Annotated in this window: 103 protein-coding genes, 2 tRNA genes and 1 pseudogene (2 of these 106 only partly in view); 61 read left to right on the top strand and 45 right to left on the bottom strand. The window is 63.2% G+C overall.

The features are described from left to right. Together CS1GBM3_RS09160 and CS1GBM3_RS09155 are read left to right on the top strand one after the other, a co-directional pair. Window positions 1-238: the final stretch of a TonB-dependent receptor plug domain-containing protein gene (locus CS1GBM3_RS09160; RefSeq protein WP_244534605.1), read on the top strand. It extends 1,694 nt beyond the left edge of the window; 238 of the gene's 1,932 nt are visible here — the last part of the coding sequence; the start codon falls outside the window, past its left edge; the stop codon is at window positions 236-238. 150 nt (window positions 239-388) lie between these two features. After that, window positions 389-1,282, top strand: coding sequence for an energy transducer TonB family protein (locus tag CS1GBM3_RS09155; protein ID WP_072394779.1), 894 nt, complete (start codon window positions 389-391; stop codon window positions 1,280-1,282). A gap of 21 nt (window positions 1,283-1,303) precedes the next feature. On the opposite strand, the gene CS1GBM3_RS09150 is transcribed toward CS1GBM3_RS09155, so the two are convergent. The 3 genes from CS1GBM3_RS09150 to wecB all read right to left on the bottom strand — a co-directional run bounded on the left by CS1GBM3_RS09150 (window position 1,304) and on the right by wecB (window position 6,304). Beyond that, window positions 1,304-3,049 carry a hypothetical protein gene (locus tag CS1GBM3_RS09150; protein WP_072394776.1) on the bottom strand — a complete coding sequence of 582 codons (1,746 nt, stop codon included), beginning with the start codon at window positions 3,047-3,049 and terminating at the stop codon, window positions 1,304-1,306. Window positions 3,050-3,344: 295 nt separating this feature from the next. After that, window positions 3,345-5,078, bottom strand: a complete 1,734-nt coding sequence (locus tag CS1GBM3_RS09145) for a hypothetical protein (RefSeq protein ID WP_072394774.1) — start codon at window positions 5,076-5,078, stop codon at window positions 3,345-3,347. 38 nt (window positions 5,079-5,116) lie between these two features. Continuing rightward, window positions 5,117-6,304: a non-hydrolyzing UDP-N-acetylglucosamine 2-epimerase gene (gene wecB, locus CS1GBM3_RS09140; RefSeq protein WP_072394772.1), complete on the bottom strand. Its 1,188-nt coding sequence runs from the start codon at window positions 6,302-6,304 to the stop codon at window positions 5,117-5,119. Between the two features lie 621 nt (window positions 6,305-6,925). Between wecB and CS1GBM3_RS09135 the strand changes: the two genes are divergently transcribed. From CS1GBM3_RS09135 to CS1GBM3_RS09115, 5 genes are all read left to right on the top strand, one after another. Beyond that, window positions 6,926-8,494 (top strand): DUF3473 domain-containing protein, encoded by a 1,569-nt coding sequence (locus CS1GBM3_RS09135; RefSeq protein WP_072394770.1) that lies wholly within the window; start codon window positions 6,926-6,928, stop codon window positions 8,492-8,494. Then, on the top strand, window positions 8,491-9,915 hold the full coding sequence (locus CS1GBM3_RS09130; RefSeq protein WP_083567374.1) for an NAD(P)/FAD-dependent oxidoreductase: 1,425 nt from the start codon (window positions 8,491-8,493) through the stop codon (window positions 9,913-9,915). Before CS1GBM3_RS09135 ends, CS1GBM3_RS09130 begins: the two co-directional genes overlap by 4 nt. Before the next feature lie 12 nt (window positions 9,916-9,927). Beyond that, on the top strand, window positions 9,928-10,347 hold the full coding sequence (locus CS1GBM3_RS09125) for a DMT family transporter (RefSeq protein ID WP_072394766.1): 420 nt from the start codon (window positions 9,928-9,930) through the stop codon (window positions 10,345-10,347). Between the two features lie 40 nt (window positions 10,348-10,387). After that, complete coding sequence (locus tag CS1GBM3_RS09120) at window positions 10,388-11,386, top strand: polysaccharide deacetylase family protein (RefSeq protein ID WP_072394765.1); 999 nt, start codon at window positions 10,388-10,390, stop codon at window positions 11,384-11,386. A 104-nt stretch (window positions 11,387-11,490) separates the two neighbouring features. Next, on the top strand, window positions 11,491-11,763 hold the full coding sequence (locus CS1GBM3_RS09115; RefSeq protein ID WP_072394762.1) for a PepSY domain-containing protein: 273 nt from the start codon (window positions 11,491-11,493) through the stop codon (window positions 11,761-11,763). Between the two features lie 67 nt (window positions 11,764-11,830). Here the strand turns inward: CS1GBM3_RS09115 and CS1GBM3_RS20255 are convergent, their stop codons facing one another. Then, window positions 11,831-12,202, bottom strand: a complete 372-nt coding sequence (locus CS1GBM3_RS20255; protein WP_083567808.1) for an NUDIX domain-containing protein — start codon at window positions 12,200-12,202, stop codon at window positions 11,831-11,833. Window positions 12,203-12,593: 391 nt separating this feature from the next. Between CS1GBM3_RS20255 and rnk the strand changes: the two genes are divergently transcribed. From rnk to CS1GBM3_RS09095, 3 genes are all read left to right on the top strand, one after another. Continuing rightward, window positions 12,594-13,013, top strand: a complete 420-nt coding sequence (gene rnk / locus CS1GBM3_RS09105; protein WP_072394761.1) for a nucleoside diphosphate kinase regulator — start codon at window positions 12,594-12,596, stop codon at window positions 13,011-13,013. A 134-nt stretch (window positions 13,014-13,147) separates the two neighbouring features. Continuing rightward, window positions 13,148-14,311 carry an FIST N-terminal domain-containing protein gene (locus tag CS1GBM3_RS09100; protein ID WP_072397368.1) on the top strand — a complete coding sequence of 388 codons (1,164 nt, stop codon included), beginning with the start codon at window positions 13,148-13,150 and terminating at the stop codon, window positions 14,309-14,311. Then, complete coding sequence (locus CS1GBM3_RS09095) at window positions 14,311-15,669, top strand: ATP-binding response regulator (RefSeq protein WP_072394760.1); 1,359 nt, start codon at window positions 14,311-14,313, stop codon at window positions 15,667-15,669. Before CS1GBM3_RS09100 ends, CS1GBM3_RS09095 begins: the two co-directional genes overlap by 1 nt. Window positions 15,670-15,676: 7 nt before the next feature. On the opposite strand, the gene CS1GBM3_RS09090 is transcribed toward CS1GBM3_RS09095, so the two are convergent. Continuing rightward, window positions 15,677-16,357 (bottom strand): response regulator, encoded by a 681-nt coding sequence (locus CS1GBM3_RS09090; RefSeq protein WP_072394758.1) that lies wholly within the window; start codon window positions 16,355-16,357, stop codon window positions 15,677-15,679. A 402-nt stretch (window positions 16,358-16,759) separates the two neighbouring features. Here CS1GBM3_RS09090 and CS1GBM3_RS09085 point away from each other — a divergent pair, with 402 nt between their 5' ends. Together CS1GBM3_RS09085 and CS1GBM3_RS19945 are read left to right on the top strand one after the other, a co-directional pair. Beyond that, the gene (locus tag CS1GBM3_RS09085; protein ID WP_139247865.1) at window positions 16,760-18,190 is read left to right on the top strand and encodes an OmpA family protein; all 1,431 of its coding nucleotides are present in this window, start codon (window positions 16,760-16,762) and stop codon (window positions 18,188-18,190) included. Window positions 18,191-18,406: 216 nt separating this feature from the next. Further along, window positions 18,407-20,296, top strand: coding sequence for a hypothetical protein (locus CS1GBM3_RS19945; protein ID WP_072394754.1), 1,890 nt, complete (start codon window positions 18,407-18,409; stop codon window positions 20,294-20,296). A 23-nt stretch (window positions 20,297-20,319) separates the two neighbouring features. Here CS1GBM3_RS19945 and ubiE read toward each other — a convergent pair whose 3' ends face one another. The 3 genes from ubiE to ggt are packed head-to-tail and all read right to left on the bottom strand — an operon-like array spanning window position 20,320 to window position 23,976. Continuing rightward, window positions 20,320-21,099 (bottom strand): bifunctional demethylmenaquinone methyltransferase/2-methoxy-6-polyprenyl-1,4-benzoquinol methylase UbiE, encoded by a 780-nt coding sequence (ubiE, locus tag CS1GBM3_RS09075; RefSeq protein WP_072394752.1) that lies wholly within the window; start codon window positions 21,097-21,099, stop codon window positions 20,320-20,322. 38 nt (window positions 21,100-21,137) lie between these two features. Continuing rightward, the gene (locus tag CS1GBM3_RS09070; RefSeq protein WP_072394750.1) at window positions 21,138-22,193 is read right to left on the bottom strand and encodes an FAD-dependent oxidoreductase; all 1,056 of its coding nucleotides are present in this window, start codon (window positions 22,191-22,193) and stop codon (window positions 21,138-21,140) included. Then, entirely contained in the window at window positions 22,183-23,976 is a 1,794-nt protein-coding gene (ggt, locus tag CS1GBM3_RS09065) for a gamma-glutamyltransferase (RefSeq protein WP_072394748.1), read from the bottom strand. Before ggt ends, CS1GBM3_RS09070 begins: the two co-directional genes overlap by 11 nt. Window positions 23,977-24,682: 706 nt before the next feature. On the opposite strand from ggt, the gene CS1GBM3_RS09060 reads away from it, so the two are divergent. After that, a complete protein-coding gene (locus tag CS1GBM3_RS09060; protein WP_072394746.1) occupies window positions 24,683-25,579 on the top strand; it encodes a L,D-transpeptidase in 897 nt (298 codons plus the stop codon). Window positions 25,580-25,719: 140 nt separating this feature from the next. Here the strand turns inward: CS1GBM3_RS09060 and CS1GBM3_RS09055 are convergent, their stop codons facing one another. Beyond that, window positions 25,720-26,772 (bottom strand): zinc ABC transporter substrate-binding protein, encoded by a 1,053-nt coding sequence (locus CS1GBM3_RS09055; protein ID WP_210186209.1) that lies wholly within the window; start codon window positions 26,770-26,772, stop codon window positions 25,720-25,722. A 234-nt stretch (window positions 26,773-27,006) separates the two neighbouring features. Here CS1GBM3_RS09055 and CS1GBM3_RS09050 point away from each other — a divergent pair, with 234 nt between their 5' ends. The 29 genes from CS1GBM3_RS09050 (at window position 27,007) to CS1GBM3_RS08910 (ending at window position 56,872) form a co-directional block, all read left to right on the top strand. Continuing rightward, window positions 27,007-27,678 carry a DUF1007 family protein gene (locus tag CS1GBM3_RS09050; RefSeq protein WP_244534604.1) on the top strand — a complete coding sequence of 224 codons (672 nt, stop codon included), beginning with the start codon at window positions 27,007-27,009 and terminating at the stop codon, window positions 27,676-27,678. Then, complete coding sequence (locus CS1GBM3_RS09045; RefSeq protein WP_072394744.1) at window positions 27,675-28,805, top strand: nickel/cobalt transporter; 1,131 nt, start codon at window positions 27,675-27,677, stop codon at window positions 28,803-28,805. The genes CS1GBM3_RS09050 and CS1GBM3_RS09045 overlap by 4 nt, the downstream gene beginning before the upstream one ends. A gap of 81 nt (window positions 28,806-28,886) precedes the next feature. Then, window positions 28,887-30,467 (top strand): murein biosynthesis integral membrane protein MurJ, encoded by a 1,581-nt coding sequence (gene murJ, locus CS1GBM3_RS09040; protein ID WP_072394741.1) that lies wholly within the window; start codon window positions 28,887-28,889, stop codon window positions 30,465-30,467. A 72-nt stretch (window positions 30,468-30,539) separates the two neighbouring features. Then, a complete protein-coding gene (gene trpS / locus CS1GBM3_RS09035) occupies window positions 30,540-31,577 on the top strand; it encodes a tryptophan--tRNA ligase (RefSeq protein ID WP_072394739.1) in 1,038 nt (345 codons plus the stop codon). A 60-nt stretch (window positions 31,578-31,637) separates the two neighbouring features. Then, window positions 31,638-32,150, top strand: coding sequence for a universal stress protein (locus CS1GBM3_RS09030; protein ID WP_072394737.1), 513 nt, complete (start codon window positions 31,638-31,640; stop codon window positions 32,148-32,150). A gap of 141 nt (window positions 32,151-32,291) precedes the next feature. Further along, window positions 32,292-32,846 (top strand): NifU family protein, encoded by a 555-nt coding sequence (locus tag CS1GBM3_RS09025; protein ID WP_072394735.1) that lies wholly within the window; start codon window positions 32,292-32,294, stop codon window positions 32,844-32,846. Between the two features lie 122 nt (window positions 32,847-32,968). Then, entirely contained in the window at window positions 32,969-33,559 is a 591-nt protein-coding gene (locus tag CS1GBM3_RS09020) for a malonic semialdehyde reductase (protein ID WP_072394733.1), read from the top strand. Next, window positions 33,543-34,292, top strand: coding sequence for a tRNA (adenosine(37)-N6)-threonylcarbamoyltransferase complex dimerization subunit type 1 TsaB (gene tsaB, locus CS1GBM3_RS09015; protein WP_244534603.1), 750 nt, complete (start codon window positions 33,543-33,545; stop codon window positions 34,290-34,292). Before CS1GBM3_RS09020 ends, tsaB begins: the two co-directional genes overlap by 17 nt. Continuing rightward, window positions 34,289-34,774 (top strand): ribosomal protein S18-alanine N-acetyltransferase, encoded by a 486-nt coding sequence (gene rimI / locus CS1GBM3_RS09010; RefSeq protein ID WP_072394731.1) that lies wholly within the window; start codon window positions 34,289-34,291, stop codon window positions 34,772-34,774. Before tsaB ends, rimI begins: the two co-directional genes overlap by 4 nt. A 111-nt stretch (window positions 34,775-34,885) precedes the next feature. Next, window positions 34,886-35,338, top strand: a complete 453-nt coding sequence (locus CS1GBM3_RS09005) for a Fur family transcriptional regulator (RefSeq protein ID WP_072397356.1) — start codon at window positions 34,886-34,888, stop codon at window positions 35,336-35,338. A gap of 32 nt (window positions 35,339-35,370) precedes the next feature. Next, entirely contained in the window at window positions 35,371-36,255 is an 885-nt protein-coding gene (locus CS1GBM3_RS09000; RefSeq protein WP_072394729.1) for a lyso-ornithine lipid O-acyltransferase, read from the top strand. Window positions 36,256-36,635: 380 nt separating this feature from the next. Then, a complete protein-coding gene (miaB, locus tag CS1GBM3_RS08995) occupies window positions 36,636-37,958 on the top strand; it encodes a tRNA (N6-isopentenyl adenosine(37)-C2)-methylthiotransferase MiaB (protein WP_280173509.1) in 1,323 nt (440 codons plus the stop codon). 189 nt (window positions 37,959-38,147) lie between these two features. Further along, window positions 38,148-39,149, top strand: coding sequence for a PhoH family protein (locus CS1GBM3_RS08990; RefSeq protein ID WP_083567366.1), 1,002 nt, complete (start codon window positions 38,148-38,150; stop codon window positions 39,147-39,149). Between the two features lies 1 nt (window position 39,150). Continuing rightward, window positions 39,151-39,702: an rRNA maturation RNase YbeY gene (gene ybeY, locus CS1GBM3_RS08985; protein WP_072394723.1), complete on the top strand. Its 552-nt coding sequence runs from the start codon at window positions 39,151-39,153 to the stop codon at window positions 39,700-39,702. Next, entirely contained in the window at window positions 39,699-40,760 is a 1,062-nt protein-coding gene (locus CS1GBM3_RS08980) for a hemolysin family protein (protein WP_072394722.1), read from the top strand. Before ybeY ends, CS1GBM3_RS08980 begins: the two co-directional genes overlap by 4 nt. Window positions 40,761-40,766: 6 nt before the next feature. Continuing rightward, complete coding sequence (gene lnt / locus CS1GBM3_RS08975; RefSeq protein WP_072394720.1) at window positions 40,767-42,413, top strand: apolipoprotein N-acyltransferase; 1,647 nt, start codon at window positions 40,767-40,769, stop codon at window positions 42,411-42,413. Between the two features lie 184 nt (window positions 42,414-42,597). After that, entirely contained in the window at window positions 42,598-43,059 is a 462-nt protein-coding gene (locus CS1GBM3_RS08970) for a helix-turn-helix domain-containing protein (protein WP_072394718.1), read from the top strand. Between the two features lie 254 nt (window positions 43,060-43,313). Further along, window positions 43,314-44,516 (top strand): methionine adenosyltransferase, encoded by a 1,203-nt coding sequence (metK, locus tag CS1GBM3_RS08965; protein ID WP_072394715.1) that lies wholly within the window; start codon window positions 43,314-43,316, stop codon window positions 44,514-44,516. A gap of 72 nt (window positions 44,517-44,588) precedes the next feature. Continuing rightward, the gene (locus CS1GBM3_RS08960; RefSeq protein ID WP_072394713.1) at window positions 44,589-45,302 is read left to right on the top strand and encodes a tRNA (guanine(46)-N(7))-methyltransferase TrmB; all 714 of its coding nucleotides are present in this window, start codon (window positions 44,589-44,591) and stop codon (window positions 45,300-45,302) included. A 184-nt stretch (window positions 45,303-45,486) separates the two neighbouring features. Beyond that, window positions 45,487-46,110 (top strand): ribosome maturation factor RimP, encoded by a 624-nt coding sequence (gene rimP / locus CS1GBM3_RS08955; RefSeq protein WP_244534602.1) that lies wholly within the window; start codon window positions 45,487-45,489, stop codon window positions 46,108-46,110. Window positions 46,111-46,112: 2 nt separating this feature from the next. Beyond that, on the top strand, window positions 46,113-47,765 hold the full coding sequence (nusA, locus tag CS1GBM3_RS08950; protein ID WP_072394707.1) for a transcription termination factor NusA: 1,653 nt from the start codon (window positions 46,113-46,115) through the stop codon (window positions 47,763-47,765). A gap of 42 nt (window positions 47,766-47,807) precedes the next feature. Next, a complete protein-coding gene (locus CS1GBM3_RS08945; RefSeq protein ID WP_072394704.1) occupies window positions 47,808-48,488 on the top strand; it encodes an RNA-binding protein in 681 nt (226 codons plus the stop codon). A 10-nt stretch (window positions 48,489-48,498) separates the two neighbouring features. After that, window positions 48,499-51,213, top strand: coding sequence for a translation initiation factor IF-2 (gene infB / locus CS1GBM3_RS08940; RefSeq protein WP_072394701.1), 2,715 nt, complete (start codon window positions 48,499-48,501; stop codon window positions 51,211-51,213). Between the two features lie 191 nt (window positions 51,214-51,404). Continuing rightward, window positions 51,405-51,803 carry a 30S ribosome-binding factor RbfA gene (rbfA, locus tag CS1GBM3_RS08935; RefSeq protein ID WP_072394698.1) on the top strand — a complete coding sequence of 133 codons (399 nt, stop codon included), beginning with the start codon at window positions 51,405-51,407 and terminating at the stop codon, window positions 51,801-51,803. Window positions 51,804-51,805: 2 nt separating this feature from the next. Beyond that, a complete protein-coding gene (locus CS1GBM3_RS08930) occupies window positions 51,806-52,384 on the top strand; it encodes a hypothetical protein (RefSeq protein ID WP_072394695.1) in 579 nt (192 codons plus the stop codon). A 9-nt stretch (window positions 52,385-52,393) separates the two neighbouring features. Next, on the top strand, window positions 52,394-53,311 hold the full coding sequence (truB, locus tag CS1GBM3_RS08925; RefSeq protein ID WP_072394692.1) for a tRNA pseudouridine(55) synthase TruB: 918 nt from the start codon (window positions 52,394-52,396) through the stop codon (window positions 53,309-53,311). 288 nt (window positions 53,312-53,599) lie between these two features. After that, complete coding sequence (gene rpsO, locus CS1GBM3_RS08920; protein ID WP_072394689.1) at window positions 53,600-53,869, top strand: 30S ribosomal protein S15; 270 nt, start codon at window positions 53,600-53,602, stop codon at window positions 53,867-53,869. 222 nt (window positions 53,870-54,091) lie between these two features. After that, a complete protein-coding gene (gene pnp, locus CS1GBM3_RS08915) occupies window positions 54,092-56,284 on the top strand; it encodes a polyribonucleotide nucleotidyltransferase (protein WP_072394686.1) in 2,193 nt (730 codons plus the stop codon). Window positions 56,285-56,353: 69 nt separating this feature from the next. Further along, entirely contained in the window at window positions 56,354-56,872 is a 519-nt protein-coding gene (locus CS1GBM3_RS08910) for a GrpB family protein (protein WP_072394683.1), read from the top strand. Here the strand turns inward: CS1GBM3_RS08910 and CS1GBM3_RS08905 are convergent. Genes CS1GBM3_RS08905 through CS1GBM3_RS08895 form a run of 3 tightly spaced genes read right to left on the bottom strand, consistent with a single transcriptional unit; the run spans window position 56,838 to window position 58,560 of the window. Next, window positions 56,838-57,590, bottom strand: a complete 753-nt coding sequence (locus CS1GBM3_RS08905) for a sirohydrochlorin chelatase (protein ID WP_072394680.1) — start codon at window positions 57,588-57,590, stop codon at window positions 56,838-56,840. The genes CS1GBM3_RS08910 and CS1GBM3_RS08905 overlap by 35 nt on opposite strands. Beyond that, window positions 57,587-58,192 carry a DUF4202 domain-containing protein gene (locus CS1GBM3_RS08900; RefSeq protein WP_072394677.1) on the bottom strand — a complete coding sequence of 202 codons (606 nt, stop codon included), beginning with the start codon at window positions 58,190-58,192 and terminating at the stop codon, window positions 57,587-57,589. Before CS1GBM3_RS08900 ends, CS1GBM3_RS08905 begins: the two co-directional genes overlap by 4 nt. Window positions 58,193-58,200: 8 nt before the next feature. Beyond that, on the bottom strand, window positions 58,201-58,560 hold the full coding sequence (locus tag CS1GBM3_RS08895; RefSeq protein ID WP_072394673.1) for a DMT family protein: 360 nt from the start codon (window positions 58,558-58,560) through the stop codon (window positions 58,201-58,203). A 14-nt stretch (window positions 58,561-58,574) separates the two neighbouring features. On the opposite strand from CS1GBM3_RS08895, the gene CS1GBM3_RS20100 reads away from it, so the two are divergent. After that, the gene (locus CS1GBM3_RS20100; RefSeq protein ID WP_244534601.1) at window positions 58,575-58,727 is read left to right on the top strand and encodes a hypothetical protein; all 153 of its coding nucleotides are present in this window, start codon (window positions 58,575-58,577) and stop codon (window positions 58,725-58,727) included. A gap of 51 nt (window positions 58,728-58,778) precedes the next feature. Here the strand turns inward: CS1GBM3_RS20100 and CS1GBM3_RS08890 are convergent, their stop codons facing one another. Further along, entirely contained in the window at window positions 58,779-59,522 is a 744-nt protein-coding gene (locus CS1GBM3_RS08890; protein WP_072394670.1) for a superoxide dismutase, read from the bottom strand. A gap of 118 nt (window positions 59,523-59,640) precedes the next feature. On the opposite strand from CS1GBM3_RS08890, the gene CS1GBM3_RS08885 reads away from it, so the two are divergent. After that, a complete protein-coding gene (locus CS1GBM3_RS08885; RefSeq protein WP_072394667.1) occupies window positions 59,641-60,375 on the top strand; it encodes a TlyA family RNA methyltransferase in 735 nt (244 codons plus the stop codon). Beyond that, the gene (locus CS1GBM3_RS08880; protein ID WP_072394664.1) at window positions 60,368-61,591 is read left to right on the top strand and encodes a class I SAM-dependent RNA methyltransferase; all 1,224 of its coding nucleotides are present in this window, start codon (window positions 60,368-60,370) and stop codon (window positions 61,589-61,591) included. The genes CS1GBM3_RS08885 and CS1GBM3_RS08880 overlap by 8 nt, the downstream gene beginning before the upstream one ends. 65 nt (window positions 61,592-61,656) lie before the next feature. Here the strand turns inward: CS1GBM3_RS08880 and CS1GBM3_RS19785 are convergent, their stop codons facing one another. Beyond that, on the bottom strand, window positions 61,657-61,827 hold the full coding sequence (locus CS1GBM3_RS19785; RefSeq protein WP_171946468.1) for a hypothetical protein: 171 nt from the start codon (window positions 61,825-61,827) through the stop codon (window positions 61,657-61,659). A gap of 232 nt (window positions 61,828-62,059) precedes the next feature. Here CS1GBM3_RS19785 and CS1GBM3_RS08875 point away from each other — a divergent pair, with 232 nt between their 5' ends. Continuing rightward, window positions 62,060-63,313 carry a BtaA family protein gene (locus tag CS1GBM3_RS08875; RefSeq protein ID WP_072394661.1) on the top strand — a complete coding sequence of 418 codons (1,254 nt, stop codon included), beginning with the start codon at window positions 62,060-62,062 and terminating at the stop codon, window positions 63,311-63,313. Between the two features lie 4 nt (window positions 63,314-63,317). Then, complete coding sequence (locus CS1GBM3_RS08870) at window positions 63,318-63,965, top strand: class I SAM-dependent methyltransferase (RefSeq protein WP_072394658.1); 648 nt, start codon at window positions 63,318-63,320, stop codon at window positions 63,963-63,965. A gap of 10 nt (window positions 63,966-63,975) precedes the next feature. Here the strand turns inward: CS1GBM3_RS08870 and CS1GBM3_RS08865 are convergent, their stop codons facing one another. Together CS1GBM3_RS08865 and CS1GBM3_RS08860 are read right to left on the bottom strand one after the other, a co-directional pair. Next, window positions 63,976-64,995, bottom strand: coding sequence for a DedA family protein (locus CS1GBM3_RS08865; RefSeq protein WP_072394655.1), 1,020 nt, complete (start codon window positions 64,993-64,995; stop codon window positions 63,976-63,978). A 97-nt stretch (window positions 64,996-65,092) separates the two neighbouring features. Next, entirely contained in the window at window positions 65,093-65,551 is a 459-nt protein-coding gene (locus tag CS1GBM3_RS08860; protein ID WP_072394652.1) for a hypothetical protein, read from the bottom strand. A gap of 147 nt (window positions 65,552-65,698) precedes the next feature. Here CS1GBM3_RS08860 and CS1GBM3_RS08855 point away from each other — a divergent pair, with 147 nt between their 5' ends. From CS1GBM3_RS08855 to CS1GBM3_RS08845, 3 genes are all read left to right on the top strand, one after another. Beyond that, complete coding sequence (locus tag CS1GBM3_RS08855; protein ID WP_072397353.1) at window positions 65,699-66,667, top strand: quinone oxidoreductase family protein; 969 nt, start codon at window positions 65,699-65,701, stop codon at window positions 66,665-66,667. Between the two features lie 26 nt (window positions 66,668-66,693). After that, window positions 66,694-67,326 carry a glutathione S-transferase N-terminal domain-containing protein gene (locus tag CS1GBM3_RS08850; protein ID WP_072394649.1) on the top strand — a complete coding sequence of 211 codons (633 nt, stop codon included), beginning with the start codon at window positions 66,694-66,696 and terminating at the stop codon, window positions 67,324-67,326. A gap of 273 nt (window positions 67,327-67,599) precedes the next feature. Beyond that, window positions 67,600-67,869: an SEL1-like repeat protein gene (locus CS1GBM3_RS08845; RefSeq protein WP_072394646.1), complete on the top strand. Its 270-nt coding sequence runs from the start codon at window positions 67,600-67,602 to the stop codon at window positions 67,867-67,869. Between the two features lie 14 nt (window positions 67,870-67,883). Here CS1GBM3_RS08845 and rpoH read toward each other — a convergent pair whose 3' ends face one another. Then, window positions 67,884-68,777, bottom strand: coding sequence for an RNA polymerase sigma factor RpoH (gene rpoH, locus CS1GBM3_RS08840; RefSeq protein ID WP_072394643.1), 894 nt, complete (start codon window positions 68,775-68,777; stop codon window positions 67,884-67,886). 272 nt (window positions 68,778-69,049) lie between these two features. Continuing rightward, entirely contained in the window at window positions 69,050-70,159 is a 1,110-nt protein-coding gene (locus CS1GBM3_RS08835) for an RluA family pseudouridine synthase (protein ID WP_072394640.1), read from the bottom strand. 141 nt (window positions 70,160-70,300) lie between these two features. Here CS1GBM3_RS08835 and CS1GBM3_RS08830 point away from each other — a divergent pair, with 141 nt between their 5' ends. Together CS1GBM3_RS08830 and CS1GBM3_RS08825 are read left to right on the top strand one after the other, a co-directional pair. Next, complete coding sequence (locus tag CS1GBM3_RS08830) at window positions 70,301-70,684, top strand: hypothetical protein (protein ID WP_072394637.1); 384 nt, start codon at window positions 70,301-70,303, stop codon at window positions 70,682-70,684. 96 nt (window positions 70,685-70,780) lie between these two features. Continuing rightward, window positions 70,781-70,856, top strand: a tRNA-Glu gene (locus tag CS1GBM3_RS08825). A 405-nt stretch (window positions 70,857-71,261) separates the two neighbouring features. On the opposite strand, the gene CS1GBM3_RS08815 is transcribed toward CS1GBM3_RS08825, so the two are convergent. The 8 genes from CS1GBM3_RS08815 to CS1GBM3_RS08780 form a co-directional block, all read right to left on the bottom strand. After that, window positions 71,262-71,723: a DoxX family protein gene (locus CS1GBM3_RS08815; RefSeq protein ID WP_072394631.1), complete on the bottom strand. Its 462-nt coding sequence runs from the start codon at window positions 71,721-71,723 to the stop codon at window positions 71,262-71,264. Beyond that, on the bottom strand, window positions 71,720-72,574 hold the full coding sequence (locus CS1GBM3_RS08810; RefSeq protein WP_072394627.1) for an HvfC/BufC N-terminal domain-containing protein: 855 nt from the start codon (window positions 72,572-72,574) through the stop codon (window positions 71,720-71,722). The genes CS1GBM3_RS08815 and CS1GBM3_RS08810 overlap by 4 nt, the downstream gene beginning before the upstream one ends. Further along, window positions 72,558-73,442 (bottom strand): MNIO family bufferin maturase, encoded by an 885-nt coding sequence (locus tag CS1GBM3_RS08805; RefSeq protein WP_072394624.1) that lies wholly within the window; start codon window positions 73,440-73,442, stop codon window positions 72,558-72,560. The genes CS1GBM3_RS08810 and CS1GBM3_RS08805 overlap by 17 nt, the downstream gene beginning before the upstream one ends. A 19-nt stretch (window positions 73,443-73,461) precedes the next feature. Continuing rightward, complete coding sequence (locus tag CS1GBM3_RS08800) at window positions 73,462-73,755, bottom strand: BufA1 family periplasmic bufferin-type metallophore (RefSeq protein WP_072394621.1); 294 nt, start codon at window positions 73,753-73,755, stop codon at window positions 73,462-73,464. A 477-nt stretch (window positions 73,756-74,232) separates the two neighbouring features. Beyond that, complete coding sequence (locus CS1GBM3_RS08795; protein WP_072394618.1) at window positions 74,233-77,385, bottom strand: efflux RND transporter permease subunit; 3,153 nt, start codon at window positions 77,383-77,385, stop codon at window positions 74,233-74,235. Then, the gene (locus CS1GBM3_RS08790) at window positions 77,382-78,797 is read right to left on the bottom strand and encodes an efflux RND transporter periplasmic adaptor subunit (RefSeq protein WP_072394615.1); all 1,416 of its coding nucleotides are present in this window, start codon (window positions 78,795-78,797) and stop codon (window positions 77,382-77,384) included. Before CS1GBM3_RS08790 ends, CS1GBM3_RS08795 begins: the two co-directional genes overlap by 4 nt. A 4-nt stretch (window positions 78,798-78,801) precedes the next feature. Beyond that, window positions 78,802-79,197, bottom strand: a complete 396-nt coding sequence (locus tag CS1GBM3_RS08785) for a FixH family protein (protein ID WP_072397351.1) — start codon at window positions 79,195-79,197, stop codon at window positions 78,802-78,804. Window positions 79,198-79,295: 98 nt separating this feature from the next. Beyond that, the gene (locus CS1GBM3_RS08780; protein WP_072394612.1) at window positions 79,296-79,715 is read right to left on the bottom strand and encodes a hypothetical protein; all 420 of its coding nucleotides are present in this window, start codon (window positions 79,713-79,715) and stop codon (window positions 79,296-79,298) included. A 354-nt stretch (window positions 79,716-80,069) separates the two neighbouring features. Here CS1GBM3_RS08780 and CS1GBM3_RS08775 point away from each other — a divergent pair, with 354 nt between their 5' ends. The 3 genes from CS1GBM3_RS08775 to CS1GBM3_RS08765 all read left to right on the top strand — a co-directional run bounded on the left by CS1GBM3_RS08775 (window position 80,070) and on the right by CS1GBM3_RS08765 (window position 85,605). Beyond that, entirely contained in the window at window positions 80,070-80,327 is a 258-nt protein-coding gene (locus CS1GBM3_RS08775; RefSeq protein ID WP_072394609.1) for a hypothetical protein, read from the top strand. Window positions 80,328-80,472: 145 nt separating this feature from the next. Further along, a complete protein-coding gene (locus CS1GBM3_RS08770; RefSeq protein ID WP_072394606.1) occupies window positions 80,473-80,811 on the top strand; it encodes a hypothetical protein in 339 nt (112 codons plus the stop codon). A 579-nt stretch (window positions 80,812-81,390) separates the two neighbouring features. Then, a complete protein-coding gene (locus CS1GBM3_RS08765) occupies window positions 81,391-85,605 on the top strand; it encodes a DUF11 domain-containing protein (protein ID WP_072394603.1) in 4,215 nt (1,404 codons plus the stop codon). Between the two features lie 96 nt (window positions 85,606-85,701). Here the strand turns inward: CS1GBM3_RS08765 and CS1GBM3_RS08760 are convergent, their stop codons facing one another. The 11 genes and pseudogenes from CS1GBM3_RS08760 to CS1GBM3_RS19515 form a co-directional block, all read right to left on the bottom strand. Continuing rightward, the gene (locus CS1GBM3_RS08760; protein WP_072394601.1) at window positions 85,702-86,235 is read right to left on the bottom strand and encodes a Crp/Fnr family transcriptional regulator; all 534 of its coding nucleotides are present in this window, start codon (window positions 86,233-86,235) and stop codon (window positions 85,702-85,704) included. A 337-nt stretch (window positions 86,236-86,572) separates the two neighbouring features. Then, complete coding sequence (locus tag CS1GBM3_RS08755; RefSeq protein WP_072394598.1) at window positions 86,573-87,034, bottom strand: hypothetical protein; 462 nt, start codon at window positions 87,032-87,034, stop codon at window positions 86,573-86,575. 20 nt (window positions 87,035-87,054) lie between these two features. After that, a tRNA-Sec gene (locus tag CS1GBM3_RS08750) sits at window positions 87,055-87,150 on the bottom strand. Window positions 87,151-87,216: 66 nt separating this feature from the next. After that, window positions 87,217-89,091: pseudogene (selB, locus tag CS1GBM3_RS08745) on the bottom strand (selenocysteine-specific translation elongation factor); the annotation flags it as partial. Next, window positions 89,088-89,888, bottom strand: coding sequence for a tetratricopeptide repeat protein (locus tag CS1GBM3_RS08740; RefSeq protein ID WP_072394596.1), 801 nt, complete (start codon window positions 89,886-89,888; stop codon window positions 89,088-89,090). The pseudogene selB and the gene CS1GBM3_RS08740, both read right to left, overlap by 4 nt. Further along, complete coding sequence (gene selA / locus CS1GBM3_RS08735; RefSeq protein WP_072394593.1) at window positions 89,875-91,317, bottom strand: L-seryl-tRNA(Sec) selenium transferase; 1,443 nt, start codon at window positions 91,315-91,317, stop codon at window positions 89,875-89,877. Before selA ends, CS1GBM3_RS08740 begins: the two co-directional genes overlap by 14 nt. A 16-nt stretch (window positions 91,318-91,333) precedes the next feature. After that, entirely contained in the window at window positions 91,334-92,251 is a 918-nt protein-coding gene (gene fdhE, locus CS1GBM3_RS08730; RefSeq protein ID WP_072394590.1) for a formate dehydrogenase accessory protein FdhE, read from the bottom strand. Window positions 92,252-92,405: 154 nt separating this feature from the next. After that, on the bottom strand, window positions 92,406-93,095 hold the full coding sequence (locus CS1GBM3_RS08725; protein WP_244534600.1) for a formate dehydrogenase subunit gamma: 690 nt from the start codon (window positions 93,093-93,095) through the stop codon (window positions 92,406-92,408). Continuing rightward, window positions 93,092-93,994, bottom strand: a complete 903-nt coding sequence (fdxH, locus tag CS1GBM3_RS08720) for a formate dehydrogenase subunit beta (protein WP_072394588.1) — start codon at window positions 93,992-93,994, stop codon at window positions 93,092-93,094. The genes CS1GBM3_RS08725 and fdxH overlap by 4 nt, the downstream gene beginning before the upstream one ends. Before the next feature lie 12 nt (window positions 93,995-94,006). Continuing rightward, on the bottom strand, window positions 94,007-97,087 hold the full coding sequence (gene fdnG / locus CS1GBM3_RS08715) for a formate dehydrogenase-N subunit alpha (RefSeq protein ID WP_139247861.1): 3,081 nt from the start codon (window positions 97,085-97,087) through the stop codon (window positions 94,007-94,009). 75 nt (window positions 97,088-97,162) lie between these two features. Next, the gene (locus CS1GBM3_RS19515) at window positions 97,163-97,624 is read right to left on the bottom strand and encodes a hypothetical protein (protein WP_139247860.1); all 462 of its coding nucleotides are present in this window, start codon (window positions 97,622-97,624) and stop codon (window positions 97,163-97,165) included. A 225-nt stretch (window positions 97,625-97,849) separates the two neighbouring features. On the opposite strand from CS1GBM3_RS19515, the gene CS1GBM3_RS08700 reads away from it, so the two are divergent. Both CS1GBM3_RS08700 and selD read left to right on the top strand, forming a co-directional pair. Further along, window positions 97,850-98,944 carry a transglutaminase-like domain-containing protein gene (locus tag CS1GBM3_RS08700; protein ID WP_139247979.1) on the top strand — a complete coding sequence of 365 codons (1,095 nt, stop codon included), beginning with the start codon at window positions 97,850-97,852 and terminating at the stop codon, window positions 98,942-98,944. A 74-nt stretch (window positions 98,945-99,018) separates the two neighbouring features. Further along, entirely contained in the window at window positions 99,019-100,062 is a 1,044-nt protein-coding gene (gene selD, locus CS1GBM3_RS08695; protein WP_072394574.1) for a selenide, water dikinase SelD, read from the top strand. Between the two features lie 78 nt (window positions 100,063-100,140). On the opposite strand, the gene CS1GBM3_RS08690 is transcribed toward selD, so the two are convergent. Beyond that, entirely contained in the window at window positions 100,141-100,635 is a 495-nt protein-coding gene (locus tag CS1GBM3_RS08690; RefSeq protein ID WP_072394571.1) for a hypothetical protein, read from the bottom strand. Between the two features lie 432 nt (window positions 100,636-101,067). After that, complete coding sequence (locus tag CS1GBM3_RS08685) at window positions 101,068-101,457, bottom strand: bactofilin family protein (RefSeq protein ID WP_072397348.1); 390 nt, start codon at window positions 101,455-101,457, stop codon at window positions 101,068-101,070. 129 nt (window positions 101,458-101,586) lie between these two features. Between CS1GBM3_RS08685 and CS1GBM3_RS19510 the strand changes: the two genes are divergently transcribed. Continuing rightward, entirely contained in the window at window positions 101,587-101,892 is a 306-nt protein-coding gene (locus CS1GBM3_RS19510) for a hypothetical protein (RefSeq protein WP_139247859.1), read from the top strand. A 50-nt stretch (window positions 101,893-101,942) separates the two neighbouring features. Here CS1GBM3_RS19510 and CS1GBM3_RS08680 read toward each other — a convergent pair whose 3' ends face one another. Both CS1GBM3_RS08680 and CS1GBM3_RS08675 read right to left on the bottom strand, forming a co-directional pair. Next, entirely contained in the window at window positions 101,943-103,394 is a 1,452-nt protein-coding gene (locus tag CS1GBM3_RS08680; protein ID WP_072397346.1) for a mannose-1-phosphate guanylyltransferase/mannose-6-phosphate isomerase, read from the bottom strand. 50 nt (window positions 103,395-103,444) lie between these two features. Beyond that, entirely contained in the window at window positions 103,445-103,795 is a 351-nt protein-coding gene (locus tag CS1GBM3_RS08675) for a hypothetical protein (protein WP_072394569.1), read from the bottom strand. 356 nt (window positions 103,796-104,151) lie between these two features. Between CS1GBM3_RS08675 and CS1GBM3_RS08670 the strand changes: the two genes are divergently transcribed. Both CS1GBM3_RS08670 and CS1GBM3_RS08665 read left to right on the top strand, forming a co-directional pair. Next, window positions 104,152-105,120 carry a quinoprotein relay system zinc metallohydrolase 2 gene (locus CS1GBM3_RS08670; RefSeq protein ID WP_072397344.1) on the top strand — a complete coding sequence of 323 codons (969 nt, stop codon included), beginning with the start codon at window positions 104,152-104,154 and terminating at the stop codon, window positions 105,118-105,120. A 25-nt stretch (window positions 105,121-105,145) separates the two neighbouring features. After that, window positions 105,146-105,985: a quinoprotein dehydrogenase-associated SoxYZ-like carrier gene (locus CS1GBM3_RS08665; protein ID WP_072394567.1), complete on the top strand. Its 840-nt coding sequence runs from the start codon at window positions 105,146-105,148 to the stop codon at window positions 105,983-105,985. Between the two features lie 123 nt (window positions 105,986-106,108). Here the strand turns inward: CS1GBM3_RS08665 and CS1GBM3_RS08660 are convergent, their stop codons facing one another. The 4 genes from CS1GBM3_RS08660 to CS1GBM3_RS08645 all read right to left on the bottom strand — a co-directional run bounded on the left by CS1GBM3_RS08660 (window position 106,109) and on the right by CS1GBM3_RS08645 (window position 109,820). Further along, a complete protein-coding gene (locus CS1GBM3_RS08660) occupies window positions 106,109-106,576 on the bottom strand; it encodes a Tll0287-like domain-containing protein (protein ID WP_083567362.1) in 468 nt (155 codons plus the stop codon). A gap of 142 nt (window positions 106,577-106,718) precedes the next feature. Beyond that, window positions 106,719-108,140, bottom strand: coding sequence for a cellulose biosynthesis protein BcsS (gene bcsS / locus CS1GBM3_RS08655; protein WP_072394564.1), 1,422 nt, complete (start codon window positions 108,138-108,140; stop codon window positions 106,719-106,721). Window positions 108,141-108,423: 283 nt separating this feature from the next. Then, the gene (locus CS1GBM3_RS08650; RefSeq protein ID WP_072394561.1) at window positions 108,424-108,960 is read right to left on the bottom strand and encodes a VOC family protein; all 537 of its coding nucleotides are present in this window, start codon (window positions 108,958-108,960) and stop codon (window positions 108,424-108,426) included. A gap of 110 nt (window positions 108,961-109,070) precedes the next feature. After that, on the bottom strand, window positions 109,071-109,820 hold the full coding sequence (locus CS1GBM3_RS08645; protein ID WP_072394558.1) for a M23 family metallopeptidase: 750 nt from the start codon (window positions 109,818-109,820) through the stop codon (window positions 109,071-109,073). A gap of 576 nt (window positions 109,821-110,396) precedes the next feature. On the opposite strand from CS1GBM3_RS08645, the gene CS1GBM3_RS08640 reads away from it, so the two are divergent. Continuing rightward, window positions 110,397-113,317: the 5' portion of a Pls/PosA family non-ribosomal peptide synthetase gene (locus CS1GBM3_RS08640; protein ID WP_072394556.1), read on the top strand. It continues 1,126 nt past the right edge of the window; the window shows 2,921 of its 4,047 coding nt (coding positions 1-2,921); the start codon lies at window positions 110,397-110,399; its stop codon lies beyond the right edge, outside the window.

Here is a 113,317-nt window from a genome sequence, read left to right as displayed (position 1 = left end):
CAAGGTCGAGCTGAACGTCACCGTGAAGTATGTGGCGGACACGCTTCAGAGCGCTAGCGTGGAGCTTGACGACTACGTACTCGTCGGCGCCAAGGCGGCCTATGAGTTCACGCCGGGCTGGAAAGCCTATGTGCGTGGCGAGAACCTGCTCGACGAGGAGTATCAGACAGTTCTCGGCTATGGCACGGCGGGCCTTTCCGTTTACGGCGGCTTGACGATGGCATTGCCCAACGATTGATGGAAACAGGCAAGGAGGCTCAGGCTGAGGTCCATGCTGCATCATGAGCCCGCGCTTGGGCTTCCTTGCTTTTCGTGACGTCATGGAGAGACGGACATTCAAACTGCCGACGGCGCGGTAACGCCTCAAGCAAGTCCGGACTATTTCGCGATGGTCGATGCGGCGCCTGGCCGTCGCGGGTTGCCGCGTGCGTTCGCCATGCTCGCGAGCACGGCCTTTTCGCTTCTGATCCATGGCGCCGTTTTGGCGGCCGTCGTGACCTGGATTGAGGCCGATCCCGGTGCGGTAGCACCTAAGACGGACGCCGTCAGCGTCGAGTTGATTCAGACCGAGGTGCTGGAAGCCGTCGCGGCTGCGCCCTCTGTCGAAGCAGAAACGGCGCCCGAGTCCGTTCAATCCGATCCGGGCGAGTCCGTCGACAGCGCCTCCGCCAGCGTTTCGCCGACGGAGCAGTTGAAGCCTGTCGATCCGGCAGAGAATGTCGTGGCTCAGGAAGTGGCTGCCCGCTCCGAAGCGTCTTCGCCCGCGGGGTTAGAGGTTCTGCAAGGCATGCTAGCGAGCGAGGATGCCGTAGGGTCGCAGGTGCCCGCCGAGCGCCCCGCCGCGAAATCCGTTGAAGTGACGCGAAAAGCCAAGCAGCGTGAGAAACCGGTCAAGACGGCCAAGCTCCCCGATCCGGCTGAGAAGCGTGATACGGAAAGCCCGTCACGAAAGAAAGGCAGCGCGAGTTCGCGGGCTGCGAAGGGCTCTGCTGCGTCGGCGGCTCGGGTTTCGGCGAGCAAAGGCTCGGCGGTCAATTACGCCGCAATCGTGCGGGCGCGCGTCGCGGCGCGTAAGCCTGCGGGAGGCGGGATGCGCGGTACGGTCTTCGTCGCATTCGGCGTCTCGCGCTCGGGCTCCGTGAGCTATGTCCGTGTCGCGCGCTCGTCGGGGAACCCCGGCCTCGATGGCAAGGTCGTTGCCGCCGTTCGCGGCGCGGGGCCATTTCCTATGCCTCCGCCGGGCGCGAATCTGCGCTTCGCGATGCCATTCAGTTTTCGCTGATGATCGCGACAGGATGCGATGTCAGGGCTTCGGCAAGGTGTCGGGCAGTCGAGCCTTGTCGATCTCGTACGTCTTGCCGAGTGGGCCGTCGTCGACGACCTTGGCGTAGCCCTTCAAGAAGGCGCCGAATGCGACAAGTCTGGCATAGACTTCGTCGCGATCCGCGCGCGGCGGCAACGGCTTCGGATCGATCACAGCTTCCGGCGCGAAGACCCGATTGCCAGTGGTCTTCAACAGGCGAAGCATTTCGTCCGGCGAGATAAGCTCGTCCGGACTGTAACCCCATTTCTCTCGGTTCGCGCGGTCGCCGCCGAAGAACATGAAATTGAAGAACTGATCGCTGATGTCCGGCTCTGGCTTGTGGGCGATCGGGTAGCGCAGGATTTTCATCTTGTTCCAGCGGTCGCCGGGGAAGCCCGTTCTGATCAACCAATCTCCTCGTTCGCCGTGCTCGCGGATCCAGCTCGTGCGGCTCGCGTAGAGATCGCCATCCGGGTTGCGGTAGATGGCTATGCCGCCAATGAGATTGTGAGAGAGCACCAAAGCGACCATCACGGCCAACGCTCGCGGTCTCGTCTTCAGTGGCTCATAGATGAAGACAGCGACGAGAATTGCAATGGCCGGGAGGCTTGTGATCCAGACTTCTCGCTCGGCTGGATTGAGCTTGATGTTCGCCGCCACGACGATTGCAAACCAAAGGAAAACGAACGCGACCTTGATATCGAGCGGCCGACGTTCTTTTGCAAAGATCGCTCTCACGACGAGATATGCGAACCAGACCAGCGCAGCGACAAACGTAGCGACTGCAATCCAGATGGCTCCGTAGTTGCGAGTGGCGAAGAAGAAGTCCTCGGCGAAATAGTGGTGCTGCGGAACCAGCCTTTTGATCAACTCCTCCGCGCCCGGCAGGGCATAGAACGGCATGAGAGAGAGAAAATCGTGAAGGATGGCCAGGCCGGCCTTTGCAAAGGACAAGACGCCAATTTCTGGCGGGAAGAACTCGTCACTACGCGCGACTAGGAGGCCCGAAAGCTCGGTCATTTCGGGAAAGCGGCCGAGTTCCCCCCAGAGCGCCAGGACGACACTCAGAAGATAGACGCCAACTCCCGTTGCACCGTAAGCCAGAAATTGAAGAAAATAGCGCTTGTGCAGGAACAACAGGGTGGCGGCGAAGAAGAGCGGAAAGGCCGTCGGCTGGTAATAGGTGACAGCGACACCGGACGCGGCCCCCAGGAGGATTGCCTGCGAAACGCGCAGCGGCGGGCGATCGAGGTAATGAAAAAGGAGGTTGAGGCACAGAAGCGTGAGAAACGTGGCGCCGATATAGACTTCGACCTCGGTTGCGTAGCGCAGAAAGCCGTACGAGAAGGCGAGCGTCAACGCGCCGAAGACACTTGTCGGTCCCGATAGGTCCAACTCCGTTCGCAGCAGTCTGTATAGGAGAAGAACCGAACCTGCGGCGAAGATGGCCCCGAGGGCGCCAAGCACGATGTAGACATCGAGTTGCAGGCCCAGACTCTCCGCCGCTTGCACGGCTGCGCGATTGATCCGGTAGAAGAGGAGCATCCGCGAATCCGGATTGCTCCAGAACGAGGCAACCTCGGCATCTGCGGAGAAGGTGAGCGTGTCTACGGCTTCGACCCTATTCGACACCTTGGTCATCAGAAAGAAAAGGACGAGCAGCGAAAATGCCGTGAAGGCTGTCCGGGAAACGACGCGTAGATCAGAGGCCTCTTGATCGAATGTGGCGACGCGCGCGGCTGTCATATCATCAGTCAATGGATCTGGTCGCCCGTGAGCATCGTTTCCAGGCCGTGGTTAGATAAAAACGCGCTTATACGCAGTCGGAAAAAGCGCTCATGGTTTCCGTGCCGCTAAGGATGTGCCTGCAAGGATCCCGGCGATCTGTTCGCTCGCCCTGCTGTGGCTCGGGCGCGTTGTATGTGCTGGCGGATGCGTTTGAATCGTTCGGCCGAGATGGCCAGATATCTGTCGCTCTGCAGGGGGACCGGGCGAGCCTTCGGACGGCGCGCTGTTGGGGGAACCCGGACATCGGACGTCGTTAGAGCTTCGGCAAGGTGTCGGGCAGTCGAGCCTTGTCGATCTCGTACGTCTTGCCGAGCGGGCCGTCGTCCACGACCTTGGCGTAGCCTTTTAAGAACGCACCAAATGCGGCAAGCCGTTTGTGAATGCCGCTATTATCAATGCGGGCCGGCATCGGCCGGGGTTCCAGCACGGCATCAAGGATGAATAGCCGGTTGCCTGTCGTCTTCAAAGTTTTCAGCATTTCGTCTGGTGTAAGCCTGACGTACGGGTTTGCTCCCCAGCTCTGTACCGTGGCCGTCTCGCCGTCGAAGTACATGAAGTTGAAGAATTGGTCGGCGATGCCAGGATGAGGCTTGTTGGCGATTGGGTAGCGCTGGATACGCATGCGATTGAACCAATCGCTTGGCTCTCCTGTGGTGAGTAGCCAGTCGCCGCGTTCGCCATGCTCCCGGACCCAACTTGTGCGGCCCGCAAAGAGGTCTCCCGCTTCGGAACGATAGATGGCGATGCCGATCAGGTTGTGACACAGCAGAAGAACAACCATCAAGGTGAGTTGCCAAGCGCGGGCTCTTAATGGCTCGTAGACGGTTACGGCGAGCAGGATGGCGATGGCCGGAAATGTTACGATCCAGACTTCTGTTTCGCCCGGATTGAGCAGGAGGTTCGCCGTGCCGGCGAATGCGAGCCAGGTGACCACGAAAACGGTCTTCACGTCTAAAGGATCGCGCCGTGTTGCGCGGATCGACGTAATGATCAGATAGAAGAGCCAGGCCCAGACGGCGACGAACGTAACCGCCGCGATCCAGGCGAACGGGTTCTGACGCGCGGCAAAGAAAATCTCCTCGGCGTAATAGTGGTGGTACGGTAGGAAGCGCCGGATGATGTCCTCCGTGCCCGGCATGCCGTGAAGCCACGTCAACGATGTGAAATCGTGCAGGATAGCTAGCGCTGCTTTGGCGAAGGAGAGAATGCCGAATTGAGGTGGATGGAACTCTTCGCTGCGCGCGAGAAGGAAGCTTGTCAGCTCGCGGAGGCCCGGTATGTGACCAAGCTCGGTCCATAGGGCGAGAATGGCAATGAGAGCGTAGGTGGCGACCCCGGCCGCGCCATAGGCCACATACAGGATGATAAAGCGACGGTGCAGGAAAAGCACGGCAGCCGCGAAGAAGAGCGGGAATGCTGTCGGTTGGTAGTAGCTGACCGCGAGGCCGCTTATGGTGCCAACGCCAATGGCGTCGCGGATCGTGAACGGGCTCCTGTCCAGGCGGGATAACAGTATGTTGAGGCAGAGTAGGATCAGGAACGCGCCGCCTGCGTAAACCTCGATCTCGCTCGCGTAGCGCAAAAACCCGTATGAAAAGGCGAGCGTCAATGCGCCTGCTATGCTTGCCGGCGCTGAGAGACCGAATGCTCCCGAGAGCAGCCGATACAGAAGGAGGACGGCGCCCGCCGCGAACGAGGCGCTCAAGAACCCGATGACGGTGTAGACGCTGAGGTTCAGGCCGAGCCCGTCGACGGCTCGGAACGCAAGCCGGTTGAGGCGGTAGAACAGGATCATCCTGGAATCGGGATTGCTCCAGAACGGCGCCACCTCGGCGTTGGCCGAGAAGCTCAGAGTGTCCACCGCCTCGACGCGATTATCGGCGCTCGAGGCGAAAAAGAAGATCACGAGCAAGCAGAATGCGGCTGCCGCATGCACCCGATTGGGCTGCCGGCCTGAGAGTGTTCCGTCAAGTTTTTCCGTCGTCATGTTTCCGCGGTTAAGCGACTTGAGCCGATCGGGAGATGCTATGTTTCCTCGTGAACGGGCGCAGACACCGGGGCGCGGTCGTGTCCGACAGGCCCGAGCCATTCGTCAACGCTGCGTCCGGCAATGATGCCGGCGATGCGCTCGCTTGCCTTGCCGTCGCCGTAAGGGTTGTGGACGCGGGACATCTCGAGATAGCACGCTCTGTCGCGAAGCACGTCAGACACGCTGTCGAAGATGCGCTTGCGGTCCGTTCCAACGAGGCGGACCGTTCCTGCCGCAACGGCCTCTGGCCTTTCGGTGACATTGCGCATCACGAAAACGGGCTTGCCGAGGGACGGCGCTTCCTCCTGGATGCCGCCGCTGTCGGTAAGGATCACGTAGGATCGGCGCATCAGATACACGAACGGCAGGTAATCCAGCGGCTCGATCAGATGCACATGCTCAACGCCGCTCAGGATGTCTCGCACCGGTTTCTGGACGTTGGGGTTGAGGTGAACCGGGTAGACCACCTGCAAGTCGTGCGCTCGCGCGAGGTCGGCGATGGCCTCGCAGAGATGGCGGAACGGCTCGCCGAAATTCTCTCGGCGGTGCCCTGTTACCAGCAGCAGCGGGCGATCGGCGTCGAGGAACGCGAACTGGTTCCGCAATGAGGCTTCGAGGCCGGGACGCTCATCGATGATGCGCACCGTTTCGAACAAAGCATCGATGACGGTGTTTCCCGTAACGTGAACGGTGGTGGGGTTCGCGTTCTCGGCCAGAAGATTGGCGCGTGCGCTCGTGGTCGGCGCAAAGAAAAGGTTGGCGATGGCGTCGGTGACGCGGCGGTTGATCTCTTCCGGCCAGGGCTGCAGTGGATTGCCGGAGCGCAGGCCGGCTTCGACGTGTGCTACGGGAATTTTCTGGTAGTAGCAGGCGAGAGTCGTCGCCAACGTGGTCGTGGTGTCGCCGTGCACGAGCACGAGATCAGGCATCGCCTTGACGAGAACAGGCTCGATCTTCTGAAGGATCGCGCAGGTTATGTCGGTCAACCCCTGCGCAGCCGTCATGATGTCGAGGTCGTAGGCCGGCTCGATCTGGAATAACGCGAGGACCTGGTCGAGCATCTGCCGATGTTGCGCTGTGACGCAAACCTCGACGTCGACGCTGGGCTCCCGCTGTAAAGCCATGACGACGGGCGCCATCTTGATGGCTTCCGGGCGCGTGCCAAAGACAACAAGGGTTTTCATAATCCGACCTAACGGCAAGTTCAGTAAATCGAGCGCGAAGTCATACGGAGGCCTGCTCCCGCTTTTTCCGGTGCATTGAGGGGCGAGATAGTTGAGAAATCGGTATTCCGCATAACGGGCTTTCGCCGCCCAGGCTGATCGGGGCCTCCGGCCTTAATGACGTTTTCCGAACCTTCTGGATCAACAGTCCACGAACCTGCACTCTCCGCTTGCCATTGCCAAGGTGCGCGAATGACGGTGCCTAGGGGGAATACTTAGGGTATCTAGGGATGTCGCGGCAATCGGCTGACGGCTGACGGCTCTTGGTGCAAGTGATATATCATTTGAGGAAGTTGCTTCCGTGCCTTTTGGGCGGGCCGTGAGATCATTTCCTATAATGATGTTTGCATAATGTGCCATTAACCTTGGCTGCCTTCGCCAACAGCAGAGCGGCGTTTTAGATAGTAGTATGCATGAGTTGAGTTTATCTGGTGTAGAATGGCATATACGCCAAAATCTGCGAGTAATGTTCGGAATATTCTTTCCGTAAACCTGGAAGACTACTTCCAGGTTGCCGCCATGCGGCAGGTTATTCCGCAGCGTTATTGGTCCCGATTTGCATTGCGCGTTGAAAAATCGACGTTGGCTACCCTCGATCTGCTTGATCGCACTGACCAGAAAGCCACTTTCTTTGTACTCGGTTGGATTGCCGAGCGTTGCCCGGATCTTATCGCCGAGGTGGCGCGTCGCGGTCATGACGTGGCCAGTAAGGGCTATCTTCATCGGAACTACACGCAGCTCTCTCCCGAGGATTTCCGCGTCGATTTCCAGCGCTCCCGCAACGCCATCGAGGCGGCGACGGGGCAGAGGGTCCTCGGCTACCGCATTGCGTCCGGCACGCTTCCGACAGACGATCTCACGCCGTATGAGATCCTGGCAAAAGAAGGCGTGAAGTATGACTCCAGTGTTCGCCCGTTCGGCTTTGCGTTCGCCGGTCGGCCGGAGTGGCGCAAGATTCGCGAGATCAAGGGCCAGGACTGGTCTCTGACTGAAGTTCCGCTGTCCTCCGACAGCATCCTCGGCGTACCGGTGCCGATCACGGGCGGCAACTATCTGCGGCAGGCGCCGCGCGCCCTCTACGAGTGGCGCCTCGCCAGCTATCTGCAGAACAGCACGGAGCCCTGGCATCTCTATTTCCATACCTGGGAGTTCGATCCCGACCAACCGCGGGTGTCGGCGGCAAAGCGGCTGAGCCAGATCCGTCACTACCGCAATCTCGAAAAGATGAAGGAGCGCGTCGAGGCGTTCCTGACCACGCATCGCTTCCAGAGCATTGCGGATTATCTCGGGCTTGCCCCGGAAACGGCCGCTGCGCCCCAACCCGTGGACGCTGCGGGGGCGGCCGTCGCGCGTGCAACGGGCGGAACGAAGGCCACGATTGTGGTGCCTTGCTACAATGAGGAGGAGACGCTTCCGTATCTCGCAGGCAACCTCGCCTCGTTCGCGAAGGAGACAGCGGGACGCTTCGATTTCTCCTATATCTTCGTCGACGACGGTAGTGCCGACGGCACCTGGGCCAAGCTGCAAGAGCTGTTCGGCAATCGCGCCGATTGCCAGCTCATTCAGCATCCCGAGAACCGCGGCATTGCGGCGGCGACGATGACCGGCATCCGCGCGGCGCGAGACGAGATCGTCTGTGGCATCGATTGCGATTGCAGCTTCGATCCGCACGAACTCGCAAAGATGATCCCGCTTCTTACACCGGACGTCGATCTGGTGCAGGCCTCGCCCTACCATCCCAAGGGCGGCGTCATGAACGTTCCGGGCTGGCGGCTCGCGCTCTCGCGCAACCTGTCGCGGATCTATAATCGCATTCTCAATCATCGTTTTGCGAGCTACACGGCGTGCTTCCGTGTCTATCGCCGCTCGAAGATCGCGCCGCTGCAGCCCTCCAACGGCGGGTTCATGGGCATCATGGAGATGTTCATTCTCTTGGATCAGAGCGGCTCCAAGATCGTCGAGTACCCGACTGTGCTCGAGACGCGCCTGCTCGGCGTTTCGAAGATGAAGACGCTTTCCGTGATCAGGCAGCATCTCGGCCTGATCCGCGAGCTCTTGTTCTCGCGTGCTGATGTTCTGAGGAGGGCCGGCGTGGGCGACCAACACAGGTCATCCGACAGGACGCGCCGTGTCACGCACGAGGTCCTATGACGGCGACCCTGCGCAGTATTGAACCCGGCCGCTCTTTCGCAGGCGAGGCTGAGCCTTCGCCCGCGTCATCGGGAAAGCAACGGTGGTGCATCGTCGGCGGAGGCATGCTCGGCCTTGCGCTCGCCCACAAACTCGCAGGACCTAGCCGCGAGATCACGGTGCTCGAAGCTTCGGATCGTTTCGGTGGTCTTGCCGACGCGTGGAAGCTCGGGCCTATCACCTGGGATAGGCATTATCACGTGGCGCTGCTCTCGGATCGGAACCTCGGCGCGCTGCTCGCCGATATCGGTCTCGATGGGCAGATGAACTGGACCACGACCAAGACTGATTTCTATACCGGCGGCACGTTCTATCCGTTGAACGACGCAATCGATTACTTGCGCTTCAAGCCGCTCAATCTGATCGAGAAGTCGCGGCTAGCGTTCACCATTCTCTATGCGTCGCGCATCCGGAATGGCGTGCGGCTCGAAAGCATCCCCGTCGATACGTGGCTCAAGCGGCTTTCCGGGCGTGGCGCCTACGAGCAGGTTTGGCGGCCGCTGCTCCGCGCCAAGCTTGGCTCCAACCACAATGTCGTGTCGGCCTCCTTCATTTGGTCCGTGATCAACCGCTTTTACGGAGCGCGCCGGAGCGGGCTCAAGAAGGAGATGTTCGGAACCGTCACGGGCGGCTACGCAACCATTATCGAAGCTCTGATGCAGAACCTCACGAGCCGCGGCGTCGTCTCGCGTACCGATAGTCCCGTCCGTTCGATCCGCCGCGTCGCCGACGGCGTAGAGGTGAGCGCGAAGGACTGGGAGGGAACGTTCGATCATGTGGTCGTCACCGCGGCTGGCCCGCTCGCGGCTCGCATGTGTCCGGACCTCAACGAGCCGGAGCGGGAGCGTCTCGCCAGCGCGCGCTACCAGGGTGTCGTGTGCTCGTCGTTGCTGTTGAAGAAGCCGTTGCGTGGCCGCTACCTGACCTACATCGCTGACGAGACCATTCCCTTCACGGGCGTCATCGAGATGACCGCGGTTGTCGATCCGCGGGAGTTCGGTGGACGCTCTCTTGTATATCTGCCGACGTACGTGCCTTCGGGCGATCCGTTGTTCGAAGTGCCGGATGAGGAGATCCGCCGGCGGTGCGTGGCGGCGCTGAGCCAGATGTACGACACGTTTTCCGAGGACGACATTCTGGCGTTTCGGGTCTCGCGGGCGCGCAACGTGATGGCGATCCAGTCGCTCAATTACTCGCAAAAAGTGCCGCCGATGGAGACAAGCATTCCGGGTCTCTATATCGTGAACTCCTCGCAGATCATCAATGGTAATCTCAACGTCGACGAGACGATCGGGCTTGCTCAGAAGGCGCTTGGCAGTCTCTTGGAGTTCGAGGCCAGGACGCCGTTGCACGGCGTTGCGCAGAGCCGCAGGACGGCTTGATCAGAGGACACAATGTTGGGTTGGTTTTTGTTGCTGCTGGCGGTGGTCGCGAACATCGCCTCGAATTTCCTGTTCAAGTCGGCCATGGCGGCTTTTCCGAGCGAGATCTCGCTCTGGTCGCTCGTGCGCTTCGCGTTCAACCCCTATCTGTTGCTGGCGATCACGTGCTGCGTGGTGCTGCTTGGCAGCTATCTCCTGGCGCTGCGACAGATTGAGCTCACGGTCTCTTATTCGTTCGTGATCTCGCTTTCGTTGGTCGGCATCTCGCTTCTGTCGCCCTTCATTCTGCACGAAGAGCTTCGACTGCAGACGCTGGCCGGTGCAGCGTTGGTGATCTGTGGTATTTTGCTGATCACGTCCGCAAGTAAAGAGGCGCCGAAGCTTACCGATAGCGTGCCGCACGTCGAGCGCTCTCCCAACGCAGAGACCTAAGGTCGTCTCGCGTTCCGGATAACTGACAAGGACTGCCGTTGTGGCTGCCGCTGGTAACAAACCCAAGGCGAACCTTTCGCTCGATCTCGACAACCAGTGGGCCTACATGAAGACCCACGGCGACGAGGGGTGGCAGTCGTTTCCGTCGTATTTCGACATGGTCGTGCCGCGCATTCTCGAGCTGCTGGAGCGGCACAACCTCACGATCACCTTCTTTATCGTCGGGCAGGATGCGGCGCTCGAGAAGAACCATGCCGCGCTGCGCTCGATCGCGGCGGCGGGGCACGAAATCGCCAACCACTCCTTCCATCACGAGCCGTGGTTGCATCTCTATACGGCGGAGGACGTAAACACCGAGATCGCGAACGCCGAGGACGCGATCGCTGCAGCGACGGGTGTTCGGCCGACGGGATTCCGTGGGCCGGGATTCTCGATCTCGGAAACCGTGCTGGAGACGCTCAGGGCGCGTGGCTACGCCTACGATGCCTCGACATTCCCAACGTTCCTTGGACCGGTGGCGCGCGCCTACTATTTCTTCAACTCGAGCTTCTCCAAGGAGGAGCGCGACAAGCGTCGGTCGCTTTACGGCACGGTGTCGGATGGCTTGCGCTCGTTGAAACCTTATGAATGGCAACTCGCGAACGGCGCTACCCTCATGGAGTTGCCCGTTACGACGATGCCGGTGGCGCGTGTGCCGTTCCACCTCAGCTACATCATGTATCTTGCCGGGTATTCGCCGGCCGTGGCGCGCACGTACTTCAAGACCGCGCTCAGGCTTTGTCGGCTGCGCGGCATTGAGCCGTCGCTTCTACTGCACCCGCTCGATTTCCTCGGCGGAGACGATGTTCCGGTGCTCAGCTATTTCCCGGGGATGAAGCTCTCCGGTGTCGACAAGGTGGCTCTCGCCGACACCTTGCTGGCCGAGTACGCTGCGAGCTTTGAGGTGCTGCCGATGGGCGCGCATGCGCGCGCCGTCAACGAGCGCGGTGCGTTGCCGCGACGGGCGGCCGATTTCCGGCACGCGGTTGCCGCAGCCTGATGGCTCCTTTGGCGGCCGGCGTGGGCGGATGAACCAATCCGCAGGGCGGCGCATTCCAAGTCCACTCCCTCAAGACGGAGTGGACGCAGGAAAGGAACCGCCCCATGACGCTGAAGTTCGCTTTGACCGGCCTGTTGATCGCACTCGGCTCCAGCGTGGCGCTGGCCGATGCCGACTGTCCCGCTGCGCCGAAGGACGCGTGGCTCTCCGAAGCCGATATGAAGCAGAAGATCGCTGACCTCGGCTACACACACGACGTCTTCAAGGTCTCGGGCAACTGCTATGAGATCTACGGCAAGAACAAGGACGGCAAGGACGTCGAGGTCTACTTCAATCCGGTCGACGGCTCGATCGTCAAGGAAGAGGTCGAGGACTGATCGCGCGATGTCGTGCGGCGAGGGCCGGTTTGTAAGTCTGCCGGTGGTCGCTACTTTGCGGCCGGGATCATCCGCTTGCGCCGTAAGAGGCGGTAGGCGTCGCGCACGATCGTATCGTGGTCGAACGCGAGGCGATGATCGCGCCAGTTTGCGATCCATGCCGCTGCCGCGGCGTCGTCGCCCGCCCGTGGCCGCGCGGATCGCGCTCAGGATCGGAATAGACGCCGACCAGCGTGAGGGCGCGGGCCTTGATGCCCGTTTCCTCGGCGAGTTCGCGCCGGCAAGCTTCCTCCACTGTCTCGCCGACGTCGACGAAGCCGCCCGGAAGTGCGAGGTGTCCGGAAAAGGGCGCGTTGTTGCGCCGGATCAGCAAGACGCGCCCGCGGCTGTCGAAGGCCACGCAATCGACTGTAAGCAACGGTGTCTCGGGCTTGGGCATCGGCGTGATTTTGCCTTCGATTTCCAAATGGTGTGGGCCGCCGGAGTCAGCATTCCGGAGATGCCGTGACGCGGCAAGGCATGGCTTGTCGCTTGGTGAAAGCGTCCCGGCATAGTTCCAGCGGACATTGCGCGGCCATTGACAGCGTGACGGCTCATGCCCATTCTTTAGGCATGATCAGTGTAGCGGCCCTCCATCTCAAGCTTCCGCGAGAGGAAGCAGACACCGCGGGCGTTTAGTCTCGGCCGGGTTTTGCTTGGTCCCAGGCCGGGGTCCGCCTCTTTCTCTCTTCTGATCGCCGGTTCCCTCGTCTGGAGCCTTCCCCCTTCAATACCCGCTACTTGCGCCCGTTCGCTTGCCGCTTCGCACGCCTGCACCCACGAGGTTCGTCATGGCCTTTCATCCGCCCACCAGTGCGCTTCCTGACATCGTTGTCGGCGAGCACGAGGAAAATCAACTTACCGCGCTTGCAACCGCCGCCATGCTGAATGGGCGGTCGGAGCATGTCGCGCGCATTCTGCTGGCGGAGATGGAGCGCGCGGTCTTGGTGCCCGACGCCGAGGTGCCACGTACGGTCGTTCGGATGAACTCGCGCGTTCGGTTCGAGCTCGACGGAGGAACGCCGCGCGAGGCAGAGCTGGTATTTCCGGGCGAAGCCAACATCGAGGAAGGCAAGATCTCGGTGCTGACGCCGGTCGGTGCCGCGCTGATCGGGCTGTCGCCCGGGCAGGGAATGAAGGTCAGCGGCGTGGACGGGCGTTCGCATACGCTGACCGTTCTCAAGGTCATGCCGCCCCGCGCCCGGACCTGATGCGGCTGGCAGGCCGTTTACCACGACAGCAATTGCCGCTCCGCCGAAGCTGTGGCAGCTTGCCGTCAACGTTCGATAAACGGTCGCTTCCCCGCGCGTTTGGCGCGTAAGCGGAGCGGCAGGGGAGGTTGCGCGTGGCACGCGTTATTACCTCCGCAGGCTCGTGTGGAATCAGTGTGGCAAGCACGCGGGCTTCTGCGGTCCATGACGCAGTCGGGGAGCTGAGAGCTGCTCTTACGGGTGATTTCCAGCATATCGTCGCGTTCTTCTCGGTCGATTACGACGCGGGCGCGCTTGCGGCCGGGCTGAAGCAGGCGTTTCCGGGCGTCACGATCAGCGGGTGCTCGACGGCCGGTGGGATCGCGCCGAGCGGGCTTCTGGAAACCGGCATTCTGCTGATTGCCTTTCCCAAGAAGGGATTCCGAATCCACACGGGGATTATTGAAGACGTCGATGCAGTCGGTGTGGAGCGTGTTGGCGAGGTTGTGCGGGATCTCAAGACGCGCCTCGGTGCCCACGACTTCGAGAAGCTTGCCGAGCGTGTATTCGGCGTGCTCCTAGTCGATGGCCTCTCGAATGCGGAGGAGCCCCTGGTTGCCGCCGTGCATTGGGCCTGCGGCGACATGCAACTCATCGGTGGCTCGGCGGGTGATGGTCTCGCGTTCCGGCAAACGTCTCTGATCCACGACGGGCGGGTGCTGACGCGAGGTGCGATCTTGACGATGGTCGAGAGCGATTACCCATTCCGCATCTTCAAAACCTCGAACTTCGAGCCGACACCGATCAAGCTCGTCGTTACAGCAGCCGACGTCGAATGCCGCACCGTGCATGAGCTCAACGCGGAGCCGGCGGCGCGGGAATACGCATCAGCAATCGGCCTCATGCCGGACGAGATCGGGCCGTTCAGCTTTGCGTCCTATCCGCTCGTGGTGAAGGTGGGCGGCGATTACTATTGCCGCTCGATCCGCAACATGAACCCTGACGGCAGCTTGTCCTTCTTCTGTGCGATCGACGAGGGGTTGGTGCTGACAGTTGCGCGCCCAAAAGACATGCTGAGCGCAACCGAGCGGACGCTTGAGCAGATCGACGACGCGCTCGGCGGTATTGATCTCGTGCTTGGATTCGACTGTGTGCTTCGGCGGCTCGACGCCGAGAACCGGCAGGTTCGCCGCCAGATGGAAGACCTCTATCGATCATACGGTGTCGTGGGCTTCCACACCTACGGCGAGCAGCTTAACTCCATGCATCTCAATCAGACCCTGACCGGCGTCGCCTTCGGATCGCGGCGAGGGGCCTGATGGATGGCAGCGGCCGATCACGGGAGGAACTCGAGCGGCTCAATGCCAAGCTCGCCAAGATCAATGCGGCTCTCATGCAGCGCGTCGAGCGCAGCATGGATTATCAGGCGAATGCCTATTCCATCTTCCAGACGGCAATCGGTCTCGAGACGCAGGTCAAGGCGCGCACCGAGGAGCTGAAAAGCGCGCTCGATCGACTTGAACGCGCCAACAACCAGCTTACCAGCGCGCGCGACGGAGCGGAGCGCGCGAACAGGTTCAAAACCGGCTTCTTCACGGCCGTCAGCCACGATCTCTTGCAGCCGCTGCATGCGGCGCGACTGTCGCTCTCGGCTCTCAGCGAGATCCAGGATCCTCAGCAGCACAGGCGCCTGATCGGTCAGGTCGATCATGCGCTTTCGACGATCGAGGAGTTGTTGCGCACGATCCTGGATCTGTCGAAGCTCGAGTCCGGCGCGCTGAAGCCGTCAGTGCAGTTCGTCGAGCTCTTGGAGCTGTTCCGCTCGGTCGTCGTCGACATGGAGCCGATCGCGCGCGACAAAGGGCTTCTGCTCACGACGCGTGCACGAGATGTTGCGGTCATGTCCGATCCGCTGATGCTGCGGCGTATCCTGCAGAACCTGCTGGCCAACGCCGTGCAGTATACCGAACGCGGGCGCGTTCTTCTTTCGGGCCGTAAGCGCGGGTCGCAGTTCCGGATCGATGTCTGGGACACGGGGCCGGGAATTGCACCCCAAGAGCAGAGCAAGATCTTCGAGGAGTTTCATCGCGGCGCGGCCGGGCAGCGCAGCCCGGCCCGCGGTTTCGGCGTCGGCCTCTCGATCATTGCGCGCATGAGCGAGGCCCTTGGGCATCGCATCGCGCTATGCTCGAAAGTCGGCCGCGGGACGCGCTTTTCCGTTTACGTGCCGCTTGCCGACGAGGCGGCGCTGGCCTGCCGCCTCCCCGCGGGTCAGCGGTCTGCTGCCACGCGCGCTTACGGTCTTACGGCGATCAAGGCCGTTGTGGTCGACAACGATCGCGGCGTACGCGATGCCATGCGGGCGCTGCTCGACCGTTGGGGCTGCGAGGCGCGCCTTGTCGGCGGGCTGGTGGATGTGGAACGCCTCATCGCCGAAGAGCCTGGCTTCCAGCCCGACGTCGTGCTCGCTGATTTCCATCTCGATGCGGGCGAGTCCGGGCTGGATTCGGTGGCCCGGATCAGGGATACCCTGGGTGCTTTGATCCCGGCCGTCGTCATTACGGCGGATCACTCACGCGAGGTTGCGGAAGCCGTTGCAGCGGCGGGCTGCGAGATTCTGCGCAAGCCGGTAAAGCCCGCCGAGCTGCGCGCCCTGATCACGCATCTCGTCGGCTGAGGCCAGCTCAGGGCCGTCTGTCGTTTTCCTTGTAGGCGCTCGCCAGTACGGAGTCGAAATCGAGCCGTGCCACCTCGATGACCGCCTGCGTGCGCGAGACGACGTTGAGCTTGCGCATGATCTCGGAGACGTGCGCCTTGATGGTCGTCTCGCCGACCCCGAGTTCGTGGGCGATCTGCTTGTTCAACATGCCCTGGCGGACCATTTGCAGCACGCGCAGCTGCTGGCGCGTGAGGGATGCGACACGGGCGGCGAGGTCGGTTTCCTGCGACGGGCCGTTCGCGGCCGGCGGGGTGTAGCCCTTCGGTAGCACGACGAGCCCGGCCATAACATCCTGAATGGCCTCGGAGAGATCCCGCTTCTTGACCGATTTGGAGATGTAGCCCGCGGCGCCACAGGTCATGGCCTCGTGGATGATACGTGGGTCTTCGTGCGCCGATACCACGAGGATCGGCTGCTTGGGCCTGGCGGCGCGGAGCTCGATCAGGCCGTCGAAGCCGCGAGTGCCGGGCATCGAGAGGTCCAGAAGCAGGAGGTCGAACGGTTGCTCGTCGGCCAACGCCTCGCGTGCAGCGGCAATCGACGACGCTTCCACGATTTCCGCCCCCGGGTAGGCCGACTGGATGGCGAGCTGAAGGGCCTCGCGGAAAAGAGGGTGGTCGTCGACGATCAAAAATCTGACCGTCATTTCAGTTTCCTCCGGCCTTTTGGCGCGTCGCTTCGGCGAGAAGCGCCTGCGAACGGGCTCAAGGTCTCGTTTCTTAGATCTATGGGGCAATTGAGACCGGGTGGGAACCGTTGGCAAGAGGGAAATGGCGGCTCCAAGGCGGGGCCAGCGGTAACGATAACGTTGGTTTGGTTCGATACCTGTGGTGCGCGTTTCCTCACGTGAACTTCCGGTGCACGGGCAATAGGGAATTGAAGTTTAAGCGGGTTATTCGTGCCAGCTGTGGCCCGGCGCCAACTTGGAAAGGCGGGCCCGCTTGTCTATAGTGCGGCGCGACAGGGGGTCGGGGGGCCGGCCAAAGCAATATGAAAAGTCCTGCGCCGTCGGGATTGCGGCGCGCGTACTTGGGGAGCTTGTGGCGGGATGCGGTGCAATCCTTCGCGGTGGCTTTGGGGACTCATACCGATCGCGATGTTGGGCTGGGGGACCTTTTACCGGGAACAGCCGAATGTTGAAGCGGACCTTACGGTTCGCGCTACCGAGGCCTTGCGCAAGGCGGGTCAGCCTTGGGCCAAGGTCACCTTGGATGGGCGTGAAGCGACTATTACAGGACGCGCTCAGAACGATGGCGAGCCCAAGGTCGCGCTCGATGCCGTGCGCGGCGTGTGGGGCATCCGGACGGTTCAGCTCAAGACTGACCTTGCAAGTGGGGAGGTCGTGGTTGAGCGCATCGGGCCGCAGGTGGCGCCGGTCGATGACGCCGCGTTGAAGGCGAAAGAGGCTGCTGACGCAGAAGCTGCTCGCAAGGCTGAGGAAGACGCCGCCGCTGCCGTGCGCAAGGCGCAGGAAGAAGCGGAAGCTGCCGCAGCGCTGAAGGCCAAAGAGGAGGCTGAAGCCGAGGCGGCTCGCAAGGCCGAAGAAGAGGCCGCTGCTGCACGCAAAGCACAGGAGGAGGCCGAGGCGGCCGCCGCTCTCAAGGCGAAGCAGGAGGCAGAGGCTGCCGAAGCGGCAGCGCAGCGTGCCCGTGAGCAGACCGAGGAAGCTCTTAAGGCTCAGCGGGCTGCTGAGGAAGCTGAAGCTGCACGCAAGGCTCAGGAAGACGCTGAGGCTGCTGCCGCTCTGAAGGCCAACGAGGACGCCGAAGCTGAGGCGGCTCGGAAGGCCGAGGAAGAAGCTGCCGCTGCCCGCAAGGCACAGGAGGAGGCTGAGGCGGTCGCGGCTCTAAAGGCCAAAGAGGAAGCTGAGGCTGAGGCAGCTCGCAAGGCCGAGGAAGAAGCCGCTGCTGCTGCGCGGAGGGCGCAGGAGGAGGCTGAAGCGGCCGCGGCGCTGAAGGCAAAAGAGGATGCCGAGGCTGAGGCGACACGCAAAGCCGAGGAAGAGGCCGTTGCTGCGCGCAAGGCTCAGAAAGAGGTGGAAGCTGCTGCGGCTCAGAGGGCCAAAGAGGAGGCCGAGGCCAAAGCGCGGGAACGCAAGACCACCGAGGCGACGCGCGCGTGCGAGAAGCGCCTGTCCGAGGCTGCAGCCAAGGGCGTGATCCTCTTCGAGCGGGCCAAGGCCGATATCGACGCCAAGAGCTCGCTCACGATCGCCAAGCTGGCTGAGATCATCAAGACGTGCCCGGGAGCACGCGTCGAGGTGGAAGGTCACACGGATTCAGAGGGTGTCGACGAGCGCAATCAGCCGCTCTCTGAGAGGCGTGCGCGGGCTGTCATCAACAGCCTCGTTCGCGCCGGTGTGGCCGAGGACAGGCTTTCAGCGGTCGGATACGGCGCGAGCAAGCCGGTTGAGGCGAACGACACACCGGACGGCATGGCGCGCAATCGCCGCATCGAGTTCAAAGTATTCACGGATTGAACGGGGCAAACCCGGGGGGACGGCGACATGGACTATCTGGTGGTGAAACTGTTCTGGTACCTCGCGGCCGCGTTTGCGGTCGGTCTTGTCGTCGGGTGGATCAGTTGCGGACGGGTCGAGGACTGAGCCGGACTACGGGGGGCGAGCTTTGATGGAAGGCCGATCGTTGCCTTCGCAAAGCACCTGCGGCGCCGTCGTTGAATTGGAGTGGGGCGTATGACGATTTTGCTCGTGCAGACTTTATTGCTGATGCTGGTGGCTTTTCTGCTCGGCGCCTCACTCGCGTGCCTGATACGGCGCGGTTTCTCGAGCGGTGTCGAGCCTGCGGCGGTCGCGGCGCCGGTCAATCTGTCACCTGCTCCGGCGTCACCGGATGTCGACCCGGCTGCCACCGATCGCTTCGGCCGCGCGTTGGTCGGTGGGCCAGGCGCGGCGGTTCCGCCCGTTTTCCAGGGCCAGCCCGTGGTCGAGGTTCAACCGGCACCTGAGCCGGTCGAACAAGCCGCCGTCGAAGCTCCGCCGTCCGAGCCGGAACCTCTCGTAGAGGAGCCGCCGCCGGCCCCCGAGCCCGAGCCAGTCGTCGAGGAAATTCCTCCCGCGCCCGAACCCGAGCCCCCTGCACCAGACCTTGTTGCTGAAGCCGCTCCGGCGCCTGAGCCGCCGCCCGCACCACCTCAGCGCGATGCGCTTCATCCGGAACCGGTTGCTCCGCCGCCGGCTGACGAACCCGCGCCCGAGCCCGAGCCGGTACCAAGCGCCGAGCCCACTGAGGAGGAGCCGCGCGATACCGGGCCGAGCTACACGCAGATCGCGGTCGCGGCGGCGGCCGCTGCGATGGCGGCTGCCGAGAAGGCCAGGGCTGAAGCGGAAGCCGCTGAGGCGGCCCAGAGGGCTGCCGAGCAGGAGCAGGCGGCCTTGGCCGATGCTGTTGACGGCGAGGGTGACGAGGCATCGTATTTCGGTACGCTCGTGGCGCCAACGCCGCTCGAGCGGCCGGCGGGTGAAGCGGTCGATGATCTCACGCGCATCCATGACATCGACGCAGATCTCAAGGAGCGTCTCGTGCGCTACGGCGTGCACCGCTTTTGGCAGATCGCGGCTTGGACGTCCGAGGACGTGCGCGGCGCCAGCCAGTCGCTCGGTTTCGATCAGGCGCGCATCGAACGCGAGAACTGGATTGAGCAGGCTCGGATCCTGGCTGCCGGTGGTGATCCCGGCACGCTCTCGCAGCGTGCGCCTGCGCCGTCCGAGGATGTGCCCGCGCCCGTCGACGGCGATCAATTGCACCGGATCATCGGCATCGACCCCGAATCCGAAGCTTTGCTGCGCGCCAATGGGGTGACCCAGATCGCCCACATCGCGGCGTGGACGGCAGAGGACGTGGCACGTTTCGAAGCTGTGATCGGCACGCCAGGTCGGATCGCGGCCGAAAGCTGGGTGGAGCAGGCGCGCTTCTTGACCGGCGGCGCGCATTTTGCCGAAGCGGCGCCAGAAGCGGCAGACATACCCATCGACACGAGTGTTCCGGTGGAGGATGGCGATCAGCTCGGCCGCATCATCGGTCTCAATCTTCAGGCCGAGGATATTCTGCGTGCCAATGGCGTCACACGCTTCGCTCAGATCGCGACGTGGACGGCGGACGATGTCGCACACTTCGAGGCGCTGATCGGCGCGCCGGGGCGGATCGCTGGTGAGGACTGGGTGGGGCAAGCGCGCTTTTTGAGTGGTGTCACGCCTTCATCGGTGCCGGAGCCCGAGGCGGAGACTTCTGCGGCCGAACCGCCGAGCGAGGATCTCTCCGGCCTGCGTTCCGTGCGCTCCGAGGCGTTGCGCGGCGGCGCGCCGCTGGTGTTCAGCACAACCGAGATTGATGATTTGAAGCGCATCCGCGGCATCGGCGTTCTGATCGAGAAGAAGCTCAACTCGCTCGGCATCACGTCGTACGAGCAGGTTGCGAACTGGACCGGAGCCGATATCGATCGGATCAGCCAGGTTCTCGATTTCAAGGGTCGCATCGAGCGCGAGAACTGGATCGAGCAGGCGCGCATCCTGGCGTCCGGCGGACAAACGGAGTTCTCGCGGCGCGTCGATCGCGGCGAGGCGTAGTTTCGCCTGCGTTCAAGGGACGGTTAGAGCTTCCAGCCCGAGTGGATGGCGGCGATGCCGCCGGTCAGGTTTCTGACCGAGACGCGCTCGAAGCCCGCTTCGCGGATCATGGTGGCGAAGGCTTCCTGGTTCGGGAAGCGGCGAATGCTCTCGACCAGATAGCGGTACGGGTCAGCGGAGCCTGCCGTGAGCGCGCCGAGGCGCGGGATGACCTCGAACGAGTGGAAATCGTACAGCCGGTCGAGCAGCGGCACTTGGCATTCCGAGAACTCGAGGCACAGGAAACGGCCGCCGATTTTCAACACGCGATAGGCCTCGCTGAGCGCGGTGTCGATGTGGGTCACGTTGCGGATGCCGAAGGCGATCGTATAGGCGTCGAAGGTGCCATCGGGGAATGGCAGCGCTTCTGCGTTGCCTTGGGTCAGCGTGATGCGCTGCTCGTACCCTTTGGTCGCAACCTTGGTGCGGCCTTCGGCTAGCATCTCGGGACTGATGTCGGCGAGAACGGCGGTCGCGTTCGGGCCGAAGCGGTCAGCGTAGCGAATTGCGATGTCGCCGGTGCCGCCGGCCACATCGAGCAGGCGGAACGGCCGGTCGTCGCGCGGGGCGCCGATCATGGTCACAAACTCGGCCTTCCAGAGCCGGTGCAGACCGCCGGACATCAGATCGTTCATGAGGTCATAGCGCGCGGCCACGGACGAGAAGACGGCGTTGACGAGGCCCTGGCGCTCGCCCTCCCGAACGGAGCGGAAGCCGAAGCTCGTCGTGCTTTGGGGCTCCTGCGGCGGCGTGTCGTGCGTCATACCTGACCTTGTTCGGCAATCGGTGGCTCGGGAAGAGCTTAGACCGGGCGGGGAGGGTGCGCTACCCGCTCGGAAAAGACGAGCAGCTCGTGCGGGGCTTGGTTAGCGAGATAGCCCGCCACAGCCTCGGCCAGCACGGGGGCGAGCAAAAAGCCATGGCGGTAGGCGCCGTTGACCAGAATGCGATTGCCGCCGTCGCGGATCTCGGCGTGCGGGAGGTTGTCGGGGAATGAAGGCCGGATGCCGGCTCCGGTCTCCAGGATCTCGGCCTCACCGAAGGCGGGATGCAGCGCGTAGGCCGTGCCGAGCAACTCGAGCGCCGAGCGCACCGTGATGGCGCCCGTATCCTCGCTTTCGATGACTGTGGCGCCGACGAGATAGCGATCGTCCGTCCAGGGCACGACGTAGAGCGGATGGCGTGGATGCAGGAGGCGCACAGGCCGCGCCAGATGGATTTCGCGCGTGCGCACGACGAGGCGCTCGCCGCGCACGCCGCGGAGCGCAGGCAACTCGTCCGCGGCCGCCATGCCGCGGCAATCGATGACGACGTTGGAGGCTGAAGGCGAGGTCCAGGCTGCGCCCAGCTCGACGGTCGCGCCCGAGTTGCGCGCGGCATCGAGCAAAAAGGCGAGCGCGTCCGGCGTCGTCATGTGCGCTTCGTCGGGAAAGTAGTAGGCGCGCACGAAGCGGCCGGCGAGGTCAGGCTCGAGTGCGGCGATGGCGTCGGCGTCGAGCGTCTCCGGAGGTCGCGTGGCGCGGCCGAAACGCGCGATCTCGGCGGTGTCACGGGGGGCGGCGACGACGAGGCTGCCGGCATTCACGAGACGCGGGTAGACAGCGCGCCAGAGCGTCAGGCCACGGATGCCGAGATCGCGCACCTCGGGCGCGGTCTCGCTTTCGCAGCCGGGCGCCAGCATGGCACCGGCGAAGCGGCTGGCGCTGTCGGCGAACGGGTTAGTGCTCTTTTCGACGAGGCGAACACGATGGCCCGTGCGGGCGAGCGTCAGCGCCTGCCACAAACCCAAGATGCCTGCGCCGACAACCGTGATGTCGAGCGGATGGCTTGTTCGGGTACTCTCGGGCTCAGTCGCCAAGGGCCACTCCTTCGCGGCGTGGGTCGGCCCCACCTTCGAGTGCACCGTTACGCTTGGCGACGATGTGCAAGCCCGAGTTCATCAGGTCGGGCGTGATCTGGTGGCCGTAGCTCCTGAGCGCAAGGGCGCGCCACATTGTCGACCAGCCGTATTCCAGCTCCACGCTGCGGCCGGTGCTGCCGAAGTTCGGGCGATCGATGGCGGCCTGGGCATCGAGCCTCCAGTCTATGAGGCCGACCAACGCCTTGGTGACGAACAGGATGATACGGCTGCCGCCGGGAGAGCCGAGAGCTGCAAACAGGGCGCCATTCTCGTCGAAGACGATGGTCGGCGACATGGAACTGCGCGGCCGTTTGCCGGGCTCGACACGGTTGGCAACTGGGCGGCCTTGCGCGTCCTCGGGACGGAAGGAGAAGTCGGTCAGCTCGTTGTTGAGCAGGAAGCCCGCCGCGTAGAGCCCGGAGCCGAACGGGCCTTCGATGGTGGTCGTGAAAGCGGCTGCGTTGCCGTCCGCGTCGACGACGGAAAGATGGCTGGTGCCGGCGCGCTCCAGCGTAGCGTCCACGCCGAACGTGTGCTTTTCCGTTGTAGGCGGATCGCCGGGCTCGGCTTTTGCCATGGCGCGCTCGGGGTCGATCAGGGCGCTGCGCGCTGCGAGATAGCGGCTATCGAAAAGTCCCGCAGGGACGGGCACGAAGTCGCTGTCGGCGAGGTAGCGGTTGCGGTCGGCGTAGGCGAGGCGCTGGGCTTCGGCGATCAGATGCAGGCTCGCGACGTTCATGGCCTCGTCGGGCGTGTGGCCGAGATCGAAGCGCTCGATCATCTTGAGCGTCTGTCCGATGGTGGAGGCGCCTGACGATGGCGGGCCCATGCCGCAAACGCGATGCTTGCGGTAATCGACGCAAAGCGGCGGGCGTTCGGCCACCTTGTAGGCTGAGAGATCGGCGAGCGTCAGGTCGCCGGCGGCGTTCGGCGCTGTCTTCACGGCAGATACGATGGCGTCTGCGATGGGGCCCGCGTAGAAGGCGTCGGCGCCGCCTTTTGCGAGCGCTTCGAGAGTCGCGGCGTAATCGGGGTTGTGCAGCCGGTGGCCGATGGGCAGCGGGCTGCTGCTTGCGTCAAAGAAGTAGCTGCGCGCGGCAGGCGAGAGTCCGTCGGTGCCGAACCAGCGCAACATGAAATAGAGGCGCTGCGAGATCTCGAAGCCGTCGCGCGCGAGCTTCAGAGCCGGCTCGAAGAGCTTCGCCCACGGCAGCTTGCCGTGCCGTTTATGGATGTGCTCGAGGAGGCGCGGCAGCCCCGGCGTGCCGACGCTGAGGCCAGAACGGACGGCGAAATCGAAGTCCAGCGGCTCGCCGCCTTTTATGAATCGGTCAGGGCGTGCTGCAGCAGGCGCCGTTTCGCGGCCATCGTAAGTTTTCAGCTCCTTTGCGCGCTCATCCCAATGCACGAGGAAGGCACCGCCGCCGAGACCCGAGGACTGAGGCTCGACCAGCCCGAGAACGAGTTGCGCCGCGATCAATGCGTCGACCGCGGAGCCGCCCGCGCGCAACATCTCGAGCCCGGCCTCGGAAGCCAGAGGATGGGCCGTCGAGATCATGTGTTTCTTGGCGACGGCGAGGCTTTTTTCGCTGTGTCCGGTGCCGGCCTCCGGCTCGAGTTGTAGGCGGGGAATGCTGTCTTGCGCCTGCAGGCCTTGGAGCGGCGCGAGAGCCAGCGCCATCGCCAACAGCGCCATCGCCTGGGATGGCCGTCTCAGCGCCGATCTTGGGAAGCGGATCATAAGGGACACCGCAATGTTTCATCCGTTGTCACGCGAATCTCCGGTCCCGAACAGCCGGATGACCGTTCTATAGGCGTGTGCGCCTGCTTGAAAACCATTGTGTGCGGGTTGTTTGCCGGGGCGGTCCTCGGTCGGCTGATGCTCGTATGCTGAAAAAGGTTGAGGCGACTCGGACGCCCAGGGACATGCGCCTGCTTTCAAGCGACCGAGCACATGGGATTGGCCCTGTGGACGATCTCGTATGCACAACCTGTGCAGCGTTATGTTTTGCACAGCGCAGCCGGTATTCGTCCCATTGGTGAAAGTCAGATGACGCCCTATGCTTGTCGGGATCCACTCGCGTTCTTAGTTGTTTTGAAACGAGATGGTTACCCGCGTCAGATGCCGATATGCTCGAAGTAGGTGTTCTTTTTCTGTTCCTGTCTTTTCTGCAACTTCTGTGCGTGCCCCCTGTGCGGGTGCGTGCTCAGCAAGTGCCCATCATGCCTTACAAATCGGTAAGCGTTGCTGCATTGCATCGCTTCCATTGCATGTCATCGGTCAGTGGTGAAGACGACAACAGTGTGACCGCCTTGCTCTGCCGCCAATTTTCGGAACGGTCTATACGAGGCGTTCATTCGAGGGGCGCAACATGCCGTCGACGGGCGTAGCCGGCAGAGGGAGCCGGTTTCGTTCTTCACAGCTTAAGACAGCGGGAGTTCTGTTGATGTCGGTGTGGAAAGCAAAGGTCGGCGGATTGGTGACAGCGGCGGTCGCGGCAGCGGCTGTGGTCGGCTTTCCGGCTGCTGCGAGCGCGCAGGGGCTCATCGAGTTCCTGTGGGGCGGCGAGCCGGAGTACGGCGGCGGCAAGCGCCAGGTCGTGAGCTTCAACCCGCAGTACAAGGCCGGCCAGATCATCGTCAGCTTCGGCGATCGGCGGCTCTACCACATCACGAAGGCCGGTCAGGCGATGAGCTACCCGATTGCCATTCCGCGCGAGCAGAGCCGCTGGCAGGGCGCCACCGTGGTTTCTTCGAAGCGTGAGAATCCCGACTGGCGTCCGACCCCGGACATGCTGAAGGAAAATCCGCGCCTGCCGAGCTGGGTGCCGGGCGGCCATCCGATGAACCCGCTCGGCGTGCGGGCGCTTTATCTCGGCTCGAGCCTCTATCGCATCCACGGCACCGACGCGCCCTGGACGATCGGTCAGGACGTCTCCAAGGGCTGCATCCGCATGTTCAACGAGGACGTGATGCACCTCTATCCGAAGGTGCCGACTGGCACCAAGGTCACCGTGACCTGGGAGCGCTTCAAGACGGGTGCTGTCGTGGCGGATGCCGAGGAGGAGCTGCGCCCCGAGGAGCCGGTGCGCGGCAAGAAGGCCAAGACACGCTCGGTCGCTTCTGCGCCGAAGAACGGTTTCTTCGTGAAGGATGAGGCGGCGGACGAGGTCGCTCCCGAAGAGGGCATGGTCGTCCATACGCTCAATCCGGAGACCGGCAAGTTCGATGCTGAAGAAGTGGATGAGACGGCCGAGGCTGCGCCAGCGCCTTCGGGCGGTGGGGTTACCAAGTACGGTCGCCGCGTTGGCGGCTCGGTATCGCGGGCCGCATCGGTTCAGTAAGCACCTTCGCAGCGAAATAGAAAACGGGTGGCCCGATCTCCTCGGGCCACCCGTTTTGCTGTTCGGGTCAATGTCTTTCGGGGCAATGCCTTGGGGCATTGGTGCGCTTGGCTCCTCGCCCTTGCCGCTAGCTTTGTGCTTCAGCTTCCCTCGGCCAGACAGGATTTCAGATCCGTGGCCAAGTTCCGCAGCAGCGTCTCGTAGGCGGCGGGTCCGGGCTGGACCATGGCGCCTTCGGGGTCGAGCGTGCCTGCGCGGGCGCTCGTGCCCTCCGTGACCGCGGTGACGAGCTTGGCTTGGAACTGGGGCTCGCTGAAGACGCACGCCGCGGACAGCTCGGCCAGCTTGCGGCGGATCTGGGTCAGGCGCTTGGCGGACGGTCTGGCCTCGGGGCTGATGGTGATCGAGCCGACGGCGGACAGGCCGAAGCGATGCTCGAAATACTGAAACGCGTCGTGGAAAACCACGAAAGGCTTGTCCTTCACCGGTGCCAAGTCGCGTTCAATCTCGGTTTCGAGGCGGGCCAGCGCCTCGTCGGCGTGGGCCGCGTTGGCCTTGAAGGTTTCGGCTTTGTCGGGCGCCGCCTCCGATAGAACGCGCGCGATCTCGGCGATCATCTTGCGGGCGTTTTCGGGGTCGAGCCAGACGTGGCCGTCGCGCGTGGCGGCGTCGCCATGTCCGTCATGCTCATGATGCGCGTGGTCGTCGTCGTGTTTGTGATCGTGGTCGTGCTTATGATCGTGATCGTCGTGGGCATGGTCATGGGCATGATCGTGCTTCTCGAAGGTCTCCCCCGTGCGCACGCTGAGCAGTTCGATGCCGGGCGCTTCGGCGAGCGTTACGATGCGCACGGTGTCCGGCAGGGCGGACGTGAGTTTGCGTGTGAAGGGCTCGACCGTCTCGGAGACCCGAAAGAAGACGTTGGCGCGGTGGAGCGCGCGTGCGTCCGACGGCTTCAGGGCATAGGTGTGGGGGGAGGCGGCGCCTTTGACCAGCAGGTCGGGCGTGCCGACGCCCTCCATCACCTGTGCGACGAGCGCGTGCACGGGCTTGATGGTGACTGTGACCTTGAGCGCAGACGCCTCGGCGTTGGCCGGCTTTGTCGTGGCCGAGAACGCGGTGCCGGCGACGATGACGGCGGCAAGCGCCGCGGCGCCTACTCCCACGCGGCTGACGGGGTTCCTGGTGGTCACACGGTGCTCCTCGAGATTGGCGTTACCTATGGATACTATAACATCCAATTTGGCGCAATGGAGGCGGGGATGCCTTGCTTCCGCTCCATTTTTTGGGTGGTTTGCCTGTAAACCCTGGCGGCGCAGCCTATGTGTCCCGAGGTAGGAGACGTTGCCGCAGCGCCATTGAGCGATGTGCTAGACTTCCGGTACTCGCGGAGGCGGATCCACCCGATGTCGACGAGGAGGGCAGCTTTGACTTTGGCTTTGCGGACAGTGGGCCGGCAGCTTGCAGCGCTTGGCATGCTCCTGGCGTTGCTGGCGGTGCCGGCTCAAGCGCACCCGCACGTCTGGGTGACCGTTGAGACGACTGTGCTCTATCAGAGCGGGTCCATCAACGGGTTGCAGCACAAGTGGACCTTCGACGACATGTACACGGCGATGGCCATCCAGGGGCTCGATACAAATGGCGATGGGCAGTACTCGCGCGAAGAGCTCGAGGAGCTGGCGCAGGTCAACATCGATGGGCTCAAGGAGTTCGGCTACTTCACTGCGGCGAAGCTTGGGAAGGCTGCGATCAAAGCGAAGCCGCCGATCGACTATTATCTTGAATACAAGGATGGGCTCCTGTCGCTGCACTTCACGCTGCCGTTCGAGCAGCCGGTGCTGGCGGATGCTCCGGACTTCAATTTCGCGGTATTTGACGAGTCGTTCTTCATCGCGTTCGACTTCGAGAAGAACGAGCCCGTCAAGCTCGCCGGCGCGCCTGAGGGATGTGCGGCCAACATCGGCATTCCGGAGAATGAGCTCGCCGATCTGCAGGCGCTCAACCAATCGTTCGGCGGCCAGCTCACGACGGGCGATGCCAACCAGGGCATGGGCCTCGGCTACGCGCGAACGGTGACGCTCGGCTGCAAGAAATCATGACCCGCACTCTCGCCGCGCTTTCAGCGCTCTTCCTGTGTCTTGCCGTCTCCGTCGGAGCGCTCGCCCAGAGCGAGCCGCAAAAGACGCCTTTTGGCGTGCCGTTGCCCCACGGGCAGTCGACGGCCGTGCAGCCGGCGCAGGCTGAGAGAAGCTTTTTGGGGGATGTCTGGTCGTACGTGCTGACACAGCAGCAGCGCATCAACCGTGAGCTTGCGGCCTCCGTGCGGCAGATGAAGGCCGGCAGCGTGCTCGACGCGACGCTGATGCTGGCTTTTTTGAGTTTCACCTACGGTGTGCTGCACGCGGCGGGACCGGGTCATGGCAAGGCGGTGATCTCGTCCTATGTGCTCGCCAACGAACGCACGGTGAGGCGCGGGATCATGCTCTCGTTCCTATCCGCTTTCATCCAAGCGCTGTCGGCCATCGCCATCGTCGGCGTGCTGGCGATTGCGCTCAACGCCACGAGCCTGCAGATCTCTGCGACCGAGCGGTGGATCGAAACCATCAGCTGGGGCTTCGTGGCCATGGTCGGCGTATGGCTGCTCTATGGGCAGGTGAGCGCGCTCATCAAGCGGCGACGCGCGGAAGCCGCGGCGGCTGCACCCGCTCATGACCACCATGTGCATGCACACGATCACGGCGGTTGCGGATGCGGGCACGATCACGGACACGCGCATAGCCGGGGACACAGTCATCCCCATGCGCATGGGGATGGCCACCATCACCACGCGGATGGCTCCTGCTGCGGGCATGCCCATATGCCCGATCCCAAGCAGCTTGAAGGGCCGCTGTCCTGGAGCAAGGCGCTGGCCATCGCGTTCTCGGTCGGAATCCGCCCCTGCACCGGGGCGATCCTCGTGCTCATCTTCGCGTTGAGCCAGGGTCTGCTGATCGCCGGCGTGTTTGCCACCTTTGCCATGGCGTTCGGGACGGCGATCACGGTTTCGGTGCTTGCCTCGCTGGCGGTCGGCTCGCGCGAGCTTGCGCGTCGCATGGCGGGCGGCGAGAGCCGGCTGGCAGGGGCTGTCGCCACGGGCGCGGGTCTCCTCGGCTCGACGCTGGTTCTGCTCATGGGAGCCACGTTCTTCGTCGCCTCGCTCGGTGGCGGCACAACTGGACCGCTTTAGGCTTTGCGGGGAGCCTAATCCCCTCTAAGCAGGGCGGCGGAGCCCGCGCCTCCAGCCCGATCCAGGTCCTCCAGGTCCGCCATGAAGCTCTACCGCGCCTTTGCCACCGTCGGCGGCCTGACGCTCGTGTCGCGGGTGCTCGGCTTCCTGCGCGACATCGCCTTCGCCTGGGCGTTCGGTTCGGGCATGGTGGCTGACGCCTTCAACGTGGCGTTCCGGTTTCCGAATCTGTTCCGGCGCCTGTTCGGCGAAGGTGCATTCAACTCGGCGTTCATCCCGCTGTTTGCCAAGGAGCTTGAGAACGGCGGTCGCGCTGCGGCGCGGGCGTTCGCCGAGCAGGCGCTTGCCGGGCTCGCCGCGGTTCTCGTGGCTTTGACGATCGTCGCAATCATCGCCATGCCCTGGCTGATGTATTTGCTGGCACCCGGGTTTAGCGCGACCCCGGAAAAGTTCGATCTCGCGGTGCTGCTGACACAGATTACCTTTCCGTATTTGCTGTGCATGTCGCTCGTGGCGCTATTCTCGGGAGTGCTCAACACGTTCGGGAAGTTCGTCGAGAGCTCGGCGGTATCGATTGTCCTGAACCTCACGCTTTTGGTGGCGATCTACATTGGCTTCGGGCTCGGGTTTCACAATAAGCCGGCAGGCGGCATCGTGCAGGCGATCGGCGTTTTCGTCGCCGGCGTGTTGCAGTTGTGGCTCCTGATCAGCGGGCTTCGGCGCAATAATTTCACGCTCAAGCTCAGGCGGCCGCGCATGACCGACGGTTTGCGCCGGCTGATTGCCCTTGGCATTCCCGGCGTGATCGCGGGTGGCGTGACGCAGCTCAACATCATGATCGGGACGATCATCGCCTCGCAGCAGCCGGGCGCGGTGTCTCAGCTCTACTACGCGGACCGGCTCTATGAGCTGCCGCTCGCGATCGTCGGCATTGCCATCGGCGTCGTGTTGCTGCCGGACGTGGCACGGCAGCTGCGGGCCGGCAATCACGCGGGTGCGCTCGACAGCCAGAACCGCTCGCTGGAGTTCGCCATGATGCTCACGGTTCCGGCGGCGGTGGCGCTCGCGGTGGTGCCGATCCCGATCGTCAAGGTGCTGTTCCAGCGTGGCGCGTTCACGGCGGCCGATACGGCGAGCACGGCGGCGGTGCTTTCGGTGTTTGCGCTTGGGTTGCCGGCCTTCGTTATGATCAAGGTGTTCTCGCCGGCGTTCTTCGCGCGCGAGGATACTAAGACGCCGATGCGCTATGCCGTCATCAGCCTGACGGCGAATACGCTTGGATCCATCGCGCTGTTTTTCCTGTTCCGTCGCCTCGGCTGCCTGCCGCATCTTGGCATCGCGGTCGCGACGGCGCTCGGCGGTTGGCTCAACGCCGGGCTGCTCTGGGCCACGCTTTTGAAACGCGGGTTTTTCGTTGTCGACCGGCGTATGGCGCGCGCGTTCGCGGCGATCCTGGCTTCGTCGGTGATGATGGGCGTCGGGCTGGTGGCGGCGGCACACTTCCTCGGCCCGTATTTTGCGCCTGAGCAAGGCTTCCCGGTTCATGCGCTGGCCCTCGCTCTGCTGGTGGGCGCGGGGTTCGTCGTCTATGGCGCCGCCTTACTGATCACGGGCGCGGTAAATTTCCGTCAATTGCGCAATCTCGCCAAGCGGGCCGGGTGATCTCGCCTGCTCGGCCTTGCGCATCCCCTGCTGCCGCGCCATAACGCGGCGGCTATGGCGGAACGAGGGATCATGAAACTCCAGGAACGCGTTTTCTCGGGCATGCAGCCTACGGGCAGCCTGCATCTCGGCAACTACCTCGGCGCCATGGTCCAGTGGATCGAGATGCAGAAGACGCATGCGTGCATCTATTGCGTCGTCGATTTGCACGCGATCACTGTGTGGCAGGATCCCAAGGAGCTTCGCGACGCCATCCGGCAGGTGACGGCGGCCTATATCGCGTCGGGCCTTGATCCCAAGAAGAGCATTCTGTTCAACCAGAGCCAAGTGTCGGCGCACGCCGAGCTGGCCTGGATCTTCAATTGCGTGGCGCGCCTTGGCTGGCTCAACCGCATGACGCAGTTCAAGGAGAAGGCCGGCAAGGACCGCGAGGCGGCGTCGGTTGGACTCTACGCTTATCCGAACCTGATGGCGGCGGACATCCTGGCCTATCGGGCGACGCATGTGCCGGTCGGCGAGGATCAGAAGCAGCACCTCGAGCTTGCGCGCGACATCGCGCAGAAGTTCAACAACGATTTCCGCGCACAGATCGAGGCGCTTGGCCATGCCGACGGCGAGTTTTTCCCGCAGCCCGATCCCGTGATCATGGGACCGGCTACGCGCGTCATGAGTCTTCGCGACGGCACGAAGAAGATGTCGAAATCCGACCCGTCGGACCTGTCGCGCATCAATCTGACGGACGATGCGGACACCATTGCGCGCAAGATCCAGAAGGCGAAGACCGACCCCGAGCCGCTGCCGTCGGAGATCGCGGGGCTTGCGGGTCGTCCGGAGGCGGACAATCTCGTTGGCATCTATGCGGCGCTTGCCGGCAAGACCAAAGAGGCCGCGCTTGCCGAGTTCGGCGGGCAGCAGTTCTCGAGCTTCAAGAAGGCGCTGGCCGAGCTCGCCGTCGCTCGCTTGGCACCGCTCGGCGACGAGATCCGGCGCATGACCGGAGATCCCGTTGAGATCGACCGCGTGCTCGCCGACGGCTCGGCGCGGGCGCGCGAGATCGCCACGCCGATCATGAATGAGGTCAAGGATATCGTCGGCCTTATCCGGTCGTAGCCGAAGGCCGCACCAACGGCTCTGTTGTGGAGTCGGCGGGCGCGTGGCAGCATCGCGATCATGACGCTGACGTACCGAAAACGCCGCTCGTTCGAGGCCGGTCACACCCGCAAGTTCCTGCTCATCGTCGACGAGAGCACGGAAGTTGAGAGCGCGCTCTATTACGCGGCGGCGCGCGTGGTGCGGTCCTCGGGCATGATCCTGATGCTCTATGTCATCGAGCCGCAGGATTTCCAGCACTGGGCCGGCGTGCGGCAGGTGCAGGTGGAGGAAGAGACGCTGAAGGCGCGGGCGCTGTTCAGGCTTTTTCGCCGCAAGCTGCACCAAGTCGGGTTCGAGAACATCCCGTGCGAGGAGCTTGTCCGCGAGGGGCTCAAGGCCGAGGAGATCATGAAGACGATCGCCGAGGACGAGGACGTCTCGATCCTCGTACTGGGTGCGTCCACCGATCCCAAGGGGCCCGGGCCGCTTGTCTCGACGCTGGCGGCAGGTTCGGCGGTTGCCTCTTTCCCGATCCCGATCACCGTGGTGCCCGGCAATCTGGCCTTCGAGGACATTATCGTGCTGGCCTAAAACGGAAACGATTGGAAGAGCTTGTGAAAAGCCCGACAGGAGGGCTAGACAATCGTTCTCTAGCTTCCTAATTTTCTGGAACCATTCTAAAGATGCCTGCGACCGGCGCTCTGCGCCGGCCACCAGGAGGAGATAACCGGCATGTTTATCCAGACCGAAGCCACGCCGAACCCGCAGACCCTGAAGTTCATTCCGGGCAAGCCTGTGCTCGAGGACGGCACGGCCGACTTTCGCGGCAAGGGCGACGCGGATGCTTCGCCGCTCGCCAGGCGCCTGTTCGACATCGACGGCGTGGCGGGCGTGTTTCTCGGCTCCGATTTCATCTCGGTGACGAAGACTGACGTCGAGTGGCAGCATCTGAAGCCGATGGTGCTCGGCGCGATCATGGAGCACTACATGTCGGGCGCGGCCGTGGTCGACAGCGACGGCGCCAACGATGCGGCAGACGGCGCCTATGATGCCGAGGATGCCGACGTGGTGGCGACGATCAAGGAGCTGCTCGAGACGCGCGTGCGCCCGGCCGTTGCTCAGGATGGCGGCGACATCACCTTCGCCGGCTTCCGCGACGGGATCGTCTATCTGCACATGCGCGGCGCCTGCTCGGGCTGCCCCAGCTCCACGGCGACGCTGCGGCACGGCATCGAGAACCTGCTCAAGCATTTCTGTCCGGAGGTCGAGGAAGTGCAGGCCGTTTGAGGTCCACTTCATAGAGGCTGAGAAACCCCGCCCACTCGGCGGGGTTTTTGTTGCGATGGCGCGCCTTTGGCGGCCATGCTGAAACTCTTTACGTTCGTTTTGAGGAACCGAGGCTGCCTACCATGTCGTCTGCGATCGATCAGTCCGCGCTGGACCAGCTGTTCCAGTCCGCGCGAACCCACAATGCTTGGCAGGCGAAGCCGGTGCCCGATGAGCTGCTGGTGCAGATCGTGGATCTCATGAAGCTCGGTCCGACGAGCGCGAACTGCGAACCGGTGCGGCTCGTGTTCGTCAAGTCGCCGGAAGCGAAGGCCCGGCTCAAGCCGTTCCTGTCGTCGGGCAACCTCGAAAAGACGATGGCGGCGCCGGCCACGGCCATCATCGGGTACGACCTCGAGTTCTATGAGAACCTGCCGCGTCTCTTTCCGCATACGGACGCCAAGAGCTGGTTCACGGGCAGACCAGAGCACATTGCCGAGACGGCCTTCCGTAATGGCTCTTTGGAGGGCGCCTATCTGATCCTCGCGGCACGGGCTCTCGGCCTCGATTGCGGTCCGATGTCGGGTTTCGACCAGGCTGGCGTTACGGAGGAGTTTTTCGCCGGCACGCCGGTGAAGGCGAATTTTCTCTGTAATCTTGGCTATGGTGATGCTTCGGTGCTCAAGCCGCGACTGCCGCGCCTCTCGTTCGACGAGCTTGCGCAGATCCTCTGATCCTGATGCGGGTCATTGCACCCTGCGCATCGTGCTCTATGCTCAGCTCATGAACATTCTTGCTTTCGATACTTGCTTCGGTGCCTGCTCGGTGACCGCCACATGGGATGGTGGTCGCGCAGGGCGCTTCGAGCGGCTGGTGCGCGGGCATGCCGAGCGCCTCACGCCGATGATCGGCGAGGTGATGAGCGAGGCACCGTTCGGATTTTCCGAGATCGGGCTGATCGTGGTTGCGACGGGGCCTGGAACGTTCACCGGCCAGCGGGTCGGTATTGCGGCCGCGCGGGCGCTGGCGGTGGCCACCGGTGCGCCGGTCGGGACGATTTCGAGTCTTGCGGTCATGGCGTACACGGCGGCGGCCGCGATCCCCGATGAGGTTGCGGGCAAGGTGCTGGCGGTTGCTGTCGATGCGCGGCGCGGCGAGATCTATCTGCAGACGTTTGCGGGCGACCTGGCTCCTCTCGGCGATCCGGAGTTGACGACGCCCGAGGCGGCGGCGCGGGGGCTCGGCGGTCGGGCCGTTCTCGCTGTTGGCTCCGGCGCGGAGGCGCTGGCTGCTGCGGCGCGTGATCTCGGGTTCGACATCGCGGCGCGGCTCAAGGATCTCGAGCCCGATGTCCGTTTCATTCCGGAGGGTGCTGTTAAGCCCGCGCGTGAAATGCCGCGTCCGCTCTATCTGCGGCCGCCGGATGCGAAGCCGCAGGACGGCGCGGCGCTGGCGAGGGCGCCATGAGCGAGGGGGCCGCGCTCGATCCCAAGTACGTGTCGCTGCTCTGGGCCGGTCCCGAGCATGCCCCGGAAATCGCGCGGCTGCATGGAGAGCTGTTCGCGCCCGCGTGGTCGGAGGACAGCGTCCGCTCGCTTCTCGATCACCCGGCTTCCACCGCGTTTCTCGCCGTCGTTGGCGGTCCGCCCAAGGTCCCCGTCGGTTTTGTGCTTGCACAACTCGTGGCCGATGAAGCGGAGATCCTGACTATCGGCGTGGCGAAGGACTGGCAGCGCAAGGGGCTTGGCAAACGCCTGCTCGACGGCCTCGCGCGTGCGGCGCAGCGAGCCGAGGCCAAAACGCTGTTTCTCGAGGTCGCCGCCGACAACGACGCCGCCATGGCGCTTTACCGGCGGGCGGGCTTCCTCGGCACCGGTTTGCGGCGCGGCTACTATGCGCGGGCCGGCGGAGACGCGGTCGATGCCGTGACTTTGGCCCTCAAGCTCTAGGCGCCTTGCAGACTCTCCTGTTTTGAGCCAGTAGACTTCAGCCGACGGTCGATGGCCGGGTGCCACGCTGGCGACGGCAATGCGAGCATTCACGGGATCGGGACGGACGCGATGGCGGGCTCGAAAGACGAGGGCCTTTCTCGATTGGAAATTTTGTGCGCCGAGCACGGGCTGCGCATGACTGGCCAGCGGCGCGTGATCGCGCGCGTGTTGTCTGAGGCGCGTGACCACCCGGACGTCGAGGAGCTGCACCGGCGGGCGCATCGCGTCGATTCAAACATCTCGCTATCGACAGTGTATCGAACGGTGAACCTGTTCGAGAAGAAGGGCATCCTCGAGCGACATGCGTTCGGCAGTGGCCGTGGCCGTTACGAGGCAGCGCAGCGCGATCATCACGACCACCTGATCGACATCACGACGGGGCGCGTGATCGAGTTTCAAAGCGCCGAGATCGAGAAGTTGCAAGAGGCGATCGCGCGCGAGCTCGGATATTCGCTGGTCGGGCATAAGCTGGAACTCTACGGCGAGCCCGTCGACAAGAAGAAGTCGGCGCGTAAGAGCTAGTGGGACGCGCCGGGGTGCAAAGGGGCGAGGGTATGGGAACGTTCCGGGCCACATCGATCTTAACCGGCTTTTTCGCACTGACCGTACCGCTGATGCCGGTGCAGGCGGCGCTGGTTCGTCTGTCGCCGACTGGCGCGCGCCGCTTTCCGCATTGGTATCACCGTCAGGTCTGCCGGTTGCTCGGTGTCAGGCTCACGATTGACGGCGCGGTGGCGCAGAACCGTCCCGTGCTGCTCGTCGCCAATCACACATCATGGCTTGACATTCCGGTGTTGTCCGCCGTGGCGCCGGTGTCGTTCGTCGCCAAGAAGGAGGTGGGGCGGTGGCCGTTCGTGTCGAGCCTCGCCAAGCTGCAGCGCACGGTATTTGTCGATCGCGAGCGGCGCAGTGCCGTCGGTGAGACGACTAACGAGATCATGGCACGGCTGAAAACGGGCGACACCATCGTGCTTTTCGCAGAGGGGACGTCGAGCGATGGCAATCGCGTGCTGCCGTTCCGGACGTCGCTGTTTGCGGCTGCCAAGCCGTCTCAGAAGGGCAGTGCGGGCGGAGCGGATGACACGGGCGCGGTCGTGCAGACGCTCTCGATTGTCTACACGCGGCTGTATGGGATTCCCATCAACCGCTGGGCGCGGCCGACGGTCGGCTGGTTCGGCGACATGGAGATGCAGAGCCACGCATGGGCCCTGCTCAAGGCCGGCCCGCTCGACGTGCGCATCCGCATCGGAGAGCCGATTCCGCTCGAGGACTTCACCGACCGCAAGGATCTGGCGCGGCGCAGCGAAGCGGAGATCCGCACCAACGTGGTGCGCATGCTGCGCAGCTATCCCGAGGACGCGGACATCGTGACGACGGCGCCGGCAGCCGAGGCGCGTGCGCCCGCGCGCCCAGCCGGCAGCGCGGCATCCTTCCGCTGATTCCGCTCGGCCGATTCTCGCTCGCTCTGGCATTAACGATGTCGGCAGGCGAGATTCATGTGTCATTGCAGGCCGGTTAGGCATCGCTCTGGCGTCGCTGGACAAATCGGCGGCGCAATGCTGCAATGCGGCAAAGGTAGGGTGCGGCTGCGGTCGATTTGTGATACCGCAAGGCGCGCGGGGAACCTTTAGTTCGTGCTTCTATCGTTTGAACTGGACCTCTATGGCTCTGCCACGGCCTGGGTCCATTTCCGGAAGCACTTCAGAGACCGGGAACGCAAACGCCCTTGGACGACCTCGATTCATCGCTTCTCGACGATCCGGCCCCGCATAGCGAGTCCGCCGAGAGCGCCGCTCCGCCCGCAACAAAGCGCGTTTTCATCAAGACGTTCGGCTGCCAGATGAACGTCTACGATTCCGAGCGCATGAGCGAAGCTCTGGCGGCGGAGGGTTATGTCGAGACGAGCGAGCCGGCAGAGGCGGACCTTGCGATCCTCAATACCTGCCACATCCGCGAGAAGGCGGCGGAGAAGGTCTACTCAGATCTCGGCCGGCTGCGCGACATCAAGCGTGAGCGCGCGCGCGATGGCAAGGAGACGCTGATCACCGTTGCGGGTTGTGTGGCGCAGGCCGAGGGTGACGAGATCGTGCGGCGCGCGCCGGTGGTCGATCTCGTGCTCGGTCCGCAGAGCTATCATCGTCTGCCGGAATTGCTGGCGCGCATGCGGCGCGGCGAGACGTCGATTGTCGAGACGGCATTTCCCGACGAGGACAAATTCCAGGCGCTGCCGGACCGTCGCCCGCCGCGCGCGGTGTCGGCCTTCCTCACGGTGCAGGAAGGTTGCGACAAGTTCTGTACGTTCTGCGTCGTTCCCTATACGCGCGGCATGGAATACTCGCGCCCGGTGGCGGCGCTGGTCGCAGAGGCACGGCGCCTCGTTGAGCGCGGCGTGCGCGAAATCACGCTCTTAGGCCAGAACGTCAACGGCTATCACGGCGATGGGCCGGACGGGGCGCCGACTGCCCTTGCTGGGCTGATCCGTCATCTCGCCGAAATCGAGGGGCTCTCGCGCATCCGCTACACCACGAGCCATCCGCGTGACATGAGTGACGACCTCATTCAGGCGCATCGCGACGAAGAGAAGCTGATGCCGTATCTGCATCTGCCGTTCCAGGCGGGTGCGGATCGTGTGCTCGCCGCCATGAACCGCAAGCATACGGCGGGGGAGTATCTCGACCTTATCGGGCGCATCCGGGAGGCGCGCCCCGACATCGCGCTGTCGACGGACATCATCGTCGGCTTTCCGGGCGAGAGCGACGCCGATTTCGAGGAGACGCTCAAGCTCGTCGAAGAGGCGCGTTTCGCACATGCGTTCTCGTTCAAGTACAGCCCGCGCCCTGGCACGCCCGCCGCGACCATGGACGAGCAGGTGCCGGAGGATGTGAAGCGCGAGCGTCTCGCGCGGCTGCAGGATACAATCGACGCCGGCTACCGGCGCTTCAACGGCCAGTTCGTGGGGCAGACGCTGCCCGTCTTGCTAGAAAAAACCGGCCGATACGAAGGCCAGCTGGTCGGCCGCTCGCCTTATTTGCAGCTCGTTCATGCCGATGCCGATCCCGCGCGCGTTGGCGAAATCGTCGAGGTGGAGATCCGCTCCGCGGGCGCCAACAGCCTTTCGGGCGTCATATGTGGGTCAGCATGAACCTGTTAACGGTTCACGCATTGGGCAGGGACGTTGATTCGACGGCGCCCGGTCCTATGCTAGGCTTGTCCGGGCTGGACGCCGAGTCGATCCGGGTCCGGGTTTTTGAAGCGACCGGTTTGTCCGGCTCTTGTTGCAGAATGCCGGGTGGGCTTGGTCCAGTCCCAGGAGACGAGACGCTTGACAGCGATGCGCGGCCAGACGGCGGTAGGTCGAAGGCGAGTGCCTAAATCCCCCATTCCAAGCAAACGCGTGGTGGTGCCTTTCGAGGACAACCGCCACCTCACTCGCCTCCTCGGTGAGTTCGATGCCAATCTGGCGTTGATCGAGGACCGCCTCGGCATCGAGGCGCACGCGCATGGCAATGTCGTCATCCTGTCAGGCTCCGAAAGCGCCTGCGAGATCGCGCGCGAGGTACTGGAAAAGCTCTATGAGCGCGTCACAAAGGGAGAGCACGTGGGCCCTGGAGATTTTGACGGCTTGATCCGCCACGCGCGCCAGCAGGACACGCCTTCGTCCGATGGGCAGGCGCAGATCGCAACGCGCCGCCGCGTGGTCAAGGCGCGTACACCCGCGCAAAGCACCTACATCCGCGCGCTGGACAAGACAGACCTCGTGTTCGGCATCGGCCCGGCCGGCACCGGCAAGACCTATCTCGCAGTGGCCTATGCCGCGCAGTGCCTCGAGCGCGGCGTTGTCGAGCGCATCATCCTGTCGCGACCGGCGGTCGAGGCAGGTGAGCGGCTCGGCTTCCTGCCGGGCGATATGCGCGAGAAGGTCGATCCTTATCTGCGGCCGCTCTATGATGCGCTCTATGATGTGCTGCCGCCGGAGAAGGTGGAGCGTGATCTCGAGAGCGGTGTCATCGAGATCGCGCCGCTCGCGTTCATGCGCGGACGTACGCTCGCCAATGCGTTCGTCATCCTGGACGAGGCGCAGAACACGACAAGCATGCAGATGAAGATGTTTCTGACGCGTCTCGGCGAGAACTCGAAAATGGTGGTGACGGGCGATCCATCGCAGGTCGACCTGCCGCCTGGAATGACGTCGGGTCTCGAGGAGGCGGTGCGGGTTCTGTCGGATGTGGACGACATCACGGCAGTGCGCTTCTCGAACGCGGACGTCGTGCGTCGCGACCTCGTCGCGAAGATCGTGGCCGCGTACGATACGCTTGGCACGGGGAGACCGTGACATGCCCGATTCTGCGGACAGTCGAAGTCGGAGCGAGGGGTGGCGTGAGCTGCCCCTCTGGCTCAGCCTCGACATTCTGCATGAAGCGGGGGACTGGTCGCGGATCGGCGATCGGGATGCACTGATCGAGGCCGCGGGTCGCGCGCTGGCGACGGACCCGCGTTTTGCCTCGCGCAAGCCGACGGAAGCCTGTATCGCGCTCAGCGATGATGCCACCGTGCAGGAGCTCAACGCGCGCTTCCGCGGCAAGGACAAACCGACAAACGTTCTTTCCTTTCCTGCGACGCCGTTGCCCGGCACGGCGCTCGGTCCGTCGCTCGGCGACATCGTGCTGGCGCAGGAAACGATCGAGCGCGAGGCCGCCGAGCAAGGCGTGTCTCCCGCTCACCACCTACAGCATCTCGTCGTGCACGGTCTCCTGCATCTGCTCGGTTTCGATCACGAGACCGAAGCGGAGGCGCGCGAGATGGAAGGCATCGAGATCGACGTGCTTGCAACGCTTGGCATCGCCAATCCCTATGGCGACGACGCAATAGCCCCCTCAATCCCATGACCAATAGCGACGACCAGATGGATGATGTGACCTATGCGCCCGAACGGCGCACCATGCGCGAGAGCGCGAGCGGCTGGCTGCAGAATTTGTGGACACGCCTCGGTCTCGCCGAGCAGCCGACGCTGCGCGACAAGCTCGAGGTGCTGCTCAAGGAGGAGCAGAAAGCGACCGGCGGCTTCTCGCCCGAGGAGCGCAAGATGCTGTCGGGGTTGTTGCGCTTCGGCGCCTCGCGCGTCGACGAGATCATGGTGCCGCGCGCCGACATCATCGCCATCGAAGAGACGGAGTCGCTCGGCTCCCTCGTTCGTCTGTTCGAGGAATCGGGGGTCTCGCGTATTCCGATCTACCACGATACGCTCGATGACCCGCGTGGCATGATCCACATCAAGGATCTGTTCCGCTGGGTTTCGGCCGAGGTCGCGGGGCGGGCATTGCGCGAGCCGATCAAGCAGCGGCCGGCCCATCCCGAAATCAAGGCTGATCCCGCTGCCAAGCCGTCGGAGCTGGGTGGCAACAAGCCTGATCTCAGCCGTATCGATCTCAGCCGGCCCATCGCGGTTTTGAAGCTCAGGAAGCCGGTGCTCTACGTGCCGCCCTCCATGCCGGCGATGAACCTGCTCGTGCGCATGCAGGCGACGCACATTCACATGGCGCTGATCGTCGATGAATACGGTGGCACGGACGGACTCGTCACGATCGAGGATCTCGTCGAGCAGATCGTCGGCGACATCGAGGACGAGCACGACGAGGAGGAGGCGGACCTCATCTATGACGACGCCAAGCTCGGCTTGGTGGCGTCGGGCCGCGCGCCGGTCAAGGAGCTCGAGGACCGGCTCGGGCGGACGCTTCTGACGCCCGAGGAGGAAGCCGATATCGATACGCTCGGCGGGCTCGTGTTCACGATCGTTGGCCGGGTTCCTGCGCGCGGCGAATTGATCCGCCATCCGGCCTCCGGCGTCGAGTTCGAGGTGCTGGATGCCGATCCGCGGCGCGTGAAGCGGCTCAAGATCCATCTGCCGCCCGCGCCCTCGGAGGGCGACGCGCAGCCGGCCGGCTGATCGGGTATGGGGGGCTGGGATCGGATCTCAGACTGGCGTTACACCGTCATGGCGGCGCGCGGGTGGCGCCGCTGGGGCCTCGCGTTCGCCGCTGGCGCTCTCTCGAACCTGTCCATGGCGCCTTTCTTCTTCGCGCCGATCCTGTTCCTGACACTGCCCGTGCTCGTCTGGCTTCTCGACGATGCGGTGCGCCATGACCACGGCGTTCGCGGGGCGGCCCGCAGTGCGGCGGTCGCGGGATGGTGGTTCGGCTTCGGCTACTTCCTGCTTGGTCTCTTCTGGATCGGCGAAGCCTTCCTTGTGGAAGCCGATAAATTCGGCTGGCTCCTGCCGTTCGCGGTGACGCTGATGCCGGCCGGCCTGGCTCTGTTCTGGGCTACGGCTGCTGCTGTGGCCGCGTTGGTGTGGCGCCCCGGTATAGCCCGGCTCGTCACCCTCGCGATTGCGCTCGCGCTCGCAGAATGGCTGCGCGGCCATATCCTGACAGGCTTCCCGTGGAATGTGCTCGGGTATGCGCTGACCTGGCCGGTGCTGTTGATGCAGAGCGCTGGGCTCATCGGCATTTACGGGCTGACGCTCGTTGCGGTGCCGGTTTTCGCAGCGCCTTTGGTGCTGCTCGCGGACGCGAGCGCTTCTGCTCGGCGTCAGGCAGGGCTGCGGGTGCTTGGGCTCTCGGGTGTGCCGCTCGTTCTGCTCGCCGCCTATGGCGCCGTGCGACTTGCGACCGCTCCGTCCGGTCATGTCGATGGCGTTCGGCTCCGCATCGTGCAGCCGAGCGTTCCGCAGCGGGAGAAGTGGCGGCCCGACAGGCAGGCGGCGATCTTCCAGGACCACTTGGCTCTGTCGGCGGTCGACGCGTCAGGGCGCCAGGATGATCTCTCCGGCATCACGCATGTGATCTGGCCGGAGGCGGCGATGCCGTTTCTTCCGCTCGAGCATCCGGAGGCGCTGGCTGCCATTGGCGAGATGTTGCCGGACGGGGCGTTGCTGCTGACCGGCGCGCTAAGGCGCGAGGGCGCTGGCGGCGACCCTGCGGCGGTGCCGATCCGGGCCTACAACAGTCTTATGGTTTTCGACAGCGCGGGAACGCTGGCTGGAACCTACGACAAGACTCACCTCGTGCCGTTTGGGGAGTACCTACCTTGGCAGAGCACGCTCGAGGCGATCGGGCTCGAGCAGCTCACACGCTGGCGCGGCGGGTTCTCGGTCGGTGTGTCGCCGCGGCCGCTGCTCGACGTACCGGGTCTGCCGCCGGCCGGCGGGCTCATCTGCTACGAGGCGATCTTTCCCGGCGTCGGTGCGGCCAGCGCCGGTCCTCCAGCCGTGCTCGTCAACGTCACCAATGACGGCTGGTTCGGCAACACCACGGGACCGCGTCAGCATTTCCATCAGGCCCGCGTGCGTGCCGTGGAGGAGGGCTTGCCGCTTTTGCGCGTGGCGAACAATGGAATCTCGGCAGTCGTCGACGCCAGCGGGCGGGTCGTCGATATGCTCGATTTAAATGTTAGAGGATCTCTGGATTCCCAATTACCCGTGGCGCGGGCTGCTCCGCTCTACGCCATGCTCGGCGACAGTACCTTTTTCCTATTGGCAGTCTTTGGCGCGGGTGCTGTCTATTTTTTCAGCTTTCGCCGGCATCCTCGTTATTCTTGAAAGCACGAAAAACGCTTTCTTTCTGCGACATTCGATCTTCCGCTCGCTGAGGTTGCCCTGTGCGCGGATGCGCAATTACAGGTGTGACGTGAAGTTAATTTCCCATGGGTAAATTATTGACCCCGCGCCCCGACTTCCATAGGCAGAGACGGACCGGCGGCCGTTCAGGGCTTTGGAGTGAAGTATGTCAAAAGACGATGCCATCGACGATGACGTCGACAGCGAGCGGAGTGCCCGCAAGCCCAACCCTATCGATGCGCACGTCGGAACGCGGGTGCGTTTGCGCCGGATGCTGCTTGGCATGAGCCAGGAGAAACTCGGCGAGCATCTGGGCCTGACTTTTCAGCAGGTTCAGAAATACGAGAAAGGCGTTAACCGTATTGGCGCCAGCCGGTTGTTCGATCTTTCGCGCGTTCTCGGCGTGCCGGTGCAATTTTTTTATGATGAAGCTCCGGCCGAGCTGATCGAGACCTCGCTTGTTCCCGGTTTTGCGGAAAAGCCGGCGGAAAGCTATGTAATCGAATTTCTTTCGACCCGTGAGGGCATGGAGCTCAACAAAGCCTTCGTGAAAATAACCGACGCCCGCGTACGCCGGTCGATCGTGGAGTTGGTGCGCGCGCTTGGCGGAGAGGATCCGCTCGACTGAGGAGTTTCCCGTCGGCGGGGCGTGCGTCATTGCGATGCAGGCGCATGCGCAGGTGAACCTGCGAGTGCAGGCAATCGCGCGCACCTGCTAAGCTTTGCACGGGTGCGGTGCTTGACCGGACTTGGTAAAACCGGCAAGACACGCCTGCTACGCTTCTAGGTCCCGCCGGACGCTCGGGGCCGACCGTTTCCCGTTTCACTCGGCAAACTGTGTCGAAAAATTCAAGCAGGCAGCAACGAAGATCGAGGGATCAGGTGGCACGCCAGTCTTATCTTTTCACGAGCGAATCCGTTTCCGAAGGCCATCCCGACAAGGTCTGTGACAGGATCTCGGACGAGGTGGTCGATGCCTTCTATCGCGACGGTCTCGCCGAGGGGCTGGATCCCTGGAGCATCCGCGCGGCCTGTGAGACGCTAGCAACGACCAATCGCGTCGTCATCGCCGGGGAGTATCGCGGTCCGCGCTCGATGACGGTCGCCAAGATCGAGGACATCGCGCGCACCGCGATCCGCGACATCGGCTACGAGCAGGCTGGCTTCCATTGGGCGAACTGCAATATCGAGGTGCTTCTTCACGGGCAGTCGGCCGACATCGCGCAGGGTGTCGATGCCAAGCAGCCTGCCAACCAGGAAGAGGGCGCGGGCGATCAGGGCATCATGTTCGGCTATGCCTGCCGTGAGACGCCCGAACTGATGCCGGCGCCGATCTATTACAGCCACAAGATCCTCGAGGATCTGGCGCGCGCCCGCAAATCGAAGAACGGCGATGCCGCCAAGCTCGGTCCCGATTCCAAGAGCCAGGTGACGGTGCGCTATGAGAATGGCAAGCCGGTCGGCGTGACGCAGATCGTGGTCTCGCATCAGCATGTGGTTGAGGATCTGTCCTCGAAGGACGTGCGCGATATCGTCGAGCCCTATGTGCGCACGGCGCTTCCGGACGGATGGATCGGCCGGGATACGATCTGGCACATCAACCCGACGGGCAAGTTCTTCGTAGGCGGTCCGGACGGCGACACGGGCCTCACCGGCCGCAAGATCATCGTCGACACCTATGGTGGCGCGGCTCCGCACGGCGGCGGCGCGTTCTCGGGCAAGGATCCAACCAAGGTCGATCGCTCGGCAGCTTATGCCGCGCGCTATCTGGCCAAGAACGTTATCGCTGCCGGGCTCGCGGACCGCTGCACGATCCAGCTTTCGTATGCCATCGGCGTCGCCAAGCCGCTGTCGATCTATGTCGATACGCATGGCACGGGTAAGGTTGACGAAGCTGCCATCGAGCTGGCTCTCGACAAGGCCATGGATCTGACGCCGCGCGGCATTCGCCAGCAGCTCGATCTCAACCGGCCGATTTATGCGCGTACGTCGGCTTACGGTCATTTCGGCCGCAAGCCGGACAACGATGGCGGCTTCTCGTGGGAGAAGCTCGACCTCGCCGACGCGATTCAGAAGGCCGTTTGAGCTTTCATCTCGAGCAGAGACCTGAGCGGCCGCAGTGTTCCTGCGGCCGTTTGCGTTAAGGGAAAGGCATCTGTGGATCCGGCTTCTGAAAAATCCTCTCATCCAGAAGCGGCGGAGATCCGTTCGTTCGGACGCCGCCGCGGTCGCAAGCTCAGCGCGCGTCAGGAGCGCTTGCTAACGGAGCTCCTGCCGCGGGTCGCGATCGACCCCAGTGGTCCGGCGCCGACCGACATCACGGCGCTGTTTCCGCCAGGGACCTCCGCCTTTTGGCTCGAGATCGGGTTCGGCGGGGCGGAGCATTTGATCTGGCAGGCGGAGGCAAATCCGAATGTCGGCCTCATCGGCTGTGAGCCGTTCGAGGAGGGGCTGGTCAAGGCTCTGACGGCGGTCGACGACAAGGGGCTCGGCAACATCCGTCTTCTCGGTGATGACGTACGGCCGCTCTTGCGATGGTTGCCGGAGGCATCTCTCGATCGCGCCTTCATTCTGTTTCCCGATCCCTGGCCGAAGAAGCGGCATCGCAAGCGGCGGCTCTTCTCGCCGGATCTGCTGCGACTTCTGGCCCGCGTGATGAAGCCCGGCGCGGAGCTGCGGTTCGCCTCCGATATCGGCGACTACGCAGGCACGGCGCTGTACGCCGTGCAACAAACACCGTTCTTCCGCTGGACTGCAGACCGGCCGGCAGATTGGCGGCAGCGGCCGGCGGACTGGCCGGGGACGCGTTATGAGGTCAAAGCCGGCCGGGAGGGCCGTCGCTGCTATTTCCTGCGGTTTATCCGGGTGTGATTCGGCCAATTCTTACAATTGGCTCATATCGAAGGGGCGCCAGCGGAAGAAAAGCCAGCAAATACGCTTGCAAGGACTGTCACAGTCACGTATCTTTCGTTTGCTCATGATCATCTCAACTCTGAGAGTGGGCCCCTCAAGGGTCCGCTCTTTTTGTTTTGGCAAGCCGGAGACGGCGGCCGGAATGCACCGGGTTATGCAAGGTACGAACGACCGTTTCATCCAGGAGACTGGTCTCGCATCGGAAATCGCGCAGCTCGTCGAGCCCGTGCTCGAGAGCCTTGGATTCCGGCTTGTGCGTATCGAAATATCTGGGCGTGACGGCAAGACCTTGCAGATCATGGCCGAACGGCCAGACGGCTCGATGACGATCGAGGATTGCGAGGCGGTTTCGAAGGCCGTCTCTCCGGTGCTCGACGTCGCTGACATCGTCAGCGACAGCTACCGGCTCGAGATCTCGTCGCCGGGGATTGACCGGCCGCTGGTCAGGCCTTCGGATTTTGTCGATTGGGCGGGCTCGGAAGCCAAGATCGAGCTGAAGTTGCCCGTCGATGGGCGCCGCCGCTTTCGCGGGCACCTCGAGGGCTTCGAGGACGGCGAAGTGCTGATCGAAGCCGATCTCGGCGAAGAGGGCCGCAAGGTCATTGGATTAGCGGTCGACATGATCGCCAGCGCGCGGCTGGTGTTGACCGACGAATTGATCCGCGAGGCGCTGGCCCGCGCCAAGGCGAAGGGCAAAGGACAACTCGGAGACGGCGCGGAAGCCGATCCGGATGATTTGAAGACCGACGACGTGGAGGGTCTCTGACTATGGCAGGCGTAGCAGGCATCAGTGCCAACAGGCTCGAGCTTCTGCAGATTGCAGACGCCGTCGCGCGGGAAAAGACCATCGACCGCAAGATCGTGATCCAGGCCATGGAGGATGCGATCCAGAAGGCTGCGAAATCGCGCTACGGCACCGAGAACGATATCCGCTGCGAGATCGATCCCAGGACCGGCGAGACGCGCCTTTCTCGCGTGCTCGCGGTCGTCGACGAGGTCGAGAACGAGGCGACGCAGATCACGCTCGAAGACGCGAAGCGCCGCAACCCCGAAGCGAAGGTCGGCGATCTCATTGCCGAGAGCCTGCCGCCGCTCGATTTCGGCCGTGTGGCGGCGCAGAACGCCAAGCAGGTCATCGTGCAGAAGGTGCGCGAGGCGGAGCGCGACCGGCAGTTCAACGAGTACAAGGATCGCGTCGGCGAGATCGTCAACGGCACGGTCAAGCGCGCCGAATACGGTAACGTCATCGTCGATCTCGGCCGTGCTGAGGGCATCATCCGCCGCGACGAGATGATCCCGCGCGAGAACGTACGCTACGGCGACCGCATCCGCGCCTACATCTACGACGTGCGCCGCGAGCAGCGCGGGCCGCAGATCTTCCTATCTCGTGCGCGCCCAGAGTTCATGAGCAAGCTCTTCGCGCAGGAGGTGCCGGAGATCTACGACGGCACCGTCGAGATCAAGTCGGTGGCGCGCGACCCCGGCTCACGCGCCAAGATCGCCGTCATCTCGCGCGACAGCTCGATCGATCCGGTCGGCGCGTGCGTCGGTATGCGCGGCGCCCGCGTGCAGGCGGTCGTCAACGAGCTGCAGGGCGAGAAGGTCGACATCATCCAGTGGAACAACGACGCGGCGAGCTTCATCGTCAACGCGCTGGCGCCTGCCGAAGTGTCCAAGGTCGTGCTCGATGAAGATTCGAACCGCATCGAGGTGGTGGTGCCGGAGAGCCAGCTCTCGCTCGCCATCGGCCGGCGCGGCCAGAACGTGCGTCTTGCCTCGCAGCTCACGGGCTGGGACATCGACATCCTGACCGAGCAGGAAGAGAGCGAGCGGCGTCAGAAGGAGTTCGCGGAGCGCTCGCAGGTGTTCATGGATGCCCTCGACGTGGACGAGGTCATCGCGCAGCTGCTCGTCACCGAGGGCTTCGCCTCGGTCGAGGAGGTCGCCTACGTCGAGCTCTCGGAGATCGCCCACATCGAGGGCTTCGACGAGAACACGGCGGAAGAGATCCAGACGCGTGCGCGCGAGTATCTCGAGAAGATCGAGGCCGAACGCGATGCGCGCCGGCGCGAGCTCGGCGTTTCCGATGAACTCACCAAGGTCGAGGGCGTGACGACGGCCATGCTGGTTGCCTTCGGCGAGAACGGCATCAAGACGCTCGAGGATCTCGCTGACTGCGCCACCGACGATCTCGTTGGCTGGACCGAGCGCTCGAAGGACAAGGACGTGGAGCCGGTGCGCCACAAGGGCGTGCTCGAAGGCTTCGAGTTGGGTCGCAAGGAGGCCGAGGACTTGATCATGGCGGCGCGTGTGCTCGCCGGCTGGATCACGGCCGAGGACCTTCAGCCTGCGGCCGAAGAGGGCGCCGAGACTGAGGCGGCCGACGGATCCGAGGCTGCCGAGCCCGCCTCGGAAGCCTAAGGCCGTGACCGCGAACGACAGAGCCTTGGAGGATTTGGGGCATTGGCTGACCGCCGCCGCCAGCTTGATGACGCCGAGCCTGCTGGTCATTCCAGCAGCCAGCGCCTCTGCGCGGCCACACGGGAGGCACTCGATCCCGCGCTCCTGATCCGGTTTGTCGCCGATCCGGACGGTGGCGTCGTTCCGGATCTGGCGCGGCGCCTACCCGGTCGCGGCGTCTGGGTGAAAGCCGACAAGGCGACCGTCGCCCAGGCAGTCCGTAACAACGTTTTCGCGAGGAGCCTCAAGCGCTCGGTCAAGGCCGATCCGGCGCTCGCCGAGCGCGTCGAGCATTTGCTCGAGAAGCGTGCACTGGAAGCTCTGGCCCTCGCCAACAAAGCGGGGCTCGTGACGACGGGCTTTCAGCAGGTGGACGAGCTCATTGCCTCGGGGGCGGCCATCGGTCTTGTTCAGGCCGGCGACGCCGCTGAGGGCGGCCGCGAGAAGCTCGCCCGGAAATTTGCTGCGGTTGCACGTGCCGCGGGGCGCGAAGCGGCTGTGGTAACCAGTCTATCGACAGAACAATTGAGCTTGGCCATGGGGCGGTCAAATGTGGTACATGCTGCCCTCATAAAAGGCGGGGCCGCCGAGCGATTTATGGAAGAGGCCGAGCGGCTCTCCCGCTACCGGTTGGGCACCGCCACATCCCGCGGGCCGGAAAATGCCCAGGATTTAGAGGTTTAACGGATATCGAATGAGCGAAACCAAGGACACTGCCGACAAGACGTTGACCGGGGGCGGACGCAAACCGCTTTCGCTGCAGCGCACCGTTGAATCGGGCCACGTCCGGCAGAGCTTCAGCCATGGACGCTCTAAGTCGGTCGTGGTCGAGAAACGCAAGACGCGCAAGCTGACCGCGCCGGGAGCGCCCGCTGCGGAAACATCTGCGCCCACCGCTGCGCCGGCGGCGCCCAAGGCAGAGACGAGACCTGCGCCGAAGACGCCGCCGCGCGCCGATGCCGGCAAGAGTGATCTTCTGCGTCCGGAGGAGCGCGACGCACGTGCGCGCGCTCTAGCCGAAGCCCGCAAGCAGGCGGTCGTCGATGCGCAGCGCGCTGCCGAGCAGCAGCGCGAGGAGGCGGAAGCTTCGCGTGCCGCAGCAGCTGCCGCTCCGGCTCAGCCGCCGGCTCCTGCAGGGGAATCGGCCAGCGCGGCCGCTCCGGCGCCAAGACCGGCTGCGACGCCCGCTCCTGCCCGCCCGGCTCCGGTCGAGCGTACTCAGCGTCCTGCCGGTGAGAGCGCTGGCGGGCGTCCGCCGCAGCGTCAGCGTCCTGCAAGCTTCGATCCGCGCTTTGCGCCGCGCGAAGGTGGGCGTCCGAAGCAGATCGAGATTCCGCGTCCGGCCAGTCCGCCGCCCGCCGCCGATCGCGGCGCGGGTGAGGTCACCAAGATCGTCAAGGAAGTCCGCGCGCGTCCCGTGGCCGCCGAGGCCGGTGACGACGAGGAAAGCCGCGCCATCAAGCGCGGCGGCAAGCTGGTGCGCGTTCCGGTCAAGGCGCCGACCACGGACACCAAGCGCGAGCGCGGCAAGCTCACCATCAACAACGCGCTCGACGAGCAGCAGCGCGAACGGTCCCTCGCCTCGCTCAAGCGCAAGCGTGAGCGCGAGAAGCTCAAGGCGATGGGCATCCAGCAGCCGAGGGACAAGATTGTGCGTGAAGTCGTGATCCCCGAGGCGATCACCATTCAAGAGCTCTCCAACCGCATGACCGAGCGCGGTGTCGATGTCATCAGGTTCCTGATGAAGGAAGGCGCCATGCATAAGATCACCGACGTGATCGATGCGGACACGGCGGAGCTTATCGTCACCGAGTTCGGCCATACGCCGAAGCGCGTCTCGGAAGCCGACGTGGAAACCGGCTTCATCGGCGAGAAGGATACGGAAGACGCACAGAGCCCGCGTGCGCCCGTGGTCACAATCATGGGACACGTCGATCACGGCAAGACGTCGCTGCTCGACGCCATTCGCAAGACCAATGTCGTGTCAGGCGAAGCGGGTGGCATCACGCAGCATATCGGCGCTTATCAGGTGTCGACGCCGTCCGGCGACAAGGTGACGTTCATCGATACGCCCGGCCACGCCGCGTTCACGGCGATGCGTGCCCGCGGCGCCAAGGTGACGGACATCGTGGTGCTGGTGGTGGCGGCCGACGACGGCGTCATGCCGCAGACGGTGGAAGCCATCAATCACGCCAAGGCTGCGAACGTGCCGATCATTGTTGCGATCAACAAGATCGACAAGCCGGCCGCGGATCCGAAGCGTGTGCAGACCGACCTCCTCTCGCACGAGATCGTCGTCGAGAGCATGGGCGGTGAGACGCTCGAGGTTCCGGTCTCGGCGTTGAAGGGCACCAACCTCGACAAGCTGCTCGAGACGATCCATCTGCAGGCGGAAGTGCTCGATCTCAAAGCCAACCCGAATCGGTCGGCCGAAGGCATCGTGATCGAGGCCAAGCTTGAGCGTGGCCGCGGCCCGGTTGGCACCGTGCTCGTTCAGCGCGGTACGCTGCGTCTCGGCGATATTGTCGTTGCCGGTACCGCCTGGGGCCGCGTGCGTGCGCTGATCGACGATCAGGGCAAGAACGTCGATTCTGCCGGGCCTTCTGTCCCTGTTGAGGTGCTGGGCTTTGATTCCGCCCCCGAGGCAGGCGATCAGATCGCTGTCGTCGAGAACGAAGCGCGCGCGCGGGAGATCACAGACTACCGCATCAGGAAGCGTCGCGAGACGCTCGGCTCTGCGGGCACGCCGCGCACGCTCGAACAGATGATGCAGACGCTGAAGGATGCGGCCGGAAAGAAGGATTTCACCCTTCTCATCAAGGGTGACGTCCAGGGTTCTGTCGAGGCCATTCAGGGCGCATTGAAGAAGCTCGGAACGGACGAAGTCGAGGCTCGTGTCGTGCACTCGGGTGTCGGTGGCATCACGGAATCCGATGTTGCGTTGGCCGGGGCATCGAAGGCCGTCGTCGTCGGCTTCAACGTGCGTGCTAACGCGCAGGCCAAGCAAGCGGCCGACAGCCAAGGCATCGAGCTTCGCTATTACAGCATCATTTACGACCTCGTTGATGACGTGAAGGCGGCTATGTCCGGCCTTCTCGCGCCTACGATACGCGAGAACTTCCTCGGCTACGCTTCCATCAAGCAGGTGTTCAATATCTCGAAGGTGGGCAAGGTCGCTGGCTGTATCGTGACGGAAGGCAAGGTCGAGCGTGGCGCCAAGGTGCGCTTGCTGCGCGACAAGGTCGTTATTCACGAGGGCACGCTGTCGATCCTGAAACGCTTCAAGGATGACGTGAAGGAAGTGCCGGCCGGACAGGAGTGCGGCATGGCATTCGCTAACTACCAGGACATCCGCGAAGGCGACGAGATCGAGTGCTTCCAGGTGGAGACGATCCAGAGAAGTCTCTAGTCGCTCACGGCTGCTGTTCCGCTCGTTTCGCGAGCGGGCAGCCTCCGCGGGGGCGCGACACTTGTCGCGGGTCGCGTCCAAGCGGAGCTTGGCTTCGCCAAGACGCTCCCCGGCTGCTTTGCAGCCGATTTTTGCTTCATTTTAGAGGCCAATGCCTCGTACCGGTTCGACCCCGGTAGGATTGAGAAGATATGTCCAGACAGAAATCCCAGCACGGCAAGGGGCCGTCGCAGCGACAACTTCGTGTCGGCGAGCTGATCCGCCACAAGCTCGCGGAGATGCTCGCGCGCGGCGAGATCTACGATGATGTGCTCGCGTCGCACGTGGTGACGATCACGGAAGTGCGCATGTCGCCGGATCTCAAGCTGGCGACAGCCTACGTGATGCCGCTCGGCGGCAAGGACACCAAGGTCGTCATCGATGCTCTGGCGCGCAACAGCCGTTTCATTCGCGGCGAGATTGCGCACGCGGTCGATCTCAGGTCGGCGCCAGAGGTTCGTTTCCGCGAGGATGAGACCTTCGAGGAGGTCACACGCATCGATCGGCTCCTGCATAGCGACAAAGTGCGTCGCGATGTGGAGAAGGACTAACGATGTTGGACCGGGAGCTGACCTATCAAATGCCGTTCGAGCGGCTGACGAAGCTTTCGCGCTCGGCGAGCCGCAAGGCGTTTTCGACGCCCTGGCGGCTGACTTGGTTGCTGCTCGGTTCCTATTTCGCGCTTCTAACGCTTCTCGTCGTGTTCGATGACGTGATTGACCGGCTGGAACGTGACGCGGGTATTCCCTGGTGGTTCTGGCTCTCGCTGCTGGTTGTGGTTCTGATCGGCGGGCTTTTCCTGCTTCGGCGACGTTGGCGGCGGCTGATAAAAGGGCGTGTCGACTTCGACAGTGCCGTGAGCTTTCGCCAGGATCCCGGCGGCGTTCGGTTCGCGACATCGCAAATCGAGTACTACATCAAGTGGGATGGCATCAGTCAGATGCTGCTCGAGCACGACGGCGTCGTGATCTCCCACGGCTCGCTGTTTTTCATGATTCCCAACACTGCATTTGCTGATGAGCACGAGCGCTCCGCACTGGTTCGCGATGTTTTCGGTCGATTGAACGCTGCGGCGCGCGAGCGGAGCGAAGAATTTCTTCGCCCCGTGCTCGATTTAGCCTCCGCACGATAAGGATTTGACGTGGCACGACGCAAGAAAGGCAATCCGGTTCACGGCTGGCTGGTGCTCGACAAGCCGCTCGACATGACGTCGACGCGCGCGGTCGGCATCCTGAAGCGGCTTTATTTCGCGCAGAAGGTTGGCCACGCCGGCACGCTCGATCCGCTCGCCACCGGAATTCTGCCGATCGCATTCGGCGAGGCGACGAAGACGGTGCCGTTCGCGGTCGAGGGCGAGAAGGTCTATCGCTTCACCGTGCGCTGGGGCGCCGAGACGGCGACGGATGACGCGGAAGGCGAGGTGGTCGCCAGCGGCGAGGGCCAGCCCACGGTGAAAGACATCGAGGCGCTGCTGCCGCAGTTCACCGGTGAGATCATGCAGGTGCCGCCGCGCTTTTCGGCCATCAAGGTCGATGGCGAGCGGGCCTATGCGCTCGCGCGTGACGGTGAGGACGTCGTGCTCGAGGCACGACCCGTCTTCATCGACGAATTGCGCCTGATCGACGTGCCGGACAACGACAGTGCCGTTTTCGAGGCGCGCTGCGGCAAGGGAACGTATGTGCGTGCCATCGCGCGCGACCTGGGCCGGACGTTCGGATGCCGCGGGCACGTGATCGCGCTCCGGCGGACGCGCGTCGGGCCGTTCAGCGAGGAGAACGCAGTCGGTCTGGACGAGATCGAGGATGCGACCGAAGCCGGAGAGGATCTGACCTCCTTCCTGCAGCCGGTCGAGATCGCGCTCGGCGAGATCCTCGAGGTTAACGTCAGCCCGTCCGATGCGGCCGATCTGGCGCAGGGGCGCAGTGTGCTGATCCGCGGGCGCGACGCACCGGTTCTCGGTGGGGCTGCCTACGCCATGTCCAAGGGCCGCATTATCGCGCTGGGCGAGATCGAGAAGGGCGCGCTGCACCCAACGCGGGTGTTCAATTTCGGCGGTTAAGGCCGAAATGCTGCCCATCCGCGTCACTACAACTCAGCCGTGTGCGAAGGTGGCTGATTTCGCTCGCGTGGGTGCTACAAATGTGTATAAAGCGCCATCCTGTCCGCGCCTTGGGTGCGGGCGGCGACTTTTTTGAGACCGATGATTCACGTGTCGGATGAAAAGATCCGACACGATCATGGTCATATTTGCGACCTGGCTGGACGACATCCCGGCCATGGCCGCCTTCCTGGCAGCCCGTCTTCGCTCAATGAAGCGCGCTGCTCTCCAACCTGAAAGGAGATTCTGATGTCGCTCACGACTGAAGCCAAGGCTCAGCTTATCAAAGACAACGCCACCAAGGCGAACGACACCGGCTCGCCGGAAGTGCAGGTCGCGATCCTGACCGAGCGTATCAACGGCCTTACCGAGCACTTCAAGACGCACAAGAAGGACAACCATTCGCGTCGCGGGCTGCTCAAGATGGTCAGCCAGCGCCGCCAGCTCCTTGACTACGTCAAGCGCAAGGACGAGGCGCGCTACAAGAAGATCATCGAGAAGCTTGGAATTCGCCGCTAAGCGCCGCGGATCGAGGCTGCGATGCCAGGGTTTTCAGGCTCCGGACCTTCGCGAATGTGAGGGTCTTTTCTCGGCGCGCTTCTTATCGGAAAACCGGTATCCCCTTTTCCGGAAGCACTTTTGGGCGCCGCTGACCTTTTCGGTTCGCGGCGCCATCCGCATTCGTGCTAAGGAAGCCGCGCATCAAAAGACATGAAACAGAGATAGAACGAAAGAACGAACATGTTCGATATTCATCGCGTGGAAATTGAATGGGGCGGGCGCAAGCTTAAGCTCGAAACCGGGCACATGGCCCGTCAGGCTGACGCCGCCGTCTATGCGCAGTATGGCGAGACCAGCGTGCTTGCCACCGTCGTCGGCGCCAAGAGCGTCAAGCCTGGCATCGATTTCTTCCCGCTGACCGTCAACTACCAGGAACGCACGTATGCCGCCGGCAAAATCCCGGGCGGCTACTTCAAGCGCGAGGGCCGTCCCACCGAGAAGGAGACGCTGACCTCGCGCCTCATCGACCGCCCGATCCGTCCGCTCTTCGTCGAGGGTTTCAAGAACGAGGTGCAGGTCGTCGTCACGGTACTCAGCCATGACCTCGAGAACGATCCCGACATCGTCGGTATGGTGGCGGCTTCCGCCGCGCTGACGCTGTCCGGCCTGCCGTTCCTCGGACCGATCGGCGCCGCGCGTGTCGGCGTCATCGGCGGCGAGTGTGTGCTGAACCCGATGATCGACGAGATGCCGGAAAGCACGCTCGATCTCGTTATCGCCGGCACGCAGGACGCCGTGATGATGGTCGAGAGCGAGGCCAAGGAGCTATCCGAGGCTAAGATGCTCGAGGCCGTCATGTTCGGCCACAAGCACTTCCAGCCGGTGATCCAGGCCATCATCAAGCTCGCCGAGAAGGCCGCCAAGGAGCCGTGGGATATCCAGATCCCCGACAAGGGCAAGTACAAGGACAAGGTGCGTGAGCTTGCCGGTGACCTTCTGAAGACCGCCTTTTCGACGAAGGAGAAGGGCAAGCGGCAGGATCTTTGCGCCGAGGCCAAAAAGAAGGTCGTCGAGGGCATCGAATTGCCGTCCGAGGATCCCAGCGAGAAGGTGCTGCTTTCCGACGCCTTCAAGGCGCTCGAGATGGACATCATGCGCGGCGACGTCTTGAAGACGAAGCGGCGCATCGACGGGCGCGACCTCGAGACCGTGCGTCCGATCCTTTCGGAAGTGCACGTGTTGCCGCGTACGCACGGCTCGGCGCTGTTCACGCGCGGCGAGACGCAGGCGCTTGTCGTGGCGACGCTCGGCACCGGTGAGGACGAGCAGTATGTCGACAGCCTCGAGGGCACGAAGAAGGAGCGCTTCCTGCTCCACTACAACTTCCCGCCCTATTCGGTGGGCGAGACGGGCCGCATGGGCTCGCCCGGCCGGCGCGAGATTGGCCACGGCAAGCTTGCTTGGCGCGCCGTGCGTCCGCTGCTGCCGAAGGCCGATGAGTTCCCGTACACGCTGCGCGTGGTCTCGGAGATCACCGAGAGCAACGGCTCGTCGTCGATGGCGACCGTGTGCGGCACGTCGCTCGCTCTGATGGATGCCGGTGTGCCCCTGAAGTCGCCGGTCGCCGGCATCGCCATGGGTCTCATCAAGGAAGGCGATGGCTTCGCCGTGCTGTCGGACATCCTCGGCGACGAGGATCACCTCGGTGACATGGACTTCAAGGTGGCGGGCACCGAGAATGGCGTCACCGCGCTGCAGATGGACATCAAGATCACCGGCATCACCGAGGAGATCATGAAGGTCGCCCTCGAGCAGGCGAACAAGGGTCGCCTGCATATCCTGGATGAAATGTCCAAGGCGCTGACCGGCGCCCGTGAGGAACTCGGCGAGTACGCGCCGCGCATCGAGACCATCAAGATCCCGACCGACAAGATCCGCGAGGTGATCGGTTCGGGTGGCTCGGTGATCCGCTCGATCGTCGAGGAGAGCGGCGCCAAGATCGACATCGACGACGATGGCACGGTCAAGATCGCCGCCGCCAAGCGCGAGAGCATCGAGGCGGCGCTCAACCGCATCAAATCCATCACGTCCGAGCCCGAGGTTGGCCAGATCTACAAGGGCAAGGTCGTGAAGATCATGGAGTTCGGTGCGTTCGTGAACTTCTTCGGCGCCAAGGACGGCCTCGTTCACATCTCGCAGCTCACGCAGGGCCGTCCGCAGACGGTCGGCGAGGTCGTGAAGGAAGGCCAGGAGGTCTACGTGAAGCTCCTGGGCTTCGACGACCGCGGCAAGGTGCGCCTCTCGATGAAGATCGTCGACCAGGCTACGGGTGCGGAGATCCCGCGTGCCGAGGGCGAGCCTGAGGAGGTGTTCTCGGCCGAGCGTCCGCCGCGGCGCGAGCGCGAGGGTGGCGGTCGTCGCCGCCGCGAGTAGTCACGCGCGATGAGATTACGGACGGCGGCGAGGCAATCGCCGCCGTTCTGCTTTTGGAGCGCTCGTTGCATGACACGTTCCGATCTTCCATCCGAGCCGAACTTCGCGCTCCACATCGACCAAGTTCGTGCGCGTGCGGATGCCGAACGCCTTTTTGAGCGTGTGGCTGCCGAACTAAGGAAAGTGCTCCCGGCTACTGCCGACATCCGGCATGTCGGTGCAACAGCCGTTTCCGGATGCTTGACGAAAGGCGATCTCGATATCGTGGTTCGGGTCGCGCCAGAGCACTTCGCGGTTGCCGAACGCGTCTTGGCGGAGGGGTTTGCGCGCAATACGGGCTCGAAGCGTACCGATACCTTCGCCGCGTTCGAGGATCCGCAAACCGAGCCGCACCTCGGTATCCAGCTTACAGTGGCGGGTGGGGAGGATGACTACTTTCACCTTTTCGTCGAAGCGCTCCAGCGCGATCCGGCGCTTGTCGCGCGCTACAACGCTCTGAAGCTTCAGCATGCCGGCGCGCCGATGGATGCCTATCGGGCAGCAAAAAGCGCTTTCATCGAGGAGATTCTTGTCCGTCTTTCTTCATAACGCTTGCGTTCAATGCGGCGGCGATGAGGGGCGCTACGGCGGGCGAATTGCCGATGGCGCCGGTATAGATGGCGTTGGCGCCGGTCTCCTCGATGGCATCTGGCACGTCCTCGCCGGCGTGCATGCCGTCTCCGAAAAAGAAGCCGGCGACGATGGTCGGAGCCTGGCTCGCGCGTAGGGCGTCGTCGAGAAACGGATCCTCCTCGAGGAATGCTGTTGTGACGCTCGCGAAACGGCGTGCAAGAGCGGCGCGGGCCGCGGCCTTGCGCGTCGCGTTTGCGGAAGCTGGGCCGAGCTTTGAGCCGTGACCGACGACAAGCAGGCGTGATTGCAGGGGTTCGAATCCCCTACGGGGCGCCATAGTCGCGGCTTCCTGAACGAGAACGTCGGGCAAGGCGGGGTCGAGGCCGAGTGGAGACAGCACCTCCGGCTCCGGTGCGACGCCCGCCGCGGCGACGCGCTCGCGCACCTTGCTGACGAAGTAGCCGTCGGCCATGAAGAGCGGATAGACGGCGATGTGCTGGGCGCCGGTTGCTGCGGCTTCGGCGACGCCCCGCTCGATCGTGGGCTCGCCCTTCAGCATTCCGATGGCGACATGGAGGCCCGTGAGCTCGCGTACAGCGTCGGCTTGTGCTCTGAGGGCCGCGTTGGGCGAGGCGCCGCCCCTATCTCCGTGGCTCACCAGCACGACGGCGAGGGCTGGGGCCTTGATGGTCATGGATCGGTTGCCTGCACGATGGCTGCCTCGAGCGCATGGCGGACCGCTGGAGCAAGGCCCAGACCTCCGGCTGCCTCCTGGCCGTGCTCCGACATCTTGGCCAGCGTCTTGGCGAGAATGGTGACGACCTTTTCGGGTGCGTGCTTGGCGGCAAAGTCCTCAGCGTAGTGCAGCAGGAAGACCAGCGCGGCCACATCCTCGAGGGCTTGTGTCTCCGCGTCACGGCGCAGGTTTTCCTTGCGCAGGAGCGAGCCGACCCGGGCGATGTCCTCCGGGTCATATCCGCAAGCGCCAAGGATCTCGCCTGCCCATTCGGCGTGCTTGCGGCCCAACTCCTTGCGCCAGCGCAAATAGCCCGGACGGTCCATGGGGTAGCTCGCGCGTGGCACCTGCCAGCGGCGGATATGTTGGGCGCGCACCGCAAGCCGTAGCGCTTCAGAGGCGTCGGGATAGACGCGATCCAGCATGGCGCTCATGCGCTGGCCATAGACAAGCTCGGCCGGCAATTCTTCACCCTCGACCACGACGCGGTTCGGGTCGGCACTGTTGGCGGCGTCGACGGCGGCTATGGCCGCGTGCAGTCTCTGGGTCGGGTTGCTCATGTGCAGCCTCAGAGCGGGCCTCGGAAGATGAAGTAGGCGCCGGCCACGATCAGCGTGAAGCCAACGGCATGGTTAAGCGTGAGCGGCTCCTTCATGACCAGTACCGAGAAGCCCGCGAACACAGTGAGGGTGATGACCTCCTGGATCGTCTTCAGCTCGGCGGTCGTGTAGACGCCGTGGCCGATGCGGTTGGCCGGCACCGCCAGGCAGTACTCGAAGAAGGCTATGCCCCAACTGGCCAGAATCGCAACCCAGATCGGGATTGCCTTGAATTTCAGGTGTCCGTACCAGGCGAAAGTCATGAAGACGTTGGAGGCGACGAGAAGCAGGATGGGAGAGGATGAGAGAGGTAGGCCGGTGCTTGGCAAGTGTGCCTCCGCGGATGCGATATCGGGCAGGTCAGAAAGGACCAACGGTATGGTCTGGCGACGGCGGGCAGGCGCAGTTCATCAACTTCATGAAGAACGTCGCGCTGGCGGGCGGACTGCTGCTGCTGTTTGCCAACGGTCCCGGCCGCTACGTTGTCCGGGACTAGGTGTTGGGTGAGGCCGATAGCGATTGCTCGCTATCGGCACGTTCTATGTAATCAGATTTTCAGCGTGCCGGCTTTGGCAGCGGTGTAACGCTCGCCGACGGCCTTCCAGTTGACGACGTTCCACCAGGCCTTCAGGTAATCGGGGCGCTTGTTCTGATACTTCAGGTAATAGGCGTGTTCCCAGACGTCGTTGCCGAACAGCACGCGCTTGCCTTCCATGATCGGCGTGTCCTGGTTGGGCTTCGAGACCAGCGCCAGCTTGCCGTCCTTGTCGACGGTGACGAACACCCAACCGGAGCCGAACACCTTGCCGCCCGCGGCGTTGAAATCGGTCTGCAGCTTCTCGAGCCCGCCGAGGTCGCTGTCGATGGCAGTCTTGAGGTCGCCCTCGGGTCCCTCGCCGCCGGGCGGGCCCATGACCTGCCAGAACATCGAGTGGTTGGCGTGGCCGCCGCCGTTGTTGCGTACGGCCGTGCGCACGCTCTCGGGCACCTCGTCGAGCTTGGCGATCAGATCCTCGAGCGGCAATTTGGCCAGCTCACCATGGTCGGCCAAGGCCTTGTTCAGGTTGGTCACATAAGCCTGGTGGTGCTTGCCGTGGTGAAGCCCCATGGTGGTGGCGTCGATGTGAGGCTCGAGGGCGTCCGGCTTGTAGGGAAGGTCGGGAAGCGCGAACGGGCCGGTCGGCGTGTCGGCCGCGAAGGCCTGGGCGAAGAAGCCGTGCCCCGAAACGGCAGTGACCAGGGTCGCGGCCCCGGCGGCAAGAAGGAAGCTGCGGCGATCGGGTGTATGCATCGGCGGTCTCCGTTTTGGGCTAAATATTTGTCGCGGCTGGGAAACGCTGTCACGCGATATATAGCGGGCCTGTAAGGCAACGCCAGATGCGGCGACAAGGTTCAGGCAGGGTAAAGATATGGGCGACCGGCTCGATAAGGTGCTGCTTGCGCGGGGGCTCGTGCCCTCCCGCTCGCGGGCGCGCGACCTTATCGTGCGCGGCGCGGTGCGTGTGGGCGGGGCTGTCGAGACAAAGCCGGGGGCGCTTGTGGCCGCGGATGCGCCGATCGCTCTCTCGGCGGCGAGCGACTATGTCTCGCGCGGGGCGCTGAAGCTCGAAGCGGCGCTCGACGCATTTGGGTTCAATCCGGAAGGCCGGGTGGCGCTCGATGTGGGTGCGTCGACAGGCGGCTTCACGGATGTGCTGCTCGATCGGGGTGCTGCGCATGTTTACGCGGTCGATGTCGGTAGAGGACAATTGCATCCGCGGCTTGGGACGGATGCGCGGGTCACGTCACTCGAAGGGCAGGATGTACGCGAGCTGACTGAGCAGCAGATACCGCAGCGGGTGTTTGCGATCGTTGCCGACGTGAGCTTCATTTCGCTGGAGAAGGCATTACCGGCGGCGCTTGCCTTTGCAGCGCCCGGCGCGTGGCTTGTGGCGCTGGTCAAGCCGCAGTTCGAGGCGGGCCGCGCGGCCGTCGGCAAGGGCGGTATCGTGCGCGAAGCCGCCGTGCGCGAGGCACAGGCTGAGAAGATCGCGGCGTGGATCGGCGGGCTTCCAGGATGGCAGGTCACAGGCGTCATTGCCTCGCCCGTGGCCGGCGGCTCGGGGAACCAGGAATTTCTGCTCGGAGCACGCTTCGATGGCTGAGGTGAATGAGGTGGTGATCGCGCGGCTTGGCGCGAAGGGTGACGGCGTCGCCGAGGGGGCAGGCGAAGCGATCTACGTGCCGTTTGCGCTGCCAGGCGAGCGCTGGCGCGTGGGCGGGGATGGCGCCGTCCGTATTGCCGACAGCGACGACCGCGCGGCGCCGGTGTGCCGCCATTTCCTACAGTGCGGCGGTTGCGTTGCGCAGCATATGTCGCCGGCGCTTTACCGTGAATGGAAACGCGGGCTCGTCGTGGAGGCGTTCCGCCATCGCGGGATCGTGGCGGATGTGGCGCCGCTCGTCGTGGTCGATGCGGCTTCGCGGCGGCGTGCCTTTCTCGGCGTTGAGCGGCGCGGGGATGCCGTCATCATCGGCTTCCGCGAAGAGGGGCAGCACACGCTGGTGGATCTCGCCGAATGCCCGGTGCTCGATCCGCTGATCGTCGCCGCTGTGCCAGGGCTGAGGTCGCTCGCGCGCCGCGTGATGGCGGATCGGGCCGGCGGACGGCTCGTCGTGACACGTCTCGATCGCGGTCTCGATGTAGCGTTCGACAACGGGCGGAAAGATCTCTCTCCGCATGACAAGGCTGAGATCGCGGCGCTGGCGCGGACGCTGGGGCTTGTTCGGCTTGTCGTTGCGGGTGAGTTGATCGTCGCGACAGGCCGTTCGGTCGTGACGCTTGGCGGTGCCGAAGTGGAGATCGAGCCGGGGCTGTTTCTGCAGGCCGTGCCGCAGGCGGAGCGGTTGCTGGCCGACATGTGCCTCGATGCGTTGCCGAAGCGGGCGAAGACCGTCGCCGACCTCTTCTCAGGCGTTGGCACGTTGGCGTTGCCGCTAGCGCGGCGTGCGGCCGTCACCGCCTTCGACAGCGACCGGCGGGCGATCGGCGCGCTCGCCAATGCCGTGCGGCATGCTCAAGGGCTGAAGCCGGTGACGGCTCAGGTGCGCGATCTCTTCCGGGATCCGCTTTCGGCGCGGGAGCTTGCGGCGTTCGACGCGGTGGTGCTCGACCCGCCGCGCGCAGGTGCGGTCCAGCAGGCCGAACGTCTCGCGAAATCGAAGGTGCCCGTCGTCATCGCCGTGTCGTGCAGTCCGGCGACGCTTGCGCGCGATACGCGCCTGCTGATCGATGGCGGTTACCGCATGGGGACGGTGACGCCAATCGACCAGTTTCTCTACTCGCCTCATATTGAGGCGGTTGCCGTGTTCCGCCGGTAGCCGCGCTTTGGCGGCAACCGACACACATTGTTCGGGGGGAGGGGCCGCTTGTGCGGCGCGGTGCCTCAGGCGGCCGAAGCCTTGGCCTTCGCGGTGCGGGCCTTGCCGGCGAGCTTCTTCAGGCGCTTGCGGGCGGCTGGCGTGTTGCCCTGGATGCGCGTGACCTTGGGGCGCGGGATGGCGCGGCGGGCCTTCTTCTTCTGGGTCTCGACTTTGCGATGATGGCGGGCGGTCATGGGAAAATCCTTTGAAATGCCGGGCGCTGCGCCCGCGTATCCGTTTCGTGACGCCTCGTCTAAGCGATCTTAGGCCGGGAGGCAAGCCGCCCGCCGCCGGCCGCTCCAGGCGCCGCTGGGCGGTTCCTGTGGGGGCGTCCGGGCGCCAGACCCGATTGTCACAGGGCTGCAACATGACGCGGCTAGTCCCGGCCGGACGCATAAGCATTTTCGGGGGCTGGATATGAGCGGCATGGCCGAGGCGCACGTACAAGACGAGGGCGGGCTGCCCGGGCGCCGAAACCATCGTCTCGCAGAAGCTGTGCATCGCTATGGCGCCGTGAGCCGTAAGGGGCTCGAGGAGCGCTTCTTTACCTGGGTGTTCTCCGGCCTCGTCTATCCGCAGATCTGGGAAGACCCTGTCGTCGACCTTGAGGCCATGGCGCTCAAGCCCGGCGAGCAGGTGCTGGCCATCGCGTCGGGCGGATGCAACATTCTCTCTTACATCACCGAGGCGGACGCCCGTGTCACGGCGATCGATCTCAATCCGGCGCATGTGGCGCTGAACAACCTCAAGCACACGGCTGTGGCGCACGTGCCGAACTACGAGACGTTCGCGCGCTTCTTCGTTGCGGCGGCTGATCGGGAAACCGGTCGCATCTACGACGAGGTGCTGAAGCCGCGTCTCGACCCTGCGACGCGCACCTATTGGGAAGGCCGTGACATGCTCGGCCGCCGGCGCATCAGTTACTTCCGGCGCGGCTTCTACCGGCAGGGGCTGCTTGGCGGCTTCATCACGCTGGGGCACGGCATCGCGCGGCTGCATGGTCGCAATCCGGCGAAGCTGCTCGCGGCGCGCACGCGGGATGAGCAGGAGCGTCTCTTCAACGACGAGCTGGCGCCGCTGTTCGAGATGCGTCACATGCGTTGGCTGATGAACAAGCCGGCTTCGCTGTTCGGGCTCGGTATTCCGCCATCGCAGTTTGATGCGCTCAAGGGAAGTGCGCCGCACATGGCCGACGTGCTCAAGGCTCGACTTGCGCGGCTCGCCTGCGGTTTCGATCTCAAGGACAATTATTTCGCGTGGCAGGCGTTCGGTCGCGGCTATGCGAAGGATGGGGCTGGTCCGCTGCCACCGTATCTCGCACGCGAGAAGTGGCAGACGCTCAAGGAGCGCATCGGCAACGTCGGCGTGGTGCACGCATCGTTCGGCGAGCATCTGGCGCAGCTCAGCGCGCCGACCTACGACGCGTATGTGCTGCTCGATGCGCAGGATTGGATGACGGACGCGCAGCTTACGGAGTTGTGGCGCGAGATCGTGCGCACGGCGAAGCCCGGCGCGCGCGTTATTTTCCGCACTGCGGGTGAAGAGACGATCCTGCCGGGGCGCGTGCCGCAGGCGATCCTAGCGCGTTTCCGCTACGATGCGGACGAGGGGCGTGCCTTTACGGCGCGCGACCGCTCTTCGATCTACGGCGGGTTCCATCTCTATACGTTCGAGGGCTGATGCGATGGCCGATGCCGCAGCCGAGATGGACGCGATCTATCGCGTGCAGCGGCATATCTACGACGCCTCGCGCAAATACTATCTGCTCGGCCGCGATGGGCTGATCGAGGGGCTGGATCCGCCGCCGGGCGGTACGGTTCTGGAGATCGGCTGCGGGACGGGGCGAAATCTGATCCTGGCCGCGCATCATCATCCATCGGCCCGCTTCTTCGGAATAGACGTGTCACCCGCCATGCTCGAGACGGCGGCGGCCTCCGTTGCGCGGGCGGGGCTCAGCCATTGCATCCGGTTGGCGCAGGCCGATGCTTCGCGTCTCGATGCGGATCGGCTGTTCGGCATCGCGCAGTTTGACCGCGTGTTTGTTTCCTACGCTTTGTCGATGATCCCGCCGTGGCGTGATGCGCTTGATTGCGCGTTCCGGGCCGTATCGCCTGGGGGAGCGCTGCACATTGTCGACTTCGGCGAGCAGGGGCAGTTGCCGTCGGCATTTCGCACCGGCTTGAGAGCGTGGCTCAGGAAATTCTCGGTGGAGCCGCGGGCTGAGCTCGAGGCCGAGCTTCGGCGGCTGGCCGAGCAGCATGGTGCCGTGTTGACGTTCTCGCGACCGTTCCGGGATTACGCCTGCTCGGCTGTGCTGAGGCGGGCGGCGTAGAAGGCCCGTGTCAGCCTACCAGTGCGCGGATGAAGATTGCGGGCAGCAGCATCGCTAGTGCCCAGATCGCTGCCGAGACCGCACTCCAGCCCAGGAACGGCAGCGTGGGGCGCTCCAGCGTGCCGAACTCGAGCGGTACGAGGCCGCGATTGAAGCCCTGGAACTTGCTGATAACCAGGCTCTTGGTGCCCTGGCTTGCGATGAAGGCCTGTGCGTCCGCATGCTGTTTCGGGGAAGCGGTGAACGGCCATTTCGCGCGCGTGTCCTCCTTGTGAAGGATGCCCTTGTAGTAGGCGTAGAAATCGCCCACGAACGCGCCGGTCGCGGCGGCGAAGAAGACAAGCGGGATGTTGCCGTTGCCAAGCACCATCAGCGTGCCGAGGCTGAGCACCAGGACCAATGTCGGCACGAAGAGAATCGGCCGCGGAATGCTGTTGGCGATGGCGAGTATGAGCAAGGCGGTCGCGACCGCATATTGATGCGCGGCCAGGAACGCGATCACCTCGTCCTTAAAGGTCACGAGGTAGAACGAGGGCCCGATAACGCCAATTGCCCAGATGAAGGCAGAGAAAACGTTGGCTATCTGAAACGGGACCTCGCGCATGTTGAACATGCCGGCCACGACGGGGATCACGGCCCGCACGGGACCGAAGAAATGGCCGAGAAAGACGCCCCACGCGCCGTAGTTCTCGAAGAACTCCTCGGCCTGCGTGATGAGATGAGGGCGCGTCGTGAATGGCCAGATCTTGTGGACGCTGTCCTTGAAGTAACGGCCGAGCCAGAACGACGCGGCGTAGCCAAGACTACCGCCGAAGCCGGCCCAAAGGATTGCGGGGATGAGAATACCCGCCTCGACGCCACTGGCCGCTAGCAGGGCGGCGATGCCGACCAGGATGGCGGTGCCCGGCACAAGCAGCGAGAGGAAACAGAAGCTTTCGGCGAAGGCCACGATGAACGCGACAGGGCCGGCCCAGCTTTCGTGCTCCCGGACGAAGGTCACGACCGCGTCGACCACAGACTCAATTGCCATAGGGGGATGTCTTCCTTTCAGGCGGCCGGAAGCTCGCGGCTTCGGCGTTGGGCGGAGCGGCGCCTGCCCTCACAGGCGGCAGCCAGTTTGACCAGCGTCAGCTTCTGGCGCAACGGCGATTGATCTCGGTCTGCAGCTCGCGGCCCACCTCGGCGGCCAGCATCGCGCTACGGGAGACCTGGGCCGGCGTCAGGCGCGAGCCGAGGCTGTTCAGGCTGGTGCGGGCCGTATCGGCCTCCAGCTTGCCGCGCTTCAGCTCGGCGCAGGTGAGCTCCTTCTTCTTGGTCTTGTAGGCGAAGAGGCGCACGCCGGAGGCGTAAGCTTCAGGCGTCGGAGATTCGTTGATCCAGCTCTTGGACCGGTCGTCCACCATGTTGCGCAGGGTGGCTTGGCGGCGGCTGATGCATTCCGGGCTGTCGTCGACGCAGCCGAGGCCAGCTCGCGCTCCGATCTCCGGGCTGCTCATTGCGCATGCGCCCAAGCATGCCCCAAGGGCGAGCAAGCCCGCGACCAGGGCCAGGTTCGCCGCGCTTGCGGCGGCGTGGCGCACGCTCATCTTTCGGCCTCTTGTTATCCCTGGTGGGAGCCAATAGAAGCCCGCCGTGGCGGGGTCAAGGCGTCGTCATGGACGTTCGGTGCTCCGAACGCGTTCGGGCTACGTAAGGACCTACGATATCCGATTGCTATCATGGAGTTGCCCGAAATGGTGCATGGTGTGCTCATTCATGACGTCGGTAGTCCCGAGGTGCTCGTCTGGGGAGAAATCGCGGTCGGGACGCCGGGGCCTGGCGAAGTGCGAATCAAACAGCGCGCCGTCGGTCTCAACTTCATCGACGTCTATCATCGCACCGGGCTCTATCCGCTGGCGTCGCTGCCGGCCGTGATTGGCATGGAAGGCGCAGGCGATGTCGTCGAGCTCGGGCCGGGCGTGACCTCGCTGACGGTTGGCGATCGCGTGGCGTACGCGGGCGTGCTGGGCGCCTATGCCGAGGAGCGCATCATTGCCGCCGACCGGCTGGTCAAGCTGCCGGCTGGCATTTCTTACGAGACGGCGGCGGCCATGATGCTGCAGGGCATGACTGTCCGGTATCTGCTCCGCGAGACCTACAACGTCGGGCCGGACACTGTGCTGCTATTCCATGCTGCGGCGGGCGGCGTTGGGCTGATCGCGTGCCAGTGGGCGCGCGCGCTCGGGGCCACGCTGATCGGAACCGTCAGTACGGATGAGAAGGCGGAGCTTGCACGGGCACACGGCGCGGCTCATGTGATCGTGACGTCGCGCGAGGATTTCGTTGCGCGTGTGCACGAGATCACGGGTGGCAAGGGGTGCGATGTAGTTTACGACAGTGTCGGCAAGGACACCTATCGCGGCTCGCTCGACTGCCTCAGGCCGCGGGGTCTGTTTGTGAGCTTCGGAAATGCGTCGGGCCCCGTGCCGCCGTTCGATCTGTCATTGCTCAAGGGATCGCTGTTCGCGACGCGGCCGTCGGTCATGGCCTATACGGCGACGCCTGCCGAGCTTGCGGCTAATGCCGCCGATCTCTTCCAGATGGTCGAAAGCGGTGGCGTCAAGATCGCCGTCAATCAGACCTTTCCCTTGAAGGATGCCGCGGCGGCGCACGCCGCGCTCGAAGGCCGGCGCACGACCGGCTCGACGGTGCTCACGATCTAGGGATTGCAAACGTCAAAGGACACGCCATGGCGCAACGGACGATTGATCTCTACTTCTGGCCGACGCCCAACGGGCACAAGATCCGCATCATGCTGGAAGAGTGTGGGCTGTCCTACCGGATCAAGCCGGTCGACATCGGCAAGGGCGACCAGTTCAAGCCGCGCTTCCTCAAGATCTCGCCCAACAACAAGATGCCGGCGATCGTCGATCCGGATGGGCCCGGCGGCGAGCCGATCTCGATCTTCGAGAGCGGAGCGATCCTGCAGTACCTTGGCCGCAAGACGGGCAAATTCTATCCCAAGGACGAGCGGGCGCGGGTTGCGGTCGACGAGTGGCTGTTCTGGCAAGTCGGTGGGCTCGGGCCGATGGCGGGGCAGGCACATCATTTCCGCCTCTACGCACCAAAGAAGGTGCCCTACGGCATCGAGCGCTACACGAACGAGACGACGCGGCTCTACGGCGTGCTCGACAAGCGGCTCAAGGGCCGCAGCTACGTTGCGGGCGAGTATTCGATCGCGGACATCGCCGCCTACCCGTGGGTGCTTCCGTGGCAGCGCCAGGGGCAGGACTTAGACGACTTTCCGCGCGTCAAGGATTGGCTGGCGCGCATCTCGGAGCGACACGCCGTTCAGCGTGGCATGTCGACGGCGCTGACGTGATGGCCGGACCCGGCGCCCGCAACCTTTGCCTATGGTTAGCGCGGGGTTTCCAAAATCCTTAAGCTTGGATTTCCCCGTGCGCGGAAGTCGGCCGTTTGGGTCGAAACGAGGCGCCGGGCAATGGCTCGTTGGCGATCTACCTGTTCCCTCGTTTACTGCTTCTCATTACGACCGCCCCTATCGTTTGCCTCCAGAGACCCCGTGTTTCCGGCCTTTCTGGCTGAGGAGCGGGGCTCAAGGTTCCACCTAAGGAAGGCCCAGAGGTGAACAGGGATGGCACGATTTGATTTTTCTGCCGCGGACGTCGTGGACGTCGCGGCGCAAGGAGGCGGGGCGGATGCGCTCTTCCAGCTCGGCCTCATGTACTGCGCGGGACGCGATGTCGAGATCGACCTCGTCGAGGCGCACAAGTGGTTCAATCTGGCGGCTTTGCGCGGCAACGACGACGCGAAGACCTACCGGCTCGAGATCTCGCGAGAGATGACCAAAAAAGAAATCGCGGCCGCTCAGAAGAGCGCCCGCGAGTGGTTGCGTTGCCATTGATGTTAGGCCGAAGCCTACGCTGCGTCGCCGGTCTCGAGACGGGCGGCGTTCTGCACCGCCTTCTGCACCTTCTCGAAGGCGCGTACTTCGATCTGGCGAATACGCTCGCGTGAGACGCCGAACTCGGCGGAGAGTTCCTCAAGCGTAATCGGATCGTCCGCCAGCCGGCGGGCTTCGAAGATCCGACGCTCGCGATCGTTCAGGCTCGCCAGCGCATCGCTCAGATAGGACTTGCGGCGGCCCATTTCCTGGGACTCGACAAGCCGCTCCTCCTGGTCGGGGGCGTCGTCCACCAGCCAATCCTGCCATTCGCCCGACTCAGAGTCGGCGCGTACGGGGGCGTTCAGCGATGCGTCGCCGCCGAGGCGACGGTTCATCGAAATGACGTCCTCCTCGGTCACGCCGAACCGCTTGGCGATCGTCTTGACGTGCTCGGGCTTGAGGTCGCCGTCCTCCAGTGCCTGCAGCTGGCTTTTAGCCCGGCGCAGGTTGAAGAACAGCTTCTTCTGGGCGGCGGTGGTGCCCATCTTCACGAGGCTCCACGAGCGCAGGATGTACTCCTGGATCGAGGCGCGGATCCACCACATGGCGTAGGTGGCGAGGCGGAAGCCGCGGTCGGGCTCAAAGCGCTTCACCGCCTGCATCAGGCCGACGTTGCCTTCGGAAATGACCTCGCCGATCGGCAGGCCGTAGCCACGGTAGCCCATTGCAATGCGCGCTACGAGCCGCAGGTGCGACGTGATGAGCTGCTGTGCGGAATCGGTATCGCCGTGCTCGCGCCATGCCTTCGCAAGCATGTATTCCTGGTTCGGCTCCAGCATGGGAAACCGGCGAATTTCTTCAAGGTACCGCGCGAGACCGCCAGAACCGGCGGCGATGGTCGGAAGAGATGTCTTCGCTGCTGCCATATTTTCTGTACGCTCTGGACGGGTTGACCCGCCAGTTCACGCTCCCCATCTATCCATCAGACGGCGTTCCGTCTTCCGGAGTGTCCGCGCCGGTGCCGGATGGCACCAACGCTTGCGCTACTTTTGGGCGATCCACCCTGGGTTTTGCCCCAGGTAGATCGTCCGCTTCGGCGTTATCTATTACGTGGTACACCAACGCTTGGATCGCTGGCGGGTTTCGATACTCGAACGCGTTAACGTAATCTTACGATCGAATCCGTCGCTGCCGCTAATTACCGTTTGGAAACGTTGGGGTTTGCCTTGGATTTGCGCTCGCGGCGGGGGGCCGAATTGGCGGGATTCAGGGCCTCGTAAAGCGCCTCCATGTCCGGCGGTCGCGGACTTGTGAAATGCAACGCGCGGCCCGTGATCGGGTGCTCGAAGCCCAATTCCACGGCGTGAAGGGCCTGACGGCCTAGATTTTCCAAGGCTTTTGCCGCTTTTTCCGGCAGGCGACGGGCGCTGGATTTGAAACCTGCGCCGTAAATCGGATCGCCCATTACCGGATGACCGATATGCGCCAAGTGTACGCGTATTTGATGCGTGCGCCCTGTCTCCAGCGCGAGCCTCAGCCGTGACGCCAGAGGCTTCCCGTCCGGCCCTGAAAATGTCTCCGCGACTTCAAAGTGCGTGACGGCGCGGCGTCCTTGATCACCGCGTACCACAGCCATGCGAGTACGGTTGGTTTGGCTGCGGCCGAGATCGGCATCGATGGCGCCGCTGCGACGTGCCGGTACGCCCCATACGAGCGCCTCGTACGTGCGCACGAGCCGGCCGTCGGCGCCGTGGGAAGCGAACTGCTCGGCGAGGCCCTGGTGGGCGGCGTCCGACTTGGCGACGACGAGCAGGCCCGAGGTGTCCTTGTCGAGACGGTGCACGATGCCGGGACGTTTGACGCCGCCGATGCCCGACAGCTCGTCGCCGCAGTGGGCGATCAGCGCGTTCACGAGCGTTCCTTGCGCGTGCCCGGCCGCGGGATGCACGACAAGTCCTGCGGGCTTGTCGATGACGATGAGATGCTTGTCCTCGTAGACGACGGTGAGCGGCAGGGCTTCGCCGGCCGGCTCGGCAGGTTGCGGCGGCGGGATGGTGATGCGGATGCGCTGATCGGCCGTCACCTTGCTGCCGGCGTCCGCCAGCGGCCCGGCTGGGCCCTGCACTTGGCCCTGTCGGATCAGCACTTGGATACGCGCCCGGCTCAAGCCGCGGAGATTGGCGGTGAGGAAGCGGTCCAGACGCTGGCCGGCGTCCGGCGGGGAAACCGTCAGCTCGTGCGTCCCGGTCAGCGGCTCGTCCGGCTGCTCGTCGATATCGAGCGGATCGTTGTCGTCGTCGTTCGTCATTGCAGGCTCTGCCAGGCATGGTCGGCGTCACGCAGCTCCGGGCTTGCGCGCATCTGTCTTAATGACTGCAAACCTGATAGAGCAGGCTCCGGCTCCAGGTGCGCTTGAGCCAAGCGCCGTTTCGCAGCAGAGAGGACCTGCATGACATCGCCCCACGATTCCGCGCGCGAGAGCCCGGAGGGCGCGGCCCGCAAGCTCAAGGAGCGCGTGCTGGTGTTCATCGTGGTGTTTCTCGGGCTGCTCATCGTGGCCGGAATCGTCGCTGTCGTGCTTCGCATCATCTATCTCTCGACGACCGGTCCGGTGCAACGGGCGGCGTCAGATACGGCATCTGCAGTCGAGGCGGTGGCCGCGGACCGTATCGCGCTGCCGGCGGGGGCCGTCGTGAAGTCGGTTTCGGCGAGTGGTGACCGCCTCGCCGTTCATTATGAGGGGCCGGCTGGCGCAGGAATCGCGGTGATCGATCTCGCCAGCGGCGCCATCGTGCGCAAGCTCGAGATTGTGCCCGAGACGGCGCAACCCTGACGCGACCGTTTCGCCGCAGGCTTCCCTGTTCGTCCAAGAAAGAACGGACTTGATCGGTGGCGCGGCCTCTCCTATAGGTGGCGTCCTTCAGAGAGAGCCCCGTTCGTCTAGTGGCCTAGGACACCAGCCTCTCACGTTGGTAACAGGGGTTCGAGTCCCCTACGGGGCGCCAAATGCCGCAATTCGCGTTGATTTCATTGGGTAAATCCGGATTTTCCCCAAACCTCGACTGAAGGTTTGGGAATTTGCTGCGCGCTGGGCTCTCGGTAAGCCTGTCGATCGCAGCGCGTGCGAGCTTCTTTTGCTCCGCAGCGCGCGTCCTGGCCTTGGTCTTTTTCTGGACGACCCAGATGCTTTCGCTCTCGACGTCCACCCATGACATGCGAGCGACGTCGGAGGCGCGTTGGCCGGTATGGATGAACAGGGCGAACGCTAAGCGCTCGCGCGATCTGGCGGGCCACCGCTCCTCATAACGGGCGATCTCGTCGTCGGACCAGGTATGGAATTCGCCTTCCGCGTACTTCTTGATGCGCAGCGTCGGATTATCGTTGCGCCAGCCGTGGGAGCAATATGCGTTCTACTTCGAGGCTGGCGCTCCCCCGACGGCGGTGTCTCGCAACCGGGATTCCAGCCAGTGGTCTATCGAGGCGATCCCGGCTCCGTACTTCATGAGGTAGAGTAACGAGACAGCCCAGACACCGTGGGTGTCGAAGGCGTTCGGATAGACAAAGATCTGGATGACGAGCGTCATGAGCAGGAGCGCGAGCCCAGCGAAACGCGTGAAGATGCCGAGGAACAGCAGGGGTGGCAATGCAAGCTCGGCGGCGGTTGCCATGTAGGCTGCGATTTCCGGTGGAATGACCGGCAGCTTGTACTCGTCCTTAAACAAGGCGATCGTTGTTCCATCCGTCCAGCCCTCGACCTTCAGCAAGCCGCTGCGAAAGAAAACCGTTCCGACTGAAAAGCGCGCGAGGAGCGCCAAAAGATCATGGGGGATGCGCTCCATCGCACCGATGAGCGCTGAAAAGAACCTCGTCATGCTGCTGGCTCCGCTTCATATAACTTATTTGTAGGATTCTTATGTGGGTCGGTTTCGATGCCGGATACGGCGGCGGCGCTGAACAGTTGCGCCAGTGTTCTCGACAGATCGAAACGGGGATCGCGGCAGAGAGCCGCCTCGACAGCTTCGCCGAAAAAAAGGCCCTTAAGAAGTTCCTGAGTGAACGCAAACGCTCCCGCATGCAGCGGTAGCACCAGCACCTCAAGCTCCTTGCGAACCACAAGCGCGGCCTCGCCTGGGAGACCGGATTCGAAAGGTCGCGGCTCGGCATCATTCGTGTTTGCAGCCCAGATGGACACGACCGGGTATGGCGACGCGACCACAAACGCCGAAGGGTGTAGGACCAATCTCGCCTCGGGTAGCCTGGCGGGCTCTATTGCGGAAAGCTCGTGCAGGGAGGCCGAAGGTGCATCGGCAGCGTGGTAGGCAACGTTGCGAAGCCATTCAAGGCGGGCGACGTCGGCGAGATATGGGTAGTCCTGTACCGGCTCAAAGGTCTCGAGAAATTCGGGTAGGGCTTCACCGTATTCCAGCAAAATGCGGGATCGCGGCGGATGTCGCCCTGCGAACACACGCGCCATAGCCCGGAAAAACTCCTCGCCGACAAGCCGCGCGATCGCCGGGAATCGCGCACGTAACACCTCGACAAGGCTGGCGTAGACGTTGTTACGATAGACGCTGAATCTCTTGAGGCGACAAGGCTCGCTCTGCGCAACAATTTCCGCAGGCACATTCCTGTCTGCGTCGAGGAGCGCAGCCGCGAAGGTTGCCTGCAGGTCAGCAATGACGCGTGGTCCGAGTTCCGGGGAAGGTTCAGGGGCGCAAGGCATTGCTGCGTCTCCGTTCGATCACCGCGTCTGCGCGTTTTGCCTCGGCGAACAGCCTGCTCCAGGTAGGAATGTCATTGTCCCATTCGATCAGTGTGGGCACAGCGCCAGCGCGGGCGATCGCGCGTGCATAGAGTGCCCAGACGGGATCGACCACGGCTCGGTCATGCGCATCAACCAGCAAACGCCCGCCATCTCCATCCTCGATCTCTGCGTGACCGGCAAGATGGATCTCGCCGACCTGCTCGACGGGAAATGCCTCTATGTAGGCCACGGGATCGTAGCCGTTGTTTGTGGCGGACACGTAGACGTTGTTGACGTCGAGCAGAAGTCCGCAGCCGGTACGGCGCACAAGTTCCGAGAGAAACTCGATTTCGGTCATGTGGGGATCGGCGAACCTGACATACGTTGATGGATTTTCGATCAAGATTCTCCGTCCGAGAAAGGTCTGCGTCTTGTCGACGTGTGTAGCGACCAGCGCAAGCGTCTGCTCGGTGTAGGGAAGTGGCAATAGATCGTTCATGTAGAAGGTGTCGTGTGTCGACCAAGCTAAGTGCTCGGAAAAAAGCCCAGGCTCATACCGGTCGATCAACGCCTTCAAACGCGAAAGATGCTCCCGGTCGAGCGGAGACGCCGCACCGATGGAAAGCCCCACGCCGTGCAACGAGAGGGGATATCGCTCGCGTACGCGCGACAAGTAATGATGAGGCGGCCCTCCCGCGCCCATGTAGTTTTCCGGATGCACCTCAAACCAGCCGATATCCGGCCGATGCTCCAGAATTTCATGGTAGTGCTCGGGCTTCAGGCCAACGCCGGCACAAGCCGGAATCGTCCTTACCGCCGGTGAGACTGTTGAGAGGGCCACACTCATATCGGACTCCGCGCCTGGATCAGCCCTTTATCGGCTCGAGTGAGCCCATGCGCTTTGTGCCGTCCTTGAGCGTCACCTCGGTGCTGACGCACGTGCCGGCCGGAACGTATTTCCAGGCGCCCTTGTCGTAGTCGCGCTTCGAGGTACCAGCGCAAGAGTTATTGCCGGTGGCGGCGCAGTCGTTCTTGCCGGCCAGCGCAATGCCGAAGCACTTTTCCTTGCCGGCCTCTTCGGCCTTGGCCGGGTGTGCGGCAGCCACGAGAGAGGAGGCCATGGCTATGGCCATGGCGAGGTTGACAGATTTGATGTTCATGCGGTTCTCCTAAACTTGATCGAGAGCGTGATGAGGCTCTCGAAGACCTAATTCGGACGCGTTGGGCAGTTCGTTACAGGCCCGTTCCAGATTTTTACGGCCTCGTGTTCGAGACCCTGGCCAACCTTCTGTCGCGGAGCAGTCGCAATTGGCCGTAATGTTTTGGCTGTTCGATCCGAACTAGGGAATAAGCGCTTGCTGTCGAGGGCACAGGATCTGACCGCCCTCATGGCGATGTCCGCGGATGGGGCAGCCGCCTTCCATTCGCGGACCATTGCCGGTGACAAAGCTGCAAAGCAACATGTTGGATGGGTTTTTGCGGAGTTCTTGAGAGCTAGGCAAAGCCACCAATGGCATTGCGTCGGGCGACGATCTAAGTGCAGATTAGCAATACCATCAGCTCATAGCCCTATGTAGGCGATCGGGATAGCGCTAATGCGCTGACGTGAGCGACGGCTCATCAGGCAGCATGTGGCGTCACGCATCCACGACCTCGACTTGAGCATCATTGCGGTGACCGGTCTTGAGCAAGCGTTCCTGAACCAACGCATAGACGGCCGGGATGACCAGCAGGGTCAGGACGGCGGACGACACCATGCCGCCGACCATCGGCACGGCGATGCGCTGCATCACTTCCGAGCCGGTTCCGTGACTCCAGAGGATCGGCAGCAGGCCGGCCATGATGGCGACGACCGTCATCATCTTGGGGCGTACGCGCTCGACGGCGCCTTCCATAATGGCGGCGTGGACCTCGCCACGCGTCATTTCTCTTCCCTCTTTTCCAGCCGTGCGGCGATGCTCATCCATGGCATGTTGAAGGTAGATCAGCATTACGACCCCTGTTTCGGCCGCAACGCCCGCAAGGGCGATAAAGCCAACGGCCACGGCGACGGACAAATTGAAACCAAGCCACCACATCAGCCAGAGCCCGCCAACCAAGGCAAACGGCAAAGACAGCATGACGATCAACGTCTCGGTAAGGCTCTGGAAGTTGAGGTAGAGAAGTAGGAAGATCACCAGAAGCGTCACTGGTACGACGATTATGAGGCGCTGCTCTGCGCGCTCGTAGTATTCGAACTGGCCGCTCCATACCGCATAATAGCCGGCGGGAAACTTTACCTTGTCCGCGACAACCGTACGAGCCTCGGCCACGTAGCTGCCCAGGTCGCGGTCGCGCGCGTCGACGAAGATGTAGGCCGCAAGCTGGGCGTTCTCGGTGCGGATCGACGCCGGTCCCTGCGTGCGTGTGATGGATGCGATCTGGCCGATGGGGATCGATGCTCCGTTAGCCAGTGGAACCAGAACTTCGCGTGCAATGGTGTCCGGATCCGAGCGCATATCGCGGGGGTAACGCAGGCTGACGCCGTAACGCTCGCGGCCCTCGACCGTCGTGGTGATCGTCTCCGCGCCAAGGGCCGAAGCGATAACGTCCTGAACATCGCCGACCATCAGGCCGTAGCGGGCAAGCTTTTCACGGTCGGGTTCGATCTCGAGATAGTAGCCGCCGATGATGCGCTCGGCAAAGGCGCTCGACGTGCCGGGCACGGTCTTGATGGCGGCCTCGATCTCGCGTGCGAGACCGTCGATCACGTTGAGGTCGCGCCCCAACACTTTTACGCCGACTGGTGTGCGGATACCCGTGGCCAACATGTCGATGCGCGCTTTTACAGGCATCGTCCACGCATTGGATACACCCGGAAACTGCAACGCGCGGTCCATCTCGGTCACGAGCGCATCGAGCGTCATGCCATCGCGCCATTGATCTTCGGGTTTTAGGTTGATGACAGTCTCGAACATCTCCGTGGGCGCAGGGTCGGTTGCGGTGGCGGCACGGCCGGCCTTGCCCCAGACGCTCTCCACCTCGGGGAAGGACTTGATGATCTTGTTCTGCGTCTGCAAGAGCTCCGACGCCTTGGTGATCGAGAGACCGGGCAGCGTCGTCGGCATGTAAAGCAGAGTGCCCTCGTTGAGGTTCGGCATGAATTCCGAGCCGAGACGCGTGGCCGGCCAGACGCTGACGGCGAGGACGATCAGGGCCGCTGAAATCGTCATGCCCTTCGCGCGCAACACGATTTTGATCAGCGGGCGGTAGAGCCAGATCAGAGCGCGGTTCACCGGATTCCGTCGCTCAGGCACAATTTTCCCGCGCACGAAGACCATCATCAGCGCCGGCACGACAGTTACCGACAGCAGCGCCGCCGCCGCCATGGCGAAGGTCTTGGTGAAGGCCAGTGGATGGAACAGACGCCCCTCCTGAGCCTCGAGGGCAAAGATTGGCAGGAAGGATACGGTGATGATGAGGAGTGAGAAAAAGAGCGCCGGTCCGACTTCGCTTGCAGCTTCGATGATGATCTCAGAACGCGGCTTTTCCGGCGATGCGCGCTCGAGGTGCTTGTGGGCGTTCTCGATCATGACGATGGCGGCATCGACCATGGCGCCGATGGCAATGGCGATGCCACCCAGGCTCATAATGTTAGACGAGAGCCCGAGCGCGTACATGCAGGCGTAAGCAATCAACACGCCAAGCGGCAGCGTGATAATGGCGACCAGCGCGCTGCGCACGTGCAGAAGGAAGACGACGCAGACCAGTGCGACGATCAGACTTTCCTCGATGAGCGTTGTCTTTAGCGTCACGATGGCCCGATTGATCAGGTCGGAGCGGTCGTAGACGGGCAGGATTTCTGTGCCGTCCGGCAAGCTATCCTCGATCTCCGTCAGGCGGGCCTTGACGCTATCGATCACGGACAGGGCGTTCTGGCCGTAGCGCTGTACGACGATACCCGAGACGACCTCGCCTTCGCCGTCGAGTTCCGTGACGCCGCGCCGCTCGTCCGGCGCAAGCTCGACGCGCGCGACGTCGCGCAGCAGAACTGGCGCACCGCGTTCGGATTTCAAGACGATGCGTTCGAGATCGGCGATTCCGCGCAGATACCCGCGCCCACGCACCATGAACTCGGTCTCGGCTAGCTCGACAACGCGGCCGCCGACGTCGGTATTCGATTTCTTGACGGCATCCCGTACCGCCATAAGCGGAATGTCGAAGGCTTTGAGGCGACGCGGATCGATGATGATGGTGTATTGACGGACGAATCCGCCCACGCTCGCGACCTCAGCCACGCCCTCAGCCTTGGCGACAGCGAAGCGCACTTGCCAGTCCTGTGTTGAGCGCAGCTCGGCGAGCGTCCGCTTCGCCGCCATCACAACGTATTGGTAGACCCAGCCGACACCCGTGGCGTCCGGCCCAAGGGTCGGCGTCACGCCGGAGGGAAGGCTTCGCGCGGCGGCCGACAGGTATTCGAGCACGCGCGAGCGCGCCCAGTAGATGTCGGTGCCGTCCTCGAAAATTACATAGACGAAGGAGACGCCGAAGTAGGAAAAGCCACGTACGACCTTCGACTTCGGCACGGACAGCATCGCCGTCGATAGCGGATAGGTGACCTGATCCTCGATCACCTGCGGCGCCTGGCCGGAATACTCAGTATAGACAATGACCTGCGTATCCGAGAGATCGGGGATGGCGTCGAGCGGCACATGCCGCACTGCGTAGACGCCGGCAATGACGGCGAAAATCGACACCACCGAGACGAGGAGCAGGTTCTGAGCGGACCACCGGATGATGCGTGCGATCATTTCGGCGCCTCCGCCTTCGAGGCGTCGTTAGCCGCGTCGCCGGAAAAGCTCGACAGTGCCGCCTTGAGGTTGCTTTCGGCATCGATCAGGAAGTTTGCTGACACGACGACGCTCTCGCCCTGGGCGACGCCCGTCAAGACCTCGACATAGCCCTCGCCCTTCACCCCGAGCTTGACGGCACGTGGCTCGAATTTTCCCTCGCCACGCGCGACGAGCACGATCTGCCGACTGCCGCTGTCGATCACTGACGATGTCGGAACGGAGACACGTTCGGTTCCGCCCGCACCGGCATCTATCTCGGCCTCGGCATACATCTCGTGCTTGATGCGGTGGTCGGGATTGCCGACCTCGATCCTGACTTTGCCCGTGCGAGTCGATGCATCGAGTTCGTGAAGGACGAATGTCACCTTGCCCTCATAGCTCTCGTTAGAGAGGGCGGTGAACCGGATCCGTGCCGGCATGCCAATGGAGACGGCTGCGAGGTCCTGCTCCGCTACATCCGCAATGACCCATATCGTCGTGAGGTCGGCAAAGCGGAACAGTTCGTCGCCCATGCGCGCCATCTGCCCCTCGACGACACGTTTCTCCATCACGACCCCTGTGACAGGGGATGGCCAGTCGATGGACATCACGGGCTCTCCGGTATCTCGCAACCGGGTCAGGACTTCGGCGGGGATTTGGAGGTTATGAAGCTGCTGCTCGGCCCCCGCCGTGCCTTGCCCGGAGCGGTCGCGCGCTGCGACCTGATAGTTGATCTGAGCCGTCACCATCTGCGGGCTGTAGATGCGGAAGAGCGGCTCGCCCTTTGTCACGTGTTTGCCAGTTTCGTTGACGTGCAACTTTTCGACAAAGGCGTCAGCCCGAAGGGCGACGACATGCATCGAGCGCTCATCGGGCTTGGCGATGGCCGGCGCTCTGATGGGCCGCACCAGCACGCGCCTGCGAGCCTCTTCAGTGCGAACACCCGAGCGTTGCACTTTGTCGAGGCTCACTACTACGCTTGAGCCGCCTTGATCCTCGCCTTTGTAGACCGGGATGTAGTCCATCCCCATCCAGTCCTTCTTGGGCGTCGGCGACGTATCGGGAAGTCCCATCGGATTGCGGTAGTAGAGGATCTTCCGTTCGCCATCCGGCTGCGCCTTGGCGGTAGAAGGCTTTGAGGTGATCTCCTTCTCCGCGCTTTCGTGGACAGGCACAAAATCGCGCCCGTCCTGCGTCTTCTTCGGTGTCGGCGAGTAATCAGGTTTGCCGTCGGGATGCTGCCAGTAGAGCACCTTGCCGTCATGGCCCGCGTGATCTGCTCCCTGGGCAAATGCCGGCGATGGCGCCACGCCGATCATCGCATGACTGCCGGCTACGACGCATTGAAGGAGCAGCGTGGCCGTTGCCCCCGAGCGGGTGATGGTGCGCATGGGCTCAGTCCTTGGCCTGGAAGACCACAGACCCTTCCACCGTCTCCGCCTCGCCGGGGACCTTGGCTTGCAGCGTGAAGGCCCAGCCGCCGGCCATCGTGAAGTCCGCCTTGAAGCGGTAGATGCCCGGTTCGCTCGAGGGCAGCGGCTCGTGCTTTGCCTCCATCTCACCCATGCTATCGGGCGACATGTCGAGCCGCGTGCGAAAGACCACGGCACCCGGCACCGGCTGCCCGGTGCGCTTGTCTATCAGCTTTACGGAGAGTTCCGAGCCCGGGCCGTTCTTCACCGTCCGAGCGACAGACTGAAATTCGAAGTCCGATGCTGCGGCATGGACTGGCGCAGCCATGGACAGCGCGAGGAGCCCGGCTGCGGCCGGGGAGGTCAAGATCTTTGGCATGATGTATTCCCGAATGAGAGATTGCATGTTGCGCGCGGCGCAGACACGTCCTCGCTCCGCCGAGAGGAAAGCCCGCGGCGGTTAGCGAATATGCAATCTCAGGTTCGGGGAGGTGGCGTTCGCGGTTTCCAGCTCACCGGCTCGCTCGCGATCGGCGGCGCGGAAACGTAGCGTTCGGCCTGCATGTCAGCGGCGCGCGGTCTCTCGGAGAGAGAGCCGAGTACCTTGAAGCACTTGAGCTGACAGACGTCCGCGCTACACGACTTGTGCATGTCACAATCCGGGCAGACCTCAGACGGGTCTAGCTTATGTTGCCTGCGATCGTCGTGCCCGGACTGCTCGGACAAATGCACCATGCCGTGGCAGTCCGGCATGCCCGTCATGTGGCCGTGCTGGGTGTGGTCCTGGTCCGCTGCGCGCGGCGCATCCTTCACGGTAGCCGCGGCCGTTGCCGCCACGGGCGTCACCGCGAGGCTGGCAACAAGCAGAACCGCCAAGATTGACCGAATGAAGCGCATAGGCCCTCCAACAGCGGCCATTTAACGGCTTATGGTGCTTGTGGGTCAATAGGAGTTGAGACTTCAGAATTAACTGATGTCCGATCAGGATCTTGGGGCGCCTTCTCAGGGGGCCGTGAGACAACCGGTTCTACCCGAAAGCCGACCCCAGACATGCCGGTTCAGCGCGTCTGATCGCTCATGATCCGATTTTCGCTTCTCGACCTTCCATCTTACGCAGCAGCTTCGCCTGGCCAGGAGCGGAGGGCGGCCCAGGTCTCTATTCCGGAGCGACTGGATTAAATTTTTAGCACATAGCAACCCACATGATCATCACGGCGTTGTGACGAGATCCCAACAGAAGGAGCGAGTCCGATGCTCAAAGCACCCATAATAGCGGCCTTTGTGGTCGCAATCGCATGTGCCCCCGCCTACGGACAGGACAAAGCGAAGGAATGGTGCACAGACGCGCACATGGAGCAGATGGACGCCGAGATCGCGAAGATGACGGATGCTGCGAAGCAAGAAGACGCCAAGAGCCATCTCGCCATGTCAAAGGATGCCATGAAGGCGAATGACATGGATGGATGTGTCAAACACATGGAAGAAGCCCACAAAGCAATGGGCCTTTGAGTCCCATCTCAACGCGTCTAGGCGCGGAAAGGTACTTGGAACATTTTTAGTCGCGAGGGCGATCCGCTATTAGGATGGACCGGCTGCTTCTCCCGGCGGGTTAGCTGCAAAGACTGTAACCCGCGATGAACAGGAGAAGCAGCCCATGGATACCACGACGCTAGCTCTTGCTTCGATCGACATCGGCAAGGACGTCTTCCGCCTCGTCGGTTTCGACACCGCAGGCAAGAACGCGCCCTCGACGCAAGGTCGGGCGGTTGGCACTAGCGGATATCTTCAGCGCGCTGCGGCCGAACCTTCGGGCCCAACATGGAAGGCGTTGATCCTGGCTGGCGCGTTCCACCGGAGCTGCGCGGAGAACAGCTCTCCCGAGCTTCGGTGGAAGAGCTCAAGAGCTATCTCGCCATCCATAAAAAATCGGATCGTCACCGGCCGGCCGTCGTTGAAGGGGAATGTGATTGAAGTTGACCTGGTGAGGCCATGAAAAGCGCCACTGAGTAGCATCAAGGTGATGCGCCGGAGTGTGCCGCCGGACTACTAGGAATAGGCGACCGGCGTCGATGCGCTGCTCCAAAGGTTCAACGCGATCGCCGTCATTCGTTTTCTCGTGACAGGGTCGTCCGCTGTTTGGGGCATTTCGGTCGTGCGGCTAGATTGCGATTCGTCTTCCGGCGCTTTTGTGCAGTGAAATATCGTAAATCTCAGAAACGATATTGATCGGGTAAATGCGCGGCGTGAAGATCTACGTCGTCTCGACGGACAGCGTAAAGCCGCCTCGTGCCCAAATCTTTCTGATGCTCGGTTGCGGTATGAACGGGCGGTGTTCCGTAAGGAACAGTCGTGCGAGCCAGCATCGCTAAAGTCAATCGTGCGTCGAGCCCGTTTGGATCACGGTGCCTCAGGCGCAGAGGCCGCGCGTCGGCATGAGCCGCCGGATGCCATTCAATGCGCGCGTCCCTCGCAAAACGGCGCGGTTTTTCCGCGCTCAAGCTGAGCTCTTCGCCCGTCCGGGCTGCGCGATGCTGGCGCTGTGCGCCGGGGTCTCCCAATGCTGGAGAACACGATGATCCGCGGAATTTTCAAGTCAGGTCTGTTCGTTGCTGCTCTCGCTTCGCTTCTCGCCACTCACTCCGCACGCGCAGAGGGCACGCTGAACCGCGGTGATGCTGTCGTGACCGGATTCTCCGGCGTGACGGTCGCTGTTCCATCGGCCGACGATCTGATGGACGGAACGTTCATCGACGTCGACGGACCGGCGATGAAGGTTCTGCCGCTCGAAGCCGGCGCGCCGCCTGCGGGACAACTGCTCTCCAATCCGTCGCGCCTCGATGTGAAGGCGCGTGACGTCGGCCAGGTGTTCGCGATTGCGCTCGATGACGGCCTCTTGCCGAACCCGATGGCGGCGGTTCCCAATATCTATCTTGGCGCCACTTCTGCCTACGGCCTCCAAATCGTCATCCCCGATGCCGACGATGGAAAGCCGGAGCGCATCACGAAGGGCCATCCCAATGCCGACTGGATGACGGGCCAGTTTGGTCCCGGCGGAGAACCCGGCAGCATCTGGAAAGTCGATGGAGCCTCGCGTACCACCTCGCTTTTCGCCACCATCCCCGGCAACAGTGGCCCTGGAATCGGAGATATCGCATACGATCCGGCATCGATGCACCTGTTCGTATCGGACCTCGATACAGGGCTGATCCATCGCGTCGACGTGGCGGGGAATCTCGTCGACACATTCGATCATGGTGTCGGCGGGCGCTCGCAAGCCGGTCTCGTCCCCGTTCCCGATGACGGGGCGAAGGCACACATCAAGGCAGCGAAATTCAACAGCCTCGATCCGGCAACATGGGGTTTCACCCAGCCAGAGCGCCGCGTCTGGGGTCTCGCCGTCAACGGCGGACGCTTGTACTACGCGATCGCCAGCGGTCCGGAGGTGTGGTCCGTCTCTCTCTCGTTGAGAGGCGCGTTCGGCGCCGATGCGCGGCGCGAATTCGAAGTCTCCGGCACACCGGGCAATCATCCGATTTCGGATGTCGCATTCGACGGAAAGGGGCTGATGTACGTGGCGCAACGCGGCGACGTGCGCGGAAGCTACGACTATCGGGCCTTCACAGACAGCAAGCCATCGGTCGTGTTCCGCTATCGCCGCGAGATTCCCGACGATCCGACCACACCCGGGACATGGGTGCCCGTACCGGACGAGTTCGCGATCGGCGTGCCGCCCGACCACCGCAATACGGCGGGCGGCGTGGCTCTCGGGTACGGCTACAACGAGACGGGACACATGCGCGCCGGCGCGTGTGGCGGGATGCTCTGGTCGACCGGCGACAAGCTGCGCGCGCGTGAGAGCGATGCAGGTGGTCCGGCCGTCGTGCACGGCCTGCAGGGCGCGAACCGGACGCTCGTGCGTCCTGACAACGAGCCGCCGAATGCGGCGTACTTCGTCGACTACGACAGCCGGCCCGACAGCGCGGAGACGATCGGGCACATGGGCGACGTCGAGATCTGGCAGCCGTGCGAAAATCTCGCGGGCGTGGATCCCGAAACCTATGCGTCGATGCCGGATCTGCCTGGATACTATCCGCCGGGAGAGATCCCGCCCGGCGGCGTGCCTCCCGTAGGCTGGCCGACCTGGGATTTCAATCTGCGCGTCGACAAGGAGGCGCATCCTGCTGCCTGTGCGCCGGGTGGCCTTGGCTTCCTTTGCACCTATACGGTGCGCGTGACGAACACCGGTCCCAATCCTTACATCGGTGCCGTGACGGTGGAGGATCATTTGGCGGCGGCGCCGGCCGGTGCGACGATGTCGTTTGACAACCAGCCACCGTGGAGCTGCCTTCCCCTCTCGCCGACGCAGCACCAGTGCACCTACGATCCGGCCGTCCTTTGGCCCGGAACCAGCATCGACCTGAAGGTCACAGTCGATACGCCCGCGCCGGCGCCCGTGTGTTCTCTCACCAACACCGCGCGCCTCAAGTGGCCGTGGGGCTTCGCCGACAACAATCCCGGCGACGATTTCGACCTGGCGGTTGCCGGCATCCCGGCCGCCCATTGTCCGCCGGTTGCGGGCGAGCTCGCCAACCTCAAAATCGATAAGTCGTGGTGGGGCGGCATCGAGCCCGTTTGCAAGAACAAGATCGGCCATTTCGCCTGCGAGTTCATGATCAGCGTGATCAATACGGGACCCGGCACGTATAATGGTCCGTTCGAGTTCGAAGAGCAGATACCGGCCGGCACGACGGTCGAACCCCTCTCGCCGGGCTTTACGTGCACGAATGGCGCACCGTCCACGTGCACGCACGACCCCGTCGTGTTCGGCGCCAACCAGGGCACACTGCTCGCGGTGGCCGTCAAGGTGCCGAAGGACATGGCCGACGACCTCGGCTGCAAGCTCACCAACAAGGTCAAGATCATCAAAGCGCCCGGTGGCTCGGATCAGAACACGGATGCGACCGACGACGAGGCCCAGCATGACGCGATCATTCCGGGAACTCTGGCGCAGTGCCCGGGTCTCGAGCTCAGCAATTTGAAGATTCAGACCACCGATGCCACCGGCGGCAAGTGCCCCGTCAAGGACGGCAAGTGGGAATGTTTGTTCAAGGTCCGTGTCTGGAATTTCGGCAAGTTCTACGCCAACACGCTCGAGTTCAACGATCATGTGGCGATGCCTTTCCATCCGGGCAAGACGTTGTCGATTGCGGCGCCGCCCAAGTGGCAGTGCAATGCCGTGCTGCCGCATCAGCAGATCTGCAAGAGCGATGATCCAGGTCTCGGCGGTGGAGACAGCGTCGAGTTCATGGCCACCGTTAAGGTATCGCTTGCACCGGATGCCGCGTGCTGGGTCAAGAACCAGGCCACCATCTGGAAGGCGCCGGGCGAGACTGCTCAGAACACCTTTGCCGGCGACGACAAGAGCACGGCCATGGCCCAGTTCGAGCCGGTGTTTCCGCTCAACGGAGACCCGTATTGCCTTTCGCCCATGATGCACGATCCCGGCGACGATCTCACGTCGCCCGAGGGGCGCGAGACCAACCTCTCGATCACAAAGACGGCAGGTGCCAGCACGAAGACGGCGACCGGCCAGAACACGCCTTTCGTCATCACGGTCACCAACACCGGTCCCGGCGTTTTCAACGGTCCGATCGTGGTGCGCGAGACGCTGCCCACCGAGCCGCAGAACGCGAGCTGGTCGGCACCCTGGGTGTGCGAGGGTCAGACCATGGCCGGACAGCCGAACGATGCCCTGTGCTCGCATCCCGTTATCGAGCTGAAGCCGAACGACAGCGTGACGCTCCATCTCGAAGTGGAAATGCCGAACAGCTACATCGCACCGTCCGCGTCCGATGTGACGTGCGGCTATACCAACAAGGTGGCGATTGAAGTCGCTGCTGGTGGAACGCCTCAGAACACGAACGCCGCGGACGATGCGGCGACAGCTGAGGTCCTGTTTGCAGCGTTCGAAAAGCACGGACAGACGTTCTGCGGTATCGACGGCGTGACGACGCCGCCACCGCCGACGTGCCCGCAAGGCTGGTCCAGCACGCCGGTTTCCGGCAAGTGCTGCCCGCCGCGCTCGTGGTGGGACGGCGAGCGGTGCTCCAAGGACGAGCCGCCCACAACCTGCAAGCGGAAAACGTGCGACCGTGATCAGGTGTGGGACACTGGTGTCTGCCGCTGCGTCGACGTCAAATGCCCGAAAGGCACCGCCGGTGACTATCCGAACTGCAAGCCGATCGTGGTGATCCCGCCGAAATGCGTGCAGAAGTCCTGCGGCCGCACGGCGACCTGGGACGGCGGGAAGTGCGCGTGCGTTCCAAAGAAGTGCCCCGACGGGACGACGGGTGTCTTCCCGAAGTGCAAGCCGGTTGCGTGTCCGAAAGGCATGGCCGGAACGCCACCGAACTGCAGAACGGTGCCGACGACGTGTGGTCCCGGATTCCGGGGGACCCCGCCCAATTGCGTCAAGATCGTCGATCCGCCGAAGTGCCCGAAGGGCTATAGCGGACGTCCACCGAACTGCAAGAAGGATCCACCGCCGCCATGTCCAAAGGGATTCCGCGGCACGCCGCCCAACTGCAAGCGCGTGATTGTCGATCCGCCGAAGACCTGCCCGGCCGGCATGGTCGGGAAGCCGCCAAACTGCCGGAAGCTGCCGAAGGTATGTCCGCCGGGCTTCGCCGGTACGCCGCCGAAGTGCAAGCCGATCCCGGTGCCAAAGGTACAGCCCATGCAACTCAAAGTGCCGACCGCGCCCAATCGGAATAGAGTGCAACGGTAGCTCGCAACCGGTGGCCCCCGCGCAGTGTCTGCTTCTGGGGCCTCTCGTCTCTATCGTCCAAGAACGCCTTAGCGCCGTATGCGCTCGTGGATCGAACTAGCATTTCCATTGCCATCCAACGTCACTCAAGGTGTCCGGCGTGGGATCGTACGTTGAGCGACTGTCCGCCAAGGGTTCCCCCATCTTGGCGCTAAACAAGAGATTATCCGCCTCCCGGAGCCGCCGGCTGACTTCCCGGCCCATGTTCATTTGTATCAGCGCAAACTGCTTCAGATCCTGCGCGTACACCTGATAGAGGTTGGCGGCTGAAATTCGGATTGCGCTGCAAGTTTCAACCGCACGGACGGAGGCGCTACGTGGGCAGTGGTCCATTACTGCCATCTCCCCGAAGCAATCTCCCTCCTTCAGGAATTGGAGGAGGTATTCCTGTCCGCGCCAGGATTTCAGAACAGCAACTTTGCCGGTCTCAAGAACGAACATCGAGTCGCCTTCGTCGTGCTCCCGGAAAAAGAACTCGTTCGTAGGCATCGTTACTATTGGACACACGCCGAGCAAGAACTGAAGTATCTCCGATTTGATGCCGCCGAAAATTGGCATTCGCTGCAGGAGTTCAATCCGCGCATCTTGCATGGCGCACCTCAGAGCCGTTGTGACTGTGATCTGCCGCACGTCAGTTTAGCACGTTGGGTATCCGCTCCCCAATCACCAAGCTATGATTCGGTAACGGGTCTGAGATTCACTTGATATTGGACGTTCTGCATCTGCCCGGATCATGCCGGTAATGCCAAGCTGACCGATGTAGTGGACGGTATCCATCACCGTGCCGGAAGATCGGTTCGGCCTTCTGCTGATCGGGAGATGGTGCGAAACCCGCCGTCAGTCTGATGGTGTTCAGGGCTAATTGCAGCCGTTTGGTCTGGTTGACTTCTATGTTGTGGAGGGGGCAACTCGATCCTATTTGCGGACGTCAGAAATCGACGAGCGGCGTTTTGGGAGCAGGACGCTCGAAGAGCACGTAGAACGATTGGCCGCGGGCGTTCTCGAACCACGCCTCGAAGTTGTGAAGCGCATCGTTCGCGGTGGCCGCATCCATCTGATCGTCGGTGGTGCACACACACTGCCAGACGGCTTTGCCGACAGGCTCGAGCCGGTCAAGAATTTCCACGTGCGCCGGGTTGTCGACACTGAAGCCGAGGTCTGCGCAGATCACCCGCGATTGCTGGGCAAGGGCGGCCTCTTCGGTCTCTGCCCCTGTCGCGCCTGCGACGAGCAGCCGGATGAGCCGTGCCCGCCGGAACGCGAAGGCGCGCCGGCGCTCGGCTCTGGCAATCTCCTCGGCCATGGACTTGCGCAGAAGCGCCTCGGCATCGCGGGCGGCCTCGGCGGCAGCTTCAAAATCGGTGACCAGCTTCTCGGCGGCCGGCATCATTGACGGGTCTCGCGAGGATTTGGCGGAGGAGGATGGGAGTCGAACCCACCTGAGACCGTCTGACAGCCCCACCCGGTTTTGAAGACCGGTCGCCCCACCGGGGACGGGACTCCTCCGTGTTGTTGTGATATTGGCGATGGCGCGAAGAATTCGATACGGGCCGGATTGATCCGGCGCAAGTCGCCCCGGCGCATCGTGAAGCCGTGACGATCAAAAAACTCGAGGATCTGGATCGCAACCTTGCGACCGTTGTCGAGACGGTCGCGGAATTCAGCGGCGGTGAATTTTCCGGTTGGCGAAATTCGGGCCACGTCGATCGCGATGGCAGCCATGCTTTCCACGCTGGCGCGCGTGAAGAAATGATCGTGCGCAACTTCCTCGATATCGCCCCGCCGGGCCGCCATGCGCATGACGCGCCGAACGATGACCTCATCGACATCTATGGCCCTTGCGATATCGCGGACGCGCGGCGGTCGAAAAGGCTGAGGCGCGAGTCGGCCAGCAATTGTCGCCCAAAGTTCCTCGTCCTCGGCCGAGAAGGTGACGGTATGACTAGGCCGACGAACCCAGGTGCGATCCAAGGCAACTTCCCCTGCATCGATCAACTGGTGCAGCGCGACCACGAACAGTGCGGCAGGGAACTGAGGCTTGGTCGATCTCCGCAAGGTCTCGAGTGCAAGACCCGGGAGATCGGGCCGCTCCACATGGAAATCGTCGAGCGAACGACCGATTTGGTCACGGAAGCAGTTCCAGCATTCCGGTCGCATGGCGACGACATTTCCGGACAGCGTCAGTGTAACCAATCCAAGATCCGACACGATCGCTTCGGCGGCGTCGGCGCGGAGCGCACGATCGCGGCAGAAGGCTGTGAGATCGCAGCGGGCACCCTCGCCCTTGAGACGCAAGTCAATGGCGCGAGCAGGGTCGCTCTCGGCCAACGCGTTGAGAAGCGCTCTCCGTTCGGGCGTGCGGCGCCGTCGCTCGGGCGCGCGCAGGTCAAGGAAGTGGCCGCCACCCACCGTACGGCTCGATGACGTATCTCGGATAACGAACGGATCGCCGGTTGCCGCTGCGACAGGCCGCTCCAGTACGAGCTGCGCGAAATCGTGGCTTCCAGGGGCAATGGGCGCATCGCTGAGGATGACGACACGACCCGGGACTTCCGAGGACGCATGATGCACCTTGACGGGAAACCACTGTCCGATGGGGCGCGGCTCCGACGCGAGGATCCGCAGCGTAGCGTCGATCCGGGTCGTCGGCGCGTGAAGCGTTGGATCGACGACCACATCACCGCGGTGCACCATTGTCTTTGTAATTTTCGGACCGCTCAATACGAGTGCACAGCGTTGGCCCGCCACGCCCTGCTCCACAGGTCGGTTGTGCGCATTGATTGATTTGACCCGTGCATTCAGGCCGGATGGGCTAACGGTCACCTGATCGCCAACACGAACGCTGCCGGAGAGAACAGTGCCGGTGACCGCCGTGCCGAGACCGCTCAGAGTGAAGCAGCGATCGACGCCGAGGCGGAAGCGACCGTCAGCGGAGCGGAGAGGCGCGTCGGCGCATGCCGCATCGAGTTGCTCGACAAGCGCATCCAGGCCCTCGCCGGTCACGCCCGAAACGGGGACGACCTCCGAATCTTCGAGGCCAGTGCCGACGAGCAGCGCAGCGATATCAGAAGTCACTGCCCGGACACGATCGGGGTCGACCAGATCACATTTGCTCAGGGCGACCACACCGCGGTTGAGGCCGAGAAGATCGATGATCGCCAGATGCTCGCGCGTCTGCGGCATCACGCCGTCGTCGGCGGCGACCACCAGCAACACGAAATCGATGCCCGTCGCGCCGGCGAGCATCGTATGGACGAGCCTCTCGTGGCCAGGGACATCGACGAAGCCGATGATGGCGCCGGATGGGCGCGGCCAGTACGCGAAACCGAGATCGATCGAGATCCCCCGTTCCTTTTCTTCCTTCAGTCGATCGGTATCGATGCCGGTGAGTGCGCGGACCAGCGTGGTCTTGCCGTGATCGATGTGGCCCGCGGTGCCGACAATCATGACGCATCACCTTCGGAGGGATGTGGCGCGTTAGCCAGGCACTCGGCCTCGCGGCGCTCTTCCTCCGTACAGCCATTGCGGACAGCCGTATAAAAGCGGTCGGCGAGCTTGCTGTGAGCCTGTCGCGCCCGCGTGAGCCAGGCAAGCGCGGTAGCCGAGTCGCGGGGAACGCCGGCGCCAATTTGGTAGGAGGCGCCCAGCATCGCTTGCGCATCAGCGTCACCACGCTCGGCGGCCTTCCGCCACCACGCTGCAGCGGTTGCGGGATCGCGTTCGACACCGAGGGCGTTGTGATAGAAGTTTCCGAGGCGCACCATGGCCGGCACGATGCCCTGCTCGGCCGCCTTCAGCGCCCATAGGCGGGCCTCCGCATAGTCGGGCTTGCGGTGCTCGCTCTCTGCTAGCAGCCAGGACAGCATGTCCTGTGCATATGGCTCGCCTTGTCTTGCCGCACGCGCGTACCATTCCTCGGCAATCGATCGGTCCGGCGCTCCGTTCTCGCCGTTGAAATAGAATTCTCCGAGGAGGCGCTGTCCCAAAGGATCGTTGCCGCGAGCGGAAAGTGTGAGCCATTCGTGCGCCAGCACCGGATTGCGCTCGACACCATGGGCCTCGACGAAGCATCGGCCGATTTCGGCTTGCGCGCGCGCCGACCCCGCATGAGCCAGACGCGACCAGATTTCGAGGGCCGTGTCGTAGTCGTCGCGGAGGGCCGCGCCCTCAGCATCGCCCAAAGGGGCCGTGATTGATGCGCTCTTGTCCCCAAGAGACACTGCTTTGGAACTACGCCAGAACATTCGGTTCATCCTTGGGGGCGGGCACATCGCTGAGCTCCGGCAACTGCGCCAGGAAACCGTCCTCGTCGTCCATGCAACGCATGTCGAAGATCAGGGCTCCGTCCTCGATGTGGCCGATGACGGGGATTGGCAAACTACGAAACGCCGCTGCCAACGCGGTGAGGCGGCGGCCGCCTTGTTTGCGATCCCGCGGCCTGATGGTGATGCTGGCGCTCGCGAGCTTCTCGAGCGGCAGCGCGCCCGAGCCAATCTGGCTCGTGCAGTCGGCGACGGTGACGACATAGTTTGCGCCCGCGGCCGTGGCGACAGCTTCCTGCAATCGGGCGCCGATGGCGGCGATCTCGGGCTTCGTCCTGGCAAAGTAGCGGGCCGTCGGTAGATGCTCTGCAAGGCGATCGGGGTTACGGTAGAGCTTGAGGACCGCTTCAAGCGCGGCAAGGCGGATCTTGTCGATGCGCAGTGCCCGTTTCATGGGATTCTTCGCGACCCGTGCAATGAGATCGCGCGCGCCCGCGATGAGTCCCGCCTGTGGGCCGCCGAGCAGCTTGTCGCCCGAAAACGTCACAAGGCCCGCCCCTTCGGCAAGCGCCTGGCGCACCGTCGGCTCGGAGGCCAGGCCGAAGCGGCTGAGATCAATCAGCGCGCCGGATCCCAAATCATGGATGAGCGGCAACCCGCGGGTGTGGGCAAGGGTCGCCAACTCGGAAGCCGGAACCGACTTGGCAAAGCCCTGAATGACGAAGTTCGACGTGTGTGCCTTCATGATGAGGCCGGTGTCGGAGGTGATGGCATCCTCGTAATCGCGCAGATGCGTGCGGTTGGTCGTGCCGACCTCGATGAGATGCGCCCCGGCGCGCGCCATGATGTCGGGTAGGCGGAACGAGCCGCCAATCTCGATCAATTCGCCGCGTGAGACGATTGCTTCCCGGCCCGCGCCGAAGGTGTTGAGCACGAGCAGCACCGCGCCGGCGTTGTTGTTAACGATCGCGGCATCCTCGGCGCCGGTCAGCTCGCGAATGAGGCCGCGCACGTGATCGTCGCGCTCGCCGCGTGCGCCGCCTTCGACATCGAACTCGAGCGCGACCGGAAAGCGCATGGCTTCCACGGCCGCGGCGATGGCGCTTTCGGGAAGGATCGCGCGTCCGAGGTTGGTGTGCAGCACCGTTCCAGTGAGATTGAAGATACGCCGTATGCTCGACCGGTCCTCGCGTTCAAGCAGCGCGGATGCCTGTCGAGCGATCGCATCTGCGTCGTACAGGACGTTGGTATGCGTCTGCGAACTCGCGCGCAGGCAGGCAAGTGTCCGCCGGATGGCTTCAACGGTCGCAGGATGCCCAAAGCGCTCGCTGGCAACCGTGCCGATATCAGTGCGCAGCACCTGATCTACGGGAGGTGGTCGCTTTGTTCGCTCGGGACGGGCTTCGTTCATGCGTGATCCCTATTCTTCAATAACCCTGCAGGAACGGGCTGGCGCCGCCGCGCTGCCAGCCGTTCTCGGCCAGCACCATGTCGAGGCCGAGCGTGGCGACGTCGTCGGCCATCGCGTCCAACGCCGGATCTTTGACCTGATAGAGGATCTTCACGTAGCGCTGGCAGCTGTCGCAGCACTCGGCCTTGACCGTATCGGGGGAACCCTCAATGGTCTGATAGCTGATGCCTTCCGTCGAGCTGCAGAGCACGCATTTCACGCGCACCACATGCCACATCGTGCTGCAGAGCGAGCAGGTACAGAAGCGCGTGTTGTGCGCTTTCGGCCAGCCGACGACGGAGCTTGAAACTGGAGCGCTGCCGCAGGCCGGGCAAACACCATCAGTGATACGCTTCAAACGGCTGGCGTCGAGCAATGATGCGAGCCGCGCGAAATGGACCTGCAGGCCGGCGAGGACCAACACACGGAGGGCGATCTCGTCGGGCGGAGCCGGCGTCGTAAGGGCATCCACCGCCATCGCTTTGCGCTGATCGGCATCGGCTTTCAATAGCGTGTCGCGCGCGGTCGCCGTGGGCGGCGGCACTGCGAGATCGGCGATCCGCTCGAACAGGCGCTTGACCGTCAGTGTTGCGGTGTCATCGAGCGCGAGCCCGGGCGCCGGCAAGGGCGGCATGTCGTTCGCCAGCGCGCGTTCCATGTCCTCCGGGTCGGGCAGGGCAACCGGTGCCAGGTTCGCTTGAATGTCGTGTTGGGCTTGGGTGAGGTCAGCGAGGAACGAGAGATAGGGTGCCAGCGGGTGATCGACGGCGAGGGACCGGAAGCGCTTCGCGCGGGCGTCAAACAGGAGCGCGGGCTCCGGCCGCACGACGAAGGTCGGAACGGCTTCTTTGCCGATATCCATCAAGCCATTCTTGGGCGCCTTGGTTTCGGACATGAGCACCTCGACCGAGGATGAAACTCGATTTATCCGCGTGCGTGACGGCGTCGACCGCGGTCAGTCACGCACAACCTCTTATTTGAGCATGATGACGGCGTAATACCAGAGCCCTGTGCCCGACACCGGGCTCGGACGTGCTGCAGATCGTATCCTAGCGCGGCGTCGGGGGCGCGTCCCGATCGATCTCACCCTTCTCGACTTCGCTCCTGAGCCACTTGCGGTGGTGACGCCAACCCCAGCCGCCCGTCACCGTTCCTCGGATCATAGCGCTAAACGTTCCGCGCACCCAGATCGCCGCATAAACATGTAAGATCCAGATCGCAATCGCCAGAACCGCGGCGGTGGCATGGATAACAGCCGCCCAACGGAGCTGATCGATTGAGGCCTTGAAGCCGAGCACCGTCTCGATGTTCGCCATCGCCGCCGGCCAGAGGCCGATGCCGGTGATGAGCAGCGTCGAGATCAGGACGGTCTGCGACCAGAACACGAATTTCTGGCCCGCATTGTACTTGCCGACCTCTGGCAGGTAATCTTCGCGCGCGGCCATGACGTCGCGGATGCGTGCGAGCCAGACCCAATCAGTGTGCTCTGGCAGGTTCTGCGAGACGAACCGCACAAACAAGCCAAAGAACGCCGCGGCCAGCAAGAGACCCAGCCATGGGTGTAGCCAGCGCGCCATCTGGCCGCCTCCGAACAATCCAGTCAGCCAGAACAGGCTCGGATGGAACAGCGATAGCCCGCTGATCATAAGACCCACGAAGGTGATTGCCACGATCCAGTGGTTGATGCGGGCGCTGCCCGAGTAGCGATGCACTCGGATGTGTCCGTGCTTCTCGCTCACGATTCATCTCCCGCGAGCTGGTCTGCGTGCTCCTCATCCTCGTCGGTGACGCGGTTGGGCCCCTGCAGCAGGTGGTGGACCACGCCGGCGAGGGCCGTGAGCGCGATCACGGCGATGCCCGCATACTTGCCGACCCCCTTCCAGGCCTCCACGATCGGGCTGATGCGCGGATTGTCCGGAAGGCCGGCATAGATGTGCGGCCTGTCCGCGTGATGCAGAACGTACATCACGTGCGTGCCGCTGACGCCCGGCGGATTGTAGAGACCCGCCTTGTCGAAGCCGCGCGAGTTGAGGTCCTCGATGCGCTCGTCGGCGAGCGCCAGCATTTCCTCCGTGGTTCCGAAGGTGATGCAGTGCGTCGGGCAGGCCTTGGCGCAGGCGGGTTCCTGGCCCACGGCGATGCGGTCGGAGCACAGCGTGCATTTGTAGACCGTGTGATCGACCTGCGAGAGCCGCGGAATGTCGAACGGACAGCCCTTCACGCAGTAGCCGCAGCCGATGCAGTTCTCGTGGATGAAGTCCACGATGCCGTTGGCGTATTGCACGATCGCGCCGGGCGAGGGGCAGGCCTTAAGGCAGCCGGGGTCCTCACAGTGCATGCAGCCGTCCTTGCGGATCAGCCACTCGAGGTTTCCGGTGTCGGGGTTGTCCCACTCCGTGAAGCGCATAAGCGTAAACATGTTCGCCGTCAGGTCGTGCGGGTTGTCGTAGACCCCGACGTTGATGCCGACCTCCTCACGCTTGTCGTTCCACTCCAGGCACGCCGACTGGCAGGCCTTGCAGCCGATACACTTCGACGTGTCGATCAGCTTCACGACCTCGACGTCGCGATCCCTGGGTGGCGCGGCTGTCACCGAAGCCGAGCGACGGACGACGTCAAATGGCTTGAACGGTGCCATCGCCTGTCCTCCCTATGCCACCGGCCCGGAGCTGGGCTCGATATTGACGAGGAACGCCTTGAACTCCGGCGTCTCGATGTTGGCGTCGCCAACAAACGGAGTGAGCGAATTGGTGCCCGCGCCTTTCTTGGCGGCGCCAGTAAAGCCCCAATGGATGGGAACACCGACGACGTGCACGGTCTTGCCGTCGCAGATCAACGGCTTGATGCGCTTAGTGACCACCGCCTTGCACTTGAGCCCGCCGCGGTTCGAATACACATGGACCCAGTCACCCTTGGCGATGCCCTTCTCCTTGGCAAGCTCCTCAGAGATCTCGACGATTGGCTCTGGCTGCAGCATCGCGTTGACCTGCACGTGCTTGGTCCAGAAGTGGAAGTGCTCGGTCAGGCGATAGGTGACGGCTGCATACGGGAACTTGGAGGCGTCGCCAAATGCCTCCATGTCGCCCTTGAAGACGCGGGCCGCCGGGTTGCCCCGGATCATCGGCGCGATCACGTTGGTAACCGGACTCTCGAACGGCTCGTAGTGAACCGGGAACGGTCCGTCTTTCATCAGGTCGCGAACCCAAAGGCGGGACGTGCCTTCCGCGTTCATGATGAAAGGCATCACCTCGCCGGGCTTTGAGGTCGGCGGGATGTCGGGCACGTCGTAGCCCGTCCACTTCTCGCCATCCCACTCAAGGAGTTTGCGCTCCGGATCCCAGGGCTTGCCCGCGAGGTCGGCCGACGCACGGTTGTAAATGATGCGACGGTTAGCAGGCCAGGCGAATGCCCAGTTCAGATAGGCACCTGTGCCATCCGGATCGTCCGTACCTCGGCGGGCCATATTGTTGCCCTGCTCGTTGAAACATCCCGAGTAGACCCAGCAGCCACACGCCGTAGTACCGTCATCGCGCAAGGCCGCGAAGCCCGGAACCTGCTTGCCCTTCTCGACCAGCTTCCTGCTCGGATCAGCAGGATCGAAGACATCGGCAACCGCGTATCCGTTGATCTCCTTTGCGATCTCCGCCGAAGGGGGATCGTCCGGATCAGTATAGGGCCAGTGCAGTTTCAGGATCGGGTCCGGGAACGGTCCGCCTTCCTTCTCATAAAGGGCCACGAGACGTTTCCAGAGCTGCGCCATGATCCACACGTCGGTCTTGGCCTCGCCCGGAGGTGTGCCGCCGGGCCAGTGCCACTGCAGCCAGCGTGAGGAGTTGGTCAGCGAGCCCTCGTCCTCGGCAAAGCAGGTCGTCGGCAGCTCGAAGACTTCCGTCTGGACGTTGGTCGGGTTGGACGGATTGTACTCGCCGTAGTCCTCCCAGAAGCGGGCGGTTTCCGTCTGCAGCGGATCCATGACGACGAGGAACTTCAGCTTGCCGAGCGCCGCCTTTATCTTCGCTTTGTTCGGAAATGACATCAGCGGGTTGAAGCCCTGGCAGATGTAACCGTTCATATTGCCCTGATACATGAGGTCGAACGCGCGAAGGATGTCGTAGGTCGGCACATCGAGCTTCGGCAGATAGTTGAACGCGAAATCGTTCTCCGCCGTTGCCGCCGCGCCGAACATGGCCTTCTGGAAGCTGACGAAGAACTTCTTGTAGTTCTGCCAATAGCTGATCTGACCGGGGCGGATCGGCTTGAAAGTGCGCTTCTCGATGTAGGCAGCGAAGTCCGCCTCCTTCTCCATCGGCAGCGTCATGTAGCCCGGCAGCATGTTCGACATCAGTCCGACGTCGGTCAGCCCCTGGATGTTGGAGTGGCCGCGCAAAGCATTCATGCCGCCGCCGCGAACGCCGATGTTGCCCAGGATGAGCTGCAGCATCGCCATGGTGCGGATGTTCTGCGAGCCTTTGGAGTGCTGGGTCCAGCCCAAGGCGTACATCGACGTCATGACCTTGTCGGGCGCTGACGTCTCGGCGATCATCTCGCAGATCCTCAGGAACTTGTCCTGAGGCGTGCCGCAGATGCGGGACACGAGCTCCGGCGTATATTGCTTGACGTGCTCCTTCAGCAGGTTCCAGACGCAGCGCGGGTCCTGCAGAGTCTCGTCGACCTTGACGAATCCGTCCTCGCCGACTTGGTACTCCCAGGTGCCACGGTCGTAGTCGCGTTTGGCTTCGTCGTAGCCCGTGAACAGGCCGTCTTGATAGCCGAATTCCGGATTCACCAGATAGGTCGCATTGGTGAATGCCTTCATGTACTCCCACTGCACCTTGTTGGTATTGATGCAGTAGTTGATCACTCCCAGGAGGAACGCGATGTCCGTTCCCTGGCGGATCGGGGCATAGTAATCGGCGACCGACGCCGATCGCGTGAAGCGCGGATCGATGACGATGAGCTTCGCGCCGCGGTTCGCTTTCGCTTCCGTCACCCACTTGAAGCCGCAAGGGTGCGCTTCGGCGGCATTGCCGCCCATAATAACAACGAGATCCGTGTTCTTGATGTCCGTCCAGGAGTTGGTCATCGCACCACGGCCAAACGTCGGAGCCAAACTGGCCACCGTCGGGCCGTGTCAGACACGGGCTTGGTTGTCGAACACCAACATGCCGGCGCTTCTGACCACCTTGTAGGTCATGAAGGCCGTCTCGTTCGTCGTCGCAGACGCCGCGAGGAAGCCTGTCGTCGTCCACCGGTTGACGGTTACGCCGTCCTTATTGGTGGAGACGAAGTTAGCATCGCGGTCGTCCTTCATGTGACGAGCGATGCGATCGAGCGCCTCGTCCCATGACACCCGTTTCCACTCGTTGGAGCCCGGGGCGCGCACCAACGGATATTTCGTGCGCGTCTCGGACTTGACGAAACCGAGCAGCGCAGAGCCCTTCGGGCACAGTGTTCCGCGGTTGGTCGGGTGATCGTAATCGCCCTCGATGTGGATGATTTCTGCTTTTTCGCCTTTCTTCAGGTCGCCGCGGCTGTACATGATGATGCCGCAGGCAACGGAGCAGTAGGGACACGTGTTTCGGGTTTCCGTGGTCTTTGCGAGCTTATAGGGCCTGACATATGCCGCCACTGCGGCCTCTGCCTCTCCAAAGCCCAAAGCCCCGATTGCCGACCCCGCCGCACCTGCCCCTGCCAGCGTCAGAAAATGCCGGCGAGAGACCTCGATGTTCATGGATGCGCCTCCTCCACTGCTGCCCCTACGGGATTTCCAAAGAAGCCGACCGAACTCAAGTCACAGGACATCGTGTCACGCTAAAGTACCAATTAGTGCAATCGGTTTAGGGCACAAGGAGCGGCGTGCGAAATTTCCCCCAAATCCAAGCGTGGAATAGGCGCGGACGCGCGAGAAAGAAAATGAGCATGGCTGCTGCATCCTGTCGTTGGCCGCGGATGAACACCCAAGATTGACCGCAACGGCGTGCGGGTCTATTTTTTGTTCAATGATCTGCATTCGCGCTCCCGAGGTTCGGGGCAACATTCGCAGGCCTCTTGGATATTCAACCCCGGGAGTGGTGCGCTTATTATTGACTAAGAAAATACAGTTTTTATTTTCTCGCATCCCGGCTTTCTCCGTTTTCAGATCAATCTCTCCCTCGGCAATAGCGGAGAGGCTTTTCCCTCCTGCTAGGCCCGGCGTGTCGTTGGCCGCGACATGTGCAAAACGCAGCGATGAGGTCCGGCTTCGAGCCGTCAAACTCGGCAAGGTCATAGCCTGGGCGCCGGGTATCCTGAAGGAAGCGTCCGTAAGGTGTCCGGTCCTAGGGGACTCGGGCGGCACGGCTTCCAAGCCGTGGGCCGTCGACGGCATGGAGCTTTCCGCGACCGGCTTTCTCGATTGGACCATTGCTGACCTGGGCAGTGAAATCGAGCGCGCTGCGGCCCATCTGCCCGATTTCCGAATGACAGATCGTACAAGGGAGGCCGTCTAATGAGTTTGAGCAGACGCGATGTCTTGAAGGCCGGTGCCGCCATCTCGGTGCTCGCGGCATTTCCAAGTGTGCCGGTGCACGCCGCGTTCGCGCCGCGGCCGGGTACGTGGCGCAACTTTGAACTTGTGACCCGTGTGACAATTGCCGAACCGACCGGCTTCATGCAGGGCTGGATCCCGCTCCCGGCATTTTCGGATCCGATCTGGTTCAAGCCCGCGGGTAGCACCTGGGAGACCAACGCGAAGACCGCCGAGATCGTCAGGGATCCCAAATACGACGCCGAGATGCTGCACGTCGTGTGGGCGGAAGGCGAGAACGCACCCGTTGTCGAGATCAAGAGCACGTTCGCCACGCAGAGCCGCGCGGTCGATCTCACGAAGCCTACAGGCCCGCACACTCTCTCTGACGCCGAGCGCGCACTCTACCTCGCCGCCACCGAACTTATTCCGGTTGACGGCATCGTGAAGGAGACGTCGGACCGGCTCACCGCGGGCGCCAAGAGCGATCTCGATAAGGCACAGCTCATATACGGGTGGATCGTGGAAGCGACCTACCGCGATCCCGCGACGCGCGGATGTGGCCTTGGCGACGTCGCAAGCATGCTGGAATCCGGCAACCTCGGTGGCAAATGCGCGGATCTCAACGCGCTATTCGTTGGCCTCGCCCGCGCCGCCGGACTACCGGCCAGAGACATCTATGGCCTGCGAGTGGCCCCTTCGGAGTTCGGCTACAGGAGCCTCGGAACCAAGAACGAGGTCGTCACCAAGGCCCAGCATTGCCGCGCCGAGGTCTTTCTTGCCGACTTCGGATGGGTTCCCGCCGATCCCGCCGACGTGCGCAAGGTCATTCTCGAGGAGCCGCCGGGAAATCTGCCGCTCACCGACGACAAGGTCGTGCAGGCCCGGTCCGCGCTCTTCGGATCGTGGGAGGGCAACTGGCTTGCTTACAACACCGCCCACGACATCGCCCTTCCGGGCTCCCAGGCACCCAAGCTCGGCTTCCTCATGTATCCGCAGGCGGAGGTTCGCGGCATGCTGCTCGATTGCCTCGACGCGGACACGTTCACGTACGCGATCACGGCGCGCGAGCTCGCCATCTAACGCCGCCTCCCGCGAGAGACCGACGCCGCACCGCCGCGTCGGCCTTGCGCGTCATCCGCTATGGAGCGTTGAAAATGAATGCCCCTCAAGTTCGGTTGACATCGCTTGCGCATGGCGGCGGCTGCGGATGTAAACTCGCACCCTCCATGCTGCAGAAGATCCTGGCAGATACGTCGACCGCAGGACCCTTCCGCGAGCTTCTCGTCGGCACCGAGACCGGCGACGATGCTGCCGTGTGGCAGCTCGACACCGATACGTGCATCATTGCGACGACCGACTTCTTCATGCCGATGGTCGACGATCCGTTCGATTTCGGACGCATCGCCGCGACGAACGCCATCTCGGATGTCTATGCCATGGGCGGCAAGCCCATCATGGCGCTTGCGATCCTCGGCATGCCCATTGACAAGATCACGCCCGATACCGTGCGCCAAATCCTGGCGGGCGGCTCGGCAGTCTGTGCCGACGCCGGCATTCCGGTCGCCGGCGGCCACTCCATCGACTGCCCCGAGCCGGTCTACGGTCTCGCGGTAATCGGTACGTGCCGTCCTGAGCACGTGCGACGCAACGCCGACGCCAAGCCTGGCGATGCGCTGATCCTGACCAAGGCCATCGGTGTCGGCGTCTATTCCGCTGCGATCAAGAAGGGCGCCCTGCCGGCATCCGGTTACACGGATATGATAGCGACGACGACGCAGCTCAATCGCATAGGCACGGAGCTTGCGAAGCTGCCGGAGGTTCACGCCATCACGGACGTTACGGGTTTCGGCCTGCTCGGGCACGCGCTGGAAATCGCGCGCGGATCGAAAGCCGCCCTGACGATCAAGTCGGCCGACGTGCCGCTACTACCCTCTGCCGTTTCCCTCGCCCAGAAAGGGTTCGTCACTGGGGCTTCCGAGCGCAACTGGGCGAGCTACGGTCAGGAGGTCCGTCTGCCGGTAGACTGCCCCGATTGGCGACGCAAGCTCCTGACCGATCCTCAAACTTCTGGCGGGCTCCTGGTCTCCTGCGAGGGCGCGGCCGTCGACACGATCCTGCAAATCATCATCGATGCCGGCTTTGATGCGGCGCGGCGCATTGGCCAAGTCGAAGCTGGAGCTGGCGTTTCGGTGCTGTAGACATGCGCCGTGTGAAGACCACAAGACCTTTGCACCAGAACGTGCTCCAGCTATGAGCGAGTAATATCCGGGGCAACGTCAGCCCGAATAAAACTCCATTTGGACCGGCAATCCAACAGCCACTGAGAGCCAGACAACTCCGGTCAAGAGTAGAGAGGCGATCGCGTATGTGCAGGTCAGCTTTGCGAAGCTAGGGGTCCTAAGCAAATGCCGCACGCGCGCCGCCACCACCTCACCCGCCACGGTTTCACCGAAGTGGCAGTAACAAACTAGGTTATGAAGTTGCGAATGTGATAGCCCAAAAAACTGGGCAACTTCCCCAAACGTATCGTTCATCAGGCCAGCTGACCGAAGCACTGGGTCCTCCAACGCTACCGTCAGTGGGGAGTTGTCTTGTCGAAGAGCCGACCGTTCCTGCACGAGTTTGTATTCGGTCTCCCTTAATGTGCGCAGATAGTCGCCTCGTCGATTTTCAAGCGCCAGAGCCCATCTCTCGAGGAGTTCCCTTTTCGAGAGGTTCTGCGGGCAAATCACCGAGGAGCCATCAAGCTCCTCTAATGTTCGATGTTCCATGAGATCCTCCACCGGATGGTAGCCGACCGAGTGGATCCGCTCTCAAGTATCCTTCATCGCGCGCTGGGCCACGTAGCAGTCAAACACAAACTCTGAGCTGATCTTAGATTTGCTCAGACGTGGGCCATCGAAAAGCTGAGCCGAGGACTTCGGCCGACTAGTATTATATTATACGCCTGCCAGCACATTTTGAGGTGGGAATATCGCTTCCACGTCCGATAATTGCTTTGTCCGCTTCCGGAGGTGTTGCGGTCGTGCTTTGCCCAACTCAGCACCGTCGCAACCGATGCCGTGCGAAATTCCGCTTTCTACGAAAACTAGCGGCGAAAAATAGGCTCACTCTCTGTTAAGTCATTATTATAACATGAAAAACGTGCCGACTTGCTGCTGTCTGCCGGGAAGACTCTCGTGCGGCGTGGTGATCGGGCTCGACTAGCGGAGCAGACCTATCACCGTGTCCTGCTCTTGCCTTTCCCAGTCAGCCAGGCCGATCGGATTGGCGACGCGCCGCGATTTTCCCTCGAAGTAGCAGCCGTTCTCCAGGGAGAGGTTTTTGTGAAAGATCTCGCCGGCGACGGAGCACGCTGTCTTCAGCGTGACCTGCTCGGCGTAGATGGATCCGTGAGCCTCGCCCATGATCGTTGCGGTGTTGGCGCAGATGGAGCCTTCGACAACGCCTCGCTCCGTGACCACGATACTGGTGCACCGGACGTCACCGCGTATCGTGCCGCCTAAGACTAGACTTCCTGGATATGTGATGTTGCCTTCGAGGATTGCTTGGCGGGGGATCTGAAGAGGAGGCAGGGTCGAGCTTCCACTCATTGTTGTGTCCATACGCATTACTTAACTTCGTCTCGACTACGCCAATCAGAATACGTCGAAAGATCGGCTGCTTAGAGTGTGAGGCCAAAAGATTTTTATTCCCGTCGACGTGCGGATTTCGCGCGGCCCTTGCGAGATCATGACGACGTCACTGTTCGGTGGACGCGCGCACCGGATCTATGGCGAGCGCATGGTGAAGGAGCGGTTCGCGCCTGGCTCCCCTTTCCGCTGGCCCTAAAGGATGTCGATCTCGCCCTGCGCGCAGCCGAAGCCATCTCCCCGCCAATGCCGACGATCAGCGTTGTGCGCGATCGACTGCTAACGGGCATCGCCCGTGGCTATGGGGATCTTGACTGGTCGGCGCTCGCCAAGGCGGTTGCCGACGATGCCTGCCTTGCTACGCGGAAGGGCCAGGGTCACAAGGATACCAAGTAGATAGATAGCGGTCGCCGTTCGCGATCGCTATCTGCGGGGCGCGGTGCCTCTCAGCGGGTTTCCTCGGCCGCGCGATTGTAGATGTCGTCGGTGCGGATGATGTCGTCCTCGCCGAGGTAGGTGCCGATCTGCACTTCGATCAGCTCCAGAGGGACCTTGCCGGGGTTTTCGAGGCGATGCCACTGGGTGGCGGTGATGTAGACGCTCTCGTTCTCGCGTACCAACTGCTCGGTTCCGTCGACGGTTACACGTGCGGTTCCCTGCACCACGACCCAGTGCTCCGAGCGATGGTGGTGCATCTGCATGGACAGGATGCCGCCGGGCTTGACGTGAAGCAGCTTCACCTGGAAGCGAGCGCCGATGTTGAGCGTTTCGAAGAACCCCCAGGGCCGATAGTTCCGGAGGTTCTGCTCGTGCTCCTTGCGGCCCGCGGCTCTCAGCCTCGCCACGAAGTGTGCGACATCCTGCGAGCGGGATTTGTCGGCGACGAGTACGGTATCGGGGGTTTCGACGATCACGAGATTGTCGACACCGATGGTGGAAATGAGCGCGCTCTCGCTTCTGATGTAGCAGTTGCTCGTGTCCTCGATCAGCGCGTCGCCTTGTATGAAGTTGCCATCCGCATCGTGCGGGGCCGCCTCCCAGAGCGACGACCAGGAGCCGAGGTCGCTCCAGCCGACGGACAGCGGCAGCACGGCCGCCTTGTCGGTCTTCTCCATAATGGCATGGTCGACGGAGATGCCGGGCCCCTTGGCAAAGGCCGTCGTCTCGAGCCGCAGGAAACCGATGTCCTCCGCCGCCTTGTCGAGCGCGGTGCGTGCGGCGACGAGGATGCGGTTGTCGAGGCGGGCGACCTCGGCGAGGAAGGTGTCGGCGCGGAAGACGAAGATGCCGCTGTTCCAGAGGTAGCCGCCGTCGGCGAGATATCGCTCGGCAGTTGCGGTGTCCGGCTTCTCGTAGAACCCTTCGACATCGAACGCCGCGTCGGCGCCGTCGGAGCGTGCTTCGCCCTTGCGAATATAGCCGTAGCCGGTGTGCGGCTCGGTGGGTGTAATCCCGAACAGTACGATGCGTCCTTCGCGCGCGACGTCCGCCGCGCGGCGCACCGCTTCCGCGAAGGTCGCCGCGTCGGCAATGACATGATCGGAGGGCATCACGGCGAGGACCGCCTCGGGATCGCGTTTTGCGGCCAGAAGCGCGGCGACCGTGATCGCGGGCGCGGTGTTGCGCGCAACAGGCTCGAGCACGACGGTGTCGAGCACGACGCCTGATTGCTCGGCGTGCTCTCGCACGAGGAAGCGATGGTCGTTGTTACAGATGACGATGGGAGCGGAGAAGCCGGCGTCCGGCGCCAAGCGCGCCAGAGCGGCAGACAGAAGACTCGCCTTCTCGCCGTTCAAGCCGCTGACGAATTGCTTCGGGTACATCGAGCGCGACAGAGGCCACAGCCGCGTGCCCGAGCCGCCGGACAGGATGACCGGGATGATGGATGTCGTGGACATTGCGTTGTGCGATCCGTCCATATGTGGCTCGTCGATCTTTTTAGCGGTTCCTAAGGTGCGTCGGGTGGTCGGACAGTCTTAGCGGGTGTCTCTTGGGCATGATGGCTCGGCTGCTTGCCGGCCAGGATCAACGCGTCGAGCGCCTCATAGGCTGCACGGAGCGTAAACGAAAGCGCGCGCACGGGGCCCTCAGTGCCCGATCTCTTGCTTAATGGGCTTTTGATGACGCGCGCGCAGAGATCGGCGGCGCTTCCCACATTGTCGAGCACAACAGCCGGATCGACAGTCAACGCTTGCTTCGCCCGGATGGCGGCGTGGATGTCGTTCGATAGCCGATCGAGGCGGCTGCAATGCTCGGACAATTCAATAAGCAGGGGATCTAGAATACGCTTGTCGGACAAGCCGGACTCCTCGGTACCTAGAAAAGAGGATGAATTATAACAGATAAACATTTGCTTTCGGCGTTGGGTGCAACGCCTGCCGACTTGTTCGCAATTCCGCAGCGTTCTCGCTCTCGTTGCAGACGCTCGCACTTTTCGCCAGGACGGGCAAGTTCCGTCCGCAGTGTTTGTGGTACCCAATTGGCATGGTCCAACTCTCCCAATCGTGTCGCGTTCGTGCTGGCCTTTACGTATGCAACGCGGCTGTTTCGATCCTCAGCAATGTCCCCGCCCAAAATTGGACGAGGCAACCGACATGTTGACGCGTTCCATGGTTGACATCCTACTGGTTGGTAGGTAGGTAGATCGACATGCCGATGACGCTTTCGAACGCGCGCATTGCCGCCTTGCAGCGCAGGACATTTCTTGCGGCTGCCTTGGCGTCCGTAGTGGCGCCCGCTTTGCGGCCTGTCCGGGCTTGGGCGTCGTCCGAGCTTGCGGTGACGGAGATCGCGCCCGGGGTGTTCGTGCACCAGGGGCTCTACGAGGAGCAGTCGCCCAAGAACCGCGGTGATATTGCAAACGCCGGCTTTATCGTGGGGCGCGAGGCGGTTGCGGTCATCGATACGCTGGGCAGCTTCAAGGTTGGGCAGGAGCTACGGGCCGCGATCCGGCGCCATACGGATAAGCCGATCCGCTACGTCATCAACACGCACATGCATCCCGATCATGTGCTCGGCAACGCCGCGTTCAAAGAGGACCAGCCGGCGTTCGTCGGGCACTTCAAGCTCGAGCGCGCTCTCGCCATGCGCTCGGAGAGCTATCTCGCCACCAACAGGACGCTGCTCGGAGACGAAGCGTTCGCAGGTACGGAGATCGTGCTGCCAACCGTTTCCGTGCAGGATCGCCAAACGATCGATCTGGGCGGGCGCAGCCTGGTGCTGGAAGCCCAGAAGACCGCGCATACCGACAACGACCTCATCGTCACGGATACGACGACCGATACTCTCTTTATGGGCGACCTCCTGTTCTCGGTGCACGTGCCGACGATCGACGGCTCCATCACGGGCTGGCTGGCGCTGCTCGACAAGATTGCAGCCCGCAAGGCAGCGCGCGTGGTGCCGGGACATGGACCGCACGCCATGCCGTTCCCGGACGCGCTCGCGCCGCAGAAGCGTTATCTTGCGACGGTAGCGGACGACGTGCGCAAGCTCATTCGGGATAACAAGACCCTCAGCGAAGCGAGCAAGACGGCGGGCCTTTCGGAGCGGGGCAACTGGCAACTCTTCGATAGCTACCATGTTCGCAACGTCACGACCGCCTTCGCCGAGCTCGAATGGGAATGACAAAGAACTGCCAGGAGGACGACCGATGGGCGCACTGATCCGCGACACGTGGGCTGGAAGATGGAGCGCATGGGCGAGCGTCGCCGTCGTGTGCCTTGGTGCCTGGAGCATCCCGGCAGAGGCCGCGGCCGAGCAGGATCTGTGGACGTCCCTGCGCGCCGAGGTCTTCGCGGACCGCGCGATTGCCGAGAACGACGGCGTAGTGCTGATCGAAGCGCCGGATCGGGCGGAGGATGCGGCGCTAGTGCCGGTCACGGTGCGGGTGCCTCCCGACGTCAAGGGAGCGCTCAAGTCTCTGACGCTGATCATCGACCAGAACCCGGCGCCAGTCGCCGTCTCGCTGACGTTCGGCCCGGCTGCAGGCGAGGGCGGTGGCGAGCGCCGCTTCTCGACGCGCGTGCGCATCGATACCTATTCCTATGTTCGCGCTATCGTCGAGACCGCGGACGGTCAGCTGCACATGGCGTCGACGTTCGTGAAAGCGTCGGGTGGCTGCTCGGCTCCGGCGCCCAAGGACATCGATGGAACGAGCGCAAACCTTGGCAAGATCGTCGCGCGCAGCTTCGAGCCCGCGCTCCCGGCAACGCCGCTCCGGGAAGCTCAGGTCATGATCCGTCACCCCAACATCAACGGGCTGCAGATGGATCCGGTCACGCGCGCTTACACGCCGGCCCGCTTCGTCCGGGACGTGACCGTGACGCGCGGCAGCGATCTCGTGTTCCGCACCGAGCTCAGCATCTCGATCTCGGCGGATCCGCATTTCCGCTTCACGTACGGCAATTCCGGCGATGGCGATTTCGACGTCGTGGCGGTTGATACGGACGAAGCGGTGTTCAAGGGTGGGACGCGGCACAAAGGGCTATGATCGCCTTGCGTCGTGCTACGGCAGTGGCTCAATCGTCGAGAATGCGCCTCGTAGCTCGCCGGCGCTGAAGCCCGTGGCTGGGTCGTCAGGGTAGAGCCGCAGGATCTCCCGCTTGACCTCTGGCTAAACATCCGAGCCGTGGCAGCCTAGGCAGGGCGTTGCCGCCGTCGGGATGGCCTTCATGTAGCGGAAGGCTGTGTGGCCGTTCTCGGTGACGGTCTCGGCGTGTTCCAGCGTGGTGGGATCAGCGCCTCCCGCGGTGGCGTCGCGGAAGCGCTCCAGGATCTTGCGCTCGAAAGCGTCCGGCGCATTGGCGGGGTTGCGAACCTTGAGAGCCATGCGTCGCACGGTAAGGCCGCTTTTCTCGATTGCTTCCTTGGTGACGGCAGGGGCGAGGCCATTGCAGGCAGTCACGGCAGACGCGAGCCCGCCGGCTTTGATGGCTGCGCCGAGCTGCACTTGCAGGGCTTCAGCCAAGGCTTTGGTCGCAGTGCGTGCTGAAGCGATGCGATCATCTTGCGCGCTGGCCAGCCCTACCGTTAGGGGAAGCGCAAGCATCAGCAATGCGGCGCGGGCGGCTTGCGGTCTCATGCTTCTCTCCAGTTCGCTCTGGCTATGCAGTGTAGAGGCGCCGATGTCGGGTGAGCAAAGTTGCGCGATGGTCGGGCTTTCGCAAAAACGAAAACAGCGCACCGAAGGTGCGCTGTTTCCAAGTCCAATCGTTTGACGTCCGTCAGTAGACGATCTTGATCATCGAGTTGAAATAGGCGCCCTCGCCACCGTGTGCTCCAGCGAGGAAACTGTCAGAATCGCCGTCGTCATCCACCCACTGATGGCCGCCGCTGAGCGTCAGCTCGGTCGGCAGGTTCGGCAGGATGTTGACAGGAAGCTTGAGGAATGCACCGAGACGCCAAGTCGTGTCGCCATCCTCGCTCCAGACCTCGCTCTCAGGACCATACTTCCAGCCGTCGCGGTTGAAGCCGACGCGCAGCAGGGCGAAGTAGGTGTCGAAAGCCGTCGAGTAGCTGGTGTCGAAGCCGAGGTAGTAGGGGGCGCTGTCGACTGTCTCGAGCTCGAAAGCGACCTTGAAGCCGGTTTCGGTCTCGTCGACGGTCTGAGCCTCGGGCGAGAGGTCGATGTCGCGGACCTCCATACCGACATAGGCCGCGGCGCTGAACTGGCCGAAGTAATAGAGGTAGCCGAGCATCGCATCGAGGGAGCGATCCTTTGCGTTGGCCTCGAAGGTTCCGGCATCCAGGTCATAATCGGAGTAGAAGCCGAAGGTGCGGAACAGGAAGCCGTTGCGCTCGAAGTCGCCGTTGAGCGCGAACAGGTTACCAGAGTAGATGGTCCAGATGTCCTTGGCGACGTCGACGCCCGTGTAGCTGATCACCTTGTACTTGCCGTCGCTCGTGCCGTGCCACGGCTCGCGGCCGCCGAGCTTGTAGATCAGGCCGAGACGCGTGGTGACGATGTAGGGATCTTCCTTGTCGACGTAGGTCGTTACACCGTCGCCAGCGGTACCGGCGTTTGAGATCTCTGAGCTGAAGTCAGCGTAGCGAACTTCGCCGCGTAGAAAGAAGTTGCCGCTCAAGCGCGTCTCGAGACCGCCGCCAATGAAGTAACCGTTGAAGTAGGCGCCCGACCGGCCCGGGATGGTAGTGCCGGGGGTTGTGTCGTCCGGGATCGTCCACCAGCCATCGTTGTCGAAGTGGGCGCGGGTGTAGCCAGCGGTAACGAAGGCCAGTGTGTTGGGCGTCACCAGTGCGCCGATGCGGGCTCCGATGGAGAACGAACGATCGATCGTCAGGCCGTCGCCAACGCTGCCGCGGCTAATGTCGGACCAGTCGACATCAACGAAGCCGCCGAAGACGAACCGATCCCACTGGCAATCGTAGCCCCAGACGAGCGAAACTAAGCCGCCATCTGCGTCTTCGTCGTTCACCTGTCGGGTGCCCGTGGAGTCACGATAGCGGTTCTTCGACTCGTTCCAGCCGTAGCCCACGCTGCCGCCGAAGTACATGCCGGACCAAGTCGGAGCCGCGGGCTCGACGACCGTGTCCTTAAGCGACGGCATTCCGTCCGCATGCGCCACGCTACTCATGAGTGCCAACGCAAGGCCGCCCACGGTCGACGTAACTACGCGTTTTTTCATTGGGAATTCCCCCTAAGCATTGCGGCGCGGGAAGGACGCAAGCTACAGAAATCCCACGGAAGTCAGTTCGCTCAACAAACGGGTGATTCACGCGATTTTGTCGAGCGTAAGTTAGGACGTCTTGTCGTTTGTAGGCGGATGATGGCGCCAAAGACACGGGTTTGTCCCCGCAATCCCCCACTGAACTTTGGCCATGCAACTTTTTGGCAGCCAGCGTGGCGCAGCTTGAGCGAGTTCAAGGACTGCGCCACATCGGCAAAGTGTTGAATGTTAGGACCACCGATTAATGGGCCGGCGCCCTGGAAGTTGGTGTGACAAGCCCGACCGGTATGCCGTCCGGGTCGGCCACGATCGCCATCCGTCCCACGCTGGTCTGCTCAAACGGTGCTTTAAGAATTCGCCCGCCGTTCTTCAGAGCCTCGAACACGGCGTGGTCGACGTCGGTGACCTGAATATACGTCATCCACTGCGGACGGGTGTCGCGTGTATCGCTGGTCTCGAGCGGCGTCGAGCCGGCGACCTCGGTCACGCCATTCGTGAACATCGTGTACTCCGCTTCCCCTTCGTTGGGTGTACGGCTCGTGTCCTCGGCCGAGACGACTTTCGGGGTCCAGCCGGCGACGCCGGCATAGAACGCCCGCGTGCGCTCCGGGTTCGTGCTCAGAAGCTCGGACCACCATACGGTGCCGACGTTGGTGCCCGCCGGGGTCGTGCAGCCCTCGGCGAGGGCCGGGGTGGCGTGGGCCGCCAGCGCCGCGACGGCGGCGATGGCGGGAGCGCGCGCGTACGTGAGAAGTGTCGCAACATTCGCAAAACGCATCTTCAGCTCCTATCCATGAAGCGTTGCCAGGACTGTGGAGCGGAAGCAGCAAGCGGAATGCCAGCTCTCGCATGGCGTCCCGGCGACACCTAGGGATTGTTGCGGAAGGCTTAACGCTTGCGGCAGTCGAAGATGTAAGTGAAGCCGCTGAAGGCCGAATAATCCTTTTCGGGCTCGAACGGCATGATGCGAACCGAGCGCCCGTCAAGCGGCGGATTATGCACCCCAAGCATGTAGAGCGGGTCGATCAGGCGGGCGTGCGGGTTGCGCCATTCGCGACCGCCATGGCGGTTGGTGATCCAGGTCATCTCGTCTGCCTGCACCTCCCAGACCTCCCAATGCACCTCTGGCAGATAGATGGAATGTCCGCCCGGCCGATAGACGCGCGCTAGCGGCTCGCCGCGTGCAACCTTCTGGCCGACCTTGAAATGCTTGATGTCATCGTACTTCAGGTGGTCGTAGGCGCTGTAATAGAGCGGTGCGCCGTCGTCCATATTGAGCTCAGAGGCCGTGTGCTCGAGCAAGAGCGCGCCTTCTTCGCCCCACCCCCAGTTTGCGAGCCAGACCGCTTTCACCACGCCGGAGCCCGGCGCCAGCACGCGCTCTCCCAGGCGTCCGCCGTCGACGCCCGAATGGACCTGGTCACGGCGCGATCCGTCAACGTCGGTCCAGCTTGCGTAGAGCGAATTGAGCGGCGAGCAAGCGTAGTCCTGCGGGTACACCGGCATGAGCCGGCTCTTTCGAATGTCGTAGCCCTTCTTCATCATTTCGGACTCATCGACGCTGTGAGCGAGCAGGCCTCCGCAGAAGGCGAAGCTGCAGAGCACGACCAATTTGCAGATGAGGGATTTGCTCAGCACGTTGTTTCTTGTCCCATCCTAAACCGAGGTTCAGTTGCGGCGGGCCGCGGGAGCATTAAACGCGCCGGGCTGTGCGAAAACAGGACACTCGCGTCACAGTTCGTGAAGGATAATAATTAAGCTTAATACGGCGGGCATTGGCTCAGGTGTTTCCCGGTGGGGGTTGTCCCGCGCCCCAATCCCGCACGCAGTCGCTCTCCGGCGTTTCACTCTAAGACAGCTGACACACACCGCGCCCCTGCGATCGCGTCCGCGCGCGCTGGCCGAAAGGCCTTTGGCCGATCTGGGATAGGTCCATAAGCGCTTGAAATAAGATGAAAATCTGTGCGGCCCGTGGCTCCGGGCAGTCGTGCCAGAAAACCGTCAGACCCCGTGGCACCGGCTTTGCTCAAGGTCTCTCGAAACTAGAAATCGAGAAGCCGAGGTCGTGGCCGTCTGAGTTTGCGCATGCGTCCGGGAGACCCGGACCGCCGTGCTTAACCTAGCCGATCCCAATCAATCGAAGCCGTTAACAGCTGCTGTCGTGCCGACAGCGGCAACGGCCCGGTTGTGCCTCGCCCAACGTGGCAAAGCCAAATGCTCAATACGGGTCGGGAGTCGCAGATCCGGTACGCGCGTGTTTCGTCGTCGTATCGGTTGCTTCATAGGCATTTCGAGGCGCAAGTCGCGATGCGGCCGCATAAGACGGCGGTCGAGTTCGGCGACGAGATGCTGAGCTACGCCGATCTCGACGCTTATGCGAACCAGATCGCCCATGCGCTCATCGCGCGCGGCGTGCAGCCGGGCGATCTCGTGACGCTTTATCTCAAGAAGTCGCCCCGGCTTTACGGCGCCATGCTCGGCATTCTTAAGGCGGGCGCCGGCTATGTGCCGATCGATCCCCGGTTTCCGCTCGAGCGCATCCGCGCCGTCCTCGAGGATTCGAATTCGAAGGTGGTCGTTTCCGAGCGCCCGCTTGCCGAAGCGCTCGAGGGAGAAATTGCGACGCCGATCCTGCGGCTCGATCTCGAGGCTCTGCGCATCGCGCGATTGCCAGCCGCGAATCCTGAGCTTTCGCGGGCCGCGGACCCGTCCGATCTCAGCTACGTCATCTACACCTCGGGCTCGACCGGGCGTCCCAAGGGCGTGATGATCGAGCATCGCAATGCGGCCGCGTTCGTGCGCAGCCTCAAGTCCGTCTACAGGATCCGGCCGGACGACCGCATTTACCAGGGTTTCTCGACGGCCTTCGATGCGTCGGTCGAGGAGATCTGGGGAGCATTCTCGCGCGGCGGCACGCTTGTCGTGCCGACGGAGGACGTCGAGCGCTCGCCGCTCGACGTTGCCGATTTCGTCAACGAGAAGGAGATCACCTACTTCTCGACCGTTCCCACCATGCTGTCGATGATCGACCGCGAGCTGCCGACGGTTCGCACGCTCGTTCTCGGCGGTGAAGCATGCTCGAACGAGCTCGTATCGCGCTGGGCGATTCCGGGCCGGCGGATGCTGAATACCTATGGCCCGACGGAGGCGGCTGTCGTCGCCACCTGGAGCGAGTGCCGGGCCGGCGTGCCTGTCAGCATCGGCGTGCCGTTGCCGGATTACACGACGCACGTTCTCAATGAGGATCTCGTGCCGGTGGCTCCCGGCGAGAGCGGGGAGCTGTTCATCGGCGGTCCGGCTGTCGCCCGTGGCTACATGAACCTTCCCGAGCTCACGGCCGAGCGCTTCATTGCCAATCCGTTCAATGCGGAGGCCGGTAGCCGCCTTTACAGGACGTTCGACCATGTCCGGCTCGGCGAGAACGGCGAACTCTACTTCCTCGGCCGTCTCGACGGACAGATTAAGATCCGCGGTTTCCGGATCGAGCTCAGCGAGATCGAGTCCGTTCTTCTTCAGCACCCGGCCATCAAATCCGCGGCGGTCAACGTCGTCGACACCAAAGGCCTCAAGGAGCTCGCGGCTTACGTCGTTTACGAGGGCGGCGAGGAGGCGCTTGATCGCAGCGCGCTCGCCGAACTCATGCGCAGCCGTATGCCGTCCTACATGGTGCCGCAGTACCTCGACGTGGTCGGCGAGCTGCCGATGTTGCCGAGCGGCAAGATCAACCGCAAGGCATTGCCGGCGCCGCAAAAGCTGTTGCTCGACGTTGGCGTCGTGGTGAAGCCCTCGGACGAGCTCGAGCGGCAGATCGTGGACGCCTGGCAGCAGACGTTCCGGCTGGCCGAAATCTCGGTAAAGGCGGACTTCTTTCTCGATCTCGGTGGGCATTCGCTGCTCGCCGCGCAGGCTGTGGCGCGCATGCGCGCGTGCACGGGGGCGACGTTCCTTTCCGTGCGCGATGTCTATGAGCACCGGACCGTCGCCGGGCTCGCCGATCACATCCGCCGGTCGGCGCTGCCGCGCGTGGACGCCGATGAGCGCCCTGACAGCGGCGAGAAGATCAACATTCAGTCGCAGACACCGAGCGAGGTTGCGTTCAACAGCGTGCACCCGCTCGCGCGGTGGACCACCGCAACGGTGCAGGCGCTCGTCGCCATCCTCTACTACGGCATCCTGGCATCACCCTTTACCTATGCGGTGCTCGTCATCACGGCTGTGATCGACGGACAAATGCATTGGACTGTTGCGACCGCGCTCTCGACGGTGGTCGGGTTCGTCCTGTGGCCGCTGCTGCTTCTGACCAGCATTGCCGTTAAATGGATCGTGGTCGGCCGCTACAAGGCGGGTCGCTATCCGCTCTGGAGCTTCTACTACCTGCGCTGGTGGATCGCGAACCGCTTCCAGGCGCTGGCTTGGGCCGAGATGTTCAAGGGCACGCCGCTCATGAGCCTCTATTGGCGGCTCATGGGTGCGAAGGTCGGCCGTAACGTTGCGATCTCGACCTACATCTGCACCGCTTTCGACATGGTCACGGTCGGCGACAACACCAGCATCGGCGTCGAGACCCAGATCCTCGGCTATCGCGTCGAGGACGGCTATCTCATTATTGCGCCGGTCACGATCGGCAAGGACTGCTTCATCGGCATGCAGTGCTCGCTCGGCCTGAACGCGCGCATGGGTGATGGCGCCCGGCTCGACGACATGTCGCTCCTGCCGGATGGCATCGAGGTGGGCGCGGGCGAGGCGCGTCGCGGTATTCCGGCACTGCCGGCCACCGTCGCCGTTCCGCAGCCGAAGCGCGCAGCCCGTGACGGGCTCGTGCGCAGGACCGGGCAGACGCTCTCGCGTGCATTCTATGGCCTAATGCACCTCATGCTCATCTACGCGATGGGCTACTTCCTGCTGCTGGCGACGCTGCCGGCGGCGGCGCTCGTGCTGGGCAGCCTCTACCTCGGCGGTCCGTGGTGGGGCGTGGCGGCCGCGTTTGCCGCCGTGCCGGTGTGGATCCTGTCGTACATTCGCGGCGCGATCCTGCTCAAGCGCCTGATAGGGCCGCTCAAGGCCGGCACGGTGCCGCTCAACAGCTTCACGTACCTGCGGCACTGGTTCTCGGCCTATCTGCTCGAGAACACCAA

It is taken from the genome of Hyphomicrobium sp. CS1GBMeth3 (assembly GCF_900117455.1).
Taxonomy (GTDB): Bacteria; Pseudomonadota; Alphaproteobacteria; order Rhizobiales; family Hyphomicrobiaceae; genus Hyphomicrobium_C.
The sequence above is the reverse complement of the archived record's forward strand: the minus strand, read 5'-3'. Positions and strand labels throughout refer to the sequence as shown.

Bases quoted from the DNA above. Each gene is read 5' to 3' on its own strand.
- CS1GBM3_RS09060 (WP_072394746.1), top strand. From the start codon at position 24,683: ATGTCGGTGTGGAAAGCAAAGGTCGGCGGATTGGTGACAGCGGCGGTC.
- CS1GBM3_RS08670 (WP_072397344.1), top strand. From the start codon at position 104,152: ATGACGCTTTCGAACGCGCGCATTGCCGCCTTGCAGCGCAGGACATTT.
- rpsO (WP_072394689.1), top strand. From the start codon at position 53,600: ATGTCGCTCACGACTGAAGCCAAGGCTCAGCTTATCAAAGACAACGCC.
- CS1GBM3_RS08900 (WP_072394677.1), bottom strand. From the start codon at position 58,192: ATGAGCAACCCGACCCAGAGACTGCACGCGGCCATAGCCGCCGTCGAC.
- CS1GBM3_RS08800 (WP_072394621.1), bottom strand. From the start codon at position 73,755: ATGAACATCAAATCTGTCAACCTCGCCATGGCCATAGCCATGGCCTCC.
- CS1GBM3_RS09005 (WP_072397356.1), top strand. From the start codon at position 34,886: ATGGCGGGCTCGAAAGACGAGGGCCTTTCTCGATTGGAAATTTTGTGC.
- CS1GBM3_RS08885 (WP_072394667.1), top strand. From the start codon at position 59,641: ATGGGCGACCGGCTCGATAAGGTGCTGCTTGCGCGGGGGCTCGTGCCC.
- CS1GBM3_RS08865 (WP_072394655.1), bottom strand. From the start codon at position 64,995: ATGGCAATTGAGTCTGTGGTCGACGCGGTCGTGACCTTCGTCCGGGAG.
- CS1GBM3_RS08990 (WP_083567366.1), top strand. From the start codon at position 38,148: ATGCGCGGCCAGACGGCGGTAGGTCGAAGGCGAGTGCCTAAATCCCCC.
- CS1GBM3_RS19515 (WP_139247860.1), bottom strand. From the start codon at position 97,624: ATGACCTTGCCGAGTTTGACGGCTCGAAGCCGGACCTCATCGCTGCGT.
- CS1GBM3_RS08980 (WP_072394722.1), top strand. From the start codon at position 39,699: ATGACCAATAGCGACGACCAGATGGATGATGTGACCTATGCGCCCGAA.
- CS1GBM3_RS08690 (WP_072394571.1), bottom strand. From the start codon at position 100,635: ATGGAACATCGAACATTAGAGGAGCTTGATGGCTCCTCGGTGATTTGC.
- CS1GBM3_RS09020 (WP_072394733.1), top strand. From the start codon at position 32,969: ATGTCGTCTGCGATCGATCAGTCCGCGCTGGACCAGCTGTTCCAGTCC.
- ybeY (WP_072394723.1), top strand. From the start codon at position 39,151: ATGCCCGATTCTGCGGACAGTCGAAGTCGGAGCGAGGGGTGGCGTGAG.
- CS1GBM3_RS20100 (WP_244534601.1), top strand. From the start codon at position 58,575: ATGCGATATCGGGCAGGTCAGAAAGGACCAACGGTATGGTCTGGCGAC.
- CS1GBM3_RS08850 (WP_072394649.1), top strand. From the start codon at position 66,694: ATGGCGCAACGGACGATTGATCTCTACTTCTGGCCGACGCCCAACGGG.
- CS1GBM3_RS08775 (WP_072394609.1), top strand. From the start codon at position 80,070: ATGCTCAAAGCACCCATAATAGCGGCCTTTGTGGTCGCAATCGCATGT.
- CS1GBM3_RS08845 (WP_072394646.1), top strand. From the start codon at position 67,600: ATGGCACGATTTGATTTTTCTGCCGCGGACGTCGTGGACGTCGCGGCG.
- CS1GBM3_RS09000 (WP_072394729.1), top strand. From the start codon at position 35,371: ATGGGAACGTTCCGGGCCACATCGATCTTAACCGGCTTTTTCGCACTG.
- CS1GBM3_RS08855 (WP_072397353.1), top strand. From the start codon at position 65,699: ATGGTGCATGGTGTGCTCATTCATGACGTCGGTAGTCCCGAGGTGCTC.
- ggt (WP_072394748.1), bottom strand. From the start codon at position 23,976: ATGATCCGCTTCCCAAGATCGGCGCTGAGACGGCCATCCCAGGCGATG.
- CS1GBM3_RS08665 (WP_072394567.1), top strand. From the start codon at position 105,146: ATGGGCGCACTGATCCGCGACACGTGGGCTGGAAGATGGAGCGCATGG.
- CS1GBM3_RS08650 (WP_072394561.1), bottom strand. From the start codon at position 108,960: ATGCGTTTTGCGAATGTTGCGACACTTCTCACGTACGCGCGCGCTCCC.
- CS1GBM3_RS08905 (WP_072394680.1), bottom strand. From the start codon at position 57,590: ATGACCATCAAGGCCCCAGCCCTCGCCGTCGTGCTGGTGAGCCACGGA.
- CS1GBM3_RS08760 (WP_072394601.1), bottom strand. From the start codon at position 86,235: ATGCAAGATGCGCGGATTGAACTCCTGCAGCGAATGCCAATTTTCGGC.
- CS1GBM3_RS08875 (WP_072394661.1), top strand. From the start codon at position 62,060: ATGGCCGAGGCGCACGTACAAGACGAGGGCGGGCTGCCCGGGCGCCGA.
- CS1GBM3_RS08755 (WP_072394598.1), bottom strand. From the start codon at position 87,034: ATGATGCCGGCCGCCGAGAAGCTGGTCACCGATTTTGAAGCTGCCGCC.
- CS1GBM3_RS08860 (WP_072394652.1), bottom strand. From the start codon at position 65,551: ATGAGCGTGCGCCACGCCGCCGCAAGCGCGGCGAACCTGGCCCTGGTC.
- CS1GBM3_RS08740 (WP_072394596.1), bottom strand. From the start codon at position 89,888: ATGTTCTGGCGTAGTTCCAAAGCAGTGTCTCTTGGGGACAAGAGCGCA.
- CS1GBM3_RS09095 (WP_072394760.1), top strand. From the start codon at position 14,311: ATGGATGGCAGCGGCCGATCACGGGAGGAACTCGAGCGGCTCAATGCC.
- rimP (WP_244534602.1), top strand. From the start codon at position 45,487: ATGCACCGGGTTATGCAAGGTACGAACGACCGTTTCATCCAGGAGACT.
- CS1GBM3_RS08770 (WP_072394606.1), top strand. From the start codon at position 80,473: ATGGATACCACGACGCTAGCTCTTGCTTCGATCGACATCGGCAAGGAC.
- CS1GBM3_RS08970 (WP_072394718.1), top strand. From the start codon at position 42,598: ATGTCAAAAGACGATGCCATCGACGATGACGTCGACAGCGAGCGGAGT.
- CS1GBM3_RS08930 (WP_072394695.1), top strand. From the start codon at position 51,806: ATGTTGGACCGGGAGCTGACCTATCAAATGCCGTTCGAGCGGCTGACG.
- CS1GBM3_RS19945 (WP_072394754.1), top strand. From the start codon at position 18,407: ATGACGATTTTGCTCGTGCAGACTTTATTGCTGATGCTGGTGGCTTTT.
- CS1GBM3_RS09085 (WP_139247865.1), top strand. From the start codon at position 16,760: ATGCGGTGCAATCCTTCGCGGTGGCTTTGGGGACTCATACCGATCGCG.
- CS1GBM3_RS09150 (WP_072394776.1), bottom strand. From the start codon at position 3,049: ATGACAGCCGCGCGCGTCGCCACATTCGATCAAGAGGCCTCTGATCTA.
- fdhE (WP_072394590.1), bottom strand. From the start codon at position 92,251: ATGTCCGAAACCAAGGCGCCCAAGAATGGCTTGATGGATATCGGCAAA.
- CS1GBM3_RS08790 (WP_072394615.1), bottom strand. From the start codon at position 78,797: ATGCGCACCATCACCCGCTCGGGGGCAACGGCCACGCTGCTCCTTCAA.
- CS1GBM3_RS08685 (WP_072397348.1), bottom strand. From the start codon at position 101,457: ATGAGTGGAAGCTCGACCCTGCCTCCTCTTCAGATCCCCCGCCAAGCA.
- ubiE (WP_072394752.1), bottom strand. From the start codon at position 21,099: ATGACGCACGACACGCCGCCGCAGGAGCCCCAAAGCACGACGAGCTTC.
- CS1GBM3_RS08870 (WP_072394658.1), top strand. From the start codon at position 63,318: ATGGCCGATGCCGCAGCCGAGATGGACGCGATCTATCGCGTGCAGCGG.
- CS1GBM3_RS09025 (WP_072394735.1), top strand. From the start codon at position 32,292: ATGTTTATCCAGACCGAAGCCACGCCGAACCCGCAGACCCTGAAGTTC.
- CS1GBM3_RS09145 (WP_072394774.1), bottom strand. From the start codon at position 5,078: ATGACGACGGAAAAACTTGACGGAACACTCTCAGGCCGGCAGCCCAAT.
- selA (WP_072394593.1), bottom strand. From the start codon at position 91,317: ATGAACGAAGCCCGTCCCGAGCGAACAAAGCGACCACCTCCCGTAGAT.
- CS1GBM3_RS08835 (WP_072394640.1), bottom strand. From the start codon at position 70,159: ATGACGAACGACGACGACAACGATCCGCTCGATATCGACGAGCAGCCG.
- CS1GBM3_RS09155 (WP_072394779.1), top strand. From the start codon at position 389: ATGGTCGATGCGGCGCCTGGCCGTCGCGGGTTGCCGCGTGCGTTCGCC.
- CS1GBM3_RS08910 (WP_072394683.1), top strand. From the start codon at position 56,354: ATGACACGTTCCGATCTTCCATCCGAGCCGAACTTCGCGCTCCACATC.
- CS1GBM3_RS08780 (WP_072394612.1), bottom strand. From the start codon at position 79,715: ATGCGCTTCATTCGGTCAATCTTGGCGGTTCTGCTTGTTGCCAGCCTC.
- CS1GBM3_RS09125 (WP_072394766.1), top strand. From the start codon at position 9,928: ATGTTGGGTTGGTTTTTGTTGCTGCTGGCGGTGGTCGCGAACATCGCC.
- infB (WP_072394701.1), top strand. From the start codon at position 48,499: ATGAGCGAAACCAAGGACACTGCCGACAAGACGTTGACCGGGGGCGGA.
- CS1GBM3_RS08810 (WP_072394627.1), bottom strand. From the start codon at position 72,574: ATGCCTTGCGCCCCTGAACCTTCCCCGGAACTCGGACCACGCGTCATT.
- bcsS (WP_072394564.1), bottom strand. From the start codon at position 108,140: ATGAAAAAACGCGTAGTTACGTCGACCGTGGGCGGCCTTGCGTTGGCA.
- selD (WP_072394574.1), top strand. From the start codon at position 99,019: ATGAATGCCCCTCAAGTTCGGTTGACATCGCTTGCGCATGGCGGCGGC.
- CS1GBM3_RS08785 (WP_072397351.1), bottom strand. From the start codon at position 79,197: ATGCCAAAGATCTTGACCTCCCCGGCCGCAGCCGGGCTCCTCGCGCTG.
- rpoH (WP_072394643.1), bottom strand. From the start codon at position 68,777: ATGGCAGCAGCGAAGACATCTCTTCCGACCATCGCCGCCGGTTCTGGC.
- CS1GBM3_RS08795 (WP_072394618.1), bottom strand. From the start codon at position 77,385: ATGATCGCACGCATCATCCGGTGGTCCGCTCAGAACCTGCTCCTCGTC.
- pnp (WP_072394686.1), top strand. From the start codon at position 54,092: ATGTTCGATATTCATCGCGTGGAAATTGAATGGGGCGGGCGCAAGCTT.
- nusA (WP_072394707.1), top strand. From the start codon at position 46,113: ATGGCAGGCGTAGCAGGCATCAGTGCCAACAGGCTCGAGCTTCTGCAG.
- CS1GBM3_RS09030 (WP_072394737.1), top strand. From the start codon at position 31,638: ATGACGCTGACGTACCGAAAACGCCGCTCGTTCGAGGCCGGTCACACC.
- CS1GBM3_RS08805 (WP_072394624.1), bottom strand. From the start codon at position 73,442: ATGAGTGTGGCCCTCTCAACAGTCTCACCGGCGGTAAGGACGATTCCG.
- CS1GBM3_RS09115 (WP_072394762.1), top strand. From the start codon at position 11,491: ATGACGCTGAAGTTCGCTTTGACCGGCCTGTTGATCGCACTCGGCTCC.
- rnk (WP_072394761.1), top strand. From the start codon at position 12,594: ATGGCCTTTCATCCGCCCACCAGTGCGCTTCCTGACATCGTTGTCGGC.
- CS1GBM3_RS19785 (WP_171946468.1), bottom strand. From the start codon at position 61,827: ATGACCGCCCGCCATCATCGCAAAGTCGAGACCCAGAAGAAGAAGGCC.
- lnt (WP_072394720.1), top strand. From the start codon at position 40,767: ATGGGGGGCTGGGATCGGATCTCAGACTGGCGTTACACCGTCATGGCG.
- CS1GBM3_RS08890 (WP_072394670.1), bottom strand. From the start codon at position 59,522: ATGCATACACCCGATCGCCGCAGCTTCCTTCTTGCCGCCGGGGCCGCG.
- CS1GBM3_RS09130 (WP_083567374.1), top strand. From the start codon at position 8,491: ATGACGGCGACCCTGCGCAGTATTGAACCCGGCCGCTCTTTCGCAGGC.
- CS1GBM3_RS09090 (WP_072394758.1), bottom strand. From the start codon at position 16,357: ATGACGGTCAGATTTTTGATCGTCGACGACCACCCTCTTTTCCGCGAG.
- rbfA (WP_072394698.1), top strand. From the start codon at position 51,405: ATGTCCAGACAGAAATCCCAGCACGGCAAGGGGCCGTCGCAGCGACAA.
- CS1GBM3_RS09045 (WP_072394744.1), top strand. From the start codon at position 27,675: ATGACCCGCACTCTCGCCGCGCTTTCAGCGCTCTTCCTGTGTCTTGCC.
- CS1GBM3_RS08815 (WP_072394631.1), bottom strand. From the start codon at position 71,723: ATGACGAGGTTCTTTTCAGCGCTCATCGGTGCGATGGAGCGCATCCCC.
- CS1GBM3_RS08765 (WP_072394603.1), top strand. From the start codon at position 81,391: ATGATCCGCGGAATTTTCAAGTCAGGTCTGTTCGTTGCTGCTCTCGCT.
- CS1GBM3_RS08660 (WP_083567362.1), bottom strand. From the start codon at position 106,576: ATGAGACCGCAAGCCGCCCGCGCCGCATTGCTGATGCTTGCGCTTCCC.
- fdxH (WP_072394588.1), bottom strand. From the start codon at position 93,994: ATGGCACCGTTCAAGCCATTTGACGTCGTCCGTCGCTCGGCTTCGGTG.
- rimI (WP_072394731.1), top strand. From the start codon at position 34,289: ATGAGCGAGGGGGCCGCGCTCGATCCCAAGTACGTGTCGCTGCTCTGG.
- trpS (WP_072394739.1), top strand. From the start codon at position 30,540: ATGAAACTCCAGGAACGCGTTTTCTCGGGCATGCAGCCTACGGGCAGC.
- CS1GBM3_RS20255 (WP_083567808.1), bottom strand. From the start codon at position 12,202: ATGCCCAAGCCCGAGACACCGTTGCTTACAGTCGATTGCGTGGCCTTC.
- CS1GBM3_RS08830 (WP_072394637.1), top strand. From the start codon at position 70,301: ATGACATCGCCCCACGATTCCGCGCGCGAGAGCCCGGAGGGCGCGGCC.
- wecB (WP_072394772.1), bottom strand. From the start codon at position 6,304: ATGAAAACCCTTGTTGTCTTTGGCACGCGCCCGGAAGCCATCAAGATG.
- CS1GBM3_RS08880 (WP_072394664.1), top strand. From the start codon at position 60,368: ATGGCTGAGGTGAATGAGGTGGTGATCGCGCGGCTTGGCGCGAAGGGT.
- CS1GBM3_RS08680 (WP_072397346.1), bottom strand. From the start codon at position 103,394: ATGTCCACGACATCCATCATCCCGGTCATCCTGTCCGGCGGCTCGGGC.
- murJ (WP_072394741.1), top strand. From the start codon at position 28,887: ATGAAGCTCTACCGCGCCTTTGCCACCGTCGGCGGCCTGACGCTCGTG.